124 protein-coding genes, 1 tRNA gene and 1 pseudogene (1 of these 126 only partly in view) are annotated in these 107,484 nt (G+C 74.7%); 60 read left to right on the top strand and 66 right to left on the bottom strand.

Features of this window, described 5'->3' with window-relative positions:
• The 4 genes in view from ABZ881_RS20830 to nth are tightly spaced (at most 2 nt apart) and all read right to left on the bottom strand, a layout consistent with a single transcriptional unit that may run on beyond the window.
• Positions 1–432, bottom strand: the beginning of a protein-coding gene (locus tag ABZ881_RS20830) for a MarP family serine protease (protein WP_358486873.1). It extends 768 nt beyond the left edge of the window; only the first 432 of its 1,200 coding nucleotides appear in the window; the start codon lies at positions 430–432; its stop codon lies off the left edge, out of view.
• A 2-nt stretch (positions 433–434) separates the two neighbouring features.
• Positions 435–1,181: a CoA pyrophosphatase gene (locus ABZ881_RS20825; RefSeq protein WP_358486814.1), complete on the bottom strand. Its 747-nt coding sequence runs from the start codon at positions 1,179–1,181 to the stop codon at positions 435–437.
• Positions 1,178–1,843 carry a TlpA disulfide reductase family protein gene (locus ABZ881_RS20820; RefSeq protein WP_358486812.1) on the bottom strand — a complete coding sequence of 222 codons (666 nt, stop codon included), beginning with the start codon at positions 1,841–1,843 and terminating at the stop codon, positions 1,178–1,180. Before ABZ881_RS20820 ends, ABZ881_RS20825 begins: the two co-directional genes overlap by 4 nt.
• A complete protein-coding gene (nth, locus tag ABZ881_RS20815) occupies positions 1,840–2,568 on the bottom strand; it encodes an endonuclease III (protein ID WP_344021785.1) in 729 nt (242 codons plus the stop codon). The genes ABZ881_RS20820 and nth overlap by 4 nt, the downstream gene beginning before the upstream one ends.
• Positions 2,569–2,880: 312 nt before the next feature.
• On the opposite strand from nth, the gene ABZ881_RS20810 reads away from it, so the two are divergent.
• The 4 genes from ABZ881_RS20810 (at position 2,881) to ABZ881_RS20795 (ending at position 5,970) form a co-directional block, all read left to right on the top strand.
• A complete protein-coding gene (locus tag ABZ881_RS20810) occupies positions 2,881–3,129 on the top strand; it encodes a hypothetical protein (protein ID WP_344021712.1) in 249 nt (82 codons plus the stop codon).
• Between the two features lie 163 nt (positions 3,130–3,292).
• Entirely contained in the window at positions 3,293–3,967 is a 675-nt protein-coding gene (locus ABZ881_RS20805; protein ID WP_344021710.1) for a Crp/Fnr family transcriptional regulator, read from the top strand.
• 42 nt (positions 3,968–4,009) lie between these two features.
• Complete coding sequence (locus tag ABZ881_RS20800) at positions 4,010–5,269, top strand: MFS transporter (protein ID WP_358486809.1); 1,260 nt, start codon at positions 4,010–4,012, stop codon at positions 5,267–5,269.
• A complete protein-coding gene (locus ABZ881_RS20795) occupies positions 5,266–5,970 on the top strand; it encodes a hypothetical protein (RefSeq protein ID WP_358486806.1) in 705 nt (234 codons plus the stop codon). Before ABZ881_RS20800 ends, ABZ881_RS20795 begins: the two co-directional genes overlap by 4 nt.
• Before the next feature lie 3 nt (positions 5,971–5,973).
• Here ABZ881_RS20795 and ABZ881_RS20790 read toward each other — a convergent pair whose 3' ends face one another.
• Together ABZ881_RS20790 and ABZ881_RS20785 are read right to left on the bottom strand one after the other, a co-directional pair.
• Complete coding sequence (locus ABZ881_RS20790) at positions 5,974–6,762, bottom strand: MBL fold metallo-hydrolase (RefSeq protein WP_358486871.1); 789 nt, start codon at positions 6,760–6,762, stop codon at positions 5,974–5,976.
• Positions 6,763–6,787: 25 nt separating this feature from the next.
• Positions 6,788–7,606, bottom strand: a complete 819-nt coding sequence (locus tag ABZ881_RS20785; RefSeq protein ID WP_344021704.1) for an NUDIX hydrolase — start codon at positions 7,604–7,606, stop codon at positions 6,788–6,790.
• A 51-nt stretch (positions 7,607–7,657) separates the two neighbouring features.
• On the opposite strand from ABZ881_RS20785, the gene ABZ881_RS20780 reads away from it, so the two are divergent.
• Positions 7,658–8,542, top strand: a complete 885-nt coding sequence (locus ABZ881_RS20780; protein ID WP_358486804.1) for a Gfo/Idh/MocA family oxidoreductase — start codon at positions 7,658–7,660, stop codon at positions 8,540–8,542.
• Positions 8,543–8,552: 10 nt separating this feature from the next.
• On the opposite strand, the gene ABZ881_RS20775 is transcribed toward ABZ881_RS20780, so the two are convergent.
• Genes ABZ881_RS20775 through ABZ881_RS20760 form a run of 4 tightly spaced genes read right to left on the bottom strand, consistent with a single transcriptional unit; the run spans position 8,553 to position 12,839 of the window.
• The gene (locus ABZ881_RS20775) at positions 8,553–11,609 is read right to left on the bottom strand and encodes a hypothetical protein (protein WP_358486802.1); all 3,057 of its coding nucleotides are present in this window, start codon (positions 11,607–11,609) and stop codon (positions 8,553–8,555) included.
• A gap of 12 nt (positions 11,610–11,621) precedes the next feature.
• Positions 11,622–12,194 carry a hypothetical protein gene (locus ABZ881_RS20770; RefSeq protein ID WP_358486800.1) on the bottom strand — a complete coding sequence of 191 codons (573 nt, stop codon included), beginning with the start codon at positions 12,192–12,194 and terminating at the stop codon, positions 11,622–11,624.
• Between the two features lie 22 nt (positions 12,195–12,216).
• Positions 12,217–12,672, bottom strand: coding sequence for a RidA family protein (locus ABZ881_RS20765; RefSeq protein WP_344021695.1), 456 nt, complete (start codon positions 12,670–12,672; stop codon positions 12,217–12,219).
• Complete coding sequence (locus ABZ881_RS20760) at positions 12,669–12,839, bottom strand: DUF4177 domain-containing protein (RefSeq protein ID WP_085914543.1); 171 nt, start codon at positions 12,837–12,839, stop codon at positions 12,669–12,671. Before ABZ881_RS20760 ends, ABZ881_RS20765 begins: the two co-directional genes overlap by 4 nt.
• A gap of 236 nt (positions 12,840–13,075) precedes the next feature.
• Between ABZ881_RS20760 and ABZ881_RS20755 the strand changes: the two genes are divergently transcribed.
• The 3 genes from ABZ881_RS20755 to ABZ881_RS20745 all read left to right on the top strand — a co-directional run bounded on the left by ABZ881_RS20755 (position 13,076) and on the right by ABZ881_RS20745 (position 16,024).
• Entirely contained in the window at positions 13,076–14,056 is a 981-nt protein-coding gene (locus ABZ881_RS20755; RefSeq protein WP_344021781.1) for an ArsA-related P-loop ATPase, read from the top strand.
• A complete protein-coding gene (locus ABZ881_RS20750; RefSeq protein ID WP_358486796.1) occupies positions 14,053–15,198 on the top strand; it encodes an ArsA family ATPase in 1,146 nt (381 codons plus the stop codon). Before ABZ881_RS20755 ends, ABZ881_RS20750 begins: the two co-directional genes overlap by 4 nt.
• Before the next feature lie 328 nt (positions 15,199–15,526).
• Positions 15,527–16,024 carry a DUF5635 domain-containing protein gene (locus tag ABZ881_RS20745; protein ID WP_358486794.1) on the top strand — a complete coding sequence of 166 codons (498 nt, stop codon included), beginning with the start codon at positions 15,527–15,529 and terminating at the stop codon, positions 16,022–16,024.
• Here ABZ881_RS20745 and ABZ881_RS20740 read toward each other — a convergent pair whose 3' ends face one another.
• Positions 16,025–16,720: a class I SAM-dependent methyltransferase gene (locus tag ABZ881_RS20740; protein ID WP_358486792.1), complete on the bottom strand. Its 696-nt coding sequence runs from the start codon at positions 16,718–16,720 to the stop codon at positions 16,025–16,027.
• Positions 16,721–16,743: 23 nt separating this feature from the next.
• Entirely contained in the window at positions 16,744–17,118 is a 375-nt protein-coding gene (locus tag ABZ881_RS20735) for a WhiB family transcriptional regulator (RefSeq protein ID WP_344021688.1), read from the bottom strand.
• Positions 17,119–17,283: 165 nt separating this feature from the next.
• On the opposite strand from ABZ881_RS20735, the gene ABZ881_RS20730 reads away from it, so the two are divergent.
• The 6 genes from ABZ881_RS20730 to ABZ881_RS20705 all read left to right on the top strand — a co-directional run bounded on the left by ABZ881_RS20730 (position 17,284) and on the right by ABZ881_RS20705 (position 24,500).
• Positions 17,284–19,725 carry a penicillin-binding protein gene (locus ABZ881_RS20730; RefSeq protein WP_344021686.1) on the top strand — a complete coding sequence of 814 codons (2,442 nt, stop codon included), beginning with the start codon at positions 17,284–17,286 and terminating at the stop codon, positions 19,723–19,725.
• Between the two features lie 95 nt (positions 19,726–19,820).
• Positions 19,821–20,591, top strand: coding sequence for a hypothetical protein (locus ABZ881_RS20725; RefSeq protein WP_358486788.1), 771 nt, complete (start codon positions 19,821–19,823; stop codon positions 20,589–20,591).
• 165 nt (positions 20,592–20,756) lie between these two features.
• Positions 20,757–22,697 (top strand): dTMP kinase, encoded by a 1,941-nt coding sequence (locus ABZ881_RS20720; RefSeq protein ID WP_358486786.1) that lies wholly within the window; start codon positions 20,757–20,759, stop codon positions 22,695–22,697.
• On the top strand, positions 22,694–23,845 hold the full coding sequence (locus ABZ881_RS20715; protein ID WP_358486783.1) for a DNA polymerase III subunit delta': 1,152 nt from the start codon (positions 22,694–22,696) through the stop codon (positions 23,843–23,845). The genes ABZ881_RS20720 and ABZ881_RS20715 overlap by 4 nt, the downstream gene beginning before the upstream one ends.
• Complete coding sequence (locus tag ABZ881_RS20710) at positions 23,838–24,374, top strand: 2'-5' RNA ligase family protein (RefSeq protein ID WP_358486782.1); 537 nt, start codon at positions 23,838–23,840, stop codon at positions 24,372–24,374. The genes ABZ881_RS20715 and ABZ881_RS20710 overlap by 8 nt, the downstream gene beginning before the upstream one ends.
• A gap of 52 nt (positions 24,375–24,426) precedes the next feature.
• Positions 24,427–24,500: transfer RNA gene (locus ABZ881_RS20705), tRNA-Thr, on the top strand.
• Between the two features lie 119 nt (positions 24,501–24,619).
• Here the strand turns inward: ABZ881_RS20705 and ABZ881_RS20700 are convergent.
• From ABZ881_RS20700 to ABZ881_RS20675, 6 genes are all read right to left on the bottom strand, one after another.
• A complete protein-coding gene (locus ABZ881_RS20700; RefSeq protein ID WP_358486779.1) occupies positions 24,620–25,276 on the bottom strand; it encodes a class I SAM-dependent methyltransferase in 657 nt (218 codons plus the stop codon).
• A gap of 122 nt (positions 25,277–25,398) precedes the next feature.
• Positions 25,399–26,418, bottom strand: a complete 1,020-nt coding sequence (locus ABZ881_RS20695; protein WP_358486777.1) for a type II CAAX endopeptidase family protein — start codon at positions 26,416–26,418, stop codon at positions 25,399–25,401.
• On the bottom strand, positions 26,415–27,023 hold the full coding sequence (locus ABZ881_RS20690) for a DUF3887 domain-containing protein (protein ID WP_358486776.1): 609 nt from the start codon (positions 27,021–27,023) through the stop codon (positions 26,415–26,417). The genes ABZ881_RS20695 and ABZ881_RS20690 overlap by 4 nt, the downstream gene beginning before the upstream one ends.
• 70 nt (positions 27,024–27,093) lie before the next feature.
• The gene (locus ABZ881_RS20685; protein WP_358486773.1) at positions 27,094–27,594 is read right to left on the bottom strand and encodes a methylated-DNA--[protein]-cysteine S-methyltransferase; all 501 of its coding nucleotides are present in this window, start codon (positions 27,592–27,594) and stop codon (positions 27,094–27,096) included.
• A 346-nt stretch (positions 27,595–27,940) separates the two neighbouring features.
• Positions 27,941–28,708, bottom strand: a complete 768-nt coding sequence (locus tag ABZ881_RS20680) for a methylated-DNA--[protein]-cysteine S-methyltransferase (protein WP_358486771.1) — start codon at positions 28,706–28,708, stop codon at positions 27,941–27,943.
• Positions 28,705–28,863, bottom strand: a complete 159-nt coding sequence (locus tag ABZ881_RS20675; RefSeq protein WP_358486769.1) for a sigma factor-like helix-turn-helix DNA-binding protein — start codon at positions 28,861–28,863, stop codon at positions 28,705–28,707. The genes ABZ881_RS20680 and ABZ881_RS20675 overlap by 4 nt, the downstream gene beginning before the upstream one ends.
• Before the next feature lie 56 nt (positions 28,864–28,919).
• Here ABZ881_RS20675 and ABZ881_RS20670 point away from each other — a divergent pair, with 56 nt between their 5' ends.
• Positions 28,920–29,051, top strand: coding sequence for a hypothetical protein (locus ABZ881_RS20670; protein WP_358486767.1), 132 nt, complete (start codon positions 28,920–28,922; stop codon positions 29,049–29,051).
• A gap of 61 nt (positions 29,052–29,112) precedes the next feature.
• Here the strand turns inward: ABZ881_RS20670 and ABZ881_RS20665 are convergent, their stop codons facing one another.
• The 4 genes from ABZ881_RS20665 to ABZ881_RS20650 all read right to left on the bottom strand — a co-directional run bounded on the left by ABZ881_RS20665 (position 29,113) and on the right by ABZ881_RS20650 (position 32,450).
• Positions 29,113–29,865 (bottom strand): amino acid ABC transporter ATP-binding protein, encoded by a 753-nt coding sequence (locus tag ABZ881_RS20665; RefSeq protein WP_344021652.1) that lies wholly within the window; start codon positions 29,863–29,865, stop codon positions 29,113–29,115.
• Positions 29,862–30,530 carry an amino acid ABC transporter permease gene (locus ABZ881_RS20660; RefSeq protein ID WP_358486764.1) on the bottom strand — a complete coding sequence of 223 codons (669 nt, stop codon included), beginning with the start codon at positions 30,528–30,530 and terminating at the stop codon, positions 29,862–29,864. The genes ABZ881_RS20665 and ABZ881_RS20660 overlap by 4 nt, the downstream gene beginning before the upstream one ends.
• Positions 30,531–31,292, bottom strand: a complete 762-nt coding sequence (locus ABZ881_RS20655) for an amino acid ABC transporter substrate-binding protein (protein ID WP_358486762.1) — start codon at positions 31,290–31,292, stop codon at positions 30,531–30,533. It lies immediately after the preceding gene.
• A 156-nt stretch (positions 31,293–31,448) separates the two neighbouring features.
• On the bottom strand, positions 31,449–32,450 hold the full coding sequence (locus ABZ881_RS20650) for a PHB depolymerase family esterase (protein WP_358486760.1): 1,002 nt from the start codon (positions 32,448–32,450) through the stop codon (positions 31,449–31,451).
• 228 nt (positions 32,451–32,678) lie between these two features.
• Between ABZ881_RS20650 and ABZ881_RS20645 the strand changes: the two genes are divergently transcribed.
• Complete coding sequence (locus tag ABZ881_RS20645) at positions 32,679–33,368, top strand: DUF1345 domain-containing protein (RefSeq protein ID WP_358486756.1); 690 nt, start codon at positions 32,679–32,681, stop codon at positions 33,366–33,368.
• A gap of 135 nt (positions 33,369–33,503) precedes the next feature.
• Positions 33,504–33,794, top strand: a complete 291-nt coding sequence (locus tag ABZ881_RS20640) for a hypothetical protein (protein WP_358486753.1) — start codon at positions 33,504–33,506, stop codon at positions 33,792–33,794.
• A gap of 15 nt (positions 33,795–33,809) precedes the next feature.
• On the opposite strand, the gene ABZ881_RS20635 is transcribed toward ABZ881_RS20640, so the two are convergent.
• Positions 33,810–34,553 carry a BTAD domain-containing putative transcriptional regulator gene (locus ABZ881_RS20635; RefSeq protein ID WP_358486751.1) on the bottom strand — a complete coding sequence of 248 codons (744 nt, stop codon included), beginning with the start codon at positions 34,551–34,553 and terminating at the stop codon, positions 33,810–33,812.
• 127 nt (positions 34,554–34,680) lie between these two features.
• Between ABZ881_RS20635 and ABZ881_RS20630 the strand changes: the two genes are divergently transcribed.
• A complete protein-coding gene (locus ABZ881_RS20630) occupies positions 34,681–34,842 on the top strand; it encodes a DUF1059 domain-containing protein (protein WP_358486750.1) in 162 nt (53 codons plus the stop codon).
• Between the two features lie 7 nt (positions 34,843–34,849).
• On the opposite strand, the gene ABZ881_RS20625 is transcribed toward ABZ881_RS20630, so the two are convergent.
• A complete protein-coding gene (locus tag ABZ881_RS20625; protein WP_358486748.1) occupies positions 34,850–35,497 on the bottom strand; it encodes a TetR/AcrR family transcriptional regulator in 648 nt (215 codons plus the stop codon).
• Positions 35,498–35,567: 70 nt separating this feature from the next.
• Between ABZ881_RS20625 and ABZ881_RS20620 the strand changes: the two genes are divergently transcribed.
• Positions 35,568–36,917 (top strand): MFS transporter, encoded by a 1,350-nt coding sequence (locus tag ABZ881_RS20620; RefSeq protein WP_358486746.1) that lies wholly within the window; start codon positions 35,568–35,570, stop codon positions 36,915–36,917.
• Between the two features lie 87 nt (positions 36,918–37,004).
• Complete coding sequence (locus ABZ881_RS20615; protein WP_358486743.1) at positions 37,005–37,580, top strand: DUF4232 domain-containing protein; 576 nt, start codon at positions 37,005–37,007, stop codon at positions 37,578–37,580.
• 243 nt (positions 37,581–37,823) lie between these two features.
• On the opposite strand, the gene ABZ881_RS20610 is transcribed toward ABZ881_RS20615, so the two are convergent.
• On the bottom strand, positions 37,824–38,435 hold the full coding sequence (locus tag ABZ881_RS20610) for a hypothetical protein (protein WP_358486742.1): 612 nt from the start codon (positions 38,433–38,435) through the stop codon (positions 37,824–37,826).
• A gap of 83 nt (positions 38,436–38,518) precedes the next feature.
• Positions 38,519–39,142, bottom strand: a complete 624-nt coding sequence (locus tag ABZ881_RS20605; protein WP_358486740.1) for a LysE family translocator — start codon at positions 39,140–39,142, stop codon at positions 38,519–38,521.
• Between the two features lie 106 nt (positions 39,143–39,248).
• Here ABZ881_RS20605 and ABZ881_RS20600 point away from each other — a divergent pair, with 106 nt between their 5' ends.
• The 5 genes from ABZ881_RS20600 (at position 39,249) to ABZ881_RS20580 (ending at position 44,467) form a co-directional block, all read left to right on the top strand.
• Entirely contained in the window at positions 39,249–39,701 is a 453-nt protein-coding gene (locus ABZ881_RS20600; RefSeq protein WP_358486737.1) for an Lrp/AsnC family transcriptional regulator, read from the top strand.
• Positions 39,702–39,966: 265 nt separating this feature from the next.
• The gene (locus ABZ881_RS20595; RefSeq protein WP_358486736.1) at positions 39,967–41,193 is read left to right on the top strand and encodes an acyl-CoA dehydrogenase family protein; all 1,227 of its coding nucleotides are present in this window, start codon (positions 39,967–39,969) and stop codon (positions 41,191–41,193) included.
• Between the two features lie 12 nt (positions 41,194–41,205).
• Positions 41,206–42,345 (top strand): LLM class flavin-dependent oxidoreductase, encoded by a 1,140-nt coding sequence (locus ABZ881_RS20590; protein ID WP_358486734.1) that lies wholly within the window; start codon positions 41,206–41,208, stop codon positions 42,343–42,345.
• A gap of 5 nt (positions 42,346–42,350) precedes the next feature.
• Entirely contained in the window at positions 42,351–43,421 is a 1,071-nt protein-coding gene (locus tag ABZ881_RS20585) for a hypothetical protein (protein WP_358486731.1), read from the top strand.
• On the top strand, positions 43,418–44,467 hold the full coding sequence (locus tag ABZ881_RS20580) for an LLM class flavin-dependent oxidoreductase (protein ID WP_358486729.1): 1,050 nt from the start codon (positions 43,418–43,420) through the stop codon (positions 44,465–44,467). Before ABZ881_RS20585 ends, ABZ881_RS20580 begins: the two co-directional genes overlap by 4 nt.
• A gap of 16 nt (positions 44,468–44,483) precedes the next feature.
• On the opposite strand, the gene ABZ881_RS20575 is transcribed toward ABZ881_RS20580, so the two are convergent.
• The gene (locus ABZ881_RS20575) at positions 44,484–45,428 is read right to left on the bottom strand and encodes a LysR substrate-binding domain-containing protein (RefSeq protein ID WP_358486868.1); all 945 of its coding nucleotides are present in this window, start codon (positions 45,426–45,428) and stop codon (positions 44,484–44,486) included.
• A 235-nt stretch (positions 45,429–45,663) separates the two neighbouring features.
• Here ABZ881_RS20575 and ABZ881_RS20570 point away from each other — a divergent pair, with 235 nt between their 5' ends.
• From ABZ881_RS20570 to ABZ881_RS20555, 4 genes are all read left to right on the top strand, one after another.
• On the top strand, positions 45,664–46,500 hold the full coding sequence (locus tag ABZ881_RS20570) for an MBL fold metallo-hydrolase (RefSeq protein WP_358486727.1): 837 nt from the start codon (positions 45,664–45,666) through the stop codon (positions 46,498–46,500).
• A gap of 58 nt (positions 46,501–46,558) precedes the next feature.
• Positions 46,559–47,338, top strand: a complete 780-nt coding sequence (locus ABZ881_RS20565; protein ID WP_358486725.1) for a GAF and ANTAR domain-containing protein — start codon at positions 46,559–46,561, stop codon at positions 47,336–47,338.
• Between the two features lie 170 nt (positions 47,339–47,508).
• Positions 47,509–47,853, top strand: a complete 345-nt coding sequence (locus tag ABZ881_RS20560; protein WP_344021619.1) for a hypothetical protein — start codon at positions 47,509–47,511, stop codon at positions 47,851–47,853.
• A gap of 317 nt (positions 47,854–48,170) precedes the next feature.
• Entirely contained in the window at positions 48,171–48,566 is a 396-nt protein-coding gene (locus ABZ881_RS20555; RefSeq protein WP_344021617.1) for a hypothetical protein, read from the top strand.
• A 75-nt stretch (positions 48,567–48,641) separates the two neighbouring features.
• Here the strand turns inward: ABZ881_RS20555 and ABZ881_RS20550 are convergent, their stop codons facing one another.
• From ABZ881_RS20550 to ABZ881_RS20540, 3 genes are read right to left on the bottom strand one after another with little or no spacing between them, the layout of a single operon-like run.
• Positions 48,642–49,067 carry an acyl-CoA thioesterase gene (locus ABZ881_RS20550; protein WP_358486866.1) on the bottom strand — a complete coding sequence of 142 codons (426 nt, stop codon included), beginning with the start codon at positions 49,065–49,067 and terminating at the stop codon, positions 48,642–48,644.
• A 49-nt stretch (positions 49,068–49,116) separates the two neighbouring features.
• Positions 49,117–51,684, bottom strand: a complete 2,568-nt coding sequence (locus ABZ881_RS20545) for a cation-transporting P-type ATPase (protein WP_358486721.1) — start codon at positions 51,682–51,684, stop codon at positions 49,117–49,119.
• A complete protein-coding gene (locus ABZ881_RS20540; RefSeq protein WP_358486720.1) occupies positions 51,681–52,235 on the bottom strand; it encodes a Chromate resistance protein ChrB in 555 nt (184 codons plus the stop codon). Before ABZ881_RS20540 ends, ABZ881_RS20545 begins: the two co-directional genes overlap by 4 nt.
• A gap of 89 nt (positions 52,236–52,324) precedes the next feature.
• On the opposite strand from ABZ881_RS20540, the gene ABZ881_RS20535 reads away from it, so the two are divergent.
• Entirely contained in the window at positions 52,325–53,269 is a 945-nt protein-coding gene (locus ABZ881_RS20535) for an aldo/keto reductase (RefSeq protein ID WP_358486718.1), read from the top strand.
• A gap of 197 nt (positions 53,270–53,466) precedes the next feature.
• A complete protein-coding gene (locus ABZ881_RS20530; protein WP_358486716.1) occupies positions 53,467–54,312 on the top strand; it encodes a hypothetical protein in 846 nt (281 codons plus the stop codon).
• On the opposite strand, the gene ABZ881_RS20525 is transcribed toward ABZ881_RS20530, so the two are convergent.
• The 10 genes from ABZ881_RS20525 to ABZ881_RS20480 form a co-directional block, all read right to left on the bottom strand.
• The gene (locus tag ABZ881_RS20525) at positions 54,309–54,908 is read right to left on the bottom strand and encodes an alkaline shock response membrane anchor protein AmaP (protein ID WP_358486714.1); all 600 of its coding nucleotides are present in this window, start codon (positions 54,906–54,908) and stop codon (positions 54,309–54,311) included. The two genes, ABZ881_RS20530 and ABZ881_RS20525, sit on opposite strands and share 4 nt — an antisense overlap.
• A complete protein-coding gene (locus ABZ881_RS20520; RefSeq protein ID WP_358486712.1) occupies positions 54,908–55,447 on the bottom strand; it encodes a DUF6286 domain-containing protein in 540 nt (179 codons plus the stop codon). Before ABZ881_RS20520 ends, ABZ881_RS20525 begins: the two co-directional genes overlap by 1 nt.
• A complete protein-coding gene (locus tag ABZ881_RS20515) occupies positions 55,444–55,854 on the bottom strand; it encodes an Asp23/Gls24 family envelope stress response protein (protein ID WP_358486709.1) in 411 nt (136 codons plus the stop codon). The genes ABZ881_RS20520 and ABZ881_RS20515 overlap by 4 nt, the downstream gene beginning before the upstream one ends.
• A gap of 7 nt (positions 55,855–55,861) precedes the next feature.
• Entirely contained in the window at positions 55,862–56,065 is a 204-nt protein-coding gene (locus ABZ881_RS20510; protein WP_344021775.1) for a hypothetical protein, read from the bottom strand.
• A gap of 67 nt (positions 56,066–56,132) precedes the next feature.
• Positions 56,133–56,528, bottom strand: a complete 396-nt coding sequence (locus ABZ881_RS20505) for a hypothetical protein (protein ID WP_358486707.1) — start codon at positions 56,526–56,528, stop codon at positions 56,133–56,135.
• Entirely contained in the window at positions 56,525–57,010 is a 486-nt protein-coding gene (locus ABZ881_RS20500) for an Asp23/Gls24 family envelope stress response protein (protein ID WP_358486705.1), read from the bottom strand. Before ABZ881_RS20500 ends, ABZ881_RS20505 begins: the two co-directional genes overlap by 4 nt.
• A 158-nt stretch (positions 57,011–57,168) precedes the next feature.
• Positions 57,169–57,642, bottom strand: coding sequence for a hypothetical protein (locus ABZ881_RS20495; RefSeq protein WP_344021597.1), 474 nt, complete (start codon positions 57,640–57,642; stop codon positions 57,169–57,171).
• Positions 57,643–57,751: 109 nt separating this feature from the next.
• Positions 57,752–58,591, bottom strand: coding sequence for an SAM-dependent methyltransferase (locus tag ABZ881_RS20490; protein ID WP_358486704.1), 840 nt, complete (start codon positions 58,589–58,591; stop codon positions 57,752–57,754).
• Between the two features lie 119 nt (positions 58,592–58,710).
• Complete coding sequence (locus ABZ881_RS20485) at positions 58,711–59,277, bottom strand: L,D-transpeptidase (RefSeq protein WP_344021593.1); 567 nt, start codon at positions 59,275–59,277, stop codon at positions 58,711–58,713.
• A gap of 259 nt (positions 59,278–59,536) precedes the next feature.
• The gene (locus tag ABZ881_RS20480) at positions 59,537–59,860 is read right to left on the bottom strand and encodes a putative quinol monooxygenase (protein WP_344021591.1); all 324 of its coding nucleotides are present in this window, start codon (positions 59,858–59,860) and stop codon (positions 59,537–59,539) included.
• Positions 59,861–60,093: 233 nt separating this feature from the next.
• Between ABZ881_RS20480 and ABZ881_RS20475 the strand changes: the two genes are divergently transcribed.
• The 8 genes and pseudogenes from ABZ881_RS20475 to ABZ881_RS20440 all read left to right on the top strand — a co-directional run.
• The gene (locus ABZ881_RS20475) at positions 60,094–60,579 is read left to right on the top strand and encodes a hypothetical protein (RefSeq protein WP_358486701.1); all 486 of its coding nucleotides are present in this window, start codon (positions 60,094–60,096) and stop codon (positions 60,577–60,579) included.
• On the top strand, positions 60,576–60,773 hold the full coding sequence (locus ABZ881_RS20470; RefSeq protein WP_358486699.1) for a hypothetical protein: 198 nt from the start codon (positions 60,576–60,578) through the stop codon (positions 60,771–60,773). The genes ABZ881_RS20475 and ABZ881_RS20470 overlap by 4 nt, the downstream gene beginning before the upstream one ends.
• A gap of 16 nt (positions 60,774–60,789) precedes the next feature.
• Positions 60,790–61,314 (top strand): PadR family transcriptional regulator, encoded by a 525-nt coding sequence (locus tag ABZ881_RS20465; protein ID WP_344021588.1) that lies wholly within the window; start codon positions 60,790–60,792, stop codon positions 61,312–61,314.
• A gap of 65 nt (positions 61,315–61,379) precedes the next feature.
• A complete protein-coding gene (locus ABZ881_RS20460) occupies positions 61,380–61,817 on the top strand; it encodes a DUF1707 domain-containing protein (RefSeq protein WP_358486697.1) in 438 nt (145 codons plus the stop codon).
• Positions 61,804–62,208: a hypothetical protein gene (locus ABZ881_RS20455; protein WP_358486696.1), complete on the top strand. Its 405-nt coding sequence runs from the start codon at positions 61,804–61,806 to the stop codon at positions 62,206–62,208. The genes ABZ881_RS20460 and ABZ881_RS20455 overlap by 14 nt, the downstream gene beginning before the upstream one ends.
• An 88-nt stretch (positions 62,209–62,296) precedes the next feature.
• Entirely contained in the window at positions 62,297–62,929 is a 633-nt protein-coding gene (locus tag ABZ881_RS20450) for a class I SAM-dependent methyltransferase (RefSeq protein ID WP_358486693.1), read from the top strand.
• Between the two features lie 2 nt (positions 62,930–62,931).
• Complete coding sequence (locus ABZ881_RS20445) at positions 62,932–63,336, top strand: hypothetical protein (RefSeq protein ID WP_344021580.1); 405 nt, start codon at positions 62,932–62,934, stop codon at positions 63,334–63,336.
• 384 nt (positions 63,337–63,720) lie between these two features.
• Positions 63,721–64,104: pseudogene (locus ABZ881_RS20440) on the top strand (transglycosylase family protein); the annotation flags it as partial.
• Positions 64,105–64,198: 94 nt separating this feature from the next.
• On the opposite strand, the gene ABZ881_RS20435 reads toward ABZ881_RS20440, so the two are convergent.
• Together ABZ881_RS20435 and ABZ881_RS20430 are read right to left on the bottom strand one after the other, a co-directional pair.
• Complete coding sequence (locus ABZ881_RS20435) at positions 64,199–65,212, bottom strand: TIGR03617 family F420-dependent LLM class oxidoreductase (RefSeq protein WP_358486691.1); 1,014 nt, start codon at positions 65,210–65,212, stop codon at positions 64,199–64,201.
• Entirely contained in the window at positions 65,212–66,105 is an 894-nt protein-coding gene (locus ABZ881_RS20430) for an alpha/beta hydrolase (protein WP_358486690.1), read from the bottom strand. Before ABZ881_RS20430 ends, ABZ881_RS20435 begins: the two co-directional genes overlap by 1 nt.
• Before the next feature lie 112 nt (positions 66,106–66,217).
• On the opposite strand from ABZ881_RS20430, the gene ABZ881_RS20425 reads away from it, so the two are divergent.
• On the top strand, positions 66,218–66,379 hold the full coding sequence (locus tag ABZ881_RS20425) for a hypothetical protein (RefSeq protein WP_358486688.1): 162 nt from the start codon (positions 66,218–66,220) through the stop codon (positions 66,377–66,379).
• Between the two features lie 3 nt (positions 66,380–66,382).
• Positions 66,383–66,595 carry a hypothetical protein gene (locus tag ABZ881_RS20420; protein WP_358486686.1) on the top strand — a complete coding sequence of 71 codons (213 nt, stop codon included), beginning with the start codon at positions 66,383–66,385 and terminating at the stop codon, positions 66,593–66,595.
• Positions 66,596–66,792: 197 nt separating this feature from the next.
• Here ABZ881_RS20420 and ABZ881_RS20415 read toward each other — a convergent pair whose 3' ends face one another.
• Positions 66,793–68,892, bottom strand: a complete 2,100-nt coding sequence (locus ABZ881_RS20415) for a chorismate-binding protein (RefSeq protein ID WP_358486684.1) — start codon at positions 68,890–68,892, stop codon at positions 66,793–66,795.
• A 172-nt stretch (positions 68,893–69,064) separates the two neighbouring features.
• Positions 69,065–69,712, bottom strand: coding sequence for a nuclease-related domain-containing protein (locus ABZ881_RS20410; RefSeq protein WP_344021572.1), 648 nt, complete (start codon positions 69,710–69,712; stop codon positions 69,065–69,067).
• A gap of 73 nt (positions 69,713–69,785) precedes the next feature.
• Between ABZ881_RS20410 and ABZ881_RS20405 the strand changes: the two genes are divergently transcribed.
• On the top strand, positions 69,786–70,295 hold the full coding sequence (locus ABZ881_RS20405) for a DUF1992 domain-containing protein (protein WP_358486683.1): 510 nt from the start codon (positions 69,786–69,788) through the stop codon (positions 70,293–70,295).
• 22 nt (positions 70,296–70,317) lie between these two features.
• Here the strand turns inward: ABZ881_RS20405 and ABZ881_RS20400 are convergent, their stop codons facing one another.
• Genes ABZ881_RS20400 through ABZ881_RS20385 form a run of 4 tightly spaced genes read right to left on the bottom strand, consistent with a single transcriptional unit; the run spans position 70,318 to position 72,151 of the window.
• The gene (locus tag ABZ881_RS20400; RefSeq protein ID WP_358486680.1) at positions 70,318–70,806 is read right to left on the bottom strand and encodes an SRPBCC family protein; all 489 of its coding nucleotides are present in this window, start codon (positions 70,804–70,806) and stop codon (positions 70,318–70,320) included.
• Positions 70,790–71,122, bottom strand: coding sequence for a metalloregulator ArsR/SmtB family transcription factor (locus ABZ881_RS20395; RefSeq protein ID WP_358486678.1), 333 nt, complete (start codon positions 71,120–71,122; stop codon positions 70,790–70,792). Before ABZ881_RS20395 ends, ABZ881_RS20400 begins: the two co-directional genes overlap by 17 nt.
• Positions 71,123–71,153: 31 nt before the next feature.
• Positions 71,154–71,651, bottom strand: a complete 498-nt coding sequence (locus ABZ881_RS20390; RefSeq protein WP_358486676.1) for a hypothetical protein — start codon at positions 71,649–71,651, stop codon at positions 71,154–71,156.
• Positions 71,648–72,151: a DUF1707 domain-containing protein gene (locus ABZ881_RS20385; RefSeq protein WP_358486674.1), complete on the bottom strand. Its 504-nt coding sequence runs from the start codon at positions 72,149–72,151 to the stop codon at positions 71,648–71,650. Before ABZ881_RS20385 ends, ABZ881_RS20390 begins: the two co-directional genes overlap by 4 nt.
• A 168-nt stretch (positions 72,152–72,319) precedes the next feature.
• On the opposite strand from ABZ881_RS20385, the gene ABZ881_RS20380 reads away from it, so the two are divergent.
• Genes ABZ881_RS20380 through aroQ form a run of 3 tightly spaced genes read left to right on the top strand, consistent with a single transcriptional unit; the run spans position 72,320 to position 74,625 of the window.
• Positions 72,320–73,477, top strand: a complete 1,158-nt coding sequence (locus tag ABZ881_RS20380; RefSeq protein WP_358486672.1) for a sensor histidine kinase — start codon at positions 72,320–72,322, stop codon at positions 73,475–73,477.
• A complete protein-coding gene (locus ABZ881_RS20375) occupies positions 73,474–74,142 on the top strand; it encodes a response regulator transcription factor (protein ID WP_358486669.1) in 669 nt (222 codons plus the stop codon). The genes ABZ881_RS20380 and ABZ881_RS20375 overlap by 4 nt, the downstream gene beginning before the upstream one ends.
• Positions 74,143–74,151: 9 nt before the next feature.
• Complete coding sequence (gene aroQ / locus ABZ881_RS20370) at positions 74,152–74,625, top strand: type II 3-dehydroquinate dehydratase (RefSeq protein ID WP_358486864.1); 474 nt, start codon at positions 74,152–74,154, stop codon at positions 74,623–74,625.
• Between the two features lie 76 nt (positions 74,626–74,701).
• On the opposite strand, the gene ABZ881_RS20365 is transcribed toward aroQ, so the two are convergent.
• The gene (locus tag ABZ881_RS20365) at positions 74,702–75,109 is read right to left on the bottom strand and encodes a VOC family protein (protein WP_358486668.1); all 408 of its coding nucleotides are present in this window, start codon (positions 75,107–75,109) and stop codon (positions 74,702–74,704) included.
• A 103-nt stretch (positions 75,110–75,212) separates the two neighbouring features.
• Here ABZ881_RS20365 and ABZ881_RS20360 point away from each other — a divergent pair, with 103 nt between their 5' ends.
• Together ABZ881_RS20360 and ABZ881_RS20355 are read left to right on the top strand one after the other, a co-directional pair.
• Positions 75,213–76,202 carry a Gfo/Idh/MocA family oxidoreductase gene (locus ABZ881_RS20360; RefSeq protein WP_358486665.1) on the top strand — a complete coding sequence of 330 codons (990 nt, stop codon included), beginning with the start codon at positions 75,213–75,215 and terminating at the stop codon, positions 76,200–76,202.
• Positions 76,203–76,256: 54 nt separating this feature from the next.
• The gene (locus tag ABZ881_RS20355) at positions 76,257–77,720 is read left to right on the top strand and encodes an oligopeptide:H+ symporter (protein WP_358486663.1); all 1,464 of its coding nucleotides are present in this window, start codon (positions 76,257–76,259) and stop codon (positions 77,718–77,720) included.
• Between the two features lie 73 nt (positions 77,721–77,793).
• Here the strand turns inward: ABZ881_RS20355 and ABZ881_RS20350 are convergent, their stop codons facing one another.
• From ABZ881_RS20350 to ABZ881_RS20340, 3 genes are all read right to left on the bottom strand, one after another.
• On the bottom strand, positions 77,794–78,072 hold the full coding sequence (locus tag ABZ881_RS20350) for a hypothetical protein (protein ID WP_358486662.1): 279 nt from the start codon (positions 78,070–78,072) through the stop codon (positions 77,794–77,796).
• Positions 78,073–78,199: 127 nt separating this feature from the next.
• The gene (locus ABZ881_RS20345) at positions 78,200–78,610 is read right to left on the bottom strand and encodes an anthrone oxygenase family protein (protein WP_358486660.1); all 411 of its coding nucleotides are present in this window, start codon (positions 78,608–78,610) and stop codon (positions 78,200–78,202) included.
• On the bottom strand, positions 78,607–79,482 hold the full coding sequence (locus ABZ881_RS20340; protein ID WP_358486657.1) for an NAD(P)H-binding protein: 876 nt from the start codon (positions 79,480–79,482) through the stop codon (positions 78,607–78,609). Before ABZ881_RS20340 ends, ABZ881_RS20345 begins: the two co-directional genes overlap by 4 nt.
• 134 nt (positions 79,483–79,616) lie before the next feature.
• On the opposite strand from ABZ881_RS20340, the gene ABZ881_RS20335 reads away from it, so the two are divergent.
• Positions 79,617–80,603: an AraC family transcriptional regulator gene (locus ABZ881_RS20335; RefSeq protein ID WP_344021548.1), complete on the top strand. Its 987-nt coding sequence runs from the start codon at positions 79,617–79,619 to the stop codon at positions 80,601–80,603.
• Between the two features lie 362 nt (positions 80,604–80,965).
• Here the strand turns inward: ABZ881_RS20335 and ABZ881_RS20330 are convergent, their stop codons facing one another.
• Together ABZ881_RS20330 and ABZ881_RS20325 are read right to left on the bottom strand one after the other, a co-directional pair.
• Positions 80,966–81,706, bottom strand: coding sequence for a sigma factor-like helix-turn-helix DNA-binding protein (locus ABZ881_RS20330; RefSeq protein WP_358486655.1), 741 nt, complete (start codon positions 81,704–81,706; stop codon positions 80,966–80,968).
• A 128-nt stretch (positions 81,707–81,834) separates the two neighbouring features.
• Positions 81,835–82,938, bottom strand: a complete 1,104-nt coding sequence (locus ABZ881_RS20325; protein WP_358486652.1) for an FAD-dependent oxidoreductase — start codon at positions 82,936–82,938, stop codon at positions 81,835–81,837.
• Positions 82,939–83,045: 107 nt separating this feature from the next.
• On the opposite strand from ABZ881_RS20325, the gene ABZ881_RS20320 reads away from it, so the two are divergent.
• The gene (locus ABZ881_RS20320) at positions 83,046–83,783 is read left to right on the top strand and encodes an SDR family oxidoreductase (protein WP_358486650.1); all 738 of its coding nucleotides are present in this window, start codon (positions 83,046–83,048) and stop codon (positions 83,781–83,783) included.
• Positions 83,784–83,791: 8 nt separating this feature from the next.
• Here the strand turns inward: ABZ881_RS20320 and ABZ881_RS20315 are convergent, their stop codons facing one another.
• The 3 genes from ABZ881_RS20315 to ABZ881_RS20305 all read right to left on the bottom strand — a co-directional run bounded on the left by ABZ881_RS20315 (position 83,792) and on the right by ABZ881_RS20305 (position 85,220).
• Entirely contained in the window at positions 83,792–84,679 is an 888-nt protein-coding gene (locus tag ABZ881_RS20315; RefSeq protein WP_358486648.1) for an alpha/beta hydrolase, read from the bottom strand.
• Between the two features lie 29 nt (positions 84,680–84,708).
• Complete coding sequence (locus ABZ881_RS20310; RefSeq protein ID WP_358486646.1) at positions 84,709–84,891, bottom strand: hypothetical protein; 183 nt, start codon at positions 84,889–84,891, stop codon at positions 84,709–84,711.
• Positions 84,892–84,974: 83 nt separating this feature from the next.
• A complete protein-coding gene (locus tag ABZ881_RS20305; protein WP_358486645.1) occupies positions 84,975–85,220 on the bottom strand; it encodes a hypothetical protein in 246 nt (81 codons plus the stop codon).
• 133 nt (positions 85,221–85,353) lie between these two features.
• Here ABZ881_RS20305 and ABZ881_RS20300 point away from each other — a divergent pair, with 133 nt between their 5' ends.
• Together ABZ881_RS20300 and ABZ881_RS20295 are read left to right on the top strand one after the other, a co-directional pair.
• On the top strand, positions 85,354–86,319 hold the full coding sequence (locus ABZ881_RS20300; RefSeq protein WP_358486643.1) for a LysR family transcriptional regulator: 966 nt from the start codon (positions 85,354–85,356) through the stop codon (positions 86,317–86,319).
• Between the two features lie 58 nt (positions 86,320–86,377).
• Positions 86,378–86,926 carry a bifunctional nuclease family protein gene (locus tag ABZ881_RS20295; protein ID WP_344021534.1) on the top strand — a complete coding sequence of 183 codons (549 nt, stop codon included), beginning with the start codon at positions 86,378–86,380 and terminating at the stop codon, positions 86,924–86,926.
• Here the strand turns inward: ABZ881_RS20295 and ABZ881_RS20290 are convergent.
• The 5 genes from ABZ881_RS20290 to ABZ881_RS20270 all read right to left on the bottom strand — a co-directional run bounded on the left by ABZ881_RS20290 (position 86,919) and on the right by ABZ881_RS20270 (position 93,508).
• Positions 86,919–88,760: an ABC transporter ATP-binding protein gene (locus tag ABZ881_RS20290; protein ID WP_358486641.1), complete on the bottom strand. Its 1,842-nt coding sequence runs from the start codon at positions 88,758–88,760 to the stop codon at positions 86,919–86,921. The two genes, ABZ881_RS20295 and ABZ881_RS20290, sit on opposite strands and share 8 nt — an antisense overlap.
• Before the next feature lie 43 nt (positions 88,761–88,803).
• Complete coding sequence (locus ABZ881_RS20285) at positions 88,804–90,024, bottom strand: multidrug effflux MFS transporter (RefSeq protein ID WP_358486640.1); 1,221 nt, start codon at positions 90,022–90,024, stop codon at positions 88,804–88,806.
• Between the two features lie 104 nt (positions 90,025–90,128).
• Positions 90,129–92,447 (bottom strand): FdhF/YdeP family oxidoreductase, encoded by a 2,319-nt coding sequence (locus ABZ881_RS20280; RefSeq protein WP_358486639.1) that lies wholly within the window; start codon positions 92,445–92,447, stop codon positions 90,129–90,131.
• A 104-nt stretch (positions 92,448–92,551) separates the two neighbouring features.
• Entirely contained in the window at positions 92,552–93,028 is a 477-nt protein-coding gene (locus ABZ881_RS20275; RefSeq protein ID WP_358486637.1) for a carboxymuconolactone decarboxylase family protein, read from the bottom strand.
• Between the two features lie 9 nt (positions 93,029–93,037).
• Positions 93,038–93,508: an Rrf2 family transcriptional regulator gene (locus tag ABZ881_RS20270; RefSeq protein WP_358486635.1), complete on the bottom strand. Its 471-nt coding sequence runs from the start codon at positions 93,506–93,508 to the stop codon at positions 93,038–93,040.
• Positions 93,509–93,719: 211 nt separating this feature from the next.
• On the opposite strand from ABZ881_RS20270, the gene ABZ881_RS20265 reads away from it, so the two are divergent.
• Positions 93,720–93,905, top strand: a complete 186-nt coding sequence (locus tag ABZ881_RS20265; RefSeq protein WP_358486634.1) for a hypothetical protein — start codon at positions 93,720–93,722, stop codon at positions 93,903–93,905.
• 70 nt (positions 93,906–93,975) lie between these two features.
• Here the strand turns inward: ABZ881_RS20265 and ABZ881_RS20260 are convergent, their stop codons facing one another.
• On the bottom strand, positions 93,976–95,979 hold the full coding sequence (locus tag ABZ881_RS20260; protein WP_358486632.1) for an acyl-CoA dehydrogenase: 2,004 nt from the start codon (positions 95,977–95,979) through the stop codon (positions 93,976–93,978).
• Positions 95,976–96,662 carry a TetR family transcriptional regulator gene (locus ABZ881_RS20255; protein ID WP_344021523.1) on the bottom strand — a complete coding sequence of 229 codons (687 nt, stop codon included), beginning with the start codon at positions 96,660–96,662 and terminating at the stop codon, positions 95,976–95,978. The genes ABZ881_RS20260 and ABZ881_RS20255 overlap by 4 nt, the downstream gene beginning before the upstream one ends.
• A 97-nt stretch (positions 96,663–96,759) precedes the next feature.
• On the opposite strand from ABZ881_RS20255, the gene ABZ881_RS20250 reads away from it, so the two are divergent.
• The 6 genes from ABZ881_RS20250 to ABZ881_RS20225 all read left to right on the top strand — a co-directional run bounded on the left by ABZ881_RS20250 (position 96,760) and on the right by ABZ881_RS20225 (position 103,319).
• Complete coding sequence (locus ABZ881_RS20250) at positions 96,760–98,061, top strand: acetyl-CoA C-acetyltransferase (protein ID WP_358486630.1); 1,302 nt, start codon at positions 96,760–96,762, stop codon at positions 98,059–98,061.
• Positions 98,058–99,425, top strand: coding sequence for a 3-oxoacyl-ACP reductase (locus ABZ881_RS20245; RefSeq protein WP_358486628.1), 1,368 nt, complete (start codon positions 98,058–98,060; stop codon positions 99,423–99,425). Before ABZ881_RS20250 ends, ABZ881_RS20245 begins: the two co-directional genes overlap by 4 nt.
• 1 nt (position 99,426) lies before the next feature.
• The gene (locus tag ABZ881_RS20240; protein WP_358486626.1) at positions 99,427–100,317 is read left to right on the top strand and encodes a MaoC/PaaZ C-terminal domain-containing protein; all 891 of its coding nucleotides are present in this window, start codon (positions 99,427–99,429) and stop codon (positions 100,315–100,317) included.
• 64 nt (positions 100,318–100,381) lie between these two features.
• Entirely contained in the window at positions 100,382–100,552 is a 171-nt protein-coding gene (locus ABZ881_RS20235) for a hypothetical protein (RefSeq protein WP_358486625.1), read from the top strand.
• Between the two features lie 45 nt (positions 100,553–100,597).
• Positions 100,598–101,758: a pyridoxal phosphate-dependent aminotransferase gene (locus tag ABZ881_RS20230; protein WP_358486624.1), complete on the top strand. Its 1,161-nt coding sequence runs from the start codon at positions 100,598–100,600 to the stop codon at positions 101,756–101,758.
• A gap of 31 nt (positions 101,759–101,789) precedes the next feature.
• Positions 101,790–103,319, top strand: coding sequence for an adenylate/guanylate cyclase domain-containing protein (locus ABZ881_RS20225; RefSeq protein ID WP_358486623.1), 1,530 nt, complete (start codon positions 101,790–101,792; stop codon positions 103,317–103,319).
• 1 nt (position 103,320) lies between these two features.
• On the opposite strand, the gene ABZ881_RS20220 is transcribed toward ABZ881_RS20225, so the two are convergent.
• Positions 103,321–104,691: a TIGR00366 family protein gene (locus ABZ881_RS20220; protein ID WP_358486621.1), complete on the bottom strand. Its 1,371-nt coding sequence runs from the start codon at positions 104,689–104,691 to the stop codon at positions 103,321–103,323.
• A gap of 156 nt (positions 104,692–104,847) precedes the next feature.
• Between ABZ881_RS20220 and ABZ881_RS20215 the strand changes: the two genes are divergently transcribed.
• Positions 104,848–106,464 (top strand): acyl-CoA synthetase, encoded by a 1,617-nt coding sequence (locus tag ABZ881_RS20215; RefSeq protein ID WP_358486619.1) that lies wholly within the window; start codon positions 104,848–104,850, stop codon positions 106,462–106,464.
• Positions 106,465–106,477: 13 nt separating this feature from the next.
• On the opposite strand, the gene ABZ881_RS20210 is transcribed toward ABZ881_RS20215, so the two are convergent.
• Positions 106,478–107,158: an SIMPL domain-containing protein gene (locus ABZ881_RS20210; RefSeq protein WP_358486618.1), complete on the bottom strand. Its 681-nt coding sequence runs from the start codon at positions 107,156–107,158 to the stop codon at positions 106,478–106,480.
• Between the two features lie 99 nt (positions 107,159–107,257).
• On the opposite strand from ABZ881_RS20210, the gene ABZ881_RS20205 reads away from it, so the two are divergent.
• A partial coding sequence (locus ABZ881_RS20205) for a hypothetical protein (RefSeq protein ID WP_358486616.1) occupies positions 107,258–107,484 on the top strand: 227 nt, incomplete at its 3' end.

Below are 107,484 nucleotides of genomic sequence, written 5' to 3'. Positions count from 1 at the left end.
CACGCTGTCCACTCCGGCGAGCACCCGCGAGTCGCGGACGCCGCTGGTCAGGGTGGCGATGCTGGTCGAGGCGAGCGGCAGCGCGATCAGCCAGGCGGCGACCACCACGGCCACCGCCTGCACCCCGGCGCCGAGCGCCGAGTCGACCTTGAGGGTGCCCTCGCGCCGGATCCGGTCCCGGACGAAGCGCCCCAGGTAGACCCCGGTCGCCTCGCCGAGCGCGACGAGCAGCACCACCGCGCCGATCCCGAGCAGCACCTTCGCCGGCTGGGACTCGACCTGGTCGGCCAGCAGGGGGGCCAGGCGCAGGCCGAGCACCGCCCCCGTCAGCACGCCCAGGAAGGACAGCAGCGCGACCGCGACCCCGTGCCGCCAGCCCGATGCCGCCGCCAGCAGCGCCAGGATGACGACCACGACGTCGACCCAGCTCAGGCTCACCCGCCCACCTCGTCGGGACGGTCGGCGGGGTCGATCACAGGTACTCCTCGCGGGTGTCGCTGCTCCGCCCGAGCGGCAGCCCAGGCCTCGTCGAGGTTCTCGATCCGCGTGCCGTCCCAGGGGCGTTCCCAGCCGGAACAGTGCAGCAGTGCGGACAATAGGCCCCCGGTGAATCCCCAGATCACCAGCCCCGAGATGCGGAAGGCCGGCCCGGTGTAGCCGCTCGGGCCGCGCACGGTGAACCGGTTCGCCGGGTCGGCGAGCTCCGGCACCGGCACCCGCACCACCCGGGCCACCTCGCCGGGATCGACCGCGCGGACCGGCTCCGGTGCGGCCCAGTGCGCGAGCACGGGGGTCACCAGGTAGCCGGTCGGCGGGATGAACAGCTCGGGCAGCACGGCCAGCGGCACGACGCCTGCCGGGTCGAGCCCGGTCTCCTCCTGCGCCTCGCGCAGCGCGGCGTGCACCGGGCCGGTGTCGCCGGGATCGAGCGCGCCCCCGGGGAACGCGACCTGCCCGGCGTGCGAGCGCAGGGTCGCCGCGCGTTCGGTGAGCAGCACGTCCGGCCCGTCCGGCCCGAACAGCATCAGCACCGCCGCGCGCCGGGCGCCGGCTTCCCGGCCGGCCGGGTCGCGCCGGGCGCCGAACCAGCCGGGGTCGAGCCCGAGGGCCCCCTCCACCAGCGGTCGCAGCGGTTCGGGGGCGGCGCCGGGATCCGGTTCGGGGACGACGGCGGCGGTCACGACAGCCGTTCCACGGCCGCCTCGACGTCGTCCGCCGTCCGGAACGGGATCGGCGGATCGACCATCGCCGGCGTGCCGTCGGCCCGGACGACGTAGTTGAACGGGAGCACCGGCGGGGTGTCCAGCACCGCGCGCAGCTCGCCGCCCGGGTCGGTCAGCGCCGGGAGGGTGATCCCGAGCTCGGCGGCCAGGCCGAGCGCGGCCACCGGATCGTCCTGGACGTCGACGGTCAGCACCGGCAGCGCGTCCGGCCGGGCCGCGTACTCCTCCAGGGCCGGCAGCTCCTCGCGGCACGGCAGGCACCAGGACGCCCAGAAGTTGACCAGCACGGCCCGCCCGGCGAGCACCTGGCCGACGTCGACCGCGCCCTCGGCGCCCAGGCACGGCACGGTGATCCCGGCCAGCGGCCCGGCCGCCGGCGCGCCGGTCGGCTCCGGGCAGGGGCGCAGCGCCGCGGCCTCCCGGGCGGCGGCGAGCGCGACCGGATCGGCGGCGGCCGGATCGCCGTCGGGCAGGTTCGCGGGCGCGGCGGCCCCCGGTGGCGCGGCCGCGGGCTGCGGCGCGGGCGCCGACGGCCACAGGGCCCACACGCCGAGCGCGACCAGCACCGCGACCACGACGGTCGAGGCGATCTCCGAGCGCGAGGCGCCTGCCCGGCTCACCGCCCGTCCCCGCTGCCGGTGACTCCCGCCAGCTCCAGCAGCCGGTCCCGCTCCGGGCCCTTGACCAGCGCTGCGGCCTCGGCTGGCCCGGTCGGCCCGGTGCCGTAGGCCGGGCAGTCCGCCGCGAGGGTGCACACACCGCAGGCGGGTTTGCGGGAGTGGCACACCCGCCGGCCGTGGAAGATCACCCGGTGGGACACGATCGTCCAGTCCCGGCGCGGGATCAGCTCACCCACCGCGTGCTCGACCTTGACCGGGTCCTCCTCGGTGGTCCAGCCCCAGCGGCGGACCAGGCGCCCGAAGTGGGTGTCCACGGTGATCCCGGGGACGCCGAACGCGTTGCCCAGGATCACGTTCGCCGTCTTGCGGCCGATCCCGGGCAGCTTCACCAGCTCGTCCAGGGTGGCCGGGAGCTCGCCGCCGTGCCGGTCGACGACCGCGGCGCCCAGCCCGGTCAGCGAGGACGCCTTGTTCCGGTAGAAGCCGGTCGGCCGGATCATCTCCTCCAGCTCGGTGCGGTCCGCCCCGGCGTAGTCGGCGGCCGCCGGGTACCGGGCGAACAGCGCCGGGGTGACCTGGTTGACCCGCTCGTCGGTGCACTGGGCGGACAGGATCGTGGCGACGGCCAGGTCCAGCGGTGTCACGAAGTCGAGCTCGCAGTGTGCGTGCGGGTACGCCTCGGCCAGCGCGCGCAGGATCCGGTTCACCCGCCGGGCCCGCCCGATCGGGTTCTCCCCGGCCGCGACCCGTGCGGCGAGACCGGCCGCGGCGCGCCCGGTGGGCCGGGCCGTCCGTCGGGCGGAGGTACTCACGTCACCGAGCGTACGGGTGACCCCCGACAGTCCCGCCGCCGTGTCGCGGCGACGGCCCGCCGCCCCGGTCGGTCCGGTCGGCGCAGCCGCGGGCGGCGAACGGTCCCCGATCCCCGCCGAACGTCCGTCAGGCGGACCGGAGGTCACGAACGTGTCACGAAGCGGGCGGACCGGCTACCCCCGGAGCGTCGGCGAGCGAACCAGTACGAGAGGATCGGAGGCGCCATGACTGCCTGGTTGAGCGTCCTCGTCCCGCTGCTCGTGATGTTCTTCGCGCTCGGGATGGAACGAGTCGAGTCCCGCCTGCGGGAGTCCACGGTGCGGCAGGACGAGCTGGACGAGATGCTCGAACAGCCGCGTCCGGACGAGGTGCGGGCCCTGTTCCGGTCCGGCACCAGCCGCGCCCTGGAGCTGTTCCGGCTGCGCAACCGCCGCCGGCGGGGGACTCGCCGCAGCCAGGTTCCGTCGGCGTGACAAGATCGTAACGGGGGCCGCGGCGCGCCCTGTACACGCAACAGGCCCGATCGGATGAGAGTCCGATCGGGTCAGTGGTGCGCACGTGTGTGGCGAAGGCCTCTACACTGACGCGCCGACGACCCGCCGTGACGATCGCGGCCGGTGAACGAGGAGCATTGCAGTGGATGAGGTTCTGATCCGGGCCGGGATCTTCCAGGGGGTTGAGCCCCAGGCCGCCGAGGCGTTGACCGAGGCGCTGGAGTCCGCCGAGTTCTCCCGTGGGCAGGTCATCTTCTCCGAGGGTGAGCCCGGTGACCGCCTCTACATCGTGGCCGGCGGGAAGGTGAAGCTCGGCCGCAAGTCCCCGGACGGCAGGGAGAACCTGCTGATGGTGGCCGGGCCGTCCGACATGTTCGGCGAGCTCTCCATCTTCGACCCGGGCCCGCGCACGTCGTCGGCGACGGCGGTGACCGAGGTGCGTTGCTACACGATGGACCGCACCGCGCTGCGCGAGTGGATCGGCAAGCGGCCGGAGATCGCCGAGCAGCTGCTGCGCGTGCTGGCCCGCCGGCTGCGCCGCACCAACAACATGCTGGCCGACCTGATCTTCACCGACGTGCCCGGCCGGGTCGCCAAGTCGCTGCTGCAGCTCGCCCGCCAGTTCGGTTCGCAGGAGTCCGGCCTGCTCCGGGTGACCCACGACCTCACCCAGGAGGAGATCGCGCAGCTGGTCGGTGCCTCCCGGGAGACCGTGAACAAGGCGCTCGCCGACTTCGCGCACCGCGGCTGGCTGCGGCTGGAGGGCAAGAGCGTGCTGATCCTGGAGCCGGAGCGGCTCGCGCGCCGCGCGCGGTAACACGTTGGTACGCCTGTCCCAGTCCATGTGATGCTGGGCGGCGTGCCCGCCTCCCCCTCCGACTACCGGGCCGCACTGGGTGCGCCCGGTGCGGCCGCGCCGGTGTGCGCCTCGCTGATCGGCCGCTTCCCGATCGCGATGCACAGCCTCGCGACCCTGCTCTACGTCCGCGAGATCGAGGGTTCCTACGCGATCGCCGGTGCGGTGTCGGCCGCGCTGCTGGTCGGGACGGCGGTCGGCACCGTCGTCCAGGGACGCCTGCTGGACCGGCTCGGCCCGAGCCGCCCGCTGCTGCTGATCGTCGCGGCCTACGCGGTCGCCGTCGCCGGGCTCGTCACCTGCATCGAGCTGCGCGCCGCGCTGCCGGTGGTGCTGCTCGCCGGGCTGGTGACCGGCGCCGTCACCCCGGCGATCGAGGGCTCGTCGCGGGCGCTGTGGTCGGACCTGGTGCCGGCCGGCCGGACCCGCGAGGCGGCCTACACCTACGAGGCGATCAGCCTCGAGACCTTCTTCATCCTCGGGCCCGCGCTCGCCGCGCTGCTCGCCGTCGGCACCCCGTGGCCGGGCACCGCGCTGCTGGTCGCCGCGCTGGCCGAGATCACCGGGACGACCTGGTTCGCGCTGACCCGTGCGGTGCGGCGGCGCTCGGCCCGGATCCGCGCCTCCCGGACCTCCGGCACACCGGCCGGCGACACCGGGCTGCTCGGCGTGATCCGCAGGCCCGGCCTGCGCACGGTCGCGCTGGCGGCGCTCGGCTTCGGTCTGGTCGCCGGGACCGCGGAGGTCGGCGTGCTGGCGGCGACCGCGTCCGCCGGCTCGCCCGCGATGGGCGGGATCCTGCTGTCCGCCTGGTCGGTGGTCTCGGTGCTGGCCGGTGTCCTCTACGGACTGCGCCCCCGGCCGCGGTCGCTCGGGCTGCGGCTGCCGGTGCTGCTCGGTGGCTTCGGGCTGCTGGTGACGGCGATGGGGCTGGTCTCCCCGATCGGCTCGCTGGTGCTGCTGGCCGTGGTCATGATGGCGGCCGGGGCGCTGATCACGCCGCAGGTCACCGCCCACTCGCTGGGGGTCGAGCACACGGCGCCCGCCGACTCGGCGACCGAGGCGTTCAACTGGGTGGTGACGGCGGCGGTGCTCGGGGTGTCCGCCGGCCAGGCCGTGTCCGGTGTCCTGATCGACCGGTTCGGGCCGGTCGGCTTCGCCGCGGGCGGGATGCTGGGGACGCTGGTCGCGGTGCTGCTGTGGACCCGCCGGGCGACGATGGCCGCGACCGTGGAGTGCGAGCCCGCCGGGAGCGCCCGGTGAGCGGCGCGGGCGCGCTCCGCCGGCTGCGCGAGGTGGTGGCCGCCGACCTGGCCGGCGCCGACGTTGCGCACGACGTCGGTCACCTGAACCGGGTCGCCGGGCTCGCGGCCCGGCTCGCGGTCCGCGAGGGTCTCGACGGGTTCGTCGCCGCCGTCGCCGCCTACGTGCACGACCACCACCGCGCCGCCGAGGCCCGGCTCGGCCGGGTCGTCGCACCCGCCGAGTGCCGGGACGACGCCCGGGCCGCGCTGCGCCGCGCCGCGATCGACGAGTCGCTGTGGGAACCGGTGCTCGACGCGGTCGAGGCCACCGGCCGCTACACGTTCTCCGCCGCGTCGCAGCCGTCCGGTCCTGGGCCGGCCGCCGCCGCGATCGCGGCCTGCCTGCACGACGCCGACATGCTCGACGCCATGGGCGCCACCGGGATCGCCCGCGCCTTCGCCTACGGCGGCGCCATCGGCGAGCCGCTGTGGGATCCGGCCGCGCCGCCGTCGTCGGAGGGCTACCGGCCCGGGCCCACCGGCTCGGTCGTCGCGCACTTCCACGAGAAGCTGCTGCGGCTGCGCGGCGAGCTGCGGACCGCGGCCGGGCGGGAGATGGGCGAGCGCAGGCACGCCGCGCTGGAGGAGTTCCTGCGCCGCTTCCGGGACGAGTGGGTGGACGCGCACGGCGACGACGCGACGGCGCCGCCCGCCCCGTGAAGCTCAGCCGCGGAGGTGGTCCAGCTGGGCGCGGACGGACAGCTCGGCGGCGTCCCACAGCGAGGTGTCGACGTCGGCGTAGACCAGTTCGACGACGGCCCGCGGCGCCACGTCCGGGCCGAGCTCGTCCAGCGCGGCGCGGACCTGGTCCAGCCGCTGCTCGCGGTGCGCCAGGTAGTCGTTCGCGATCCGGGCGGCGTCCGGCAGCTCCGGACCGTGCCCGGGCAGCACCGGCGTGCCGGCCGGCAGCTCGGCGATCCGGCGCAGCGAGTCCAGGTACGGGCCGAGCGCGCCGTCCGGGTGCGCGATGACGGTGGTGCCGCGGCCGAGCACGGTGTCCCCGGCGAGCAGCGCCGCACCGTCCGCACCCGGCCCGGTGAGCAGCAGCGACACCGAGTCCGAGGTGTGGCCCGGCGTCGCCAGCACGGTCAGCTCGACGCCCGCGGCCGCGATCACGGTGCCGTCGGTGAGCGGTGCGGTGCCCGACACCAGCGACGGATCGGCGGCGTACACCGGCGCGCCGGTGAGCGCGACGAACCGGTCGATGCCACCGGCGTGGTCGTGATGGCGGTGGGTCAGCACGGCCGCGGCGACCGGGGCGCCGTCGGCCAGCGCCTCCAGGTGGGTGCCGTCGTCCTCACCGGGGTCGACGACGATCCGCTCCCCCGAGTCGGGGACCGACACCACCCAGGTGTTGGTGCCCTCCAGCGTCATCGGCCCGGGATTGTGCTGCAGCAGCACCGAGGCCAGCGGGTGCACCGCACGCAGGGCGCCGTAGTGCGGGTGGCTCATCTCGGTCCCACTCATCCCCGCTCGCTCATCCGGTCGTCTCCTCGTAGCGCCAGTCCGGGTCCCCGGGCAGCGTGATCACCGCGACCCGCCCCTCGCGCCGGATCTCCGGGGTCACCGGGGAGATGTCGCGACGGGCGGCGGCGTGCAGCACCGCGGCGGCGCTGGTGTGCCGGGCCAGGTCCTGCAGTGTGTGCAGGGTCGGCGCCATCAGTGAGAGCTCGCCGGCGGCGTGCCCGGCGAGCGCGTCGGTGGGCGACCACCAGCGGGCCTCCACCGCCTCGGTGGTCGCGTCGTCGGCGTCCTGGCCGTCGGGGACCCGGGCGACCAGGAACGCGGTGTCGTAGCGGCGCGGGTTCACCGCCGGGGTGATCCACCGGGACCAGGGTACGAGCAGATCGGCGCGCAGCTCCATGTCGTGCCGGTCGAGCAGGGCGGGCAGCGTGACGTGGCGCCCCTCCAGGTCCGCGCGCCAGGCGGCGGCGTCGGCGACCGGGCCCGGGGCCGCACCGCGCCGGGACGCGAGCAGCACCCCGCACTCCTCGAAGGTCTCGCGGACCGCGGCCGTCACCAGCGCGGCGGCGAGCGGCTCGGGCTGGCCGAGCCGGGAGCCGAACCGGGCCGGTTCCGGTCCGCGCCAGCGCGCCGGGTCCGGCACGTCGTCGGGTGACACGCTGCCGCCGGGGAACACCGTCATCCCGCCGGCGAACGCCATCCCGGTGACCCGCCGCTGCAGGAACACCTGCAGCTCACCGCGCTCCGGGGAGTCCCGCACGAGCAGCACGGTGGCGGCGGGTCTCGGCTCGACCGGCTGCGGCCGGGCCGGGTTCGGAGCTGCGGTGCCCATGTCCGGGACCCTAGGTCATCGTCGCGGCGGCCGGGCCGTGAGAATGCCCGCATGCGGATCGGACTGGTCGGTGCCGGGCCCTGGGCCCGTTCGGTGCACGCGCCGGCGATCGCCGGCCACCCGCGCTGGACGGCGGCCGGGGTGTGGGCCCGCCGGCCGGCGATGGCGGCCGAGGTCGCGGCGATCAGCGGCGGTCCGGTCCATGACCGGTTCGACGACCTGCTCGACGCCGCCGACGCCGTCGCGTTCGCGGTCCCGCCGCAGGTGCAGGGCGAGCTGGCGGCGCGGGCCGCGGCCGCCGGGAAGCACGTCGTGCTGGAGAAGCCGCTGGCCGCGGACCTGGCCGCTGCCGAGCGCGCCGCCGCCGCGATCGACGACGCCGGGGTGTGCTCGGCGACCGTCCTGACGCTGCGCTTCGACCCGGCGATCCGGTCCTGGCTGGACGCCGTGCCGGCCGGCCCGCACGGCCCGGACAGCACCGGCACCGCGCGCTGGCTGTCCGGGGCGCTGCTCGGTGGCCCGTTCGCGACATCGGCCTGGCGGGCAGAGCACGGTGCGCTGCTCGACGTCGGCCCGCACCTGATCGACCTGCTGGACGCCGCGCTCGGCCCGGTGACCGGCGTCGACCAGGCCCGCCGCGACGAGCCGGACCTGTGGCGGATCGGGCTCGCGCACGCCGGCGGGGCGCGCAGCTCTCTCACCCTGTCGCTGCGGATCCCGGTCGACCCCACCGAGTTCGAGGTGTCGGTGGTCGGCGCGGCCGGCCGGCACCGGCTGGACACCCGCCCGGCCGACCCGGTGGCCTGCTACGCCCGGCTGCTCGACGATCTCGCCGACGCGGTCGCGGCGGGCGACCCGCGGCTCCCGGTGGACGCCCGCCGGGCCCTGCACCTGCAACGCATCGTCGACGAGGTGCGGCGGACGGCCGGGCAGTAACCGGGCCGGATCAGGCCGGGTCGGTGCGGGCGGTCCCGTTCCGCGGGGTCGGTTCGCCGCCGGTCTCCCGGGCCGCGAGCTCCTCGTGCAGGCGCTGCAGCAGATCCTGCTCGGTCGGGCTGAGCCGGTCGGCGAGGCTGCCCGCCGGCTGCGGCCGGGGCTGCGGCGACGGTCGCGGGATCCCGTTGCGGTCGGCGGGCGCCGCCGCCGCTTCCGTACCGCCGGTACTGCCCGGGCCGCCCGGGTCGTCGGCAACGAGCATGTGCCGGGGGCGGCGGGCCCGGCCACCCGACGGGCCGGGCGAGGGCGGCGGCGTGGGCGCACGCACGACGGGGACGCCGGGCGCCGGGGTCGGGTCGTCGGTTCCCGGCCCGTCCGGGGTCCCGGCGCCGTCCGGGGGCGCGGAGACCGTGCCGGTGTCGCCGGTCCAGGCCCCGGAGGCCCAGTCGCGCAGCCAGGCGTCCTCCTCCGCGGGCGGGCCCGGCGGCGTCCCGGGCGGGACGGCCCGCAACGGGTCGGCGTCGGCCCGGTCGGGTCCGCCGGCCGGGGCGTCCGGGGCCCGGCCCGCGGGATAGGGCGAGGGGCCGCGGACCGCGTGCCCGTTGCCGGCGTGGTCCGGGATGGTTCCGAGCTCGGAGAAGGTCGGCTCCCGGTGGTCGACCACGCTGCCGGTCGCGGTCCAGGCGTCGGAGCGCGCGGGGGCGTCGTCCGGGCCGCCGGTGCCGCCGACGGCGGACAGGCCGGCCTCCGGGGTGGCCGGTTCGGTGGGGCGGGGGTCCGCGCCGGGTGCGGCCGGGTTCGCCGCGCCGGATGTGGCGCCGGGTTCAGTGCCGGGGAATGCCGCGTGCCCGGCGCCGGGTGCGGTGCCGGGCAGTCCGCCGGGGGATGTCCGGTGTCCGGTGTCGGATGTGCTCCCGGGGGGCGCCGTGTGCCCGGCATCGGCTGCGGCCCCGAACTCCCCGCCGGGGGTGCCCCCGGAGTCCGCGCCGAACGGCGACTCGGTGCCCTCGCCGGGCCTGCCGCCGCTGCGATCGGTGCGGCCGGCGCCGGCGACGCGCGGTCGTCCGTCCGGATCGGTGGAGTCGAACCAGTCCCCGGCGGCGGACCCGCGCAGCGCCCGGATCGGAGGTGAGGGGCGCGGCGCGGGATGGGCGGCCGCGGCCGGTGTGTCCAGCTCGGTCACCGGATCGTCGGTGCCGGGGAGCCCCGCGTCGAAGGTCCCGGCACCGGGTGCCGGGCCCGCACCGGTGCTCGAGGGCAGGTCACCCGGCGGGTGCTCGTCGACCCCTGGATCGGCCGGCGCGGCCGGGGGGACCGCTCTGCCGGTCGGTGCGGACGGCGCCGGTGCCGGGGGCCGGCCGCCGGATGCGAGCTGCGCGGACGTCGCGGACGGCCCGGATCGTGCGGGGGGCGCCGGCGCCGGCGCGGGCGGTTCGGTCCGCTCCGCCGGGCCCGGGAGGTCCGACCGGGCGGGCAGTTCCGGCGGGTCGCGGAGGTCCGATCGGGTCGCCAGCTCCGGCGGGCCGGGGAGCTCCGATCGGGCGGGCAGCTCCGGCCGGCCCGGGAGATCGGACCTGTCCGACGGGTTCTCCGTGCCTGGAACGCCCGGCTGGTCCGCCGTGTCGGGCCGGTCCAGTGTGTCCGCTCGGTCCGCTGTGTCGGGCCGGTCCACTGTGTCCGACCGGTCCGCTGCGTCCGGCCGGTTCGCCGGGCCCGAGCGGCCGGGTGTCTCCGGCCGGTCCGCCGGCTCGGACGGGATCGACCGCTCGGACGGCTGCGCCGGATCCTGGCTCTCCGCCGGGGCCGGTGGTGCGAAGCGCGCGGAGGGCGTGCGCGACGCGAAGCGTCCGGACCGTCCGGACGCCGCGCGCCGCTCGGATCGGAAGGGCTCCAACGGCCCGGAGAACCCGGCGGGCCCGGACGAACCGGTGCGACCGGCGGACCCGTCAGCCCCGGCGGCCCCGAACTCCTCGGCGGTCCCGGTCGGATCGCCTGCACCGGACGGATCGCCTGCCCCGGGGGCCCGGTCAGCCCGGTCAGCCCCGGGGGCCCCGAATGCCTCGGTGGCCTCGAACGAATCGGCACTCCCGGAGACGCCGGTACCACCGGCCGGCTCGGCGGCCCCGGCCGGTCCGGTGGACTCGTCGGGCCCGGTGGCCCCGCTGGACGCGCCCGGCCCGGCAGGCCCGGAGGGCGCGAACGGCTCACCCGCTGCGGAACGCGCGGACGACCCGCTAGGGGACCCGTAGCGCCCGGGACGGGGCACCGCCCGGTCCTCGGCGGACCCGGGGCCGGGCCGGTCGCTGCCGGCGCGGGCGTCCGGGACTCCGTCGTCCGGTGTGCCGGGAGCGGCCGCGGCGAACCGGGAGTGCGGTTCCCACCCGTCGTCGTCCGGCCGCTCGTCGCGGGGAGGCCCGCCGGACCCGCCGATGCCGAGCGGATCGTGCTCCCGGTCGTCGTGCGCAGGAACCGGCCCGGCACCGACCGGCAGCGGCACGCCGGCGGCCCGGGCGGCACGGTGGTAGGCGGTGTCCTCGTCGTCGTCGCCGAGCACCTCGACCGACACGGCCAGCCCGGCCCGGCGCAGGGCGGTCTGTGCCTGGTAGGTCAGCACCTCGGCGGAGCCGCCGCCACCGGTGCGGGCCAGCAGCAGCGGGTGCGGCAGCGGGCCCGGTGCGGAACCGGTCGGGGTGGTCCGCCAGGCCAGCCGCCAGCCACCGTCCGGGGCGGGGACGCCGGCGAGCGCGGCGGCGACGGCCCCGGCGTCCGTGACGGCCCCGGCGCCGGTCCCGGTGAAGCGGTGCGGCAGTTCGGCGACGGAGGCCGGATCCCCGCGGGGCAGGCAGCGGTCGGCGTCCGGCTGGACCCGGCGGGCCGCGGCCTCCGCGATCAGGTCGAGCCGCACCGACGGCGGCAGCACGACACGACCGGCGACCAGCTCGGCCACCAGCAGCTCCAGCGCGTGGCCCTCCTCACCGACGGCGACGAGCTCCCGCCCGGTGGCGAGCAGGTCGTCGTCCACCCGGCCGGCCAGCTCCAGCAACAGCCGGTACGTGGGGTCGGACATGGGGCCTCCTTGTCAGCCGGTGGGCACCGGCGACCTGCTCCACAGCGAGACGGCGGCGGCGCACGCCGCCCGGTGGTAGGCGGTCGGCGGATCGTCGTCGACCCACACCTCCACCCGTGGCACGTGCTCGCCGTGCACCCGCAGCAGGCGCTGCAGGGTGGCGGTCAGCTCGACCGGCCGCTCCGCGCCGCGGACCAGCAGGAGCCGCGCGCCGTCGTCCCGGGCGGCGATGAGCAGCTCGCCGCCGTCCGCCGAGGACACGACCGACATGGCCGACCACGCGGCGAGATCCGCCGCCCCCGGCCCGAACGCCGGAGGGGGCGCGGCCGAGCCGGGCAGGACCGCGTCGACCAGGCGCCGTGACGGCGAACCCGGGACGACGACCTCGGCGAGCAGTGCCCGTTCGTCGTCGGTGATCCCGATCCGGTGCCGCAGCAGGGTCCGCGGCAGGGTCGCGCTCAGCGCGTTCGAGTCGCCGCCGGCGAGCCAGTTCCGCATCCGCCACAGCAGCTCGTCCGGAACCCGGCCGGCCAGCTGCAGAAGCAGCTCGTGCCCGGCCGTCGGTGTGCGCTCCGCTGTGCCCATGTGCTCGTCCCGCCGGTTCCGCTCAGCCGACCTCGACGGTCAGCTCGACCTCGACCGGCACGTCCAGCGGGAGGACGGCCACCCCGACCGCCGAGCGGGCGTGTGCCCCGGCCTCGCCGAACACCTCGCCCAGCAGGTCCGACGCGCCGTTGATCACACCGGGCTGCCCGGTGAAGGACGGATCGGACGCCACGAACCCGACGACCTTGACCACGCCGGTGACGGCGTCCAGGCCGACCAGGCCGTCGATCGCGGCCAGCGCGTTCAGCGTGCAGATCCGGGCCAGGCCGTACGCGTCCTCGGCGGTCACACCGGCGCCGACCTTGCCGGTCGCGGCGACCTTGCCGTCGACGAACGGGACCTGCCCCGCCGTGAACACCAGGTTCCCGGTGCGCCGGGCCGGGATGTAGGCGCCGGCCGGCGTCGCGACCGGGGGCAGGGACAGGCCCAGCTCCTGCAGGCGGGCGAGTGCGCTCACTGCTGGACCGGGCGCTTGAAGAACGCGACGAGCTGCTCGGCGTTCGCACCGGCGGTGACGGTGACCAGCTCCCAGCCGTCCTGCCCGAAGTTGTCCAGGATCGCCTTGGTGTTGTGGATCAGCAGCGGGGCGGTCAGGTATTCCCATTTCACAGCCGGGGAGCTCATGGCCGGACTCTAACCCGGGCGTCCGGGGGCGGGCCGCACTCCCGCGGCGGATGGCGGTCTGACTGCGACGGGCGTCCGTGTGGGCCCCGCCTCGTCGACGCGCCGCCCGCGGGCGGTCTCCGTACGGTGAACGTGTGACGACGACCGTCCACCCCGGCCGAGGGGACGACAGCGGAGACAGCGCGACCGGCACCGGACCACCCGGGGCCTGGCCCGCCGGTCTCGCGCGGGCGCGGCTGCACGTCGTGTCCGGCAAGGGCGGCACCGGGAAGACCACGGTGGCCGCGGCGCTCGCGCTGGCGCTGGCCACCGGTGGCAGGCGGGTGCTGCTCGTCGAGGTGGAGAACCGGCAGGGCATCGCGCAGGTGTTCGACACCGCGCCGCTGCCCTACGAGGAGCGGCGGATCGCGGTCGCGCCCGGCGGCGGCGAGGTGCGCGCGCTCGCCGTCGACACCGAGGCCGCGCTGCTGGAGTACTTCGAGATGTTCTACCGGCTCGGCATGGCCGGCCGGACGCTGCGCCGGATGGGCGCGATCGAGTTCGCCACCACGCTGGCCCCCGGCCTGCGCGACGTGCTGCTCACCGGCAAGGCCAAGGAGTGCGTCACCCGCACCGAGGCCGACGGCAGGCCCGCCTACGACGCCGTCGTGCTCGACGCCCCGCCCACCGGCCGGCTGGTCACCTTCCTCGACGTCACCAAGGCGATGGCCGACCTGGCGAAGGTCGGCCCGATCCACGGCCAGGCCGAGGGCGTCAACCAGCTGATCCACTCGCCGCTGACCGCGGTGCACCTGGTCACGCTGCTCTCCGACCTGCCGGTCAGCGAGACCCTCGACGCCGTCGCCGAGCTGGACCGGGCCGAGATCCCGGTCGGCACCGTCGTCGTCAACCGGATGCGTGAGCAGTGGCTGCCGGACCGGTCGCTGACCGCGGCTGCCGGCGGCCGGGTCGACGCCGGCCGGATCGCGGGCGGCCTGCAGAGCGCCGGGATCGAGCTGGCGCCGGACGAGATCGACGGCCTGGTCGCCGAGACGGTGGAGCACGCCGTCGCCGTCGCCGGGGAGACCGCGGCGCTGCGCCGGCTGGACACCGAACCCGATCCGCCGCTGCCCCGGCTGACGCTGCCCGCCGTGCTCGGCGGCGTCGACCTGGGGGCGCTCTACGAGCTGGCGGAGTCGATGACCGCGCAGGGAGTGCACCTGGAGGCCCGGCGATGAACGAGGCGGACGTCCTGGACCTCGACGCGCTGATCGACGACCCGGGGACCAGGGTGGTCGTCTGCTGCGGCTCCGGCGGGGTCGGCAAGACGACCACCTCGGCGGCGCTCGCGCTGCGGGCCGCCGAACGGGGCCGTCAGGTCGTCGTGCTGACGATCGACCCGGCGCGCCGGCTGGCCCAGGCGCTCGGCCTGTCCGAGCTGTCCAACGACCCGGCGCCGGTCGCCGGGGCCCGCGGCGACCTGGCGGCGATGATGCTGGACATGCGCCGCACCTTCGACGAGATGGTGCAGGGCCACGCGCCGCCCGAGCGCGCCGAGAAGATCATCGAGAACCCGTTCTACCAGGTCATCTCCTCGTCGTTCTCCGGGACGCAGGAGTACATGGCGATGGAGAAGCTGGGCCAGCTCGTCGCCGCCGGGACCTGGGACCTGGTCGTCGTCGACACCCCGCCGTCCCGGTCGGCGCTGGACTTCCTGGACGCCCCGCAGCGGATGTCCCGGTTCCTCGACGGCCGGATGATCAAGCTCCTTGCTGCGCCGGCCCGGGCCGGCGGGCGGGGGCTGCGCCGGATCGTGGAGGCCGGGTTCGGGCTGTTCGCGAAGGCCGTCGGGACGATCATCGGCGGCCAGATGCTGCAGGACGCGTCGTCCTTCGTGCAGGCCTTCGACACCCTGTTCGGCGGGTTCGCCGAGCGGGCCGAGAAGACCTACGCGCTGCTGCGCTCGCCGGGGACCGCGTTCCTCGTCGTCGCCGCGCCGGAGCCGGACGCGCTGCGCGAGGCCGCCTACTTCACCGACCGGCTGACCTCGGAGGACATGCCGCTGGCCGGGCTGGTGCTGAACCGGACGCATCCGGTGCTGGCCCCGGTCTCGGCGGCCCGGGCCCGGGCGGCGGCCGAGCAGGTCGGCGGGCCCGGATCGCAGATCGCGGCGGCCGTGCTGCGCCTGCACGCCGACCGGGTGGACCTGCACGAGCGCGAGGAGCACCTGCTCACCCGGTTCTCCGCGGCGCATCCGGCGGTGGCGGTGGCGCGGGTGCCGGCGCTGGCCGGGGACATCGCCGACCTGGACGGGCTGCGGAAGGTCGGGGCGCTGCTGGCCGGGGACACCGAGCCGGGGGCCGTCGCGACCGGGAGCTGAGCCGCGAGACGGCACTCCACAACGGAGCTGCGCCGCTGGTGTTCTAGTTTAGAAGGCCACTAAAGCACACAGCGGACGTGGAGAGCGCATCGTGTTGCCTTTTCATCCCGAGGCCGACCGTCTCCAGGAGCGCGCTCGTCTGCGAACGCGGTACGGACGGCCCTCGGCAAGCTGAGCGCAGGCGTCCTGCCCGACGACGTCGAGCGTCAGCAGGTCGATCTCAAGGAGGAAGCCGGACGGCGCGGTCGCGGCGGCGCACTCCTGCCCCAACGCGGCCGGACCCCGGATCCGGCTCCGCCTGGTCGGCGGGGAGCCCGTGGTCCCGGTCATGGCGCTGACCACGCACATCGACCCACCGATCAGGCGACAGGACGTCCGTATCGCTCTGATCATCGACCATCTGCTCCGTAGGCCGATCGCGACGGCGGCGAACCTGGCGCCCACTCTCCAGCGAACTCCCGCCGAGGCGGCAGAGGCGTTGGAGACGGCGGCCGAGTGCCGGATCGTGGGCGAGCCGCTGGTCGTGCGGTTCAAGGAAGGATGGATCCTCTCGAAGGAGGCCATCGCCGTCGTCGAGTGGGCCGGTCGTGCCGGCGATCTCAGGGCCCGGGGGATCCTCGGCTACCGGAAGCCGGACGATCCGCGCCCCGTCGTGCGAGCGTGGTTCGCCTCGCACGACCGCCTGACCTCGGGGGACTACGCGCGTCTGACCGGGCTGACGACCAACGGTGCCCGCTCGCAGTTGGAGCGGCTGGTGGTCGACGGCATGCTCGTGCGTGGGGACGAGCGGGGCCGGAACGCCCACTTCGTCGTCGCGCCGGGATGATCAGGGCATCGCGAAGAAGATCATCGGGTTGCGGGTGGCCCCTCGGGCCCCGGTGATCCCGAGCTCGGCCCGCACCGCGTCCAGCGCCCGCAGGTTCTCCCGGGCGGCCGGGCGGGCCGCGGTGAACCACGGGACCGAGCGGGCCCTCAGCAGCCGGAGCACCTCGGCGCCCTCGGTGAACGGCCGGGCCCACGGCAGGTGGAACACGTCGTGCACGCTCGTCGGGGTGCCGGACCGGATCCGCGGGAACAGGTGCGCCAGGTACCAGCGGGCGAACCGGCGTCCGTGGTCGGCGTCGACGAACAGGTAGCCGGTGTCCGCCGGGACCTCGTCGACGGTGTCCCGCAGGTCGCCGTGGTGGAACGTCCACCGCTGCCCGGCGAGCCCGGCGGGCACATTCCGCCGCACGTGGTCGACCAGGTCGAACGAGTGCAGCCGGCCGTGGTCGTTGTCGCGCAGCGCGGACAGGATCCAGGTGGTGGACCAGCCGTGGAAGGTCCCGATCTCCACCACGTGCGACGGCCGGTGGTGGCGGAGCAGCAGGTAGGTGAGCTCGGCCTCGACGTCGTCGAGCTGCGGGACCACCGTCGGCGAGTCCGCCAGGAACGCCCGCTGCTGTGTGATCACGGCGGCCAGGTCGTCGGCGTGGGTCCGGTAGAGGCCGGACAGGAACCCCGTCCAGTCGGTGGTCTGCACGGGGCCGAACGTAACGAGCGGCGCTACGCGCCGCGCGGCCGACCGGCGTAGTGGTCGCTGCGGGCCTGCCCGAGCAGGTCGGCCCAGTCGTCGACGTCCGGACGGCGGCGCAGCAGCGCGCGCCGCTCCCGCTCGGTCATCCCGCCCCAGACGCCGAACTCGACCTGCTGGTCGAGCGCGTGTGCCAGGCACTCGGTGCGGACCGGGCAGGCGAAGCAGAACTCGCGGGCCTCCCGCTGGCGGGCGCCGGTGACGAACAGGTCGTCGGCGTCAGCGGTGCGGCACCGGGCGGCGGCCCGCCAGTTCCAGACCGTGCCCGACGGCCGCAGCCCGGCCGGGCGCAGCCGGGCGCGCCCGGTGCGGCGCGAGTCGATCGGGGTGACGTTGTGCTCGGTCATGGCGGCGGGCCCCTCGGTGGTCCGGGCGGGCCTCCCAGCGGGCCCGCGTTTGCGGCACCGTCGATTCTCGGGAGCGCGGGCGGGTCCGGGCAGCGCGCAAAACTACGCAACCCGGGGGACCCGGACCTGACGGGCTTCTGACCTTCCGGCCCGTACTCTTGCGCCGTGAGGTTCCCCCGGCGCCTGCTCCGCCCGATCGGCGTGCTCGCGGGCCTGTGCGTCCTGCTCGGCGTGGTGACGGCGGGGATGGCGTTCCCGCTGGCCGGTGGGCTCGGAGTGCTGTCGAACGATGCCGGCGACAGCGTCACGTCCAGCTCGGTGGACCTGGTGAACAATCCCGTCCCGCGGACGACGACGCTGACCGACTCCGATGGTCGCCCGATCGCCTACCTGTTCGACCAGAACCGGACCGAGGTCACCAACGAGCAGATCTCGCCCGCGATGAAGGCCGCGACGCTCGCGATCGAGGACCGCCGGTTCTACGAGCACGACGGCGTGGACTGGCAGGGCACGCTGCGTGCCGTCGTCGCGAACTCCACCTCCGGCAACGTCGTGCAGGGTGCGTCGACGCTGACCCAGCAGTACGTCAAGAACTACATGCTCTACGTCGAGGCCCGGACCGAGGCCGAGCGGTTGAAGGCGACCGAGCAGACCGCCGCCCGCAAGCTCAAGGAGGCGCGGGTCGCGCTGCAGCTGGAACGCCAGCTCAGCAAGGACGAGATCCTCAACCGCTACCTGAACATGGTGTTCTACGGCAACGGCTCCTACGGCGTGGCAGCCGCGGCCCGGACGTACTTCAACACCACGCCGGACCGGCTGACGGTCCCGCAGGCCGCGCTGCTCGCCGGGATGGTCCAGTCGACGACGCGCTACGACCCCGCCCGGCACCCGGAGACCGCCACCCAGCGGCGCAACGTGGTCATCGACCAGATGCGCGGCCAGGGGATGATCGACGACGCGCAGGCGGAGCAGGCCATGGCGGCCCCGATCGGCATCGCGAACCCGCTGGTCCGGGTACCGAACGGCTGCATCGGCGCCGGCGACACCGGCTTCTTCTGCAAGTACGTCGTGCAGTACCTGACCGAGGCGGGTTTCACCGAGGAGCAGATCCTGCGCGGCGGCTACACGGTCCGCACGACGCTGGACCGGCGGGCGATGCAGGAGGTCAAGGCCGCGCTGGACCGCGAGGTCGCGCCGGACACGCCGAACGTCGCGAACGTGATGTCGCTGGTGCAGCCGGGCAAGGACAAGCACCGGGTGCTGGCGATGGGCTCGAGCCGCACGTTCGGGCTGAACGCGGACGCCGAGGAGACCAGCTACGGCCTGCCGTACCAGCCGGTGAACCTGGGCGCCGGCTCGACGTACAAGGTCTTCACCGCGGCGACCGCACTGGAGAAGGGCCTGGGCATCAACTACTCGATGCAGGTCCCGCCGTCCGGCTACGCGTCCCCGATCTACACCGACGGCGGTGGCCGCCCGATCCCGGTCCGCAACGCCAGCGAGGGCCTCCCGCCGCGGATGAGCCTGACCGATGCGCTCGCCCAGTCGCCGAACACCGCCTTCATCAAGCTGGAGGAGTTCACGGGCGTCCCGGACGTCGTCGACATGGCGGTCCGGCTGGGCATGAAGTCCCTGGCGACGACGCCGTTCGTCGATCCGGGCTCCGGTCGCCGGACCGACCGCTCGATCGCCGAGGTGATCAAGGAGCAGAAGCTGGCGTCGTTCACCCTCGGGGTCACGCCGACCAGCGTGCTGGAGCTCGCGAACGTCGGTGCGACGCTGTTCTCCGAGGGCATGTGGTGCCCGCCGTCGCCGATCGACTCGATCACCGACGCGAACGGCGAGGACGTCCCGATCACCGAGGAGCCCTGCCAGCAGGCCGTCGAGCCGGGCCTGGCCAACACGATGGTGCACGGGATGAGCAAGGACGACATCTCCGGCACGTCGGCGGCGGCAGCGCGGGCGGCGGGCTGGACGCGGCCGATGGCGGGCAAGACGGGGACCACCCAGCAGAACAAGTCGGCGGCGTTCCTCGGGGCGGTGCCGGAGATGTCCGGTGCGGTCATCACGTTCGACAACTCGAACTCGCCGCGACCGCTGTGCGACGGCGGCAACGGCCCGTTCGCCTGCAGCAACGGGAACATCTTCGGCGGGAAGACGCCGGCCCGGACCTGGTACGGCGCGGTGTCGCCGCTGCTGGCGGACACGCCGCCGACCCCGCTCCCGCCGGCCGATCCGCGCTACCTCGACGGCGGCGCCGAGTCCCGTATCCCGGACGTCGTCGGTCGCTCGGTGGGTGCCGCCCGTGCCGAGCTGGAGGGCGCGGGCTGGCAGGTGACGACCCGCACGGTGGACAACCGGGCCCCGGAGGGCACCGTCGTCGGGCAGGAGCCGCGCGGTGCGGCGCTGCCGGGCGAGCAGGTGACCCTGCAGGTCAGCAGCGGCACGGTGCCGGCCCCGCCGCCACCGCCGGGGCCGCCGGAGGGGACGCCCCCGCCGGAGGGCGACGGCCCGCCGCCCGGGGAGGGCGGACCGCCGCAGGGCGACCAGGGCGACGGCGGTCCCCCGCCCGGTGAGAACGGCGGCGAACCGCCCGAGGGCGGCTGACCACCGGGTCCCGCCCGTCACCCGGTCGGGCGGGCGTCGGCGGCATACCGCTTCGCGACGAGGCATCGGACCTGGTCACGGCCTAGCATGCGGGCATGGCCGTGCGGTGGAGGAGCAGGCGCGCCGCGCCGGCCCCCGTCGACGACGGACGCTGGGGCGTGGCGCGGCTGGTCGCCGAGCGTGAGGCGGCGCGGCTCGCCGCGGAGCGGGCCAGGGGTGCGGCGGCCGGTCCCGGGCCCGGCAGCGGCCGGGTGGACGACCCGGACCCGGCCGACACGCCCGGTCCCGCCGGTCCCGCGGGTCGCACTGATCCGCCGGCCGGCGGCGGCCCGGCCGGGGATGTGAACACGCCCGGGGCCGCCGACGCTGCTGAGCCGGCCGACGGTGCCGACCCGGTCGACGCCGCCGACGCTGCGGACCCGGCTGCCGCTGCCGAGCCGACCGAGGCCACCCCCGTGGCCGACCCTGCTCCGGTGCCCGGCACCGGCACCGGCACCGAGCCCACCCCGCCGGCGACCCGGACCGGAACCCGTCCGCCGGGCCCCCCGCGCACGCCCCGCACCGGGACGGTCCCCGGGCCGCGCACCCCGGACCCCGGACCCCCCGACCTGCCCGCCCCCCGCCGGGCCCCCGCGGGCCCGGCCCGCGAGCTGCCCGCACCCCGTCGTCCGCGCGCCGCCGCCGACCCGAACGGGCTGATCTACCGGCCGCCCGCGGTGTCGGCTCGGCCCCCGGTGGACCTGGAGCCGGGCCTGATCGGCTTCTCCCGGCTGACCCGGGGCCGCAACGGCGCGCGCGCCTTCACGCTGGTCTTCGTGGCGATCTACCTGGTGATCATCATCCAGACGCTGTCGGCCATCTTCTGAGCGGCCCGGCGCCGTCCGCGGACCGTCGGCCCCCCCGACTACGCTGGTGATCCGGACGGTCCCCGACTGCCGCCGTCCGCACGGTCGCGATCCGTGAGGAGGTGAGCCGCGATCGTCACGTCCGCGTCGCCGCAGCCCGCCTCCACCGCGCACCGGGTGTCGTCGGTGCTGGCCATCCCCGCGTTCCGCAGGCTGTGGTCGGTCACCGCGCTCACCTCGACCGGCGAGTGGATGTCGCTGCTGGCGCTCACCTCGCTCGCCACCCATCTCACCGCGGGCGCCGGTTACACCGCGCAGAGCTTCGCGCTGGGCGGTGTCGTCGCGACGAAGCTGATCCCGTCGCTGCTGTTCGGGCCGCTGGCCGGGGTGCTGGCCGACCGGTTCGACCGGCGCAAGGTGATGGTCACCTGCGACCTGCTGAAGTTCGGACTGCTGATCTCGATCCCGTTCGTCGGGTCGCTGTGGTGGCTGCTCGTGGTCACCCTGCTGATCGAGCTGTGCACCATGTTCTGGATCCCGGCGAAGGACGCGGCGGTCCCCAACCTGCTGCGCCGACCGGACCAGATGGAGGCCGCCGCCCAGCTCGGCCTGGTCGTCACCTACGGCGTCGCGGTGCTCGCGGGTGCCGGGCTGTTCGCGCTGGTCAGCAAGCTCGCCCCGCTGATCGACGCCGACCCGGCGACGGCCGTCCACATCGCGCTGTTCGTCAACTCGTTCGCCTTCCTGATCTCCGCGCTGGTCGTGTTCTTCCGGATCCGCGAGGTGTCCGGGCGGCCGGGCGCCGCGGACCGCAGGCAGGCGCCGCCGTCGATGCTGTTCCTGCTCCGCGACGGCTTCCGGTTCGTGATCGACACCCCGCTGGTGCGCGGCCTGGTCATCGGCATCGTCGGCGCCTTCACCGCGGGCGGCGCGGTGATCGCCACCGCGAAGCTCTACGCGTCCAGCCTCGGCGGCGGCGACGCCGCCTACTCGGTGTTGTTCGGGTCGGTCTTCGCCGGACTGGCGATCGGGATGGGGATCGGCCCGCGACTGGCCCAGCGGCTGCCGCACAACCGGCTGTTCGGCACCGCGATCGTTGCGGCCGGGCTGTCGCTCGTCGTCGTCGCGGTGGCCGTGCACCTGTTCATGGCGATCGCCGCGGTGATGTTCGTCGGCGCCTTCGCCGGGATCGCGTTCCTCACCGGCCTCACGATCATCGGCACCCAGGTCGCGGACGGGATCCGCGGCCGGATCAACGCCTTCGTCCAGTCGCTGGTGCGGCTGGTGCTGCTCGGCTCGATGTCGCTGGTCCCGATCGTCGTCGGCCTCGTCGCGACCCGGCCGATCACGATCGGCGGGACCGAGTTCCTGGTCGACGGCACCCGGTTCGTGCTGGCGGGCGGCGGCCTCGTCGCCGCCGTGGTCGGCACCATCGCCTACCGGCAGATGGACGATCGCGGGTTCGAGCCGCTGGTCAGGGACCTGGTCTCGGCGCTGCGCTCCGGCGAGCGGCGGACCGGCGCCGGCGTCCTGATTGCGATCGAGGGCGCGACGCCGCAGGACACCGTCGACCAGGCCGGCCGGCTCGCGGGCGCGCTGCGCCGGCTGGGGTACGACGTCGTCGAACCCGGTCACCAGGAGCGCGCCGGAGGTCCGGCCGATCTCGAGGGACTGCGCGCGCGGGCACTCGCCGCCGCCGCGGTCCGGGCCGACCTGGTGGAACGTGTGGTGCGGCCGTCGCTCGCCGCCGGCGCCGTCGTCATCGTGGACCGGTTCGTGGCCGGCCCGCTCGCCCGGTTCGGGGTCGCCGCCGAGCAGACCGGCACCGGGCCGGACGACGGCGAGCTGGAGAGCCTCGCCCGGTGGGCGACCGGCGGCCTGCGTCCCGACCTGACGGTGCTGCTCGACCGGGCGCCGCAGTCCCGCGCGGAGCCCGGGGTGGCCGGGATCGAGCACGCCCGGGTGCAGCGGCTGCTGGCCCGGGCGCTGGCCCCCGAGCCGGGCCGGCACGTGGTCGTCGACGCCGACGGCGACCCCGACGAGGTCGCCGCCCGGGTCGGCGACGGTGTGCTGCCGCTGCTGCCGGCCGCACCCGGCGTCGTCGTGGCGCCGGAGGGGGCGTCGTGAGCGTCTGGGCCGACGTCGTCGGGCAGCCCGCCGCCGTCGCCGAGCTGGGCGGTGCCGCGTCCGATCCCACCGCGATGACCCACGCCTGGCTGTTCACCGGGCCCCCCGGGTCCGGCCGCTCGAACGCGGCGCGGGCTTTCGCGGCCGCGCTGCAGTGCCCGTACCAGGGCTGCGGCGAGTGCGCGGCCTGCCGGACCGTGCTGGCCGGCACGCACTCCGACGTGCGCGAGATCGTCCCCGAGGGTCTGTCGATCTCGGTCGCCGAGATGCGCTCGCTGGTGCAGCTCGCGGCCCGCAGGCCGGCCACCGGGCGCTGGCAGATCGTGATCATCGCCGACGCCGACCGGCTCACCGAGGGCGCGTCGAACGCGCTGCTCAAGGCGGTCGAGGAACCGGCGCCGGAGACGGTGTTCCTGCTGTGCGCACCGTCCGACCATCCGGACGACGTCCCGGTCACCATCCGCTCCCGCTGCCGGCTGGTGCACCTGCGCAGCCCGTCCCCGGAGGCCGTCGCCGGCGTGCTGCGCGACCGCGACGGGATCGATCCCGAGCAGGCGCAGTGGGCCGCGTCGGTGTGCGGGGGGCACGTCGGCCGGGCCCGCCGCCTGGCCCGCGACGCCCAGGCCCGCGCCCGGCGGGAGGAGATCCTCGGTGTGCCGACGAAGCTGCGCCGGCTCGGCGACGCGTTCTTCCACACCGAGGTGCTGATCCGCTCCGCGGAGGGCGAGGCCGAGGAGCTGCGCTCCTCCCGGGACGACGCGGAGCGCGAGGAGCTGGCCGTCGCCATGGGTGCCGGCGGGAGCGGCAAGGGCGCCGCCGCGGCCGCCCGGTCGGCGAAGGCGGCCGAGCGCGACCTGGAGAAACGGCAGAAGAGCCGCGCCACCCGCACGCAGCGCGACGCCCTGGACCGGGCGCTGGTCGACCTGGCCGGCTTCTACCGGGACACGATCGTCGTGGCGTGCGGCGCGCAGGTCGCACTGACCAACCCGGACCGGGACCGCGAGGTGCGGCTCGCCGCGGCCGAGTGGGGGGCGGAGTCGTCGCTGCGCAGGCTGGAGGCGGTGCTGGCCTGCCGGGAGGCGCTCGAACAGAACGTCAAGCCGCGGATCGCGGTCGAGGCGATGATGACCGCGCTGCACCGTGGATGACCGGCCGCTGATCCTCACCGCCCTGCTCGACGAGCCCACCCGCCGTCACCTCGACGGGCTCCGCACCCGGCACTTCCCGCCCGAGCGCCTGCTGGTCGGGGCGCACCTCACCCTGTTCCACGCGCTGCCCGCGCCGACGCTGTCCGATGTGGTCGCCGATGTCGCCGTCGCCACCGCGCGGGCACCGGTGACCGCGCGGGTGTCCGGGATCCGCTCGCTCGGCCGCGGCGTCGCGTACACACTGGACTCGCCGGAGCTGCTCGCCCTGCGCCGGTCCCTCGCCGTCCGCTGGCACGAGCACCTGACCGGGCAGGACGCCGGCAAGTCCGACCTGCACGTGACCGTGCAGAACAAGGTGACCCCGGAGCGGGCCCGGGCACTGCACGCGTCGCTCACCGCGGGCTTCACGCCGTGGGACGCGACGGTGACCGGGCTGGCGCTGTGGCGCTACGACGGCGGGCCGTGGGAGGCCGGTCCGCGGTTCCCGTTCGCCGGCGGACCGGTACCGGACGCCGGGGGCGCCGGGTGACGGGGGCTGCGCGGGAGGCTCGTGGGCGGTCGCTACACTTGACGTGCAGCACGCCGCCTTAGCTCAGACGGCCAGAGCAACGCACTCGTAATGCGTAGGTCGCGGGTTCGATTCCCGCAGGCGGCTCCGAGAGTCCCCTGGTAGTTCGGCTACCGAGGGCTTTTTCATGTAGTGGCTCGCCGCGCTGCGCGCCTGCGGGCGAGCCACCCCGACGGCGCCCGCACGCTCCGCGAGCCCGGTACCGGCTAGCGAGCTTCCTGGCGCATCAACAGGTAGCCGGCCGGGGGCTTGCCCGGGGCGGGCGGAGCGATGCGCATGCGCCCGAGCTCGCGGAAGCCACGGACGCGCACCAGATCGCTGAGCACGTCCAGGTTCCACAGGTAGGCGGGAGAAGCCTTGTGGTCGTACGGGACCCAGCCGTCGGCGCCCGCGGTGTCGGTGACCTGCACGCCTACGAGGAGCGGCCCGCCCGGCTCGATCGCTCGGGCGAACCCGGCCAGGATCCGGGGCAGGAGCTCCGGCGGCGTGTGGATCAGCGAGAAGCCGGCCAGGATGCCGGCGATCGACTGGTCCGGTGCCTTCAGCTCGAGCATGGAGCCGACCTCGTAGCGCAGGTCGGGGCGACGTCGATGGGCGATCGTGATCATGGCCGGCGACAGATCGATCCCGTGGGCCCGGACACCGGCCCGATCGAGGTGGTCGGTCCACTGGCCGGGTCCACAACCGGCATCGAGCACGTCGTTCTCCGACCCACCCGCGCGGACGAGATGAGCGAAGGTGTCGACCATCGCTGTGCAGAAGGCGTCGGTGACGAGATCGCCCCTCCGCACCATCTCGTCGTAGATCTCGGCGACGGCGTCGTAGTCCCGACGCGTCCGATCGAATGCCTCCGGCTCGCCCATGTGGCGGACGATAGGCACGGGCACCGACACTTCCGCGCCGCCCGGCCCACGAGCGAGCGCACGGCTCGGGTGGTGATCAACGGCGGCTACCGGCGGATCGCTCCGTCCGGCGGATCCGGTGCTCACCGGACCGTGCGGTGCCGACCGCCGGATCGGCTCGACAGCGCTCGGCCCTCGGACCGCTCGGCCACCGGCGCGAACCGCCCGGTGGCGACGAGCAGGACGATCACGACCAGCGGGACGATCCACCCGCTCCAGCCGAGGACGGTCGCCTGCGTGGTGTCCACGGGGACCCCGGCCATCGCGAACAGCAGGAACGACACGGCCGTCGCGTTGAACGCGGAGTGCGCCAGCGCCGCGGGCCACACCGATCCGGACCGCAGCCGCAGCCAGCCGAAGATCGCACCCACCACGGTGCACATCCCGATCATGGAGAGCACGCCCAGCCAGCTCGGAGCGTCCGGGTAGTTGTAGCCGAGCAGGAGGACCGGGGCGTGCCAGGTGCCCCAGACGACGCCGGAGATCAGGATCGCCGGGACGGCGCCGAGCGGCATCAGCTTCGGCAGTAGCCATCCCCGCCATCCGATCTCCTCGCCCAGCGCCGGGAGGACGCCGAGGACGGCGGCGAGCGGCACCAGGGCGAGCTGGGTGGCGACGATCACGCCGACCGACTCGGGCACCAGGCCCGGGCCGACCTGGGCCGCCAGAGTCTCCCGGAAGGCGGAGAAGCCGGTGAAGTCGGCCGGGTACACCCCGAGCAGCGCGCCGACCGGGAGCGCGACGAGGACGAGCGCCATGGCCACCGCGATGCCCGCCGCGATGTAGCCGAACAGTCTCCCGAACGGTCGCAGCGGCCACAGTCCGAGGGCCCGCCACCGGTGCGCCGGCCGTTCCACGAGGAACACGACGACGAGGGCGGCGATCGCCGGGGTCGTCATCATGACCGCGGCCACGAGCGTGAACGAGGGCTCGGCGAGCCCGTCGCCGAGCCAGAGCGGGAGCGTGACGAGCCAGGCGAGCCCGAACGCCACGACGAGGAACACGAGGATCGACCGCAGGTCGATCCCGGCCGCGCGGCCGGCGACCCCGGTCGCGGACGGGGCCGCGGCCGGGTTCGCGCCGCCGGTGGACGTCGTGGTCACGACGCGTCCGCGGGGAGGATGTACAGGCCGGCGATGGTGTGGTCGTCGCGGTAGCTGATGCGGGCGGTGTAGTCGCCGGCCTCCATCGTGAGCCGGGTGTCGGTGACGGTCAGGTCGCCGGCCCGCGAGACCTCGGGCTCGCCGTGCGCCTCGAAGGCTCCGGACAGGCCGATGATCTGTGCCCAGGCGGCGGCGAGCGCGTCCTCCGACAGGCCCTCGCGCATGGTCGGGTCGAACTGCGCGGTGACGCGCGACCAGCGGCCGGCGGCCAGGTCCTCGACCGTCGTGGTGGCGAGATCGGTGGCGCCGGCGAGGGGGGTGGTGTTCATGGGTTCTCCGGTTCTGGGGTCGATCGGTTTCCCGTAGCGCTGGAAGGCGGCCTGGCGGCTCACACCGAGTGCGTCGCCGATGACCTGCCAGGTCGCGCCGGCCCGTCGCGCCTCGTGCACGACGGCACGCACCACGTCGTCGGCGGCGGACCGGACGGCCAGCGCCCGCTGGACGGCGCCCGCCCAGTCCTCGTCGGCGGTGAGCACGCGGGCGGCGAGGAGTGCGTCGGCCCGGCCGCGCAGGGCCCGGACGGCTTCTGTCAGGTTCTCCTTCACAATGTAAACGCTACATTGACTTCGTCAACCTGTCACGCGGCGCGTCCGCGATCGGGCAACCGAAGGTGCGTTACCGGGGGCTCCCGCTGAGGCCGCCGGGGACGGGCAGGCCGCCGGCGTAGCCGGTGAGCGCCCCGGTGACCGACACGGTCCGGTGGCACGGGACGACGACCAGGACCGGATTGCGCGCGCAGGCCGCCCCGGCCCGGCGCGGACCGTCCTCGGTCAGGCCCGCGGCGCGGGCGAGCTCCCGGTAGCTGCGGGTGCGCCCGTAGCCGGTCGCGCACAGCTCGTCGAGCACCCGGCGGTGCTCCGGCTCGACGCCGGACAGGTCGACCGGCACCTCGAACGTGCTGCGGAGACCGGTCAGGTACTCGCCGAGCTCGGCGACGGCCTGCTCCAGCAGCGCGTGCTCGGCGCTGCCGGGCCCGGGCCGCTGATCGTGCACGGCCGCGGCGGGGCGGCCCAGGCGCAGACGGGTCCGGCCCTGCGGGGAGGCGGAGAGGGTGACCGGTCCCAGGCTGGTGTCGCGGACGACGGTGCGGCGGGCGGCGGTGGCCGGGATCGACATGACGGGGTGCTCCTGTCGCTGTGCGGGTGTGCGGCTGTCACGGTGCAGACCCCCGGACGGCGTCGTCGGTTGCACCGGGGAACGCGGCCGGGTCGGGCGCTCTCCGGTCCGCACTGCTGCTTGCAGGCGGCGAAGCGGTGCGGCGACCGCGGTGGCCGCGTCGGCGAAGAAGACCGGTGCCTCAGGTAGCGGCCGCGGGCGATGGCCCGGTTCGCGGACGGGCAGTCCAGGCGCCCGCAGAGCCGCTGCCGCCGGTGTCCGCCCAGGGTGCCGGGCCCCGGAGCGGGGTACGGGCGGCCGTCGGCGCCGAGCAGGGTCCACCGGCGGCTGCTCGGCTGTCACGTCGTCAGGCGGCGGCCGGCCGGCAAATGCGGCACGGCCGGTAGCCGGCCCGGCGGGCGTCGTCGAGGGTGCGGAAGCCGTGCCGGTGCGCCGGGGTGATCCGGCGGGCGTCGCGGCAGGTCGGGGAGCAGACGATCCCGGTGGTGTCGCTGGCCAGGAAGTGCACACCCGCCCGGGTCAGCGACGCCAGCTCGGTGAGATCGGCGCCCTCGGCGGTGAGCAGCTCCGCCTTGCGGTCCGGGCCGAACATGTAGTCGCCGAGCGCGCCGTCGGCGCGGACGACCCGGTGACAGGGCACGAGCAGCGGCAGCGGGTTGCGGGCCAGCACGGTGCCGGCCGCGCGGACCGCACCGGGGTGCCCGGCCTCCCGGGCGACCCAGGAGTACGGGCGGACCTGCCCGGCCGGGATCCGCCGGGTCGCGGCGAGCATCGCCCGCTCGAACGGGCTCCCGGCGGCCAGGTCCAGCTCGGACTGTGCCCCGGCGGCGCCGCGCAGCGCGGGGCCGATCCCCGCGGGCAGCCGCCGGGCCGCGCGCAGCGGCCGGGCGAACCGGCTGCGGTACTCGGCGGCGAACGTGGCGTCGTCGGTGCCGGCGACCGGACGCACGAACTGCGCACCGTCGGCGGCGAACGCGACCCGGACGTCGCCGAGCCGGCTGGGGGCGCTCGTCCACCGGGTGAACACCAGGTCGTCGAAGCCGGCCGGGGCGGTCGCACCGAGCCCGGTGAGTGCGGCGAACAGCGGGTCGGTGGTCGGGGTCGGCGGGGTCATGAGTGGGGTCTCCCCTCGAGGGGACGGGGGCGTGCGGCCATGACCGCGCGCAGGCCGGTGAGCCCGCGGGACACGTGCGACTTCGCGGTGCCCTCCGCGCAGCCGATCACCTGGGCGATCTCGGCGGTCGGCAGTCCCTGGACGTGCCGGAGCACGACCGCGCGGTCCGCTGCACCTCCGGCAGCGCACCGAGTGCGACGCCGAGCGCGCGTTGCAGCTCACCGCGCTCGGCCAGCTCGGCCGGGCCCGGTTGCGTGCGGTGTTGCGCAGGATCGTGAGCAGCCACGGGCGCACCCGCAGCGCCCGGATCCGCTCCGCCGGGTACCCGCAGAGCGCCCGGTAGGCGCGCAGCAGGGCGTCGGCGGCGAGGTCCTCGCCGCCGCCGGTCCGGTTGCGGGCGGCCGCTAGATCGGGTCCAGGATGCGGGCAAGGAACTGCCGGGTACGGGCCTGCCCGGGCTCCACCAGCACCTGCGCCGGCGGCCCGGACTCGGCGACCACCCCACCGTCGACGAACAGCACCTGGTCGGCGACCTGCTGGGCGAACCGGATCTCGTGGGTCACGATCACCATCGTCCAGCCGCCGGCCGCCAGGTCCTTGATCACCCGCAGGACGTCCCCGACGAGCTCGGGATCCAGCGCCGAGGTGGGCTCGTCGAACAGCATCAGCTGCGGTTCCAGGGCGAGCGCCCGGGCGATCCCGACGCGCTGCTGCTGGCCGCCGGAGAGCTGGTACGGGTACTGGTCGGCCTTCTCGGCCAGGCCCACCTGGTCGAGCAGCCGCCGGGCGTCGGCGACCGCCTGCTCGCGCGGGCGCTTCTGGACGACGATCGGGCCCTCGACGACGTTCTGCAGCACCGTGCGGTGCGGGAACAGGTTGTGCGCCTGGAAGACCATCGCGCTCTGGGCGCGGAAGCGGGCCAGTGTCGCCCGGTCCACCGGGCCGCCGAAGTCGACGGTGACGTCGCCGATGCCGATCACCCCGGCGTCCGGCCGGTCGAGCGCGTTCAGCGAGCGCAGCACCGTCGTCTTGCCCGACCCGGACGGCCCGATCACCGCGGTGACGGACCCGGCCGGCACGTCGAACGAGATGTCGCGCAGCACCTCCAGCGTCCCGAAGGACTTCCGCAGGCCCCGCACGGTCAGCAGGTCGCTCATCGCGCCACGTACCTCTCCAGCCGTGTCTCCACCCGTACCTGCACCGAGGACAGCAGCAGGCAGAGCACCCAGTAGTACACCGCGGCGACGCCGTAGAGGGCGAAGAAGTCGAACGTCGGCGCCGCCGCCAGCTGCGCCACCCGCAGCAGCTCGGTGACCAGGATGGTCGAGGCCAGCGAGGTGTCCTTGACCAGCGAGATCAGCGTGTTCGACAGCGGGGGGACGGCGGTCCGCGCGGCCTGCGGGAGGATCACCCGGCGCAGCGTGGTGGTGTACCCCATGCCGATGGTCTGCGCGGCCTCCCACTGTCCCTTCGGGATGCTGAGGATCGCCGCCCGGATCACCTCGGCCGCGTAGCCGCCGACGTTCAGGCTGAACGCGACGATCGCCGACGGGAACGGGTCGATCACCAGTCCGAACTGCGGCAGCGCGTAGAAGACGATGAACAGCTGCACCAGCAGCGGCGTGCCGCGGATGATCGAGATGTAGACCCGGGCGAGCCAGGACAGCGGCGCGATCGACGAGATCCGGGCCAGCGCCAGCAACAGTGCCAGTACGAGACCGATGACGAAGCTGATCGCGGTGAGCGGGATGGTCATGGTGACCGTCGCCCGCAGCATCGGCCACAGGTTGCGGCCGATCAGCTCCCAGGTGGCGGGATCCACCTACCGGCCGCTGACGTCGGCGCCGAAGTACTTCTCGGACAGCTGGGCCAGCGTGCCCTCGGCCCGCAGCTCGGCCAGTGCGCGGTCGACGTCGGCGATCAGCCCGCTGTCCTTGCGGGCGGCGAACGCCTGCTCGCTGGTGTCGCCGGTGGTGCCGGCGACCTTCACCCCGGTGTCGCCGGTGGTCTGCGCGTACTCGCCGACGGCGAGGGTGTCGTTGACGGTGGCGTCGACCCGGCCGTCCTTGAGCAGCTGCACGGCCTGCACGAAGCCCTCGACGGCCTCGACGTTCGCGCCGGCCTCGCGGGCGACGTCGGCCCAGTTGCTGGTCGCGGACTGCGCGGTGGTGCGTCCCTGCAGGTCGGCGAGGGTGCTGATGGTGGTGTCGTCGGCGCGGGTGACGATCACGCCCTCGGACACGGTGTACGGGGTGGACAGGTCGTAGCGGGCCTGCCGCTCCTCGTTGATCGTGACCTGGTTGGCGACCAGATCGATGCGCTGGGACTCCAGCGCGGCGAAGATCGAGTCCCACGGGGTCTGGACGAACTCGACCTCGCGGCCGAGCTTGGCGCCGACGGCGCGGGCGACCTCGACGTCGTAGCCGGTGAGCTCGCCGTCCGGGCCCTGGAAGCTGAACGGGCTGTAGGTGCCCTCGGTGCCGATCCGCAGGGTGTCCGAGCTGTCGGAGCCACCGCTGCTGCAGCCGGCGAGAACGGTGAACGCCAGTAGGGCGGCTGCGATGGCCAGGAACGTGCGGCGCACGGGGGTCTCCTTCTCCGGGGTGACGGGAGGACGGTCTGCGACACCCCCGCAAGATCGAGGGAACACTAGGCCGGACGGTCCAGGCGGTTCAACGTGCGGAGCCGAGCCGTTCATCCACGGGGACGGAGGCCGATGGTGTGCGGACAGCCTGCCGCATCACCGCAGCGGCCGCTCCGACGCGAACTCCCAGACGATCGTCGACAGGTCGGGCCCGGCCCGGTCGGTGAACGTCCCGGACGCCCGCGGCCCGGACCAGGTGTGCCCCATGCCCTCGACCAGGTAGGAGTCGATCGTCGCCTGGCCGGGGACCCGGTGGGTGGTGCGGGTGTAGGGGTGCGCACCGGGCGGTTCGACGCGTTCGACGGCGTGCGGCGTGGTGTCGGCGTCCGGCCGGCCGGTCGCGACGAGCGCGCCGAGCACCAGCCACTGGTGCACCAGCCGTTCGGCCATGATCGGCGGCACGACGTCGTCCAGCTCGCCCTGCACGACGATCAGCGGGACCTGGCGGGCCCGCGGCCCCATCGCCGCCAGCGCGAGCTGCGCGGTGTCGACCGGCGAGACGCCGTCCAGGTCGTGCTCGGCCCGGTGGAAGCGGTACTCGCCGCCCGCCACCGAGGTGACGGTCGCGAACAGGTCGGGGTACGTGGCGCCGAGGATCACCGCGGTCCCGGCACCGGACGACGCGCCGGACACGTGCACCCGGGCGGGATCCGCGCCGTACTCCTCGATCACCTGGCGGACGGCCCCGGCGAGCAGCTCCGGCTCGCCGCGGTCGCGGTCCTGGTGCTCGGGCGACAACGAGTTCCAGCAGAGGAACCCGTTGCGCAGCAACGACTGGGTCGGGTAGACGACGAGGAAGCCCTCCCGGTCGGCGAGTTCGTCGAACCGGGTCATCGACTTCATCGAGTTCAGTCCGTAGCCGGTCATGCCGCAGCCGTGTACCGCCACCATCACCGGCATCGGCCGGTCCGGGCGCCAGGACGGCGGGACGTGCACCTGGTACGCCAGGTGCCCCTCGGACGAGGAGTAGCTGCCGATGCGGTCGGTCCCCGCGCCCGGGTCCCGGGCCGCGGCGGAACCGGCCGTGACGAGCCCGGCCAGCACCAGCGCCGCGGCGAGCGTCGCCACCAGCCGGCGCCCGGACCGGCGCGCGCTCACAGCCGCGTCCGTTCCGTCGGGTCCCGGTCCACTGTGATCGCTGCACACACGGTACTCGCCCCTCTCCGTCGTCGGTCCCAGTAGAGGCCGTGCCGCAGCGGCACGGTCAATGCCGGACGGGCCGGACGACCCGTCCGGTGCGGAGATCCGCGACACAGGGGCTAGCGTTCCCTCCGGACGCGCCCCGGCCGCAGCGGGCACCCGGGCCGACCGGAGGAGGGCTGCGCGATGCCGGAGGGAACGGCCCGGTTCTGGCTGCCCGAGTGGCGCCGGTCCGGTGCGAGCTCGGTCCTTGCCGTGCTCGGCGGGATCGCGACCGTCGTGATCCTCCGGACGCAGGACACGACCCTCGCCGTCATCGACGGCTGGGTGGTGGTCCTGCTCATCTACCTGAGCGCCTACCTGGTGCTGACGATCACCGCCTTCGTGTCGGCGACGCCGGCCCAGATCCACGGCTGGGCGCGCCGGGAGAGCCGCGGGACCGTCCTGGAACGCTGGGTGCTGGGCACCGCCCCCGGCCCGGGTGTCTCGATCTTCATCGTGGCGACCGCGCTGGCCGTGGCGGTGCTGTGGCTGCCCGGCCACGGCGGCGGCAGCCTGCCCGACGGGGCCCGGATCGCGGTGGCGGTCGCCCTCATCGTGGTCGGGTGGGTGTGTGTGCTCGTCTCGTTCGCGGTCGCGTTCCACGCGGACGACCTCGTCGAGGATCGGGCCGCCCTGCGGTTCCCCGGCGGCGGCGTGCCCCAGTGGGCGGACTACGTGTACTTCGCGGTGTCGGTGATGACGACGTTCGGCACCACCGACGTCACCGTGCTCTCCCGCGAGATGCGCCGGACCGTCACGGCGAACGCGGTGATCGCGTTCGTCTTCAACACGGTGACGATCGCCGCGACCGTCTCCGCGCTGGCCTCCGGCTGACCACCCGGCTCGTCATCAGAGTTGATGAGCTGGGGAAACACGCCGGGGGCCGTACTCGACAGGACGTCTGAACAGCCCATACGGGTTCGTCCGGACGGTGGAGGTCGGGGAGTGGACAGGTCGGCCGGGGAGCCGATGGACCGACTGGAGCACGAGGAGCGGCTCCGGTTCCAGGCGTGGCAACGGCACCGCCACAGCGACCGGCACGCCGTCGCGGCGGCCCAGACGCCACCCGAGATGCCCGGCACGTCGAACTGCCGGCGGGCCCTCGTCGTCACCGGGCTGGCGCTCGCCGCCCTGCTCGCCACCCTCGCCCTGTCGGCGGTGGACGACACGATCGCCGGGGGCGACGGCATCCGGCCGGCGTCCGCGGAGTTCGGAGCCCGGCCGTGGGACACCGCCGAGGTCCGCCACGGCCCGGGGTGACGGCGGGCCGCCCCGCTACCCGGTGTCGCGCAGCAGCGCGCGGTGCAGCGCGGCGGCCTCCGGGCCGGGCGAGACGCCGAGCTCGTCGCGCAGGGTCCGCTGCAGCCGCGCGAAGACGGCCAGCGCGGCGGCCCGGTCGCCCTGGGCGTCGAGCGCCCGCATCAGCAGCAGGTGACCGCGCTCGGCCAGCGGATCGGCCGCGACCAGCCGGCGCGCGCAGCGCTCGGCGCCGGTCAGCTCGGCGCCGCCCAGCCGCAGGCACGCCTCGGCGTAGCAGGTCATGGCCCGGTCGTGGGCCGGCCGGAGCTCGGCCCGCCGCTGCTGGACCCACTCGTCGTCGAACCCGGGCAGGAACTCGCGCTGGGTGACGAACACGGCGCTCAGCGCCTGCGCCCACGCCCGCCGCCAGTCGCCGCGGCCCGCCGCGGACTCGGCGTCGTGCAGGGCGGCCGCCGCCCGGTCGGAGTCGACGGACGCGCCGGACGGCAGCACCAGCCGCAGCCCGGACCGGCCGCGGATCTCGGCGGGGGCGAGCGCGCCGCGGGTCTTCGACAGCACCGAGTCGAACACCCGTGGCGCGCCGGGGTCCGGGACGCCGGGCCGCCACAGCACCTCGATCAGCGCGGACCGGTCGACCGCCGCCGACCGGTGGGCAGCCAGGTAGGCCACCAGCAGGCGGCCCCGCCGTCCGGGCAGCCGCGCATCGACCGGACGGCCGTCGTGCTCGACGACGAAGGCCCCATGCAGCTGGATCCGCACCGTGTCATGGTGACAAGGTCGCTGCCACGTCGCGACAACGTCGCCACAACGACCTCCAGGACCCTTCGGATATCCACAGTTCGACGGACGGGGCGCGATCCCGTCCCTGCCCGCAGGGGAGTCCGCCATGCTCCATCAGGTCAGCTGCGAGTGCGGCTACGAGGTCCGCGACGGCGACGAGCAGGTGCTGGTCCGCCGGGTCCAGCAGCACGTCCGGGAGAACCATCCCGAGCTCGTCGACCAGGTGACGCCGGAGGTGATCCGGGGCTGGGTCGAGCTGGTCCCGTAGCGGCGGCTCAGCGAGCGGGCGCGTAGGCCCGGAGGAACGCGTCCACGCCGAGCGCCACCGCCGAGGCGACGAGGTCCTCGTCGGCCTCGGCGGATCCGCCCGCCGTCAGCTCGGGGAGCTGGGACTGGGTGAGCGCGATGAAGTGCTGGGCGGCGACGTCGGCGTCGTCGATGTCGAGCAGCCCGGCGTTGCCGAGCCGGGCGAGCCGCCCGGCGAGCGCCTCCCGGATCGGCCCGAACCCGGCCCGGCGGACCTCCTCGAACACGGCCGGATCGCGCCGGCTCTCGGCGAGGACCAGCCGGGACAGCGACGCGGCGCACCCGTCGCGCTGACAGCGGGTGAGCGCGACGCCGAGCTCGTGCAGGCCGGTCCGGAACCGGTCGGGATGCAGGTCGAGCGCGATGACGTGCCGGTAGGAGACCTCGTTCACCTGCCGGGCGACGTCGGCCATGGTCTCCCGGAACAGCTGCTCCTTGCCGCCGAAGTAGGAGTAGACGGTCGGCTTCGAGACACCGGCGGCCCCGGCGATCGCGTCCACGCTCGCCCGCTCGTAGCCCGCCTCGCCGAACACGGGTGCGGCGGCGTCGAGGATGGCGCGCCGCTTGTCGCGCTTGCGCGCCGTCGGCGCGTCCCCGATGTCCGTCGTCGTGCCCACGACCCGAGCCTAGCAACGCACTACCCGGATGGCGTTGAACTTTACTACACCGTTTAGTAGATTCACATGCATGACAACCGAGTCGGCGTGGGTCGCCGGTGCACCGGGGACGCGCCGGGTCCTCGCCTCGATGGCGCTCGCCGCGTTCATGGCCGTCCTCACCGGGACCACCGTCACCTCCACGCTGGGTGCGCTCGGCGCCGAGCTGGGTGCGCCGATCTCCGGCATCGTCTGGGTCACCGTCGTCTACCTGGTGGCCGCGTCCGCCTCGGTCCCGCTGGTCGGCTGGCTGTCCGCGCGCTGGGGCCCGGCCCGGCTGCTGCAGGCCGCGCTGGTCGGCTTCGCGCTGAGCTCGCTGCTGTGCGGGTTCGCCTGGGACCTGCCGAGCCTGGTCGTCTTCCGGGCGGTGCAGGGCCTGTCCGGCGGGTTGCTGGAGCCGGCCGCGATCGCGGTGGTCGGCATGGTGGCACCCGCCGACAGCCTCGGCCGGGTGATGGGGCTGGTCTCGCTGGTGATCAACGTCGGCCCGGTGGCCGGCCCGCTGATCGGTGGCGCGCTGGTCGGGGCGGGCGCGTGGCCGTGGATCTTCTGGCTGAACGTCCCGCTCGCCGGGCTGGTGGCGCTCGGGGCCTGGCGGCTGGTGCCGGGCACGCGCTCGACCGGCGAGCGGGCCGCTGTCGACGTCCGCGGGCTGCTCCTGCTGCCACCGGGGTTCGTGCTGCTGCTGCTCGGGCTGAACCGGGCCGGTGCGGGCAGCGGGGCGGTGACCGTCGGCGTCTGCGTCGTGCTCGGGCTCGCGCTGCTGGCCGGCTACGCCCGGCACGCGCTGCTCGCGCCCGCCCCGCTGCTGGACGTGCGGCTGCTGCGGATCCCGTCGTTCGCGGCGGCGCTCGGCGTGATGAGCGCGGTCGGCCTGGTGATGTACACCCAGCTCACCGTGCTCCCGGCGCTCGATCCGGCTGGCCGGGCGTGCCCGGTGGCCGTGCTCGGGCTGGGCCTGATGATCTCGATGACGCTGTCCGGGCGGGTCAGCGACCGCACCGGGCCGCGGATCCTGGTCCGCGGCGGGGCGCTGGTCACCGCGGCCACCGCGGTCCTCGTCCTGGCCGGGCACGGCCGCTGGCCGGCCGGCGCGGTGCTCGGCGTGGTGTTCCTGCTCGGGCTGGGCTTCGGCGCGGTCGCCGCACCGACCTTCGCCGGGCTGTACCGGGTGCTCCCCCGGGAGTCGATCGCGCAGGGCACCGCGGCGCTGTTCATCGTCGTCCAGCTGTTCGCCTCGGCCGGGGTGACGCTGGTCGGGTTCCTGACCGCGGCCTCGGCCGATCCGGTCGGCACCGCCTACGCGGTGGTCGCGGTCGCCGCGCTGACGGTCGCCGGGGCGGCGCGGCTGCTGCCCGGGCGGCCGGTCCCCGTGCCGTGATCAGGGCCGGATCCGGCACCACCACGGACGGGTGCTCGTTGCCGCTCCGCCGCGCGGATGCCCCGTTCCGGGCGACAGGGTGTCCACATGCGAACCACACGCGCACCGTTCGTGGCCGGCCTGCTCGCCGCCGGTCTGCTGCTCGCCGGCTGTGGCGGGGACCCGGCGCCGTCGGCGACCGGGGAGATGGCCGCGCCGCCGGAGCAGGCGGCGCCGGACGAGCCGGCCGGATCGGCGGACCAGGCCACCGCGGCAGCCCCCTGCACCGATGCGAGCCTCACCGCCACCGTCAACGAGCCCACCGGTGAGGGGCAGCAGCGGACGATCCTGTCCTGGCGGAACACCTCCGACCAGCCGTGCACGATGACCGGTTTCGGCGGCGTCGACCTGCGCGGACCGGACGACCCGACGTTCGGGCCGTCGTACTCGCTGCCACGCTCGGCGGAGGAGCCGTCCGCGATCACGCTGCAGCCCGGCGGCACCGGGATCACCACGATCACCACGCTGTCCGGCGGGGACTGGACGCCCACCGAGGTCGTGGTCACCGCGCCGGACGAGACGACGTCGCAGACGGTGCCGTGGCGTGGCGGGCCGGTGCAGCGTCAGGACGGGGCGACCCGGCCGGGCTCCTTCATCGGGCCGGTGGAGCAGGGCTCGGTCTGAGCTCCGGGCCGGACGACGACCCATCGGGTTGCCGAGGAGGCGGCCAGCCGGGTGATCCGGTTGAACGCCTCCTCCGGCCCGGACTCGAGCAATCCGGCGGTCCGCACCGCGTCGAGCCGGCTCCGCGTGTCGATCCCGAACCGTTGCACCTGTGTCCCTGATCGTCTCGTGCGGGCGCCGCAAGTTACAGAGCCGCGCGCCCCGACCACCAGACCCGCCGGGGCGACTCGCCGCCCGGCCGGATCAGCAGTCCGGGTCGTGGTTGTCCCTGCCCTGCATGCACGGCTCGCCGTCGCTGTTCCGCGGACCGTCGGTGCGTCCGTCGAAGTAGCCGTACTCCGGTGACCACGGGCGCCCCTCGGTCGGACCGGTGTGGGTCGGCACCCCCGGTCCGGCGGAGGGCGCCACCGGGCAGCCCAGCTCGCCGGGCATGCAGGCGGTCGCACCACGGTCGACCCAGTACGGCCAGGTCCCGCAGGCGGCGACGTAGTCGCTGGGGTCACCCGCACCGCGCGCGTTCCACCAGGCCGGGTCGTCGCACCGGTCGGCCGGAGCAACGTCCACCGGCTCCGGTTCGTCGGCCCGCAGCGGGAACCCGGGGACGACGCGTGCCGGGACGGGCGGTGCCGGGACGAGCTCGGCGACCGTCGCCCCGGGCACGACCACGGGCGCCCCGGCCGCCTGCACCCGCGGTGCCGCCGTGGCGAGCGACAGCGACCCGGCGACGACGGTCGCGGCGATGAGCAGCGCAGCCAGGACGCCGACGAGGACGGCGCGCTGCTCGGAGGCCCGTGCCGACGGTGTGCGTTCATCGCTGCGGTCCCCGCTCGGTCCGGGCCGCCCGACACGACCCACCTGCGGCGTACATCGCGGCGACCGGAGCAGCGTCAGGCGTCCGATCGGGCGCTCATCGGATCGGATGACGGCGCGGTCCGCGCTCACAGGGCGAGCTGCCCCACGAGCAACCCGGCCCCCGTCGCGACCATCGCCCCACCGGACACCCGGGACACCGTCCGCGTCCAGGACGGCCGGGCCGCGAGCACCCGGCGGGCGCCGATCCCGACCGCCAGGTACACGACGCCGCAGCAGGCCACGTGCACCGCGCCGAGCACCAGGATCTGCCCGGCGACCGGCCAGTCGCCGGCCGGATCGGTGAACCGGGGCATCAGGGTCAGGAACAGCAGCAGCGCCTTCGGGTTCAGCCCGCTGGTCCCGGCACCCTTCGCGGCCGCCCGCAACCGGCCGCCGGTCCCGGTGGCGGTGTCGAGGCCGGTGCCGGTGCCGGCCGGACGGGCCAGGCCGGTCGCGCCGAGCCAGATCAGGTAGCCGGCGCCGATCCCGGTGAGCACGGTCAGCGTGGCCGGGGAGCCCGCGACCAGCGCGGCGATCCCGGCGGCGACCGCCCCGGTCAGTGCCAGGTGCCCGGTGAGCAGCCCGGCGACCGCCGGCAGGATGGTCCGCTGCCCCAGCCCGGCGCCGATCACGTACGCCCAGTCCGCCCCGGGGGTGAGCACCAGCAGCAGCGACAACCCCCAGAACGCGACGACCGCGTCCACCGCCATGTCCGTCTCCCCCCGCTCGTTCCGTCCGGGAAACGCTATGGCGGAACCGCCGGAAGGTGTTTCCAAGCTTGCGCGGATCGGTCCTGCATGAGGGAAGATTCGGGCTGTGGACGCGATCGACCGGAAGATTCTTGCCGAGGTACAGCGGGACGGCCGGATCACCATCACCGAACTGGCAGAGCGGGTCCGGCTCAGCGTGTCGCCGTGCCACCGGCGGCTGCGCGCGTTGGAGGAGTCCGGCGCGATCGCCGGCTACCGGGCGCATCTCGATCCCGGCGTGCTCGGCCTGGGCTTCGACTCGCTGGTCTTCGTCACCATGCGCGACGCCGACCGGGTCACCGTCACCGCCTTCGAGGCGGCGGTCGCCGGCATCGACAACGTCGTGCAGGCGCAGCGGCTGTTCGGCGATCCCGACTACCTGCTGCGGGTGATCACCCGGGACCTGTCGGCGTTCCAGCAGCTCTACGACGACCGGCTCGCCGCGCTGCCCGGCGTGCAGCGGCTCAGCTCGACCCTGGTGATGAAGAGCATCGTCGAGGACCGGCCGCTGCCGGTGTAAGCGCCGCTTCACACCCTTGCGCATCACTGACCGGGCCTCGCCGCCGGCGGGCGTGCGCGGCTAGCGTTCGTCACACGGGTTCGACGACCGGAGGGATGTGGCCGTGTTCATCGGAGTTCTGCGCCGGCACATCGACCTCGGCCGCGTCTGCTCGGCGGGCTGTCGCCCCCACTCCCGCTGACTCCGGCGCCCGACCCGCGACGCCCCCCTCGACGATCACTGACCTGCGCGCACGACGTGCCGCGCGGGCGGGAAGCGAGCCCAGATGACGGCGACCGTGCGCACCGCGCCGCCCCTGCTGACCACGACCGATGCCGCGCTCGCCGAGGCCCGCCGGATCTCGGGGGAGCTCGCCGCGACCTCGGTGGACCGGGACCGCACCCGCAGCGCACCACTGGCGGAGCTGGCGACGCTCGCGGCGAGCGGGCTGCTCGGCATCGCGGTGCCCGCCGGGCACGGCGGCCCCGAGCTCCCGCGTAGCACCGTGGTCGAGGTGATCCGGATCCTGGCCCGCGGCGACTCCTCGGTCGCCCAGCTGCTGCTGGCCCACTTCGTGGTGCAGGAGGGGATCCGCGGCCTCGGCGCGCGGGAGCCGGCCGTGCAGATCTTCGCCGGGATCCTGGAGTCCGGTGCGCATGTCGGCAACGCCACCGTCGAGCGCGGCACGGCCCGCTCGGACGAGCGGCACACCGCGGTCGTGCGCGATCCAGCCGGGGGCTGGCGGCTCGACGGCCACAAGTACTACGCGACCGGATCGCTCGGCGCCCGCTGGATCGCGGTGGCCGCCGTCGACCGGGCCGGCGGGCAGCCGGTCACCGCGTTCGTCCGGCCCGACGACGACGGCGTGACCCTCGACCTGCAGGACTGGTCGGGCTTCGGGCAGCGTGCCACGCACTCCGGCACGGTGCTCCTGGAGAACGTGCACGTGCCGGACGAGCTGCTGATCGAGGAGGGCCCCGAGGTGCCCCCGCAGGAGCGCGGGCCGAGCATCTTCGGGGCCTACGACCAGGCGATCCACGCCGCGATCGACGTCGGAATCGCCCGGGCCGCCCTGGAGGACGGCGCGGAGTTCCTGCGCACCCGGTCCCGTCCGTGGTTCGAGGCGGGGGTGGAACGGGCGGTCGATGAGCCGCACGTCGTGCGGCGGGCCGGCGAGCTCACCGCCCGGCTGTACGCGCTGGAGGCGCTGCTCGCCCGTGCCACCGCGCTGATCGACGCCGCCGCGCCCGCCCCGGACGACGACAACACGGCCGCCGCCTCGCTCGCCGTCGCGGCGGCCAAGGCACTCGCCGCCGAGTTCGGCACCGAGATCGCCGCGGGCGTCCTGGAGCTCGCCGGGACCTCCGCCACCGACGAGCGGTACGGGCTCGACCGGCACTGGCGCAACGTCCGCACCCACTCGCTGCACGACCCGGCCCGCTGGAAGCTCGTCCATCTCGGCAACCACACGCTGCTCGGGACGAACCCGCCGCGGCTGGGTTCGCTCATCTGAGCGGCCGCGGCGATGACCATCGCACTGCACTGGTACCTGCCGACCGCCGGTGACGGGCGCACCCTCGTCGACGCCGGTCAGGCCGCCCAGTTGCTCGGTGCCGGCGGGCGCACCGACACCGGGCGGCCCGCGACCGTGGAGTACCTGGCTGCGGTGGCGGCGGCCGCCGAGCGGGCCGGTTTCGACGCCGTGCTGACCCCGACCGGCACCTACTGCGAGGACGCCTGGATCACCACCGCGATGCTGTCCCAGCACGTGTCCCGGCTGCGTTTCCTGGTCGCGTTCCGGCCGGGCACGCTCACCCCCACCCTCGCCGCCCAACAGGCGGCCACCTACCAGCGGCTGACCGGCGGCCGGCTGGCGCTCAACGTCGTCACCGGCGGCGAGGACGCCGAGCAGCGGCGGTTCGGCGACGGACTCGGCAAGGACGACCGCTACGCGCGCACCGCGGAGTTCCTCACCGTGCTGCGCGGCGCCTGGTCGGGCACGCCGTTCGACTTCCGCGGCGAGCACCTGTGGGCGGAGGGGGCGCTCGCCCGCGGCACCCCCGAACCGCCGCCGGTCTACCTCGGCGGCGCCTCCCCGGCCGCGGTCGCGGTCGCCGCCCGGCACGCCGACGTGTACCTCGTCTGGGGCGCCCCGCCGGACCAGGTCGCCGCCCAGCTCGCGCAGGTCCGCTCCGCCGCCGCCGCGCACGGCCGGACCGTCCGGTTCGGGATCCGCTTCCATCTCGTCACCCGGGACACCGCCGACCGGGCGTGGCGGGACGCGGAGGCCCTGCTCGACGGCGCAGACGACGAGCTGATCGCCGCGGCGCAGCGGCGGCTCGCCGCGGAGCGGTCCACCGGCCAGCGGCGGATGGTCGCGCTGCACGGCGGCCGGCGGGACGCGCTGGTCGTCCACCCGAACGTCTGGGCAGGCGTCGGGCTGCTCCGCGGCGGCGCGGGCACCGCGCTGGTCGGCAGTCACGACGAGGTCGCCGACCGGATCGCCGAGTACCACCGGCTCGGCATCGACGAGTTCGTCCTGTCCGGCTGGCCGCACGACGAGCAGGCCGCCGTCGCCGGACGCGGCCTGGTCCCGGCACTGCGTGCCCGCGGCCTGCTCCACCCGCCCGTCCCCCACCGCAGTCCCCTTCCGACGAGGAGCTGAGCCCGATGACCGGTATCTACCTGACCGGATCCGTCAACAAGCCGACCGCCGACGAGGTGTTCGCGTTCGTCGGGGAGCGCCTGCAGCCCGGCGCCACCCGCGTCCCCGACGGGGAGACCGGCGGCCGGGCGAACTGGGTGCTGACCCAGGAACCGGTGTTCGCCGGGAACCCGGGCCTGACCGCCGTCCCCGCGCCGGACGGGCGGGACCGCTACGTGCTCGCCGACGGCGTCACCCCGCAGACGCTCACCTTCGGCCGTTTCGACTACGCCGACCACGCCCGAAACTCGTACGCGCTGTTCGCGAAGGCCCGGGAGGCCGGGGTGCTCGCACCGGGCACCCGGTTCCTGGTATCGCTTCCGACGCCGTTCAATGCGGTGTCCTTCTACGCCCCGCTCGACGCCCAGCTGGACCTGCTGCCGGCCTACGAGCACGCCGCGCGGGCGAGCGTCGAGGAGATCCAGGACGCCGTCCCGCACGACGACCTCGCCGTCCAGTGGGACCTGCCGACCGAGCTCGCGACCGTCGAGGGCTGGTTCGCGAATCCGTTCGCCGACCACGAGGCGATCTTCGCGGCGACCGCGCGGGCGGCGGAGTGGGTCGCGCCGCGGGCCGAGCTGACGTTCCACCTGTGCTTCGGCGACTCCAAGTTCGGGGCGTCGCCGTTCATGGGGGAGCCGCCGAACGCGGAGGCCGCCGAGCGCGGCGGCCGGCACATCCTGCCGCGGGACGCGCGTTCGATCGTCGAGCTCGCGAACGGCCTGTCCCGGCACGTCACCCGCCCGGTCGCCGCCTTCCAGGCCGCGACCGTGACCAGCTGGAACCGGGCCGCGCACTGGCAGCCGCTGTCCGATCTCGCGCTGGAGCCCGGCACCGAGTTCCATCTCGGCGTGGTGCACGCCGCCGCCGACGGGCTGGACGGCGCCCGGGCCCGGCTGGACCTGGCCCGCCGGTTCCTGCCCGAGTTCGGCGTCTCCACCGAGTGCGGCCTGGGCCGGCACACCCCCGAGCAGCTCGACGAGGCGGCCCGGATCCTCGCCGTCCTCTCCACGGTCCGGGAACGGGCGGTGGCATGAGCCCACCCCGGTTCGGGATCTGGGCCCCGGTGCGCGGCACCTTCGCGGCGCTGGACCATCCCGACGAGCCGCTGGACGCCTCCTGGGAACGCAACCGCGACGCCGTGTTGGTCGCGGAACGCCTCGGCCTGGACACCGTGCTCGTCGCCGAGCACACGATCAACCCGCTCGGCGACGAGCTCGACCAGCTGGAGGCGTGGACGGCCACCGCCGCGCTGGCCGCGCTGACCGAGCGGATCGAGCTGATCGTGGCGGTGAAGCCGAAGCTGTTCCATCCGGCGGTGCTGGCGAAGATGGCGCTGCAGATCGAGGAGATCTCGCGCGGCCGGGTGGCGCTGAACGTGGTGAACGCCTGGTACCGGCCGGAGCTCGAACGGACCGGGATCGGGTTCGGCGAGCACGACGAGCGCTACGCCTACGGCCGGGAGTGGCTGACCGTGGTCCGGGCGCTGCTCACGGGTGCGCGGGTCGACCACGACGGCCGGTTCTTCACCGTCCGTGACCTGCAGCTGCGGCCGGCGGGCAGGTTCCGGGACCGGCCGCCGATCTACGTGGGCGGCGAGTCGGAGCCGGCCCGGTCGCTGGTCACCGACCTGGGCGACGTGTGGCTGGTCAACGGGCAGCCGCCGGACGACGTCGCGGCCCTCCTCGGCGATGTCCGGAGCCGCCCGCGCGGCGACCGTCCGCTGCGGTTCGGGATGCCGGCCTTCGTCATCGCCCGGCCGACCGCGGCGGCCGCCGAGGCGGAGCTCACCCTGCAGTGGCGGCTGGACGCGGAGTCCGACGCCCGCCGCGCGATGCTCGCCGACACCGACCCGAACGCGCAGATGTTCGCCGCGTTCGCGCACACCCCACGGATCGGGACCAACGGCGGCACCGCGGCCGGTCTGGTCGGCGACTACGACACGGTCGCCGCGCGGATCGCGGAGTTCCACGCGCTCGGAGTGCAGACGTTCCTGCTGCAGTTCCAGCCGCTCGTGCCGGAGGCCGAACGGTTCGTCGCCGAGGTGCTGCCACGGGTCCGCGCGCTGGTGGCGGCCGGGTGAGGGCGCCCGGCGCGGATCAGACGGCCGGCGCGTGCTGGGGCCGGACCGGGGCGTAGCCGGCCGCCGCGTCGCGCAGCGCGTCGGCGAAGCCCGTCACCTCGCGGGCGGTCCGGCCGGGCCCGCGCAGCCGCGCCGTCACCACCTGCCGGAACGGCGCATCCCCGGCGATCGGCAGGGCGACGACGTCGTCGCGCAGCCCGGCGACCGCCAGCGCCGGGATCAGCGAGAGCCCGACCCCCGCGGCGACCAGCCCCTGGACGGCCGGGTAGTCCTCGGACCGGAACGCGACCCGGGGCACGAACCCGGCCCGGGTGCACGCGCGGCGGAACACCCGGGCGTCCGGGCAGACGCCGGTCTCCGAACCCATGATCCACTGTTCCCGCCGGAGCTCCCCGAGCGTGACCTGCCCGCGGCCCTGCAGCGGGTGCCCGGCCGGCACCAGCACCGCGAACTCGTCGGAGAACACCGGCACGGTCTCGACACCGTCGAACTCCGGCCCCTCACCCGGGACCTCGGTGATCAGCGCCAGCTCGGCGTCCCCGGAGCGGAGCAGGTCGATCGCGGCGGCCGGATCGGCGACCTGCACGACGAGCTCGACCGACGGCCACCGCGCCCGGAACCGGGTGACGGCGGGCGGCACCAGCGTCGCCGCCGCGCTGGCGAACGAGGCGAGCCGGATCCGCCCCGGGACGTCCGCGGCGAGGGCGCCCATCTCGGACTCGGCCAGCCGGATCCGCCGGAGGATGTCCTCGGCGTGCCCGGCCAGGATCTCCCCGGCCCCGGTCAGGCTGCCGACCGAGCCGGGGGACCGCGAGACCAGCACCAGCGCGACCTCCCGTTCCAGCGCCGCGATCTGCTGGGACACCGCGGACGGCGAGAGGTGCAGTGCGCGCGCGGCGGCCGAGAACGAGCCGCGGTCACGGACCTCGGCGAGGATCTCCAGCCTGCGGACGTCGAGCATCACGGCCTTCTCGGTCGGCGGGTCGGGCGGGGGAGACGGTGGTGTCTCGACATCGCCGGCCGGAGTCCGCCATACCGGAACCCAACCCGCGGGCGGGCCGGGGCGTCAAGCGTCCTCCCGGCTGCTGGGCGGGGCACATGGGATTGTCCGGACGGCCCGGTTCCGGTGCGCCGCGCGGTTCACGACCGTCCCGCACGGGAACCCCGTGCGCACCGCCCCCGACCGGAGGTGACCCGTGTACCTGGCCGACCGCCCGCTCTGCCCGCGCTGCGGCGTGCAGTTCCCGCTCGGCGACGGCACCGGACCGTGCCCGGTCTGCATCGACGAGCGCGAGTACGTCGACTGGGACGGCCAGCGCTGGACCACCCCGGCCCGGCTGCGCGCCGACGGGTTCCGCGGCGAGTTCCGCGAAGAGGTCCCCGGTCTGTGGGGCGTCGGGACGACGCCGGACCTCGGGATCGGGCAGCGGGCGCTGCTGGTACCCGGCGACGGCGGGAACGTGCTGTGGGACTGCACGGCACTGCTCGACGACGACACGGTGGCCCGGGTGCACGAGCTCGGCGGCATCGCGGCGATCGCGATCTCGCACCCGCACTACTACTCGACGATGTCGGCGTGGAGCCGCGAGTTCGGCGACGTGCCGATCCACGTGCACGCCGCCGACCTGGACTGGGTGCCGCGCGGCGCCGAGGTCGAGCCGTGGAGCGGGACCGAGCGCGAGATCCTGCCCGGCCGCACCCTCGTCCACCTCGGGGTGCACTTCGCCGGCGGCGCGGTGCTGCACTGGGCCGACGGCACCGACGGGCACGGCGCGATCTGCGCCGGTGACATCGTCACCGTCGTCCCGGACCGGCGCTGGGTGGGCTTCATGTACAGCTACCCGAACCTGATCCCGGCCCATCCGGACGTGGTGCGGCATGCCGTCCGGACGCTGTCCGGGTATCGCTACCGCGCGCTCTACGGCGCGTGGTGGGGGCACGTCGTCCAGGGGGACGCGCACATCGCCGTGGTCCGGTCGGCCACCCGCTACCTGCGGCACCTGGGCCTCGAACCGGACACCGAGGGCGGCTGAGCGGTTACGGTCGGGGGTTCGCCCCCGCCCGACCCCGACTTCCGGAGGAGCCGCCGGCATGAACGACCTCGATCCGGAGGAACTGCACCGGGTGCTGTCGCGCAGCGCGGCCGCACTCGTCGAACGGGTGGCGGACGACGCGCCGGAGGCGGTGCTGACCCGGCTGTGCTCGGCCGCCGTGGTCAACGTGCCCGGCGTCGACCACGCCGGGCTGACCATGTGCGACCGGGACGGCAACCTGTTCTCGTACGGCTCCGCCGATCCGCTCGTGGCCGAGCTGGACGCGCTGCAGGCCGAGCTGGCCGAAGGCCCCTGCGTCGACGCGGCGCTGCCCGGGACCACGACGACCGTGCACGTCGAGGACTTCGTCGGCGAGACCCGCTGGCCGCGGTTCTCCGCGGCGGCCCGCGACCGCGGCGTGCGCGGGCTGCTGTCCTTCGCGATGGCACCGGTGGAAGAGTCGCCCGGAGCGCTGAACCTCTACGCCCGCACACCCCGGGCGTTCGGCGAACCGGCCCGGCTGATGGCGGGGGCATTCGCCACCCAGGCGGCGATCGCCCTCTACGGGGCCCGCCGGATCGGCGGCCTGACCGACGCCGTCGAGACGCGCGACGTGATCGGCCAGGCCAAGGGGATCCTGATGGAGCGGTTCACCATCGACGACCGGGCTGCGTTCGATCTGCTGGTCAGCCTGTCGCAGGACTCGAACCGCAAGCTCGTCGACGTCGCACGCTGGCTCACCGCCGAGGCCGGGACGGCCGCGGGCCGGACGGCCGCCGATCCGGTGCCCGCCCGGCGTGCCGGAACCGGTGCCCGGCGATCCGCACCGAAAAGGTGAATAACCACACGGAAAGTAATATGCGGGCACGATGGTGTGGCCGGGTTTGATGACGACGATTCCGGCCGTTACGTTGTCTCCAGCCGGCACGGGCTCCCCCTTTTTTGTCAGCGTGCCGGCAGGTGCCGGGAACGCGGATCCGCGTCCCGTAACTCATCAGGAGAAGAACTGTGCTGAAGAAGAAGGCCGGCCTCGTCGTCGCCGCGTCCGCCGCGGGCCTGCTCGCGCTGTCCCCGCTCGCGTTCGCCGACGGCAACGTGATCGACAAGGACGCCAAGGGCGTCGTCGCGGGCCTGAACGGCAACAACGCCCAGGTTCCGGTCCAGGCGTGCAACAACAACGTCCCGGTCAACGTCCTGGGCGTCCAGGTTCCGGTCGAGGACGCGGCTGCGGCCAACGGCCTGACCGGCGCGGCCGGCATCGCGGGCGAGGGCGCTGCGCTCTCCGGTGACTCCGCCACCGACCAGTCGGACGCCTGCGCGCAGGAGGCCGGCGCCGGGGACTCGATCAACTGATCGACCCGGATCGCCGGGGTGCCCCGGGACCGCTTCGGTCCCGGGGCACTTTCGTGTCCGGCGGACCCCTCGCGAACACGCTGGGTGGCCGTCGTGAGTGGTCGGTACTGCTTCGTCCGGTTCACCGGAGAACCGGATCGAGGGAGTATCCGAACGGAAAGTGATTTCGCCACCCGATGGGGTCACCGAAATTGTTTCCGGGGCGACCGGTGGATAGATTGCAGCGCACCAGGCACGGGCTCCCCCATTTTGTCAGCGTGCCGGTAGGTATCCGGGGCCGTCGTCGCACGGGCTCGAGACTCATCAGGAGAAGAACTGTGCTGAAGAAGGCCGGAATCATCGTCGCGGCGTCCGCCGCCACCCTGCTCGCGGTCAGCCCGCTGGCGTTCGCCGGCGACTACGCCGCCGAGAGCTCGAAGGACGCGAAGCACCACGGCTCGCACGACGGCGGCGCGATCGACAAGAGCGCCGACGGCGGCCTGGTCGGCGCCCTGAACGGCAACAACGTGAACGTGCCGATCCAGGTCTGCAACAACAACATCCCGGTGAACGTGCTCGGCGGGCAGGTCCCGGTCGAGAGCGGCGCGCTGCTCAACGGCCTGACCGGCGCCCTGGGCCTCGGCGGCGACGCGAAGACCAAGTCCGGCGACTCGGTCACCGACCAGTCCGACGCCTGCGCGCAGGAGTCCGGCTCGGGCGACGCGATCGGCTGATCCACCGCTCTTCCCCGTGCCCCCGCCGACCGTCCCGGTCGGCGGGGGCACGCGCACGTCCGGGACCGGGCGGCCTCAGCCCGCCGCCCGGCGCTGGTCGCGCCGGGCCCGGGCGTCGCTCCAGCGCCGCCGCTCCTCGTCGGTGGTGGGCACCAGCACCGGCACCGGCACCGGGCGGCGGTGCTCGTCCATCGCGACCATCGTGAAGTAGCAGCTGTTCGCGTGCCGCTGGGTGTGCTCGGTGATGTTCTCGGTGGTCACCCGGATCCCGACCTCCATCGAGCTGCGGCCGGTGTGGTTGACCGACGCCTGGAACGTCACCAGCTCCCCGATGTAGATCGGCTCGCGGAAGCGCACCCGGTCCACCGACAGCGTCACGACGTAGGTCTGTGCCCAGCGGCTGGCACAGCTGAAGGCGACCTGGTCGAGCAGCTTGAGGATGGATCCACCGTGGACGTTGCCGGAGAAGTTGGCCATGTCCGGGGTCATCAGGACGGTCATCGCGAGCTGGTGGCGGGGCAGCCCCCCGGGAGCGGTCACCCGTCGGAGGTTAGCGGTCCCGGCGCGGGTGTCCCGAACGTTGCGATCCGGGTGGTCCGGCACGATCGGCCGGGCGTCGCGCGCGGACCATCTTGCGCACCTCGATCCAGGACACCGCGACGACCGGCACCAGCACCGCCGCGAGCCACTGGCCGCCGGTCAGCGGGACCAGCCGCAGCGCCTCGCGCAGCGGGTCCACCGTCGTCACCACGACCAGCGACGCCGCCGTGACCAGCGTCCACAGTGGCAGGAAGCGGTTGGAGAGCAGGCCGGCCCGCAGCAGCGGCGTGCGCTCGGTCCGCATCACCCAGGCCAGCGCGAGATAACCCGACATCCAGCCGACGAAGGCGAGCGTCTGGGCGGTCGCGGCGTCCGTCCCGGTGAAGGAGGAGACCAGGTAGAGCCCGCCGACCGCGGCGAACAGCGACGCGCCGCCGGCCAGCAGGTCGGTCACCAGCGGCCGGTCCAGGAAGCGGTCCGTCCGGCCGCGCGGCCGCCGGTCCATGGCGTCCCGCTCGCTGCGCTCCGCGGCGAAGGTCGCCGTCCCCGCGACGTCCATGTACATCTCCAGCACGACGATCTGGATCGGCGCGAACGGGATCGGCAGGCCGGCGGCGACCCCGGCCGCGGCCGTCGCGACCAGGCCCGCCTTGCAGGCCAGGTAGTACTTCACGCCCTTGCGCAGGTTGTCGTGCAGGGTGCGGCCCTCGCGCAGCGCGCGGGTGAGGGTGGAGACGTCGTCGTCGGCGAGGACGAGATCGGCGGCGTCCCGGGCGACGTCGGTGCCCGACGACCCCATCGCGACGCCGACGTCGGCGCGGGCCAGCGCGGGGGCGTCGTTCACCCCGTCGCCGGTCACCGCGACCACCTCCCCGCCGTCCTGCAGCGCGGTGACCAGCCGCAGCTTGTGCGCGGGCGTCACCCGGGCGAACAGGGTCACCCGGGTGACCGCTGCGGCGAGCCCGTCGTCGTCGAGCAGGTCCAGCTCGGGGCCGGTCAGCAGCTCGTCGCCGTCGATCCCGACCTGCCCGGCGATCGCCCGGGCGCACGCCGGATGGTCGCCGGTCACCATCAGCACCCGGATGCCGGCGCGGTGCGCCGCGGTGACCGAGTCCGCCGCGCCGGGCCGGGGCGGGTCGGACAGCGCGACCAGGCCGATGAGCTCCAGGTCCCGCTCGGCGTCCTCGACCCGGGTGGGGATCTCCGCGGCCGTCCGGCCGGCGACGGCGATCACCCGCAGGCCGCGGGCCGCCAGCTGCTCGGCCCGGGCGAGCACCGCCGGGTCCGCGTCGCGGCACCGGCCGAGCACGGACTCCGGGGCGCCGGTGGTGACCACCCGGCGGTCCGGCAGCACCACCGTCATCGATTCGCGGACCGGGTCGAAGGCGAACCGGTGCACCGGTTCCGGCGGCGGTGCCAGACCGCGGTCCCGGGCGGCGACCAGGAACGCGACATCGGTCGGGTCGCCGGCCCAGCCACCGTCCGGTTCCGGGGTGGCCTCGGTGCAGGCCGCCCCGGCGGCGAGCAGCTCGTCGGCGCTGCCGCGCACCGGTTCGGCGTGGTCGACGGCCATCCGGTTCTCGGTCAGCGTGCCGGTCTTGTCGGTGGCGATGACGGTGACCGCGCCGAGCGACTCGGCGGCGCGCAGCCTGCGGACCAGCCCGCGGCGCCGGGACAGCCGGTACGCGCCGAGGCCCAGCACCAGGCTGATGATGATCGGCAGCTCCTCCGGGACGGTCGCGAACGCGAGCGTCAGCCCGGTCAGCACCATCTCCCGCCACGGCTGCCCGCTCAGCACGCCGATCAGCGGGACCAGCACGCTGAACGCGATCGCCAGCGTCGCGAGCGCCTTCGACAGGTCGCGCATGGCCTGCTGCAGCGGGGTGCGCGGCGGTCGCCCGGCGACGACCAGGCCGGTGATCGCGCCGAGCTCGGTGGCGGTCCCGGTGGCGACGACGACGCCGCGGGCCCGCCCGGCGACGACGGTCGTCCCGGCGAAGGCCAGGTTGGCGCGGTCGCCGAGCGCGGCGGTCTCGTCGAGCACCCGCCGGGCGTCCTTGGCGGCGGCGACCGACTCGCCGGTCAGTGCGGACTCGTCGATCCGCAGGCCCCAGGTCTCGGTCAGCCGGACGTCGGCGGCGACCCGGGTGCCTGCCGCCAGCGGCAGCACGTCGCCGGGCACCAGGTCCTCGGTCGGCACCGAGCGGGTGCGGCCGCCGCGCAGCACCGGCGTGGTCGGCGCGGTCAGCGTGCCGAGCGCGGCGATCACCGACTTCGCGCGGAACTCGGCGAACACCTCGACCAGCACGACCACCACGATGATCGCGACGATGGCGACGGTGTCCTCGAGCCGGCCCCAGATGCCGTAGAGCACCGCCACCGCGACCAGCAGCAGCATCATCGGCTCGGTGATCTCGTCGGCGAGCACCTGCCGGAAGGTGACCCGGCGCGGCAGGATCCACCGGTTCGGGCCGTGCTCGGCGAGCCGGGCGGCGGCCAGCTCGTCGTCCAGCCCGACGGCCGGGTCGGTGCCGAGATCCTCCGCGACCGCGCCCGCGGTGGCGGAGTGGGCGCTCATTCCTCGCGCGGCGGCAGGTCCGGCGCGACACCCTCGGCGCGGTAGACGGCCTCGGTGAAGGCCTCCAGCGACCGGCGGCAGCGGTCCAGCATGGACTCGGCGTCCTTGATCCGCTCGTCCGGGAAGAAGTCCCGGGCGGCGATCTTGGCGAGCCAGCCGGTGAGCCGGTCGAGGTCCTGCTCGTTCTCCTCCAGCTCGGCGAAGGAGAAGTTGTCCCGCGCCGACTCCTTCTCCAGCTCGGCGAGCAGCGCGCCGGTGCGTTCGGCGAACTCGGCGAACTCCTTGGCCCGCTCGGCGCGGAACCGGGCGACGATGCCGTCGTCGTCACGGGCGACGGTCTCCATCGCGTACGCGGTGCCGCCGTGCTCCCGGACGTAGCGGGCGAGGCCCTCGACGAACTCGCGGTGCGCGTCGGTGGCGGGCAGCACCCACGCGCCGTTCTGCAGGCCGACGGCGCCGGCGGCCCGGGCGCGCCGCCACAGCGTCACCCGCGGACTCGACGGCGAGGCCGGCAACTGGGCGAGCAACAGGACCCAGCCCTCGGTTGGCATGCCAGGGACGCTACGGGCGGGGTCAAGCACATGCAACAGGTGTTTCATCGACGGTGGCAGCTCCCGGCCCGGGACGGCAGGCTGTCCCCATGCCCGACCCCGCGTCCCGGCTCGGCCTCGGCCTGGCCGCCATCGCCCGCCCCGCCTACATCACCTCCGGCCGCGCCGAGCGGCTCGGCGCCGACCGGGACGTCGAGACCCTGCGGGCGCGCACCCACGAGCTGCTCGACGCGGGCCACGCGGCGGGCATCCGCTATCTCGACGTAGCCCGCTCCTACGGTCGCGCGGAGGAGTTCCTGGCCGGCTGGCTGGCCGCCCACCCGGAGATCGACGACGTCGAGATCGGCTCGAAGTGGGGGTACCGCTACGTCGGCGAGTGGCGGATGGACGCCGACCGGCACGAGATCAAGGACCACTCGCTGGACGCCTTCACCGAGCAGTACGCGCTGACCGGCCAGCTGCTCGGCGACCGGCTCGGGATCTACCACGTGCACTCGGCGACGCCGGCCACCGGCGTGCTCGACGACGCCAGGGTGCACCGCGCGCTCGCCCACCTGCGCGACCGAGGCATCCGGGTCGGGATCTCCACCTCCGGCCCGGAGCAGGCCGACGCGGTGCGCCGCGCGCTGGACGTCCGGGTGGGCGGCGAGCCGCTGTTCACCTCGTTCCAGTCCACCTGGAACCCGCTCGAACCCTCGGCCGGGCCCGCGCTCGCCGAGGCCGCCGACGCCGGTGCCCGGGTGATCGTCAAGGAGGTGTTCGCGAACGGCAGGCTGGCCCCGGGCGGGGACGCCGCCGCCGTCGCGCTCGCCGACCGGCTCGGCCTGCCGGCGGACCAGCTGGCCGTCGCCGCGGCGCTGGCCAACCCGTGGGCCTGGCGGGTGCTGCTCGGGCCGGTGGACACCGCGCAGCTCGCCAGCAACGTCGCCGGTGCGGCCCGGACGGTCCCGGCCGGGGCGGCGGACGAGCTCACCGCGCTGGCCGAGCCGGCCGAGGCGTACTGGGCGGCCCGTTCGGCCCGCCCCTGGTCGTGACGCCGGGGCCCCGTACGGCTGATGGTTGCGCCGCGGACCGGTGCCGCGTTTCCCATGGGACGGACGCTCGTTTACCTTTCAGCCACCTGACGGCCGACGTCCCGACGCCCGTCCTGCGCCTCCCGTTCCCCGAACGACGCGGAGTCACGCGGGCCCGGTGCCGGGACGAACCCCCCGGCCGCGCAGAAGGAGGGGACATGACTGCCCAGCACCACCTGGCGCGCAGCGCCGACGAGGATCCGGCGACCGAGGTGATCCCGCGGTTCGACGAGCGCGAGGCGGGTGCGGCGCCGACCGGCGCCCGGGCGCCCGCGCCCGCCGAGCACTCCCCGGCCGCGCAGCCGCCGGCCGGGGCACCACACCTGGCCCTGCTCCGGCCGTCCCGGGTGGTGGTGGCCGCCGGCGTGATCGCGGCGCTGCTGGCGACCGCCCACTTCGGGGCCGCCGTGTACGGGGTCGGCCGGCCCGGGTTCGAGATCCCGGCGCCGATCCGGCTCGGCAACGAGCTGAACATCTCCACCTGGTTCAGCTCGGCGATGCACTTGGCGAACGCCGCGATCCTCGCGCTGATCGCGGCGAACTCGGTGCGCCGCGAGCGCTGGCGGTGGATCCTGCTGAGCCTGGCCTGCGCGGTCGTCGCGATGGACGAGACCGCCGCGAACCACGAGCAGGTCAGCTGGGTCATCCACACCACGTTCGGCACCAGCGGTCTGCTGACCTACGCCTGGATCATCCCGGCGTCGGTGCTGGTCCTGGTGCTCGCCGCGCTCTGCCTGCCGATGCTGCTGCGCCGCCCGGGCAGCTGGATCGTGGTGGCCGGTGCGGCCGTGTTCCTGCTCGGCGCGGTCGGCCTGGAGGCCGTCGGCGGGCTGGTGTTCGAGCAGACCGGCGACGTGCACGCGTTCGGCTACAACCTGCTGGCCGGCGCCGAGGAGACCTGCGAGATGGCCGGGCTGGTGATCGCGATGGCCGGGCTGCTGCGGATGGCGGGCGGCAGCGGCCTGCGGATCGCCGGGACGACCTTCGTGGACGGTTCCCGCTAACCGACGCGGGTGGTCCGCTTCGGCTCCACCAGCCGCAGCACCAGCTCGGTCCGGCCGCCGTCGGCGCCCAGCGCCGCCCGCAGCCGGGGCAGTGCGTGGTCGTCGATCAGGTCGCGCAGCGCGGCCAGGTCGGCCCCGGTCTCCGCGGTGACGTCCAGGTGCACCTCGGGCCGGGCCCGGTCGCCGACGAGCACGGCGGCGGCCCGCTGGACGCCGTCGTAGGACTCGACGTCGGCGGCGAGCGCGGCGGCGGCGTGATCGGAGTGCAGCCGGGTGATGCCGGCGTCGCGGCCGGCGACCTGCGCCGCGGGCAGCGTCCAGTCCGAGGTCCGCGGCCGGCGCCGGGCCTGGGCCAGCAGCCAGCGCAGGGCCAGCAGCCCGACGACGACGGCCGCGCCCAGCGTCACCCACGGAACCCAGGTCGGCGGATCGAGCGCGGCGGGCAGCAGCGGCACCGAGGGATCGAGACCGGGCAGCAGCGCCCGCAGCGATCCGGTGCCGAATGCCAGCCCGGCCGCGCCCGCCACCAGCAGCACGAGGCCGATCAGCAGCAGCAGGCTCCGGTTGAGGCGGGCCGGGGGATTGGCGGCGGCCATCACGACTCCTTCGTTCCGGTGACCTTCACCCGGACCCGCGGGCTGCGGGCCGGGCCGATCGCGGCGAGCCGCTCGGACACCGCGTCCCGGACGGCGGTGCGCAGCGCGGTCGCGTCGCCGAACGACGCGTGCGCCGACACCGTCGCCCGGCGGCGGGTGCTGGACACGTTCGCCCGGGCGATCCCGTCGACGCCGGTGGCGGCATCGGACAGCGCCCGGTCCAGGCTGCGCCGGGTGATGCCGGTGTCGGTCGTGGCGGCGCCGTCCCGGCCGGCCAGCGGCAGCACCGTGGGGGTGCCGGGCCGCAGCGCGACCAGGACCAGGACGAGACCGGCCAGCGCGAGCACCCCGGACAGCACCAGGAACGCGACGTCGGCGCCGGTCAGGCCGGCCGCGAGCGCGTTCAGGTCGGTGAACGGCAGCACCGGCTGCTGCCCGAGCAGCTGCTGCACCACGGCCACCGCCAGCAGCACGCAGACCGCCAGCAGCACCAGCGCGACCAGCGACGCGGCGACCGAGCGGCGGGGACGGCGGATCATGCGAGATCCCTCCCCGTCGAGGCCGCCCGCGGGTGGGTCAGCGCGGCGACCGCGATGTCCACCCGGGCCACGTCCAGGCCGGTCAGGGACTGCACCTGCTGCACGACGTGTGCGCGGGCCCGGTCGCAGGTCGCGGCGACCGGGGACGGGTAGCCGACCGAGATCCGGGCGTCGAGCCGGACCGACCGGCCGGACACCGAGGCGGTCACCCGGGGGCGGCCGCCGCTCTCGTCGCGGCCGAGCATCCGGTCGACGGTCCCGGTCGCGCCGCCGACACCGTCGGTCTCGGCGAGCGCGGCGACCGCGATCTTCTCGACGACCTGGTCGGCCACGTCGACCCGGCCGCGCTGCTCGGCGGCCGGATCGACCGTGGGTGCGCCGGGTGACTCCGGGACGGTGGTGGTCACGGCCGGATCACCGGACCCGGTCGGAACCGCGCCCGGTCAGCCCGGAGCGCTCGGAGAGCTCGGTCAGGTCGAGCCCGCCGTCCAGCCAGCGTCCGGCGAGCAGGCCGCCCGCACCCAGTACGAGTGCGACGACGAACCCGCCGAACCCGCCGACCACCCCGGCGATACCGAGGAGCAGGCCGGCGAGCAGGCCGATCTGGGTGTTGGTGATAGTGGGCATCGCGGTCACGTCCTTGAAGAGGTGGATGGAGCCGGGTGGATGGAGCTCCGGCGGCGGTTCAGCCGCGGTCCGCGGACGGGTGCTCGATCTCGCTGGTGGCCGGTGTCGAGTCCGATGGCCGGACGGGTGCCGGTTCGGTCTCGCCGGCGTAGTCGCCGACCACCACGTCCACCCGGGCCGACCCGACGATCGGGCGCAGCGCGGTGCGGACCTGGTCGGCGATCTCGGCGACCGCCGTCGGGTAGCGCCCGACGACGTGCACCTCGACCTGCACGCCGGCCGGATCGCCATCCGGTGCGGACCGCAGACGGACGCCGCCGATCCGGCGGCCGGGCAGGTAGGTTGCCACCTCGCCGAACCGGCCGCCGTGCAGCCGGGCCACCGCGGGGCAGCTCAGCGTGGCGACGGCGATCCGGTCGGCATCGGTTCCGGCCGCGGCGACCGGGGCGTTCACGCCACCCGCGACGGGGTGTCGATCCGCTTCGTCTCCTTGGCGTCCTCGTGGTCGTCGTCGGACGGCAGGTGCACGTCGTCGACCGAGATGTTGACCTCGACGACCTCGAGCCCGGTCATCCGCTCCAGCGCGGAGATGACGTTGCGGCGCACGGCCTTCGCCAGGTCCGCGATGGACACGCCGTACTCGACGACGACGTTGATGTCGACCGCGGCCTGCTTCTCGCCGACCTCGACCGAGACGCCCTGCGAAGCGTTGGTGGTGCCGCCCGGGATGCGCTCGCGCAGCGCGCCGAACGCGCGGGCCGCGCCGCCGCCGAGTGCGTAGATGCCGTTGACCTCGCGGGCGGCCAGCCCGGCGATCTTCGAGACGACGGTCTCGGCGATCCGGGTGCTGCCGTGCTCGGACTGCAGGGCCGACGGGGTGCCGGTGACGGCCGGAGCCTTCGCTGCGGTGGTCTTCGCGTCGGTGGGGGTGCTCATGGTGTTCACGCCTCCTGATCGTGGCCCGAGATCCGTCGGGCCGGGTGAGGGAACCGGATCGGGCCTGGTGACATCCAGTGCCCCGTTGATCCGCCCGACACACGTGTGAGGCCCCGCAACGGCCGATCCTCACGCGAAGGTGTGAGTGACCGTGGTCACTATCGTGGAGGGAGGCCGATCGTCCAGGCGGTGACCTCGCGCAGCGCCACCTGCCAGCAGGCGGGATCGACGTAGTTCGGCCCGGCCGCCGCCGTCGGCACGATCAGCGCGTCGGTGAAGTAGATCCAGTGGATGTCCTTCACCGGGACGTCCACGCCGGGGCGCTCGTCGCCGCGGCCGTCGGCCATGTCGTCGAACATCTGCGCCATCGCCTGCGCCGACTCGTTGCGCGGGTCGTCGGCGGTCAGGCCGCGCAGCTGGTCGCCGAGCCGGCGCAGCCAGGCGGCGGGATGCACCGCGTTGCCGAACACCAGCCCGGCCGGGGTCGCGACGGTGAGCGGGACGCTGTTGCGCTCGTCGCGGTAGGCGACCGAGAGCACCGCCTGCAGGTAGCTGGGCGCCGAGAGCTCCGGGATCGTCACCACCCGCCGGGCGTCGGCCATCCCGGCGGGACCGTCCGCGTCGACCGTCATGGGGCGCAACGCTAACTGCGTTCGCGCAGGCCGCGACAGGTCCACGTCGCCCTGACGACAACTGCCGGACGGTCCAGCGGACGCTCTGCCGTCCGGTGCAGCCCGGTACTCAGGAACGCGGGCGGGCGGGTGCGTCGGTGCCCGCGGTGCGCGGCTGCGGCACCGCCGCCGCGCCGCCGACCGGCGGCTGCGCGGTGACCGGCCGCACGACCAGCGAGAACCGGGCCCCGGCCGCCCCGGGGCCGACCCCCTCGACGGTCTCCTGCCGGCGGGTGTCCAGGCCGCGCGCGGTGCCGGCCGCGTGCAACCCGTCGTGCACCGCGTCGGCGTTGTTCACCTGCCCGAAGTCGCCGCGGTAGTGGTAGGCCAGCAGCGCACCGCCCGGCCGCAGCCGGTCCAGCAGGGCCGCGATGCCGACCCGCAGGGTCACCGGCTCCCAGTAGTAGAGGACGTCGCTGCAGACGATCAGGTCGAACGTGCCGTCCGGCATCTCGCGCGGCAGCGTCCGGCGGACGAACGTCCCCGACGGGACCCGGGCGGCCGCCCGCTCCACCGCCGCGGTGCAGATGTCCACGCCGAGCAGCGCGTCGGCGTGCCCGGCGAGCCGCACCGACAGGTCGCCCTCGCCGCAGCCGACCTCCAGCACCCGCCGGAACCGGCGGCCGGACAGCGCGTCCATCACGGCGGCGTACTTCTGCTGCTCGTAGGGGTTGAGCCCGATCGAGTACGGATCCGGATGCCGGTAGAGCCGGTCGTGCGTGCGCCGCCCCCAGCCGGGCTGCCAGAGCCAGGTCTGCCCGGCCCAGCGCGGGTCCGCGTCGTCCCGGCCGAGCCGGGCGAGGCCGCGGACCGGCGCCGCGGTGGCCCGGACCCCCGCGCTGAGCGTCAGCCGGGCGGCCCGGCGGGCGAGTGCGACCGGCGACGGGCGTGCGGTCTGGTCTTCGGCCATCGGGGCGCTCCGGAAAGGGTGGGGAACGGGCGGTACGACCGGTGTGTCGCGCCTGGGCGGGTCGCGCGTTACCCGGAAGGCGGAGCAACCCCCGATGCGGTGATCGTCCGGGCCCGCGGTCAGCGCGCGGAGCTGCGGGCGGCGGCCTCGGCCGCGGCGCTGACCACCTGCACCTGGTCGCCGATCTGCAGGTGCTCGAAGTACGCGCGGGCGTCGGCGTCGTCGAGGTGGATGCAGCCGGCCGACGCGCGTTCCGGGTCGCCGCCGTGGAAGGCGATCCCGCCGTCCTCGAAGAACACCGACCACGGCATCTGCGCGGGCCGCCCGTCGGCGCCGAGGAACTCCTGGCTGACGTGCGTGGCCTCCTTGCGGTAGACGCGCAGCGAGTGGCCGACCGGGGTCTCCCGGCCCTGCCCGCCGGAGGCGATCGGGACCGGTCCGCGGACCACCTTCCCGTCGGTGATCAGCCAGGACCGCTGGGTGTCCAGGTCGACGCAGGCGCTGGCGGTGATCGAGCAGGGGGTGCCCGGCACCAGCGGCTGGGACCAGGCCGCCAGCGCGGCCGGGGAGGCGGCGACGGCGGTGCCGCCGAGCGCGACGCCGGCGACGGCGGTGATGCCGAGCGCGAGTGCGGCGATGCGGCGGGTGCGCTGCCGGTCGGGGGTTGCGGCGGTGGGGGTGTCCATCCCGGGTGCTCCTCGTCGGTCCCGCGCCGCTCGGGGGTGTGCGGCGCCGTGCGGTCGTCGTCGCACCGTCCGGTTGTCCGGCGCAAAGATCGACTTCTGGGGAGAGTCTGCCCGGTCGCCGGGAGGCGCCCGCAGGCGGTGCGCCCCCGTCCCGATCGTCCCCGGCTGCCCGGCGTGCCCCGGAACGCGACGACGCCGGCGCCCCTGCGGCGGGGCGCCGGCGTCGGTGGGTGTGCGCGGGTGTGCGCGGGGTGCGCCGCTACTGCGGGGTCACCTCGGCCATCTCGTTCCACACGTCGCCGTCGATGTCCTGGTAGTTGATCTTCGGCTTCTCCGAGACCACGGTCGACATGAACGGGAAGAACGTCTGCGCGTGGTCGGTGTTGACGTGCGCCGTGCCGGCGTCGCCGTCGCGGAACACCTCCACGATCACGAACTCGTTCTCCTTCTCGACGTTCTCGTGGTAGTCGAAGGAGATGTTGCCCGGCTCCGAGTTCACGTTCTTCTTGTACTCGGAGATCCCGGACAGCCACTCGTCGCGCTTGTCGGGGCGGATCTGTGCCTTGAGGACGATGAGGATCACGCCGGCCTCCTGTTCACGGTCGTCTGTTCACGGTCGTCTGTTCGCGGTCGTCGGGAACGTCGCGGGCGATCCTTCCACGGACCGCCCCCGCCCGTGCGTCTCAATGCGGGACGCCCGGCGCGGGTGGCGGGGGCCGAGAACCGGCTGCGCGGGATACTCCGCCCGGCCTAGGGTGCGTCGGTTGTGAGCACCCCGGGGCCGGTCCGACGTCAGCTCGTCCACGGTGGAGGACCGTGCTGTGGGTGCTGCACGGCCTGCTCCGGTTCCTGCTGATCGTCTGGATGATCCCCTACAGCTGGTCCAAGCTGAACCTGACGCAGATGAGCCGGCTGGACTACTCCGCGGCGCTGACCACGGTCGGCGAGAAGAGCCCGATGGGTCTGCTGTGGACGTCCCCGGCGCTCGGCGTGCTGGTCGTGCTGCTCGGCGGCGTCCTGTTCTGGCAGGGGCAGCCGCCGCGGGTGGAGTCGGAGCTGGTGCTGCCGGGCGTCTACCGGGTGGTTGAGGACCCGGCCCCGGCTGCGGCCCGGCTCGCCGACGACCCCCGCCGGCAGTCGGTCGCGTTCGGGCAGTGGGTGTACGACGGCCCGGAGATCCCGATCCCGAGCTACCCGGTCCCCGGGGCGGCCGGGCTGTCGGTCCGGCTCGCGAACGGCGATCTCGTCACCGGGACCGGCCGGTCCGCGACGGCGTCGTCGAGGCCACGCTGCGGCCGGTGACCGCAGGGGCGCAGCCGATGTTCGGCGACACCGAGCGCACCGTCGAGCTGAGCTGGGAGGTCCGGCCGGACGGCCGGGTCGCCCTGCGCGGCGACGGGCAGGACCTGCTGTTGGAGAGCGATCCGGAGCTGAGGTTCCTCTACGACCGCGGCTTCTCCTGGGACCTGGGCAACGAGGCCGCCGTCAACCGGTGAACCTAGGCTGGGGCGCATGACGCAGGTCCGGCTCGGGCTCGCCGAGTGGACGGTCCTCGCCGTCACCGGCGAACGGCCGGTGCACGGCTTCGCGATCGCCGCGCTCACCGCCGCCGACGGGCACCTGGGCCGGGTCTGGCAGATCCCGCGGCCGGTGGTCTACCGGGCGATCGGGCGGCTGGTCGACGCCGGCCTGATCACCGCCGAGGCGGTCGAGACCGGCGGCGGGCCGCCGCGCACCCTCTACGCGTCCACCGCGTCCGGTCGCGAGCGCGTCGAGGCCTGGCTGGCCGCCCCGGTGCCGCACGTGCGGGACCTGCGCTCGGAGTTCCTGCTGAAGCTGGCCGTGCTGCACCGGCGCGGCGAGGACCCGGCGCCGCTGGTCGCGGCGCAGCGCCGGGAGCTGGAGCCGATCGTCGCGGCGCTGCGCAGCGAGCGGGACGGCACCGGGCAGGACGCCACCGGGGACTTCGACCGGATGCTCGTCACCTGGCGGCTGGTGTCCGCCGAGGCCGCGCTGGCCTTCCTCGACGAGATGTGATTCCGGCTTGACGACCCCGATCGGATATCGGATAGTTCTGGTATCCAATCGGAAGGAGCGGGCGGATGGACCTGCGCATCGGGGACCGCGAGCGCGAGCAGGCGATCGACCGGCTCGGACGGCACGTCGGGGACGGCCGCCTGGACCTGGCCGAGTTCGCCGAGCGCAGCGGCCGGGTGACCGCGGCCCGCACCCGGGCCGAGCTGGCCGCCGTGCTGGCCGACCTGCCGCGACTGCCGGATCCGGCGCGCGCCGCCCGGGGCAGGCGGATCGCGCTCACCGCCGCCTGGGGCCCGTGGCTGCTCACCGGCCTGATCTGCCTGGTGGTCTGGACGGCCGTCGCGCTCGGCGGCGGGGGCCTGCACAGCTGGCCGCTGTGGGTGCTCGGGCCGTGGGGTGCGCTGCTCGTGCTGGGCACCGTCGTGGCACCGGCGATGCCGGTCCCGCCGTCCTGGGATGGGCCGCGCCCGGAGCGGGTATGCCGGATGCATGGCCCGACGTGACCTGACCTGGATCCCGCGCCTGCTCGGCGCGGCCACCGCCGCCTACGGCGCGGCGATCACCGCCAGGCCGGAGCTGTTCCTGCGCCCCACCGGGCTGGTCGGCGACGGCGGCGAGCCGACCTCCGAGCAGCGGACGTTCACGATGGCGGTCGGCGGCCGGGACATCGCGTCCGGCCTGGCCATGCTGTTCGCGCCGGCCGGCACCCCGTTGACGACGGCGATCGCCGTCCGGGTCGGTGCCGACGTCGCCGATCTCGCGGTGCTCGGCTCCCGGCTGCCCGACCGGGACGCCCGGGAGAAGGCGACCATGGTCGCGGCCGGCTGGGGTGCGCTCTGCGCGCTGTCGTTCCTCGCGGCCGGCCGGCCGCAGCGGGGGTTGCTCCGGCGCTGACCGTTCAGCGCTGATCATCCGGCTGTTCCCGGCGCTCCGGCGCACCCCGGCATATGACAGCCGGGCCGGTCTCCACGATGATCGGCGGATGGCCACGAGTACCGGGGGCGACCCCCACCTGGAACGCGCGTACACGCTGAGCGGCCCGGACGACGCCCGTGCCCTCTACGACGACTGGGCCGCCACCTACGACGTCGACCTGACCGGCGACGCCCAGGGCTACGTCGCACCGTCGGTGACCGCCGACGCCGTCGTCGCCGCGGCCGGGACCGGCGGCGAGGTGCTGGACGCCGGCTGCGGCACCGGCCTGGTCGGCGTCGAGCTGAACCGGCGCGGGGTCGGCACGATCGACGGGCTGGACCTCTCGCCCGGGATGCTGGAGCAGGCCCGTGCGACCGGCGTCTACCGCGACCTGCGCGAGGCCGACCTGACGGCCGCACTGGAGCTCCCGGACGACCGCTACGACGTCGTCGTCTGCGTCGGGACGCTGACCCACGCACACGTCGGGCCGTCGGCGCTGTCCGAGTTCGCCCGGGTGATCCGGCCCGGCGGGTTCCTGGTCGCGACCGTGCTGGACGACGTGTGGGAGTCCGGCGGCTACCGCGCCGAGGTGGACCGGCTGTGCGCGGGCGATCTCGTCGAGGCGGTCTCCATCGAGATCGCCCCCTACCGCTCCGGCCAGCAGGTGGACTGCCGGCTGCTGGTCCTGAGGGTGCGGTAGCGGTGAGCTCCGCGAGTGTCGATCGCGGACCGGTCGTCGGGCGCCGCATCCTGATCGTGCTGCTGGCGCTCACCGCGCTGGTGCACGCCCGGCTGGCCGCCGGCACCGGCGCCGAGGGGCCGATCCTGGCCGCGCTGGACGGGATCGTCGCCATCGTCGCGGGTGTCGCGCTGGCCATGGTGGTCCGCCACGCCGACGCGACGGCGCTGCTGACCGCCGCCGTCGCGGGTGGTCTCGGGGTGGCGCTGTTCTTGGTGCCCGGCCTGGTCTCGGTCGCCGGCGGCGGGTCCTGGACGGCCTGGCTGGACCCGTGGATGTTCGGCGCGCTGCTGCTGGACGCGATGGTCGTCCGGGTCGCCGTGTTCACCATGCGCAAGGTCGGTGATCCGGGCCGGAAACCCCGCTGAACATCTCCGGAATGAAAGCAAGACGATCCGGGCGGTGATCGTCCGTGATCGCGCTTTCCGGTTCTGAACTGCAACGACGGGGATTCTCGTTATCCCGGTGTGATACGTCACCGGGACTCGGCTTGACCCGATCTCGGGATGTCGGCGACCTTCGTGGTCGCTCCCGGCCGTTCCGCGGCGGGAGCGTGCACCGAAGCGCCGGAACCACCACGCCAGGACGGCCCCGTCCCATGGTCACCGGCCAGTCGATCCGCCACGGACGGGACGGGGCCGCGGGCCACGGGCGCAGCTCCGTGAGACCGGACGTCGCTCCCCGCGTCGGACGGCCCGCCCGGAAAGCCGTGGGTCCGGATCCAGGTGAGAATCACGATGAGCAGCACCCGTATGTCCATCCGTGGGCGTTTTGTCGGAACTCTGACGGCCGGCATCCTCGCGTTCGGGGCCCCGCTCGCCCTGGCCGGCACCGCGAACGCCGCCCCCGAGACCCCGACCCCCGTCGCGCCGGCCGCCGCCGTCGCGCCCGCCCAGACCGTCGCGCCCAACCAGACGGTGCCCACTTCGACGTGGGACAAGCTCGCCGAGTGCGAGTCCAGCGGCGACTGGAGCATCAACACCGGCAACGGCTACTCCGGTGGCCTGCAGTTCCTGCCGTCGACCTGGAAGGCCTACGGCGGCAGCGGCGAGGCGCACAACGCCAGCAAGGCCGAGCAGATCCGCGTCGCGGAGAACGTGCTCGAGGGCCAGGGCTGGGGCGCCTGGCCGTCCTGCGCCAGCCAGCTCGGCCTGCGCTGAGCCACGGCACCCGCGGGGACGGGCGGCGACCGGTGCGTCCGGCGCCGCCCGTCGTCGTCCGCGGGGCCGGTCAGGCGGTGCGCAGCCCGGCGACGGTGTCGTGCACCAGCGCCGGATCGGCGTCGTAGGGGGTGTTCAGCGTCACCCGGTCGACCAGCCCGTCGTAGCGCGCGACGATCCCGGCGGCCACCTCCTGCGGGGTGCCGGAGACCGCGAACAGGTCCAGCACGTCGTCGTCGACGAGACCGGCCATCTCGTCCCAGGCCTGCTGCCGGGACAGCCGGTTGAGCCGGTCCGCCAGCTCGCCGCGGCCGTGGTGCTCCAGCACCGGCCGGTACGGCGGGGTGGACGCGTAGAACGCGATCTGCCTGCGCACCCCGGCCGCGGCGGCGGCCCGGGCGTCCGGATCGGCGCCGAGCACCGCGAACACCGGCAGGCACACGTCGAAACCGTCGAGCGTGCCGGTGTCGCCGCGGCCGCGGCGCAGTGCGGGCAGGGTGACCTCCACCAGGTACGACGGCGAGGTCAGCGAGTGCGCCAGCAGGCCGTCGGTGACCCGGCCGGCCACCTCGGTCATCCGCTCGCCGACGGCGGCGAGCATCACCGGCGGCGTGCCGTGCGGGTTGGGGCCGGGCGAGAAGAACTCGGTCATCAGGGTGTGCGAGTAGAACTCGCCCTCGTAGCGCAGCCGGTCGCCGGTCGCCCACGCGTCCCAGATGGCGCGCAGCGCCAGCACGAAGTCCTCCATCCGCGCCGCCGGCCTGCTCCACGGCATCCCGAACCGGCGCTCGATGTGCGGCTTCACCTGCGAGCCGAGCCCGAGATCGAACCGGCCGCCGGAGACCAGCGTGACGTCGTTGGCCTGGTAGGCGAGCGTCATCGGGTTCCGGGCGAAGGCGACCGCGATCGCCGACTGCAGCCGGATCCGGCTGGTGGCGCGGGCGGCGAGGGCGAGCGCGACGAAGGCGTCGTGCGAGGTCTCCGGCACCGAGAGGGTGTCGTAGCCGTCCTTCTCCGCCTCGACCGCGGTCTGCTCGGTCTCCAGCGGGCCGGCCGAGAAGCCTCCGGTGGTGTCGACGCGCACTATTCGTCCTTCCGTTCGGGGACGACCCGGTCCAGCCAGGTCTGCAGGTCCGCGACGATCTCGTCGCGGTTGGTCTCGTTGAACACCTCGTGCCGGGCGCCCGGCCAGATCCGGAGCGTCACGTCGTACAGCCCGGCCGCGGCGTAGCGCTCGGTGAGCGGGCGGACCAGTGCCAGGCCCGCGTTGACCGGGTCCTCGTCGCCGACGACGACGTACACCGGCAGGCCGCCGGGGATCCGCTTCAGGGTCGCGACGTCGGCGAGCGGGCGGGCCGCGGCGAACATCGCCCGGGTGCCGGGCAGGTCCAGGCCGAAGCCGCAGCGCGCGTCGCCGACGTAGGCGTCCACCTGGGCCGGGTCGCGGGACAGCCACTCGAACCCGGTGCGCTGCTCGAACGGCGCGTTGAACGACGACAGGTCCAGCGGACCGGACAGGTCCAGGCCCTGTTCCATCAGGTCGAGCACGGTGGTGCCGGACAGCACGACCGCGTCCGGCGGGTCGACGTCGGCGACCAGGTGCTGCTGCACCGCGAACGACCCCATGCTGTGCCCGAGCAGCACCAGCGGGGTGTCCGGGTGCGCCGCCCGGGCGTGCCCGGACAGCAGCCCGACGTCGGTGACGAGCTGGTCCCAGCCGTCCTCGCCGAGCACGCCGTAGCCGTCCGGGCCGCCGGCCGTCGCGCCGTGCCCGCGGTGGTCCTGGGCGTACACGGCGAAGCCGCGCCCGGTCAGCTGCTCCGCGAGCGCGACATAGCGCAGCGCGTGCTCGCCCATGCCGTGGGTGAGCTGGACGATCCCGCGCACGGCCCCGCCGTCCGCGCGGTCGGGGAGCCAGCGGTAGGCGGTGACGGCCGTGCCGTCGCGGCCGGTGAAGGTGAAGGTCTCGGTCGTCATGGGAGCGCACCGCCGTTGGTGTCGGATCGGACTCGCCCGGATCGTCCGCCACGGCGTGACGGGTGGTCAATGCCCGCTGGTCAACCCCCGCCGGTCGACGCCGCCGTGCCGGGTGACACTGCCTCCCACGACGACCTTCGTGCCGGCGCCCGGAGCGGACGGGCTCGGGGCGCCCTGGCTGCTGCCGGGATCGGAGCGGCACTACGACGATCCGGCGGAGGCCGCCTGGCCCGCGCCGCGGCGCTCGCCGCAGCCGGTCCGGACGTTCACCTAGCCGGTGCGGCTGTCCCGCCCGGTGGAGGAGTGGCCGCTGGGGCGGACCTACCTGCGGGCCGTCCGGGAGGACGTCACCGGCGGGGCGTTCGCCGCCGCGGCCGCCCGGGCGCGGGGCTCCGCGGCCTGGCGCTACGCCGAGATCGACTCGACGGACCTGGTGCCACAGAACCGGCCGGACGAGCCGGCCCGGATCCTGCTGGATCTGGCGGGTTGAGCCGGGGGCCGGGGCGCGGACGGGACGGTGGGACGGGGTCGGGGGTGCCGCCTCGCACTCCGGAGGTTGTCTCGCACCCCGCCGTCGGTGTCGCACCGTCGCTACACGGTGCGCCGTCGAGCGGGAGGTGCGATGTGGTCCGGGCGGGGTGCGGCGGCGCGGTCGGGGTGCGGCGCGGGGCCGGACCCGGTGGCGGATCAGGGTGCGGTCCGGTCCAGTCCGGCGGCCAGCCGGCGGGTCAACGGGTCCGGGGCGTCCCACCGGGCGACCGGGATCCCGTCCTCCTGCACCTCGCGCACCCACTGGATCCCGCGCAGCGCGTTGACCAGGAAGAACCCGTCGGCCTGCGGTAGCTCGCCGAGTGGCAGCGGGGCGATCCGGATCGCTCCCGGCGGCAGCAGGTCCAGCACCGCGCGGCGCCCGGTGCCGGGCAGGATCCGGCCGTCCAACGGGGGCACCCACAACCGTCCACCGTGCACTGCGCCGGCCGCGGAGCGGGCCGACTCCAGGATGCTCCCGGCCGGGTCGCACAGCAGCGGGGTGTGCTCGCCGGTCGCGGTCTCGTGCCCGGTCAGCCAGCGCCGGTCGGCGAACTTGTGCGACTCGCCGTCGGTGCCCCGGCGGACGTCGAGCACCAGGCCGGGCTGGTCGTCGACCGGGACCGGGCCGGCCCAGGCGGTCGCGTGTACGACGACCCGCGCCGGGTCGGTGGGCAGCGCCTCGATCCGCAGCCGGTGGTGCCCGGTCAGCCCGCGGGCGGCGGCGGTGATCTCGGCCTCCAGCGGCGCGGCCAACACCCGGCCGGTGACGGCGAGGTAGCTGCGCCGCAGCCGGGCGGCGTGCTCCCCGATCCGGGCCACCCGGCCGTCGGCGCAGGCCAGCGTCTCGAACAGGCCCGCGGCGCGGTCCGCGGGGCGGGTCACCGCGACCGTCGGCGGGGACGGCGGACCGCCCAGCGCCGCCAGCACCGGCGCCGCCTTGGTGAGGCACTCCGCGAACTCCTCGGCCGGGTCGGAGTCGACGGTGATCCCGCCACCCACACCGAGCCGCCCACGCCGGGTCCCGTCCGGCCCGGCCGGGCCGAGATCGAGGGTGCGGATCGCGACGTTCAGCTCCAGCCCGGCCAGCGGGCTGATCCCGCCGACGGCCCCGGTGAACAGGCCCCGCTCCCGGCCCTCGCACTCCGCGATCACCTCGCAGGCCCGGATCTTCGGTGCGCCGGTCACGGAGCCGGGCGGGAACGCCGCAGCGAGCAGGTCGTGGTCGGTGACGTCCTCGCGCAGCGTCGCGCACACCTCGGAGACCAGGTGCCACACCCCGGGATGCGGCTCCACTCCGAGCAACCGACCGGTCCGGACGCCGCCGGGTACCGCGACCCGGGCCAGGTCGTTGCGCATCAGGTCGACGATCATGACGTTCTCCGCGGCGTCCTTCACCGAGGCCGCGAGCCGGCGCCGCTCCTGCTCGTCGTCCGTGCCGGTGCGCGGGCGGGTCCCCTTGATCGGCGCGGTGCGGACCCGGTTCCCGCTGCGGTGCAGGAAGAGCTCGGGGCTCGCGCTGAGCGCCACCCGGCCGGGCGCGACGACGAGTGCCGAGCGGGCCGGCGGCGCGTCGCCGACCAGTGACGCCCACGCCTCGTGCACGTCGCCGTGCAGCCGGACCCGCAGCTCGGTCGCGATGTTCGCCTGGAAGATCTCGCCGCTCCGGATCTCGGAGACGCACCGCTCGACGGCGGCCAGGTGTGCGTCCCGGTCCGGCCACCGCTCGACCTCCAGCCGCACCGGCGCGGCGGGGCCGGGACCCTCCGTGGCGCTGCGCGCGCCTCGGTCCAGGTCCAGGTCCGCGAGCAGCTCGGCGAGCCGGCGCTCCGCCGAGTCCTCGTCGGGGTGCACCGGGAGATCCTCGGACCCGCCGATCCCGCCGGACACCAGCGCCTCGAACCACCAGCGGTCCCCGTCCTGCCGCAGCACGTCCCGGTACCAGCCCAGCACCGATCCGGGCCGGATCCCCGGCTCGGCGTAGTCGAGCGCGCCGAACCAGCCGCCGCCCACCCCCCGGTGCTCCGGGCCGGAACCCGGCCGGGGGACCGAACCGAGCACCGCGAACGGATCCGCCCCCGGCGGTGCGACCAGCACGGGATCGCAGGCCACCAGCGCACCCCAGGCCCAGCCACCGGCGAACGCGACCATCCGCTCGCGGTGGGCGAGCCGACGGACCAGCTCGGCGACCCCCGCGGTGACGGGCAGCGGTCGCGCGTGCAACCGGGTCCGGGCCGGTGCGGGAGCAGGGGTGGTCACCGCCAGAGCATGCTGACCCGATCGGCGGCCGGGAAGGGGCCGGTGGCGTAGTGCACGTCGGCGCAATGACCCACGGAGCCCCCACGAAGCCGGCGCAGAGCCCCCGCCCAGCCCCCGCCCAGCCCCCGCCCAGCCCCCGCAGAGCCCGGCCCAGCCGCTTCCCGGCCCGCGCTCAGACCCAGCTCGCGGGTCGGCGGGCGATCGCGTGGATCCGGTCCACCTCCCCGGGATCGAGTACCGGGGCCATCCCGCGCAGGGCGGGCACCAGCGCGCCCTCGGTCGCGACGACCACGTCGTCCGGCCAGCGGCGCACCCGTACCGGCGTGCCCACCACCGCGATCACCGGACGCACCGGCACCCCGGCACCGTCCGGCCCCAGCCGGGGCAGCAGCAGCTCGCGCACCCGGTCGGCCTCGGTGCGGGCCCGCGGTACGGCGTCGGTCGCGGTGCCGGAGACGACCAGCCGGTCGCCGTCGAGCAGGACCGTGCGGTGCCGGTGGTGCCTGGTGTTGATCACGCAGATCCCCGGCGGGCCGATCAGCACGTGATCGAGATCCGCGGCCCCGCCGTCCAGCGGGACGGAGTGCAGCACCCGCCAGCGCGGTGGCCGGTGCAGCAACCGGTCGCGGCGGGTGCGGCCGGTCAGCGGCTCCAGGAGCCGGGCGGTGCGCAGCTCCCCGTCGGCGCCGAGCCGCCAGTTCCGGTCCGGCAGGCCGGTGCCGCGGACGTGCGCGGCGACGTGCCCGGCCCGGCGGCCGGGGTGGTGCCGGGCGAGGTCGATGGTGCGGGAGCGGTCGATCAGCGGGCTGGTGTCGGTCATGCCGGGAGTGTGGACCCGACCCCCGACAGGAAACGTCTCCGCGGCGGTACCGTCGGTCCCGGGGTGATCGCCGATGGACGCTGCGGACCCGCGTTCCGAGTCGCCGGTGGAGCGTGCGATCCGGGAGGCCGTCGAGCGGGGCGAGTTCGACGACCTGCCCGGCAGGGGCGAGCCGCTCCCGGGCGCCGGGCGGACCGGCCCGGTCGACGCGAACTGGTGGGTGCGCGGCTACCTGGAGCGCGAGGGCCTCTCCGGCGAGGCGCTGCTGCCGCCGGCCGTCCAGCTCCGCAAGGAGCTCGACCGGATCGACGGGACCGTCGCCCGGTTCACCGACGAGCGCCGGGTCCGCGACCACGTCGAGGAGATCGACGCGCGGGTCGTCGACCACATGCGGTACCCGGTCGGGCCGTGGGTGCCGATCCGCAGGCCGGACGCCGACGCGATCGTCGCCCGGTGGCGGGCCGCCCGGGAGCGTCCCCGGCCGACGCCCGTCGGACCGTCCGCCCGGTCCGGCGCCGGGGACGACGACGGCACCGCGGCGCCGGTCCGGCGCCGGTGGTGGTCCCGGCTCCGGCGCCGCTGACCGCCGGCCGGCCACCACCCGGTCAGGCGCGGGCCGGGATCCGGGGCGCGAAGTGCCCCGGCGACGCCAGCGGCCGGTCGGTCTCCAGCAGCGTCTTCAGCGCGGCGAAGATCGCGGGCCAGCCCTCGCCGACGTCGCGCATGTCCTGGTCGCCCTGCTCGTCCGCGGTGAACCCGGTGTGCACGACCCGCAGCCGCACCGCCTCGTCGCCGAACGGGTCGACGGTGAACTCGACGAGCGTCGGCGGTCGTCCGCGCTCCTCCTCGGCACGTCCGGTGAAGGTGTAGGAGAGCCGGCGCGGCGGCTCGACGGCGACGATCTCGCCGACGAAGTCCTCCCGGTCCGGATGCAGTGCCTCCAGCCTGCTGCCGACCCGCCAGTCCGAGGTCAGCTCGGCGCCGCCCCAGTACTGCATCGTGAACTCGGGCGTGGTCAGCGCCCGGAACACCTGTTCGGCGGTGCTGCGGATGTAGGTGGTGTAGACGTAGCTGCGGTCACTCGGTTCGGTCATCGCCGTCCTCCAGCGCGGCGCGCAGGGCGGTGATCGCCTGTACCCGGCTGCGCTCGAACTTCCCGATCCACCGGTCGTGGATCTCCTGGATGGGCACCGGGTCGAGATGGTGGAGCTTCTCCCGGCCGCGGCGTACGACGGACAGCAGCCCGGCCGACTCGAGCTGCGCGACGTGCTTGGACACGGCCTGCCGGCTCATCCCCAGCCCCTCGCACAGCTCGCCGAGCGCCTGCCCGCCCCGTTCGTGCAACCGGTCGAGGATGCGGCGCCGGGTCGGGTCCGCGAGGGCCCGGAAGACGGCGTCCACGGCGGTCACGAGACCAATTATGCAACCAAATGGTTGCGTGTCAACAGCGGCGCAGCCGTCCCCACGGCTTCTCCACCGACAGCACGGTCGCCGACAGCAGCATCACCTGGTGCAGTGCCGCGCTGAGCAGCAGCGGCCACAGCAGCGACGGATCGGCCGCGGCGGCGTCGATCCAGCCGGTGTTCATCGCGACCGAGCCGGCGATGACGGCGAGCGCGAGCACCGTCTTGGCGACGACCCAGCGGTACCGGAACAGCCCCCATGGCGTCCCGATCCCGAGCGCGGCGCCGGTGAGCACGGTCCCGACCGCGAAGAACGGGACGAGACCCCCGCCGACCAGCGCCATCGCGGGCACCGCGAACTCCGATCCCGATCCCTGGACGAGTGCCGCTGCCGGGAGCACGAGCAGCACCGCGGACAGCCCGGTCCACCCGATCGCCAGCACCACATGCGCGGTCCGCAGCACCGCACGCGGGCGGCGGCCCAGCCGGCGCGGTGCCGCCGCCGTGCCGGCGCGCCGCTCGGCGGTCCCGGTCACCGGAGCTCGTCGGGCACGGTCGTGTCCGGCGAGGGCTCCCGCTCGGCCCGGCGGGAGTGCACGAACAGGATCAGCAGCATCAGCAGCACCGGTCCGACCGGCACGAACGGGGCGGCGCCGAGCAGCCAGGGCAGCACCATCAGCAGGAACATCGCGGCGGTCACCCCGGCGTGCACGGCCAGGATCCGGCGGGCCCGCGGCGTCAGCGGCCCGCGCCGGGGGCGCGGTGGCCGGGCCGGCCGGGGCAGGTCGGAGACCAGCGGGACCAGCTCGTCGCGGGTCCGCGCGGCGTACGCGGCGGCCTGCCGCTCGTCGGCCTCGACCAGGGTCAGCCTGCCCTCGGCGGCGGCCGCCCGCAGCCGGTCGGTCACGTGCTCGCGTTCGGCGTCCGAGGCGAGCACGGCGTCCCCTCCGGGCGGGACGGTCCGGTGCGCGCCGGCCGGGACGGGCGTGCCGGATGTGTCGGAGGTGTCGGGATCGGTGGTCACTGTGTCGGTCATGCCGGTCAGCGTGGCGGCGGGGCCGGGGCCGGCGCGTCCGTCGGTGGTCGCCGATCGGCCTGCTGCCCCGGTGCCGGTCGGACCCTGCCGGGTACTCCCGGTGCGGTAGCGCGGCCGTCTCCGCGCGGACGACGCAGATCGTCGGCCCCCCGGTCTACCGTGACGCCCGTGCCCACCCCGACCCGTCCGAGCTGGTGGGGCGGGGTGCTGCGGACCCTCGTCCTGCCGGCCGTGGTCGCGCTGCTCACCGCGGGTGGCACCGCGTTCGCGCTGCACCGGCCGTGGGACGCGGCTCCGGCCGGCACGCTGGACGGGATCGGGATCGCGCTGCTCGCGGCCGGGCCGCTCGCCCTGGTGTTCCGCCGGGCGAACCGGGTCGCGGCGCTCGCGGTGGCCGCCGGCGCGGTGGTCGCCTACCTCGGGCTCGGCTACCCGCCCGCCGGGCCGACCGGGCTCGCCTTCGCGGTCGCGCTGGTCTCCGCGGTGGCGGCCGGGCACCACCACCGGGCGCTCGCGGTGGTCGGTGCCGCAGCCGCGACGCTGCTCGGCTGGCTGCTGCTGACCGGCCGTGCGGTGCCGTGGTCCGCGACCGGGCCGCTGCTCGCCTGGATCGCCGTGCTGTTCGCCGCCGGGCTGCTGTGGCGGGTCCGCCGGGAGCGGATCGAGCAGGCCCGCCTCGCCGCCGAGCAGGAGCGCCACCGCCGGATCGGGGAGGAGCGGCTGAGGATCGCCCAGGAGCTGCACGACGTGCTCGGCCACCACGTGTCGCTGATCAACGTGCAGGCCGGCGTCGCGTTGTTCCTGATGGACGACGACCCGGAACAGGCCCGCACCGCGCTCATCGAGATCAAGCGGGCCAGCCGGGACCTGCTGCGCGAGATGCGCTCCACCCTCGGCGTGCTGCGCGGTGTCGACGAGGCGGCGCCCCGGTTGCCCACCCCCGGCCTGGACCGGCTCGACGCACTGCTCGACGAGGCCCGCGCCGCCGGGCTGCCGGTGCGCCGGGACACCACCGGCGAGCCGCGGCCGCTCCCGACCGGCACCGATCTGGCGGCGTACCGGATCGTCCAGGAGTCGCTGACCAACACCCGCAGGCACGCCGGTGCGGCCACCGCGGTCGTCGCCCTGACCTACTCAGCGGACTCCCTCGAGCTGCGGATCGACGACGACGGCCGCGGCCCCGCCGAGGGCGTCGCCGACGGCACCGGACTGACCGGCATGCGGGAGCGGGCCCGGTCGGTCGGCGGCACCCTGGAGGCCGGCCCGGGGCCGTCCGGCGGGTTCCGGGTGCTCGCCACCCTCCCGGCGGGGAGGGTGGACCGGTGATCCGGGTGCTGCTGGCCGACGACCAGGCCCTCGTCCGGTCCGGGTTCCGGGCGCTGCTCGGGTCCCAGCCGGACCTGGCGGTCGTCGCCGAGGCCGCCGACGGCGCCCAGGCGATCGCCGCCACCCGCGAGCACCTGCCGGACGTGGTGCTGATGGACATCCGGATGCCCGGCACCGACGGCATCACCGCGACCCGCGAGATCAGCGCCGATCCCGCTCTGGGGGCGGTGCGGGTGATCGTGCTGACCACGTTCACCGACGACTCGTACGTGTTCGATGCGATCCGCGGCGGCGCCAGCGGCTTCCTGGTGAAGGACGCCGAGCCGGCCGAGCTGATCCGGGCGATCCGGGTCGTGCACGACGGCGAGGCGCTGCTCGCGCCGGGCGTCACCCGCACCCTGATCGCCGAGTTCGCCGCCCGGTCCCGCGGCGGCCCGGCCGGCGCCGCGCGCCTGGGCGCGCTGACCGACCGGGAGCGGGAGGTGCTCGTCGAGGTCGCCGCCGGTCTGTCCAACGACGAGATCGCCGCCCGCCTGCACATGAGCCCGACCACCGCGAAGACGCACGTCAGTCGCTCGATGAGCAAGCTCGGCGCGCGGGACCGGGCGCAGCTGGTGGTGCTGGCCTACGAGTCCGGGCTGGTCCGCCCGGGCTGGACCGGGTGAGGTGGCAGGATCACGGCGGTGACCACCGTGTACGTGTTCAACGGTCCGAACCTCAACCTGCTCGGCGTCCGCAAGCCGGAGGTGTACGGCACGACCGTGCTCGCCGACGTCGAGGCGCTCTGCGCGACGACCGCCGCCGGGCACGGCCTGGAGCTCGACTTCCGGCAGACCAACCACGAGGGCACCCTGGTCGACTGGATCCAGGAGGCCGGCGCCGCGGTGAAGCGCGGCGCCGCGCTCGGCCTGGTGCTGAACGCGGCCGCCTACACCCACACCTCGGTGGCGCTGCACGACGCGATCGAGGGCGCCGAGCTGCCCACCGTCGAGGTGCACGTCTCGAACGTGCACGGCCGGGAGGGCTTCCGGCACCACTCCTACGTGTCGCCGGTGGCGGCCGGGATCGTCGTCGGGTTCGGGGTGGACGGTTACGCCCTGGCCATCGACGGTCTGGTCCGCAAGCTCCGCCCGGTGCGCTCCGCCTGATCGCGCGCTGCGCCCGGCCCGGGAGCGCCGCTGCCGGAGGGCACGCCGCACTCCCGGGACGCGGGCTGCGGCCGGCTCAGCCCTCCATCGCCGAGACGTCCATCCAGACGAACTCCCAGCGGTGACCGTCCGGGTCGTCGACGCTGCGGCCGTACATGAAGCCGTGGTCCTGGGTCTTCCCGCCCTGGGTGCCGCCGGCGGCCAGGCCGGCCTCGGCGAGCCGGTCCACCTCGTCGCGGTCGGCGGCGCCCAGCGCGTTGATCACCTCGCGGGCGGTGCCGGTGTCGGCGACGCCGGACTGCTCGGTGAACTCGCGGAACCGCTGCTCCACCATCACCATGACGACGATCGCGTCACTGATCACGAAGGACGCAGTCTGCTCGTCGGAGAACTGTTCGTTCAGCGTGAAGCCGAGCGCGGAGTAGAAGGTCTTGGCGACCGCCAGGTCGGCGACGGGGAGGTTGACGAAGATCGAGCTGGGCATCGCGGGCTCCTGTGCTCCTGGGCGCCGTCGTCGGCGCCGTTACGAGAGGAAAGACCGGGACGGCGCCGGGAACTCATCGGTGACGATCCGGCAGGATCGGGGCATGACCGTCAGGTGGGGAATCGTCGGACCGGGCCGGATCGCCGACGCCGTCGTGCGGGACTTCCCGCACGTGCCCGACGCCGAGGTGGTGGCTGTGGCGTCGCGTTCCGCGGAACGCGCCGCGGCGTTCGCGGACCGGCACGGCATCGCTCGCGCGCACACCGGGTACCGGGCGATCCTGGACGACCCGGAGATCGACGTCCTCTACGTCGCCACCCCGCACCCACAGCACCGCGCCGTCGCGCTGGCCGCGATCGCGGCCGGCAAGGCGGTCATGGTCGAGAAGGCGTTCACGGTCAGCTCGGTGGCCACCCGGGAGATCGCCGCGGCGTCCCGGCGCACCGGCGTCTTCGCGATGGAGGCCATGTGGACGCGGTTCTTCCCGGCGATCGTCCGGCTCCGCGAGCTGGTCGCCGAGGGCGCGATCGGTGAGGTCCGGTCGGTCCAGGCCGACCTGGGCGTGCGGAACCTGTCCGACGCGGGCGACCGCTACCTCGCACCCGAGCTCGGCGGGGGCGCGCTGTTCGATCTCGGCGTCTACCCGATCTCGTTCGCGCAGATGGTGCTGGGCGATCCCTCGGTGATCGCCGCGACCGGCGCGCTCGCGCCGACCGGCGTCGACCTGGAGGAGTCGATCCTGCTGGGCTGGCCGGACGGCCGCAGCGCCGCCCTGCAGGCGAGCCTGCGGTGCGCGATGCCCGGCTCGGCCCGGGTGATCGGCACCGAGGGCTGGATCGAGGTGCCGCCGCGCTTCCACCATCCGGACCGGATCGAGCTGCACCGACACGGCGCCGAGCCCGAGGAGATCGTGCTACCCGCCACCGGCGGTGGCTACTCGCACGAGATCGCCGAGGTCACCCTGCGGGTCGCGGCCGGGGAGCAGGAGAGCCCGGTGATGCCGCTGGCCGACACGATCGCCGTGCAGGACGTGATGGCGGCCGTCGCCGACCAGCTCGGGATGGTCCCGGAGGAGGGTCCCGCCACCCTGTGACCGGTCCGGGTGGGCGATCTTTACCCGGCGCAACGACGGGTGTAGACCGGGCGGGTGCCCGATCCCACGACGACCCCACCGCGTGAGAAGACCTTCCTCGGTCATCCCACCCAGCTCGGGACGCTGTTCGGCGTCGAGATGTGGGAGCGCTTCTCGTTCTACGGCATGCAGGCGATCCTGCTGCTGTACATGTACTACTCCGTCACCGACGGCGGCCTCGGCTACGACCAGGGCGTCGCGGCGGGTGTGGTGGGCGCCTACGGCGGCACCGTCTACCTCTCGACGATCCTCGCCGCCTGGGCCGGTGACCGGCTGTTCGGCCCGGAGCGGGTGTTGTTCGGCAGCGCGATCTCGGTCATGACCGGGCACGTCGCGCTGGCCCTGCTACCCGGCGGGACCGGCCTGGCCGTCGGTCTCGTCCTGGTCGCGCTGGGCAGCGGCGGCATCAAGGCGAACGCCTCGACCATCGTCGCGATGCTCTACGCCCCCGGCGACGACCGCCGCGACGCCGGGTTCTCGATCTTCTACCTGGGCATCAACATCGGCGCGCTGGCCGGCCAGCTGCTCACCCCGGTCCTGCAGACGGCCGCCGGGTTCCACTGGGGCTTCGGCCTCGCCGCCGTCGGGATGGCGCTCGGCCTGGTCCAGTACACGGTCGCCCGCCGGAACCTGCCGCCCGAGGGTCGGATCGTGCCCAATCCGCTCCCGCCCGCCGGACGGGTGCGGGCCGGCCTGATCGGCGCCGCCGCGGTCGTCGTGCCGGTGGCGCTGACGCTCACCGGGGTGATCACCGCCGGGCGGCTGGGCTACATCGTCACCGGCATCGTCGCGGTCGCCGCCGTCGGCTACTTCACGCTGCTGCTCACCAGCCCGAAGGTGGACCGGACCGAGCGCAGGCGGGTGCTGGCGTTTCTGCCGATGTGGGTCGCCAGCGCCGTGTTCTGGGCGATCTTCCAGCAGATCTTCACGGTCCTGACGATCTACGCCGACCAGCGGCTGGACCGGTCGGTGTTCGGCCTGTTCGTGCTGCCCGCGGGATCGGTGCAGGCGATCGAGCCGCTGTTCGTCGTGCTGCTCGCCGGGGTGTTCGCGGCGGTGTGGACGCGGCTGGGGCCGCGCCAGCCGTCGTCGCCGACGAAGATGGCGATCGGCACGATCGTGGTCGGGATCGGCTTCCTGCTGTTCGTCCCGCTGGCCGGCACCGGCCCGAACGGCACCCCGCTGCTCGCGGTCGCCGGCATTCTGCTGGTCTTCTGCGTGGCCGAGCTGTTCACCTCGCCGGTCGGCCAGTCGCTGTCCACCAAGCTGGCGCCGCAGGCGTTCCGGACCCAGATGGTGGCGCTGTTCTTCCTGTCCGTCTCGATGGGCACGGTGCTCGCCGGGGTGCTCGCGCAGTTCTACAGCGCGGAGAACGAGATCGCCTACTTCGGCATCACCGGTGCCGTCGCGATCGTGGTCGGGCTGGTGGTGATCGCGGCGGTCCCGCGGCTGACGGTGCTCATGGCCGGCGTCCGCTGATCGAACGCCGGTTCGAGTTGTCCCCAGCTGTGTGCACACCTGTGGACAACCCGGACCGGCCTGTGGACAACCATCACCGACGACGGGTGCGCCGGACCGAGGGCTGGTCCAGCCCGTCCCCGGTCATCTCCCGGGCGACCCGCACGACGTGCGCGCGGACGTCCGGATCCAGGTCGGCGACCCGCAGTGCCAGCAGTTCGAGGATCGAGGCCAGGCCGAAGGCGAACTCCGGGTGGGCCAGGCCGGCGTAGTGCGCCTGGACAGCCTCATGGCGCAGCCGGGCGGCGGCCGCGAGCACGGTTTCCCGGTCGGTGCGCAGCGCGGCGGACCGGCGTCGTTCGTGGGCGTTCATGCTCCCCCGTGGATGGGCGTCGGGTCCGGCCCGGGGGAGCGGGCGCCGGACCAGGGTGCATCCCGGCCCCGCCCCGCCGCCAGGGGGGTGCCCGAGATGTCGCACACACGTTCGAGTGGATGTGGACTCAGAGCAGCAGCAGCGCCACGGCGAGTGCCGAGGTCGCCGTCCGCAGGTGGTTCGCCCGCGTCCACCGCCGGTCGAACGCCGACCACGGGCCGCCGCGGTCCAGCGCGGTGTTGAGCGGGATGTTCACCGCCGCGGTGACGGCGAAGCCGGCCAGCCCGGCCACCGCCCCGGCGATCCGCAGCGGCTCCCCGTCGAGCGCCCCGGTGACCAGCGCCGACCCGCACGCGAGCGCCGTCCCGCCGAACAGCGTCCCGAACACCGGGTTCAGGATCACCCGGTTGACCTCGCGCATGGTGGCGGCGGCCTCGGCGTCCGGCCGGCGGCGCAGGGCGGGCAGCACCGCCGTCGAGAACGCCAGGTAGACCCCGCCGAGCAGGCCGGACCCGGCGGCGGCGAGCGCGGCGCTCATGCGACCGCCTCCGCCACCCACGCCTCGACCGTCAGCAGTCCCCCGGCGTCGCCGCGCGGTGCGTGTGCGCGCACCCGCCCGTCGTTGAACGCCCGGTTCATCGCCACCTGCAGCCGGGCGACGTCCGGCGGCAGGCCCGCGTCCAGCAGCACCGCGGTCAGCTCCGCGTCGGGGAGCCGGGCGTAGCCGGCGCCCGGCACGCCGAGCGCCGGGCCGAGCGCGGCGACCACCTCGGGCACCGTCCGGTCGGCGGGCCCGGGCACCTCGACGACGGCCGGTCCGGCCGGGTCGAGCAGCGCGGCCGCGGCGGCCCGGCCGACGTCGCGGGTGGCGACCATCGGCAGTGCCCGGTCCGGGTCGATCGAGTCGGCGTGCCCGCCGTGGGCCCGGATCGTGTCGAACGCGGGCCGGAACGACTCCAGGAACAGGCCCGGCCGGATCCGGGTGACCCGGGCGTCCAGCGTCGCCAGCCGCTGCTCCTGCTCGTACAGGCCGCCGAGGAAGCCGGTGCCGGACAGGTCCGGCCCGCCCGGGATCTCGGCGCCCAGCGAGCTGAGCGCGACCACCCGGCCGATCCGCGCGCCGCGCAGTGCCGCGACCACCGCCTCGCCCACCCGGCGCTGGTGCGCGGCGTGGTCCGGTTCGGACAGGTCGAGCGGCTGCAGGGTGAAGGCGGCCGCGGCGCCGTCGAACGCGCGGAGCAGGAAGCCGGTGTCGGTGATGTCGCCGGTGCACGGCTCGGCACCGGCCGCGGCCGCGGCGTCCAGCCGGTCCGCGTCGCGCCCGACCGCCCGCACCGCGACGCCGGCCGCCCGCAGCTCGCGGACGACCTGCGAGCCGACGTTCCCGGTCGCCCCCAGAACGGTGATCACGATGGTCCCCTCTCGTCGATGTGGATCCAGCATCTCCGCCAGGTACCGGACGCACGATCGCTGTTCGTCCACAGTTCCTGCTTGTTCGTCCACAGCTGGGGATCGGCTGTGGACGGGCTGTCATGCTGTGCCTCATGCAGACCGCGCCGCCGTTCCCGGCCGCCGACCCGGTCGGTGAGGCGCTGCACGTGCTGCGGATGGACGGCGTCTTCTACTGCCGCTCCGAGCTCGGCGAGCCGTGGGGGATGACGTTGCCCGCGACACCCGGCTGCCTGTGGTTCCACGTCGTCACCTCCGGGGGCTGCCGGCTGACGGTCGGCGGGCACGACGACGTGCTGCTGCGCCCCGGCGAGCTCGCGCTCGTCCCGCAGGGCGCCGGGCACGTGCTGCGCAGCGCCCCGGAGGTGTTCGCGCCGGACATCCGGTCGATCCCGCATCCGATGCTGGACGGCCGCTACGCGCTGCTCCGGCACGGCGGCGACGGCCCGGTGACCCGGATGGTGTGCGGGGCCGTCCGGTTCGGCCATCCCGCGGCCGGCGATCTCGTCGACCGGCTGCCCGGCCTGATCCGGGTCGAGCCGTCGCCGGTCGGCGACCGGGTGCAGGACACCCTGCGGCTGATCGCCGCCGAGGTGGAGGAGGGCGGCCCCGGCGCCGCCGCGGTGATCACCCGGCTGGCCGACGTGCTCGTCATCCAGGCCGTCCGCGGCTGGCTGGAACGCGACGCGGCGGCCCGCACCGGATGGCTCGGCGCGCTCGCCGACGACCGGATCGGCCGCGCGCTCGCCGCGGTGCACCGGGAGCCGGACCGGGACTGGACGGTCGCGTCGCTGGCCGCGACGGCGACGATGTCCCGGTCGGCGTTCGCCGCCCGGTTCACCGAGCTGGTCGGCGAGCCGGCGATGGCCTACGTGACCCGCTGGCGGATGCACGCGGCCGTCGACGTCCTGTCGGGGGGAGATGTCACGGTGGCCGAGGCCGCCCGGCGGTTCGGCTACCGCTCGGAGGCGGCGTTCGCGCGGGCCTTCGTCCGGGTGGTCGGCGAGCCCGCCGGGCGGGTGCGGCGTCGGGCGGCGGCCCGGGGACCGGCCGGGCTCGGTGCGTTCGCCGACGCGATCTGACCGTTCGTCCGGCTCCGCGGGGCGTCGCACACACGTTCGACGCAGGGGTGTTACGCTGCGACGACGCGGCCGGGGTGCGGTCGCCGATACTGCTCGATCGCCCGCTATCGAGCAGTATCGTGACAACGGTAGAGAGCGGTATACGCCGCCATCGAGCATGCTCGATGGCGAAGTATCCACGTGTCTCGACCATGAGCTAGAAAGCGGTAGAGGCTCCGATCGGAGCGTCGATGCCGAGTTATGGCCGTTTCTCGGGTGAGTCCGAGAAACGGGTAGACGACGGCATCGAGGCGCTTCGATGCCGTCGTCTGCGGTTCTCTAGCCCGGATCCGAGAGAGCCCGATGCTGCCCGATCGGGCCGGTCAGAGATGGGCCAGCTTGTCCGGGTTGCGGACGGCGTAGACGGCGGTGACCAGGTCGGCGCCGTCCACCTCGGACACCTCGAACAGCATGACCGTGTCCACGGTGTCGCCGTCGCGCACCAGCACCCCGGGCATCCCGTTGAACACGCCGAACTCGGGTCCGGGCCCGGGGATCGGCCACCGGGTGATCCCGACCAGGAACCGGGCCACCCGCTCCCGCCCGACGATCGGCCGCAGCGCCGCCGAGGCCCGCCCGCCGCCGTCGGACATCTGCACGGCGTCCGGCGCGAGCAGCGCCGTCACCGCCGCGACGTCCCCACCCAGCGCGGCACCGACGAACGCCTCGGCGACCTGCCGGGCCCGGTCCGCGGGCACCGTGAACCGCGGCCGCCGGGCGTGCACGTGCTCGCGCGCCCGGTGCGCGATCTGCCGCACGGTGGCCGCCGGCCGGTCCAGGGTCGCGCCGATCTCGTCGTAGTCGATCCCGAACGCCTCCCGCAGCACGAACACCGCCCGCTCCTCCGGCGAGAGGCTCTCCAGCACCAGCAGCATCGCCACCGTGACGTCGTCGGTCCGCAGCGCCCGGTCCGAGGCGTCCTCGCCGGTGGGCAGCGGCTCGGGCAGCCAGGTCCCGGGATAGGTCTCCCGGGCCCTGGCGGTGCTGCGCAGCCGGTTCAGCGCCTGCCGGGTGACCAGCCGGGCCAGGTAGGCGCGCGGATCGAGCACCCGCGCGTGGTCCACCTCGGTCCAGCGCAGCCAGCTGTCCTACAGCACGTCCTCGACGTCGGCGACGCTGCCGAGGATGTCGTAGGCCAGCCGGAACAGCAGCCCGCGGTGCGCGCCGAACTCGGCGAGCGGGTCCGGGCCGGTCATGCCGCCCGGCTCCGGATCGCGCGCAGCGTGTGGCGGACCACCTGCTCCTTGATCGCCGCGCCGGCCCGGCCGCCGATCGCGATCCGCCGGGGCACGTCGTGGGTGTCGACGAGCTGCACCAGCCCCGCGCCGGGCCCGAGCGCCAGGCACTGCGCGCCGTAGACGACCGACGCCGCCGGTGCGGCCCGGCCGGCGAGCCCGGCCAGCACGGTGCGGGCGGCCGCGTTCCCGAGCGGGATGGCGGCCTGGCAGCTGGCCCGCACGAAACCGACCTCCGGCGGGGCGCTGATCGCGTCCCCGGCGCCGACGATCCGCGGATCGCCGAGGGCGGTCAGCGTCGCGTCCACCCGCAGCCGCCCGGCGTCGTCGGTCGGCAGGCCGCTGCGCCGGGCGAGATCGGGGACCGCGGGCGGGGTCGCCCACACGACCACGTCGGCGCCCGGATCCGCGGTGCCGGTGACCCGGGTGTGCTCGCGCAGCCCGACGCCGAGCGCGCGCAGCCGGGCCCGGACCCGGTCCCGGCTGCGGGCCGGGAGCCCGCCCGCGACCTCGGCGTCGGTCACCAGCCGGACCGCCAGGTCGGGCCGCGCGGCGGCCAGCTCGGTCGCCGTCTCCACCCCGGTCAGCCCGCCCCCGACGACGGCGACCGTGCCCCCGGCCGGCAGCGCGGCGACCGCGGCGTGCAGCCGGCGGGCGTCCTCCAGCGAGTCGACCCGGTACCCGTCCGCGCCGGGATCGGGGTCAGGATCGGGATCGCCGCTGCCGACCGCGTACACCAGCCGATCGAACCGCACCGTCGAGCCGTCGTCGAGCAGCACCGTGTCGTTCCCAGGGCTGTCGTTCCCAGGGCTGTCGTTCCCGGGGCCGGCCCCGATCAGCGTGGCCAGCCCGGACCGGTGCTGCACCCGCGGGTGCAGCACCGTCCGCAGCGGCACCGTCGCCTCCCCGCTGCCCGCCGCGAGCCGGTGCAGCCGGATCCGCTCGACGAACACCTCCCGCGGGCCGACCACCGTCACCTGCGCGTCCGAGCCCGCCGCGATCCGGTTCGCCGCCGCGATCCCGGCGTACCCGGCCCCGACCACCACCACCGCACGTCCCATGACCGTCCCCTTCCGTCGTCGTCGGTCGGGATGGGGACACCGGCGGGCGCCCGCGGCGTGACACCGTGTGGCCCGGATCACGCCGGTACGCGTGCCAGGGTGGGGGCATGAGCGGGGTGGCGGTGGTGACCGGGGCCGGATCGGGCATCGGGGAGGCGGTGACGCGGGGGCTGCTCGACGCCGGCTGGCGGGTCGCGCTCGCCGGCCGGCGGACCGAGCGGCTCGACGCCGTCGCCGCCGGTCACGCCGGGGCGCTCACCGTCGCCGTCGACGTGACCGATCCCGGATCGGTCGCCGCGCTGTTCGCGGCCGTCGACGACCGCTGGGGCCGGGTCGACCTGCTGTTCAACAACGCCGGCACGTTCGGCCCCGCCGGCACCGTCGACGAGATCGCCGTCGACGACTGGACGGCCACCGTCGCGACCAACCTGACCGGCTCGTTCCTGTGTGCCCGGGCCGCGTTCGGCGCGATGCGCGCCCAGCACCCGCAGGGCGGCCGGATCATCAACAACGGCTCGATCTCGGCGCACGCGCCGCGCCCCGGCAGCGCCGCCTACACCGCCACCAAGCACGCGATCACCGGGCTGACGAAGTCGCTGTCGCTGGACGGCCGGGAGTTCGGCATCGCCTGCGGGCAGATCGACATCGGCAACGCGGCGACCGACATGACCGCGGGCATCGCGACCGGGGCGAAGCAGGCCGACGGCTCGGTCCGGCCGGAGCAGACCTTCGACGTGCGGCACGTCGCCGACGCCGTCGTCCACATGGCCGGGCTACCGCTGTCGGCGAACGTGCAGTTCCTGACCATCGCCGCGACCACGATGCCCTGGCTCGCCCGCGGTTGAGCGGGCCGCTACGACCGCTGCTTCACGAAGCCGACGACGGCCGCGTTCACCTCCGCCGGGTTCGACGCGCTCAGGAAGTGCCGGCCGCCCTCGACGATCCGCAGCTCGGCGCCGGGGGAGTTGACGAAGCGCGCGATCCCGTCCTCGGCGTTGGCCACCGAGTAGACGGTGTCGGCGGTCCCGTGGATCCACAGCACCGGGCACCGGACGTCGTCCAGCCTGCCGTGCAGACCGTCCCGGTCGCGCAGGTTCACCGTGCTGACCCGCAGCCGGTGCCTGCCCTCGTCGCCGGTGTAGGTGGCCCGGTAGGTGGCGTGCCAGAACTCGCGGTCGGCGTCCGACACGGTGTCGCCCAGCCCGGCCGCGAGCACGGCGTCGACGAACTCGCCCGGCACCACCCAGTCGTCGCCGACCGGCTCGGCGAGCGCGTCCACCGACGGCGTGCAGAACTCGATCCCGTCCCAGCAGCCGAGCTCGCGGCTGCGCGGGCTCTCGAAGTCCATCGAGGTGCCGAGCGGGACGATCCCGCGGATCCGGTCCGGCGCGAGCAGCGCCATCCGGGCGGCGATCCAGCCGCCCTGCGAGGTGCCCAGGACGAACGCGTCCGGGATGCCGAGCGCATCCAGCACCTGCAGGTTCGCGACGGCGCTGTCCCAGTAGGTGAAGTGCCGGTGGCCCGCCCGCGTCGCGCCGTGCCCGTACGGCTCGACGGCAAGCAGGTTGACGGTCCCGGCGAGGGCCGGGTCGTCGAACTGCGGGCGGTACAGGTCGACCGTGGTCGTGAACGAGTTGACCAGGACGAGCGTGGGGAGTGCCGGGTCGTACGGCCTGCCGAAGCGGTGGCCGATCGTGGAGGTGCCGAGGTGGCTGACGTCGACGGTTCCGGTGCTGCTCATGGGTGTCTCCCGGGTCGTGGTGCGGAGGATCAGGCGGGTGTGCCGGTCAGGTGGTCGTGGGTCCGGGGGCCCGCCGAGTAGGTGAAGGTGACGTCGCCGTAGAGCACCGACGGCGCCCGCAGCGGGGCCACCGGTGCCAGCTCGGCCGCCGGGTGCCCGTCCGGGAACGAGAACGTGATGTCGTCGACGGTCGCGGCGTACAGCTCCACCACGAACGGCAGCGGCAGCTCGATGAGCTCGCTGATCGCGGCCCGCCCGCCCTCGGGGACCGGGATCTGGCGGTGCGCGTAGTAGTTCAGGTGCCCGCCGAGCGTCCCGGCGGACTCGTCGGTGACCGACGCCCTGGCGGTGATGACATCCCGGCCTCGTACATGTTCATCTGGACCAGGTTGTTCGGGTGCGGCGTCAGTCCCGGCGGCAGCACGGCCTCCAGCGCCTCCCGCCGGGCCTCGTAACCGACGATCAGCATCCGCGCGTTCCGGATCAGCTGCGGGGCCGGCGGCGCCCAGATCTGCGGGGGCATCCCACGGTAGGTCGTCACGTGTCCTCCTCGTCGAGCGCTGGTGACCGCGTCATCAGATCGCCCGCGGGGCGCCGCGTCCAAGATCGGTGCGCTATCGACCGATAGTTCGCAACTATCGTTCGCGGTGCTGATCTCGGCTACTGTCGGCGCCGTGAGCATACCGTTCGAGATCCGGACACTTCGGTATTTTCTCGCGGTCGCCGAAGAGCTCCATTTCGGCCGGGCCGCGGCCCGCCTGCATATCGCCCAGCCGTCCCTGAGCGTGCAGATCCGGAAGCTCGAACAGGGGATGGGGGTCGCGCTCTTCGAGCGGACCAGCCGGCGGGTGAGCCTCACCCGGGCCGGTGAGGTCCTGCTGGCGGAGGCGCGCGACCTGATCGTGGACGCCGAGCGGATCTGCCGGGTCACCCGGGAGGCGGGCGCCCCGGACCGGCGCACGGTGCTGATCGGGTTCCAGGCCAACGCCGCCGCGGAACTGACGCCGCGCATTCTCGCCCGTTATGCGGAGCGCTTTCCCGGGCGGGCGGCCGATATGCGCTCGCACGATCTTTCCGATCCATTCGCGGGATTGGCCGACGGATCGGTCGACGTGGCTTTCCTGCGGACCGGCGTCCCGGTTCCGGACTGGCTGTCGGTGGCGGTGCTGTTCCGGGAGCCGCGGGTGCTGGCGGTCGGTGTCGACTCGCCGCTGGCGGGAGCCGGGCCGATCTCGGTGGGCAGGCTGGTCGACGAGCCGTTCGTGGCGCGCAAGGGCCCGGACGCGTGGCGCGACTACTGGCTCGCGACCGGCTCGCGGGGCGGCCAGGACGTGCGTGTCGGCGCCCGGATCGCCCAGGTCGAGGAGTGCATCGAGGCCGTCACGTCCGGCCGCGGCGTCGCGTTCACCCAGCTGTCGACGCTGCGGTACTACTCCCGGCCCGGGCTGACCGCGGTGCCGGTCGTCGACGTCCCGCCCTCGGAGGTGGCGATCGCCTGGCGGACCGCGGACGGCTCCGATCTCGTCCGGGACTTCGTCGAGACCGCCCGTGCGGTCGCCGCGACCACCCGGGTGCCCGGTGCGCTCGACCGGGTACTGCCCCGGATGGCTGGCCAACCGGTGGGAAGCGTCTCGTTGTGAGACACGGACCGGCCCCCGGGGTGGGATACTGCCGTGACCCCTGTCACGGGAGGGTTGGATGGCCCGGACGATGCACGTCCTGCGACTGATCGTTCACGCCCGTTCGCGGCAGCCGGTGCTGCTGCTCGGCGAGGCGGGCGGGGACCGCTGCGTCCCGGTGTTCCTGAGACCGCCGCAGGCCGAGGTGATCGCGGCCGGCCGGCGGGACGAGTCCAGCGTCGCCCTCACCCAGGACGTGCTGCTCCCGGTCGTCGAGGCGCTCGGCCGGACCTGCGAGTCGGTCGAGATCAGCGACCTCACCGACGGCGTCTACACCGCCGAGCTGGTGTTCGACGGCGACGTGCGGCTGCAGGTCAAGCCGTCCGACGCGCTGTCGATCGCGGTCCGCGAGGGCCTGCCGATCGGGATGGCCGAGCACGTGCTCGACGAGGTCGGCCAGCCGATCGAGGAGGTGCTGCCGCCCGACTCGGAGGACGCCAGCGGGATCGCCGCGCAGGCCCGCGCGGCCACCGGCGGGATCCCCACCGAACCCGCCGAGCACCCCGAGCAGCAGCTCCGCGAGTTCCGCGAGTTCATCGACGACGTCTCGCCGGAGGACTTCAGGTAGCGGCCAGCGCCCGGTACCGGCCGCCCAGCTCCAGCAGCGAGGCGTGCGCACCTCGCTCGATGATCCGGCCGTGCTCCAGGACGAGGATCTCGTCGGCGTCGCGCACCGTGGTCAGCCGGTGCGCGATGACGATCGCCGTCCGTCCCTCCAGCGCCTCGGCGAGCGCCTCCTGCACCGCCGCCTCGGACGTCGTGTCCAGGCTGGCGGTGGCCTCGTCGAGCACCACGATCCGCGGCCGCGCGAGCAGCACCCTGGCGATCGTCAGCCGCTGCCGCTCGCCGCCGGAGAGCCGGTAGCCGCGCTCACCGACGACGGTGTCCAGGCCGTCCGGCAGGGACGCGACCAGCTCGTCGAGCCGGGCCCGGTGCAGCGCCTCCCACAGCTGCGCGCCGGTCGCGTCCGGCGCGCCGATCCGCAGGTTGGCGGCGACCGTGTCGTGCAGCAGGTGACCGTCCTGGGTGACGAACCCGACCGCCCGGTGCACCGACGCGACGGTCAGGTCCCGCACGTCGACGCCACCGATCCGGACGGTGCCCGCCGACGCGTCGTAGAGCCGGGCGACCAGCTGCGCAACGGTCGACTTGCCGGCGCCGGACGACCCGACGAGCGCCACCATCCGCCCGGCCGGCGCGGTGAAGGACACGTCCTGCAGCACCTGCTCGCCGCCGCGGGTGTCCAGCGTCGCGACCTCCTCCAGGGAGGCCAGCGAGACCTGGTCGGCGGTCGGGTAGGCGAACGACACCCGGTCGAACTCGACGTCGAGCGGGCCGTCGGGCACCTCCCGGGCGTCCGGCCGGTCCCGGATCGAGGGCTCCAGGTCGAGCACCTCGAAGACCCGCTCGAAGCTCACCAGCACCGTCATGATCTCCATCCGGGCCCCGGCGAGCGCGGTCAGCGGCTGGTAGAGCCGGGTCAGCAGCATCGCCAGCGACACGACGTCACCGGCGGACAGCGCGCCGGCCAGCGCGAACCCGCCGCCGACGCCGTAGACCAGCGCCACCGCCAGCGACGACGCCAGGATCAGCGCGGTCACGAACACCCACTGCAGCATCGCCGAGCGCACCCCGATCGCGCGCACCCGCCCGGCCCGGTCGGCGAACTCGGCGGACTCCTGCTCCGGCCGCCCGAACAGCTTGATCAGGGTGGCGCCGGGCGCGGAGAATCGCTCGGTCATCCGGGTGCTCATGGCCGCGTTGTGATCGGCGGCGGCCCGCTCCAGGGCGGCCAGCCGCCGTCCCATCAGCCGGGCCGGGACCAGGAACGCCGGCAGCAGCAGCGCCGCGAGCAGCGTCACCTGCCAGGAGATCGCGAGCATCACGCCGAGCGTGAGCAGCAGCGTCACCAGGTTCGACACCACCCCGGCGAGGGTGTCGGAGAACGCCCGCTGGGCCCCGAGCACGTCGGAGTTGAGCCGGGAGACCAGCGCGCCGGTCCGGGTCCGGGTGAAGAACGCGACCGGCAGCCGCTGCACGTGGTCGAACACGGTGGTGCGGAGCTGGTGGATCAGTCCCTCGCCGAGGTTCGCCGAGAGCCACCGGGTGACCAGGCCGAGCGCGGCCTCGGCGACCGCGGCGGCGGCGATCAGCCCGGCGACGACGCCGAGCACGGCGAGCGGGGCGCCGGTGGTGATGGCGTCGGTCGCCCGCCCGGCCAGCACCGGCGTGACGACGGTGAGGACCGCGCCGAGGGTGCTGGTGACCAGGAACCACGCCATCCGCCTGCGGTGCGGGCGGGCGAGCCGCAGGATCCGGCGCCCGGTCTCGCCGGCCGGCCGGGTGCGGTGCACCGGCTCGGTGCCCGCGTTGCGCATGGCGGTGTAGATGCTCGCGTCCATGCCGCCGGACGCTATGATCTGAAGTTCACTTCAGGGCAAGAGGTCAGGCGTCCTCCTCCAGGTCGGGCAGCGTCCACGGCCGCACGACCAGGACCAGCGCCAGCCCGGACAGCGCGATCGCGCCGAACATCGACAGGCCCATCGCGGCGGCGTCGTTGCCGAGCAGGCCGACCACCGGCGAGGTCGCGGCGCCGATGCCGAACTGCAGCGAGCCGAGCAGCGCTGCCGCGGTGCCCGCCGTCCTGCCGTGCCGGGCCAGCGCCAGGGCCGGCGCGTTCGGCAGGATGAAACCGCAGGTCAGCAGCAGGGCCCAGACCCCGCCGAGCACGGCGGGCAGGCCGCCGGTGCCGGTCGTGGTGAGCACCGCCAGCGCCAGCCCGGCCAGCACGCCCGCGGCGACCGCGGTGGTCATCACCCGGCGCGGCTCGACGTAGCGGAGCAGGACCGGATTGAGCTGGGTGCCGACGACCAGCCAGATCGCGCCCGCGCCGAACAGCAGCCCGAAGGTCTGCTGGTCCACCCCGAACTGCTCCTGGAAGACGTACGCGGCGCCGGAGACGTAGCTGAACAACGCGCCCATCGCGAGCCCGGCGACCAGCACCAGACCGACGAAGGCGCGATCGCGCAGCAGCATCCCGTAGGTGCGCACGGTGGGGCCGAACCGGGCGGAGCGGCGACGCTCCGGCGGCAGCGTCTCGGGCAGCCCGGCGGTGACCACGGTCAGCATCACCAGGCCGTACAGGGCGAGGAACAGGAACACCCCGCGCCAGGACGTCCAGCTGAGCAGCAGCCCGCCGAGGGTCGGCGCGAGCACCGGCGCGGCGCCCATCACCAGGATCAGCCGGGACAGCATGGTCGCGGCGGCCCGGCCGCTGAACAGGTCCCGCACCACCGCCAGCCCGACGACCGCACCGGCCGCCGCGCCGATCCCCTGCAGCACGCGGAGCGCGGCGAGTACCTCGATCGAGGGCGCCACCGCGACCAGCGCCGACGCCAGCACGTGCAGCCCGGTGCCGGCCAGCAGCGGCAGCCGGCGGCCGTAGGCGTCGGACAGCGGGCCGATCAGCAGCTGGCCCAGCGCGAGCCCGGCCAGCGTGCCGGTCAGGGTCAGCTGCACCGTCGTGCCGGACGCGCCCAGGTCCGCGCCGACCTGCGGCAGCGCGGGCAGGTAGGTGTCGATGGTGAGCGGCCCGAGCGCGATCAGCGCGCCGAGGATCAGCGCGATCCGCAGCCTGCTCGGCGCCGCGGTGGTCGTGGATGTCACGCGGTCCCCCTCAGCGGGGGCACGGACGTGTGTTCCCCGCGACGTCCAACCACACCGGCGGTGACCGGGATTCCGGTCCCGGCCACCCGGCCGGGTGACCGCGCTCACACGGCGCGGGCCGGGATCGCGGGCTCCAGCCGGACCTCGATCCACTTCGACGTCGGGCAGCGCGACTCGTCGGCGTAGGAGTCCAGCGCGACCAGCGGGTTGGTCTCCGGGTAGTAGGCGGCGATGCATCCCTTCGGCGTCGAGTACGACACCAGCCGGAAGTCGTCGGCGCGGCGCACCGTGCCGTCGGTCCACTCGCTCACCAGGTTCACCCGGTCGCCGTCGGCGAAGCCGAGCTCGCGCAGGTCGGCGGGCGAGATGAAGACCACCCGGCGGCCGGAGTGGATGCCGCGGTAGCGGTCGTCCAGGCCGTAGATGGTGGTGTTGAACTGGTCGTGGCTGCGCAGGCTCTGCAGCACCAGCCGGCCCTCGGGCAGGGTGGTGACGCTCAGCGGGCTGACCGCGAACTCGGCCTTCCCGGACGCCGTCGGGAACTGCCGGAAGTCCCGCGGCGGGTGCGGGAGGGTGAAGCCGCCGGAGCGGGCCACCTTCTCGGCGTAGGCCTCGCAGCCTGGCACGACCCGGCCGATCCGGTCCCGGATGCGGTCGTAGTCGGCGGTGAACTCGGCCCACGGCACGACGTGGTCGTCGCCGAGGGTGGCGCGGGCGATGCTGCAGACGATGTCGACCTCGGAGCGCAGCAGCTCCCCGGCCGGCTGCGAGCGGCCGTGCGAGGCGTGCACCGCCGACATCGAGTCCTCGACGGTCACCTGCTGGGCGCGGCCGCCGGTGAGGTCCTTCTCGGTCCGGCCGAGCGCGGGCAGGATCAGCGCGTCGGTGCCCGCGACGACGTGCGACCGGTTGAGCTTGGTGGAGATCTGCACGGTCAGCGCGCACTGCTCGAGCGCGGGCTCGGTGACGCCGGTGTCCGACATCGCCTGCGAGAAGTTGCCGCCGAGGCCGACGAAGACCTTGCCGTGTCCGGCGGCCATCGCCTTCACGGCGGCGATCGAGTCGTGGCCGTGCTCGCGCGGCGGGTCGAAGCCGAACTCGTCGCGGACGGCGTCGAGGAACGCGTCGGGCATCTGCTCCCAGACGCCCATCGTCCGGTCGCCCTGCACGTTCGAGTGGCCGCGGACCGGGCACAGACCGGCGCCCGGCTTGCCGATCATGCCCTGCAGCAGGGACACGTTGACCATCTCGCGGATGGTGGCGACCGCGTTGCGGTGCTGGGTGATGCCCATGGCCCAGCAGTTCACGGTGCGCTTCGAGGAGACCAGCATCGCGGCGGCCGTCTCGATCTGCTCCCAGTCGAGCCCGGTGGCGGCGACGACGGCGTCCCGGTCCAGGTCCTTGACGTGCGCCGCGTAGTCCTCGAAGCCGTTGGTGTGCCGCTCGACGAAGTCGCGGTCCAGCACGCTGCCCGGGTCGCGCTCCTCGGCGGCGAGCAGCAGGTGCCCGAACGCCTGCCAGAGCGCGAGATCGCCGCCCGAGCGGATCTGCAGGAACTCGTCGGCCAGCCGGGTGCCGATCCCGGTCATGCCGCGCACGTGCTGCGGGTTGTCGAACTTGAACAGCCCGGCCTCGGGCAGCGGGTTGATCGCCAGGATCCGGGCGCCGTTCTTCTTGGCGATCTCCAGCGCGGACAGCATCCGCGGGTGGTTGGTGCCCGGGTTCTGCCCGGAGATGACGATCAGCTCGGCCTCGTGCAGGTCGCGCAGCGATACCGAGCCCTTCCCGATGCCGATCGACTGGGCCAGCCCGACGCCGGTCGACTCGTGGCACATGTTGGAGCAGTCGGGCAGGTTGTTGGTGCCGAACGCGCGGGCGAAGAGCTGGTAGCTGAACGCGGCCTCGTTGGACGCCCGGCCGGAGGTGTAGAAGATCGCCTCGTCCGGCGAGTCGAGCGCCCGCAGGTGCTCGCCGATCAGCTCGAACGCGCTCTCCCAGCTGATCGGCTCGTAGTGTGTGCCGCCGTCGCGGCGGACCATCGGGTGCACCAGTCGGCCCTGGCTCTCCAGCCAGTGCGCGCTGCGGGTGCGCAGGTCGGCGATCGGGTGCCGGGCGAAGAACTCCGGCCCGACCTGGCGGCGGTCGCCCTCCCAGGCGACGGCCTTGGCGCCGTTCTCGCAGAACTCGGCGATGTGCCGCTCCCCGGGCTCCGGGTCCGGCCAGGCGCAGCTCATGCAGTCGAAGCCGTCGACCTGGTTCAGGGTGAGCAGGTTGCGCGCCGTCTTGACCACACCCTGCTCGGCCAGCGACCGCTGCATGGAGACGGCCACGGCCTTCGCCCCGGCCGCGCTCGTCTTCCGCTCGGTGACGCGGAGCTCGGACTCCTCGGCGTCGACCGGGGGGTGGATCGGGGAGACGGACACGGGTTCCTCACCTGCGCAGACTTCAGCGTCGAACAACAACAACCTTCACGGTCGAGCGTAAGCGCGCCCGGCCGCCGGCTCCCGCTGGAGCGGGGTGGGTCGGCTCACACGGCGCGGGCCGCGCGGCGGTGGCTGCCCGCGATCTGCCGGGTGGCCACGTTGATCCGGTTCCAGGCGTTGATCGTCGCGATGGTGGTGACGAGCTGGGCCAGTGCGCGCTCGTCGAACACGGCGGCGGCGTCGTCCCAGATCTCGTCGGGAACCGGGTCCGGGCGGTCGGCCAGCCGGGTCACCGACTCGGTGAGGGCGAGCGCGGCCCGCTCCTCGCGGGTGAAGTACGGCGCCTCCCGCCAGGCGGCGACGGCGAGCAGCCGCTCGGTGCTCTCGCCGGCGGCGAGCGCGTCGTGCGAGTGCATGTCGACGCAGAACCCGCAGCCGTTGATCTGGCTGGCCCGCAGCCGCACCAGCTCCTGGATCTCCCGGGTGAGCACGGCGTCGTCGCGGGTGGACCGCTCCAGCTCGGACAGCGCGCGGTAGCCGGCCGGGACGTGCGAGTACGGCTTCGTCATCCGCGGTTCCATGGTGTCTCCTCAGGTGGTGAGTGCGGTCCGGACGCGGTCGGCCGCGCCGGGTGTGTGCCGCAGGACGTCGGCGGCGACGTCGGCGAGCGAGCGGCTCGCCAGCTCGCGGCGCCAGGCCAGCTCGGCCCGGCGCATGCTCATCGAGATCGCGCAGGTGTCGGCGTAGTCGGTGCCGGGATCACCCCCCGGTCCGGCGGCCAGGATCGAGGTGCAGCGGAACGCGTCCTCCGGGCCCTCCAGGGCGACGACGACGTCGAGCAGGGACACCCGCGCCGGGTCCCGGTCGAGCGCGAAACCGCCGCGCGGCCCGGGCACCGAGGCCAGTACTCCGGCCCGGACGAGCGCCTGGAGCTGCTTGTTCAGGTACGCGGGCGGCAGGTCGTAGAGCCCGGCGAGCCGCGCGGTGGACACCGGCGCACCGGCCCAGGCGAGGTTGACGCAGCAGTGCAGCGCCCACTCGACGCCCCGTCCCATCCGCATGTCCTGGACAGTACATGTCCTGGATAAATAAAGTCTAGAATTAGCCCCGGATGCGCCGTACGGCGCTGAGACGGGGTCCGTATGTCAGGCAGGTTGCCGCGACCGAATGGGTGTAAGCGCACGGTTACATCTCCGCCGGATGTCTGGAAGATCCGCTTCGGGCGCCACACGATGACCGGGTCAGTCCGCTCCCCGAAAGGAACCGATCCCCATGAGCAAGCGCCGCATCGCCGGAATCACCGTCGCCGGCCTGGCCGCCCCGCTGCTGATGCTGGGCCTCGCCGGCTCGGCCAGCGCCGCCGAGATCACCCCGGTCGCCGAGTACGTCGACGCCACCGTCGCCGACCTGCTCTCCACCGTCGGTGGCGTGCTCGACGCGCTGGGCCTCGCCGCCTGATCCGGCCCCGCCACACGCGAACGGCCGGCCCCCGGGTCCAGGGGGCCGGCCGTTCGCGTGTCCGCACGGATCAGCCGGTCTCGACCGAACCGGTGACCGGCTCGGCCGGGGCGCCCGGCGCCGGGGCCCACGCCTCGTCGTCGAGCATCGGGCAGGCCAGCAGGTTCTCCGGGATGCCGAACGCGTCGACCAGTGTGCGGGCGTAGGGCCGCAGCTCCCGGCACAGGTCGTTGACCAGCGGGCGGAGCGAGCGGGACTCGGCCGCGGTCAGCCGGCCGGTCTCCAGGTACCAGGCCCGCTCGCGGTCGATCACGCCGAGCACGTGCAGGTCGTAGACGCGCTCCAGCAGTGCCCGCACCCCGGCGTCGTCGATCCGGTCCAGCGCCGCGGCGAACGATCCCTCGACGAGCGTGTCGACGTGCGCGCGGGCCGCGGTCAGCAGCAGGTCCTGGTTGGCGTTGAAGACGGTGAACCCGTCGTTCCCGCGGCGTACCGCCGGTGCCAGGTTCCGGATCGCGGCGGCCAGCGTGTCGTCCCGGCGCACCCGCAGCAGCGTGCGGCGGCGCTCCCGGTCGGTCAGGTCCAGGCCGCGCAGCGGCAGCCGCCGGGCCGCCGAGGCCAGGCCGGTCCGCTCGGCGAGCACCCCGGCGAGCTGGCGCCCGAGCAGCGGGGCGATCTGCAGCGGATCGCCCTTGCGGATCGTCCTGCCGTAGTCCGACAGCAGCTCCTTGGCGAGCAGCTGCAGCAGTACCGTGTTGTCGCCCTCGAAGGTGGTGAACACGTCGGTGTCCGCCTTCAGCGCGGGCAGCAGGTTCTCCTCCAGGTAGCCGGCGCCGCCGCAGGCCTCCCGGCAGGTCTGGATGGTCTGCGTGGCGTGCCAGGTCGCGATTGCCTTGATCCCGGCCGCGGACTGCTCCAGGGTGCGCTGCTCACGGGCGCCGACCGGGCCGGATCCGGGCGCCTGGATGTCGTGCATCCGGGCCACCAGGTCCTCCTGGGTGAAGTGCAGCGCGAAGGTGGTCGCCAGCGCGGGCAGCAGCTTGCGCTGGTGGGCCAGGTAGTCGAGGACGGCGATCTCCTCGCCGGTCGACGGGTACGAGAACTGGCGGCGGCGCTCGCCGAACCGGACGGCGAGCGCGAGCGCCTTCTGGGTGGCCCCGCCCGCGCCGCCGGCCACCGAGATCCGGCCGCGGACCAGGGTGCCGAGCATGGTGAAGAACCGGGCCGTCTCGTTCTCGATCGGCGAGGAGTAGCTGCCGTCCTCGGCGACGTCGGCGAACCGGTTGAGCAGGTTCTCCCGCGGGATGCGGACCCGGTCGAAGCTCAGCCGCCCGTTGTCGACGCCGTTCAGGCCGGCCTTGCGGCCGTCGTCGCCGATCGTGACGCCGGGCGCGGGATGGCCGTCGGAGTCCCGGATCGGGACGAGGAAGGCGTGCACGCCGTGCGTGCCGGCGTCGGTGACGAGCTGGGCGAAGACCACGGCCATCCGGCCGTCACGGGCGGCGTTGCCGATGTACTCCTTGCGTGCCTGCGGGTAGGGCGTGTGCACCACGAACTCGCCGGACGCCCGGTCGTAGGTCGCGGTGGTGTGCAGGTGCTGCACGTCCGAGCCGTGCCCGGTCTCGGTCATCGCGAAGCAGCCGAGCAGCTCGCCGTCGATGATCCGGCGCAGGTACCGCTCGTGGTGCCCGGCGGTGCCGAGCACCTGCACCGCGCCGCCGAACAGCCCCCACTGGACGCCGGCCTTCACCAGCAGCGACAGGTCGCCGTAGGCGAGCATCGCGAACGCGGTCACGACGCCGCCGACGTCGCCGCGCCCGCCGACCGACCGGGCGAACCCGCTGTGTGGCCGCCCGGACGAGATCAGGATCTTGAGCGCCTCGGTGATCCGGGCGCGGTACTCCTCGGACGAGGCGTCCGGATCGGCCAGCACGCCGGCGGCGGCCAGCTGCTCGCGGGTCTCCCGCCGGACGTCGATCCACCGGCCGTCGACGACGTCGCGCAGTATGTCGGCCGGGATCCGGTCCGGTGCGGGAAGGATGCCGGTCGGGGTCGCCGGAGTTGTGGGGGTCATGGCTGAACCTCCTGCACGTGCGGTGCCAGGCCGGAGAGTCCGGACCAGGCGAGGTCGGTGAGGTGTGCGGTGAGCCGGTCGCGGGTGGTGCCGTCCGGGCGGGCCAGCCAGTCGTCGGCGGCCCCGCGGACCAGGCCGACGATCGCGTGCCCCCAGATCCGGGCGGCGGACGGCCCGTCGCCGCCGGTGACGCGGGCGCCGATCACGGCGGCGATCTCGTCGCCGATCACGGTGACCAGGTCGTTGACCGGGTCGGTGGTGCCGTCCTCCCGGGCGGGGCGGCGGCCGGTCGCCGGGCCCTGGGAGAGCAGCGGGCGGTGCACCACGAAGCGGTAGAGCTCCGGGTCGATCTCGATCAGCCGGAGGTAGGCGTCGATGCCCGCGGCGACGGCGGCCCGCGGGCCGCCCGCCGGTGCGGTCAGCGCGTCGGCGGTGGCCCGCCGCACCTCGGTGAGCAGCACGTCCGCGACCGACTCGCAGATCGCGGTGTAGAGGCCGCTGCGGTCGCCGAAGTGCCGGTAGATGACGGTCTTGCTGGTGCCGGCCGCGGCGGCGATCTCGTCCATCCCGAGGCCGGCGCCCTGGTGGCGGATGGCGCCGATGGCGGCGGCGACGAGCTGGACGCGCCGCTGCTCGCGGTGCGCGTCCCACCGGCTGTCCCGCCTGTCCCGTCCCACCTTCACGAAACCGACAGTACCGTGTACCTTGAGTATCGGCTACCCGGTGGTAATCACGACCACCAGCTCCTGCCCACGGTCCTACCCCAGGAGGGACGACCCCATGCCAGCCAGCACCCGGCGGGCCGCCGTCATCGGCGGCAACCGGATCCCGTTCGCCCGGGCCAACCGCGCGTACGCCGGCGCGTCCAATCTCGACATGCTCACCACCACCCTGGACGGCCTGGTGGCCCGGTTCGGGCTGGCCGGCGAACGGCTCGGCGAGGTCGTCGCGGGGGCGGTGCTCAAGCATTCGCGTGACTTCAACCTGACCCGGGAGGCCGTCCTGGGCTCCCGGCTGAGCCCGGCGACCGCCGCCTACGACGTGCAGCAGGCCTGCGGCACCGGCCTGGAGGCGACCATCGCGGTCGCCAACAAGATCGCCCTCGGGCAGATCGAGTCCGGGGTCGCCGGCGGCGTGGACACCGCGTCGGACGCGCCGATCGCGCTGAACGACGACCTGCGTCGGGTCCTGGTCAAGCTGAACGCGGCGCGCACGCCGCTGGAGCGGCTGAAGCTGGTCGGGCAGCTGCGGCCGGGCCAGATCGTGCCGGAGATCCCGAAGAACTCCGAGCCGCGGACCGGCCTGTCGATGGGTGAGCACGCCGCCCGCACCGCGCTGGAGTGGGGCATCGGCCGCACCGAGCAGGACGAGCTCACCGTGCGCAGCCACCGCAACCTGGCGGCCGCCTACGAGCGCGGCTTCTTCGACGATCTCCTCACCCCGTACCTGAAGCTGACCCGGGACGACAACCTGCGCGCCGACTCGTCGCTGGAGAAGCTCGCGAAGCTCAAGCCGGTGTTCGGGAAGGGCCCGGACGCCACCATGACGGCCGGCAACTCGACCCCGCTGACCGACGGCGCCGCGCTGGTGCTGCTCGGCTCGGACGAGTGGGCGGCCGAGCACCGGCTGCCGGTGCTCGCGCACGTGGTCGACGCGGAGACCTCCGGCGTCGACTACGTGCACGGGAACGACGGACTGCTCACCGCGCCGGTGTTCGCGGTGCCCCGGCTGCTGGAGCGCAACGGCCTGTCCCTGCAGGACTTCGACCGCTACGAGATCCACGAGGCGTTCGCCTCGGTGGTGCTGGTGCAGCGCAAGGCCTGGGAGGACGCCCGGTTCTGCAAGGAGCGGCTCGGCCGGGACACCCCGCTGGGCCCGATCGACGACGACCGGCTCAACGTCGCCGGCTCCTCGCTGGCGGCCGGGCACCCGTTCGCCGCGACCGGCGGACGGATCGTGGCCACCCTGGCGAAGCTGCTGCGCGAGCGGGCCGACGCCGAGGGCCGCGACCAGCGCGGCCTGATCTCCATCTGCGCCGCCGGCGGCCAGGGCGTCGTCGCGATCCTGGAGGCCACCGCGTGAGCGACTTCCTGGCGACCCTGTCGCACACCGGCATAGCCAAGCAGCTGGGGCTCCCGACGGTGCCGGTGCTGCGCCGGCACCGGCCGGGCGATCCGCTGCTGGCCGGTCCGGTCCTGGTGGCGTCCCCGGGCGCGGCCGACGGGCGGTTCGCGAAGGCGGTCGCGGCGCTCGTCGAGGAGAACGGGCAGCCGGCGCTCGCCGAGGCGGGCGAGGAGAAGCTGCACGGCATCGTCGTCGACCTGTCCGGGGCGCGGACGCTGGCCGATCTCGCCGCGGCCCAGCAGCTTCTCACCCCGGCGGTGCGCAGGCTGCGCCCGTCCGGCCGGCTGCTGCTGATCGGTGCCGAGCCGGCCGACGCGTTCGCGACCGGGGGTGCCGAGGCGGCCGCGGTGGCCCAGGCGCTGGACGGGCTGGTCCGCTCGGTCGCCAAGGAGCTGCGCGCCGGGGCGACGGCGAACCTGCTGGTCGTCGCGGAGGATGCGGCGCCGGTGGCGATCGACTCGTCGGTGCGGTTCTTCCTGTCCGCGCGCTCGGCCTACGTCGACGGCCAGGTCGTGCACGTCGCCGCGCCGATCGGCGTGCTGCCCGAGCCGGCCGAGGTGGACGACCCGCGTGGCGAGGAGCGGCCGCTCGCCGGCCGGGTCGCCGTCGTCACCGGGGCGGCCCGCGGGATCGGTGCGGCCATCGCCGACACCCTGGCCCGGGACGGCGCGACGATCGTCGCGGTCGACGTGCCGGCCGCCGGGCAGCTGCTCGCGGAGACGGCGAACCGGACCGGCGGCACCGCGCTGCAGCTCGACATCACCGCCGCGGACGCCGCCGACCGGCTGCTCGGGCACCTCGCCGAGCGGCACGACGGCGTCGACCTGGTGGTGCACAACGCCGGGATCACCCGGGACAAGCTGCTGGCGAACATGACCGCCGACCGGTGGGACGCGGTGCTGGCGGTGAACCTGGGCGCCCAGCTGGCGATCAACGACGCGCTGCTGGCCGACGGGTCGCCGCTGCGCGAGGCGGGCCGGGTGGTCTGCGTGTCGTCGCAGTCCGGGATCGCGGGCAACCGCGGGCAGACCAACTACGCCGCCTCCAAGGCGGGCGTGATCGGGATGGTGCGCGCGCTGGCACCGCGGTTCGCCGAGCGCGGCGCGACGATCAACGCGGTGGCGCCCGGGTTCATCGAGACCGACATGACGGCGACGATGCCGCTGGCCACCCGCGAGGGCGGCCGCCGGATCAACTCGCTCCGCCAGGGCGGGCTGCCGGTCGACGTCGCCGAGACGATCGGCTGGTTCGGCCGTGCCGAGTCCGGCGGGCTGAACGGGCAGGTCGTGCGGGTCTGCGGCCAGTCCATGCTGGGGGCCTGAGATGACCGGGAACGCCGGGAACGCCGGCGCCACCGCGGTGACCGAGCTGTCCGGGGCGCCCGCGCTGGGCCCGCTCTACGCCGCCGCGGCGGTCCGGACCGTGCTGCCCGGCCGGGCCGGCAGCCTGCCGGACCGGGAGCTGGCACGCAGCGGGATCGTGGTCGACCCGGCGCACCTGGCCGACTACGCCCGGGTCTGCGGCTTCCGGATCGGCGACGCGCTGCCGGTCACCTATCCGCACCTGCTGACCTTCCCGCTGCAGGTCGCGCTGATGGCCGGCCGGTCGTTCCCGCTGCCGTTGCCCGGCCTGGTGCACCTGGCGAACCGGATCACCGTGCAGCGGCCGGTCGCGGTGTCCGAGACCGTCGACGTGCGGGTGCGCGCCGAGCGGTTCACCGCGCACCCGAAGGGCGCGCAGGTCGACCTGGTGGGGACGGTCTCGGCGGGCGGGGCGACGGTCTGGGAGGGCCGCTCGACCTACCTGTCCCGCGGCGCGCGCGCACCCTCCGGTGAGCCGGCCCCGGCGCCGCCTGAGCCGGCGGTGCCGACCGGCCCGGCCGCCGCGCTGTGGCGGGTACCGGGGGACACCGGGCGTCGCTACGCGGCGGTCTCCGGTGACGTGAACCCGATCCACCTGTACCCGCTCACCGCGAAGGCGATGGGCTTCCCGCGGGCGATCGCGCACGGCATGTGGACGGCGGCCCGGGTGGCCGCGGCACTGGAGGGCAGGCTCCCGGACGCGGTCGGCTTCGACGTCACCTTCCGCAGGCCGCTGCTGCTCCCGTCGACCGCGGAGCTGGTGACCGCCCGCGACGGCGACGCGTGGCGGTTCGCGGTCCGCGGCGTCAAGAAACCGGAAGTGATCCATCTGGTGGGCCGGATCGGCCGCTAGGCAGGTACCGCCCGGCCGGGTGGACAGGTCGCACTCACCCGGCCGGGTGCATCTGGATCGGTCCATGAGCCGGTACAGCAACCGGAACCCGGTGACGTACGTCCATCCCTGTGTCCACCATTCGTCACCGGACACTCAGCAGGAGGCCATGATGAACACCGCCGACAGCACCGCCACGCGGGCCGACGTCGAGGAGCACGAGGACGAGGGGAACATCGTCCGCGGCCTGGACTGACCCGCGCGGCCGGGCCCGGGCCGCCCCGGCTCTACTGTGGGAACCATGCTGGTCGAGCGCATGCGCCCGTTCACCTCCACGATCTTCACCGAGATCTCCCGGCTGGCCGCGCGGACCGGGGCGATCAATCTCGGCCAGGGGTTCCCGGACACCGACGGTCCGGCGTCGCTGCTGGCCGGCGCCGCCGCGAACATCACCGAGCACGGCCTCAACCAGTACCCGCCGGGGCCGGGCGTGCCCGCGCTGCGCGAGGCCGTCGCCGCACACCAGCGGCGCTTCTACGGCCTCGACGTCGACCCGGACGACGTGCTGGTCACCACCGGCGCGACCGAGGCGATCGCGGCGACCCTGCTCGGGCTCTGCGGCCCGGGCGACGAGGTGATCGCGTTCGAGCCGAACTACGACTCCTACGCGGCCACCGTCGCGCTGTCCGGCGCGACCCTGCGCCCGGTCCCGCTGCGCGCCCCCGGCTTCGACGTCGACGACGACGAGCTCGTCGCCGCCTTCTCCGAGCGCACCCGGGTGGTGCTGGTGAACACCCCGCACAACCCGACCGGCGCGGTGTTCACCCGCGACCGGCTGATCCGGATCGGCGAGCTCGCCCGCGCGCACGACGCGGTGATCGTGACCGACGAGGTCTACGAGCACATGACCTTCGACGACGCCCGGCACGTCCCGATGGCGACCCTGCCCGGGCTCGCCGACCGGACGCTGACCATCTCCTCGGCGGGCAAGACGTTCTCGGTGACCGGCTGGAAGGTCGGCTGGGTGCACGGCCCGCCGGAGCTGGTCGGCGCGGCCCGGGCGGTGAAGCAGTTCCTCACCTTCCACGGCGGCGCCCCGTTGCAGCCCGCGGTCGCCGAGGCGCTCGCCCTCGGCGACGACTTCTACGCCGGGATCACCGCCGACCTGACCCGCAAGCGGGACCTGCTCTCGGCCGGTCTGCGCGCCGCCGGGTTCGACGTGCTCACCCCGCGCGGCACCTACTTCGTGGTCGCCGATCCGCGCCCGCTCGGCCACGACGACGGCGTCGAGCTGGCCTGGAAGCTGCCCGAGCTGTGTGGGGTCGCGGCGGTGCCGGTGTCGGTGTTCTGCGCGTCCGAGGCCGGTGTCGCGGCGACCCGGCCGCTGGTCCGGTTCGCCTTCTGCAAGCGCGACGCGGTGCTCGTCGAGGCCGCCGAACGGCTCGCCGCCCTGCGCACCTGATCGGACCACCCTTTCGGCCTAGACTCCGGCCATGACCGATCAGCGGCCTGCGCAGCCGGGACGCCCGGTCGTCGGGCTCCCGGTGCGGGCGCTGCTGGCGTTCGTGGTGGTCGCGGCGAACGTCGGCGGCGCGGCCGTGGTGCTGGTGATCTCGGCGTTCGTGCTGCCCCGCGAGGAGCTGCTGGACGCGGCCGGGATCCGGCTGGTGAACCTGGTCGTGCTGGGGGCGTACCTGCTCCTCACGGTCCCGATCGGGATCTGGTTCGGCCGCCGCAAGCTGACCCTGCCCCGGCGCACCACGGACCTCGCCCGGGCCGAGCGCAGGCTGGTGCTGCGCGGGCCGGCCCGGATCACCTGGATGATCGCCTTCCTGTGGCTGCTCGCCGCGGTGCTGTTCTGCCTGGTGAACCTGCGCTACTCGGGGCGGCTGGCGTTCTCGGTGACGGCGACCGTCGCGATCGGCGGGATCACCACCTGTGCGCTGTGCTACCTGCTGGTCGAGCGGATGCTGCGCCGGGCCGCCGCCCGGGTGCTGTCCGGGCGCCCGCCGGAGCGCCGGCGCCTGGTGACCGGGGTGATGCTGCGCTCGGTCGGCTTCTGGGCGCTGGGCACCGCCGTCCCGCTGTGCGGGGTGATGCTGGCCGGGCTGCTCGCGCTGGTCTACGGCGACTCGTCGCCGACCCAGCTGGCGGTGACCATGCTGGTGCTCGGCGGTACCGCGATCGGCACCGGCCTGCTCACCGCGGTCGGTGCGGCCCGGGCGATCGCCGATCCGGTGCTGACCGTGCGGCGGGCGCTGGCCCGGGTGCAGGACGGCGATCTCGACGTCCGCGTCCCGGTCTACGACAACACCGAGCTCGGCCAGCTGCAGGCCGGGACGAACGGGATGGTCGAGGGGCTGCGCGAGCGGGAGCGGATCCGGGACCTGTTCGGCAGACACGTCGGCCGGGACGTGGCGGAGGCCGCCGCGGCGCGCGGCGACGGGATCCGGCTGGGCGGCGAGCTGCGGCCGGTTGCGGTGCTGTTCGTCGATCTCGTCGGATCGACGACGATGGCGGCCCGGCGGCCCCCGGAGGAGGTCGTGGCGCTGCTCAACCGGTTCTTCGGCGTCGTCGTCGAGTGTGTGGAGCAGGCCGGCGGCTGGATCAACAAGTTCGAGGGCGACGCGGCGCTGGCCGTCTTCGGCGCCCCGATGGACCTGGACGACGCCCCCGGTGCGGCACTGTCCGCGGCGCGCTGCCTGGGCAGGCGGCTGGCCGCCGAGATGCCGGAGATCGAGGCCGGGATCGGGGTGTCCGCCGGCGACGCCGTCGCGGGCAACATCGGCGATCCGCGTCGCTACGAGTACACCGTGATCGGCGACCCGGTGAACGAGGCGGCCCGGCTCACCGAGCTCGCCAAGTCGGTTCCCGGCGGGGTCGTCGCGGCCGCCCGCGCCGTCGACGCGGCCGGCCGCGAGGCCCGGCACTGGCGGGCCGGCCGGGAGGTCGTGCTCCGCGGCCGGGACACCCCGACGCCGGTCCACACGCCGATCGGGGAGCCCGCGGCCGCGGCCCGGTGAGTCAGAGCGAGATGAGCAGCATCGTCCCGCCGAACACGATGCCGGACGCGACCAGGGTGACCGTCGTGTAGCCGAGGATGTCCCGGATCTTGAGCCCGGCGATGGCCAGCAGCGGCAGCGCGAAGAACGGCTGGATCATGTTCGTCCACTGGTCGCCGTAGGCGATCGCCATCAGCGCGATGGCCGGGTCGACGCCGATCTGGTTCGCCGCGTCGATCATCACCGGGCCCTGGACGGCGATCTGCCCGCCGCCGGACGGGATGGCCAGGTTCACCAGCCCGGCCGAGAGGAACGTGAGCAGGCCGAAGGTGACCGGCGTCGAGATGTTGACGAACCAGGCCGAGATGATCTCGACCAGGCCGCTGGCCGTCATGATCCCGAGGATGCCGGCGTAGAGCGGGAACTGGAGCAGGATCTCGCCGACGTTCGACGCGGCGTTGCGGGTCAGCGCGATCATCTCGAACGGGTTCGCCACCAGCAGCAGGATCAGGCAGAGGAACGTCCAGTTGACGATGTCCAGGGTCAGGCTGCCGCCGGTCGCGTAGTGGTGCACGAGGTAGCCGGCGAGCAGCAGGCCGAGCAGCGTGGTGAGCACCCGGCTGCCGTCCACCCGGTCGGCCGGGGTGCGCTCCTCGTCGGTCCGGGCCGGGGCGGTGACCGGCTCGTCGGTGACGAACTCCCGGACCTTCTCGCCGGGCCGGGGCGCGACCAGGTAGAGCGCGCCGGCGACGGCGATCAGGGTCACCACGATCGCGATCAGGTTCCAGGCCGAGTAGGTCGTCTCGCTGACCGGGATCGGCGCCCCGAGCTGGTCGGCGATGAAGGAGCCCTCGGTGGCGGCGAGCAGCGGTCCCGATCCGGAGTAGCCCATGTGCCAGACGACGAAGCCGGAGAACCCGGCCGCCACCAGCATCGGGAAGTGCAGCTGCAGCCCGCGTTCCCGGCCCTGCGCGGCGACCTCGCGGGCGATCAGCGCGGCGACCACGAGGCCGAGGCCCCAGGTGATCAGCGAGGCGATCGCGGCGACCAGGAACACGAACAGGTAGGCCTGCATCGTGGTCCGGGGCAGCGAGCCGAGCGCCTTCAGCAGCCGCTGCACCGGACGGGTGTGCGCCAGCATGTGGCCGAGCAGCAGGATCAGGGCCATCTGGGTGATGAAGTCGAGCAGCCCGGAGAGTCCCTCGCCCCAGCTGGCGACGACGTCCACCGGCCCGGAGTCGGTCAGCGCCACCGCCATCAGGCCGACCACGAACGTCAGGACGATCGCGAAGACCAGCGCCGACGGGATGTACCGCTCGACGACGGCGTTCACCGGGCGCATCGCGCGGGAGAGCGGGGTACCGGTCGGTGCGCGCGTGTCGGATCGGGCCATACCGTGCACCACTCCTGTGTGGATCAACGAACTTGACTAACGGAACATACGGGGCGAACGGCGTGATCGCCACGGTGCGTGACCCCACCGAGGCGCTCCCCCGATGTGGGCTCGCACCACGTGACGGTGTGCCACCGGCTGGTGCAGGATCAGCGCATGAGCAGCGTTGCCGGAGAATTCAGCGAGCAGACCACCGCCGCGGTCACGCGGGCCCGCCGGCACTCGGTCGGGGATCTCCTGCACCGCACCGCCGCGCGCTACCCGGACCGGCTCGCCGTGGTCGACGGCGACGTCCGCTGGAGCTTCGCCGAGTTCGACGCGGCGGTGAACCGCTGCGCCGCGGCGCTCACCGCGAGCGGTCTGGTCAAGGGCGACCGGCTCGCGCTGCTCTCGCACAACTGCCGCCAGTTCGGCGTGCTCGCCTTCGCGACCGCCCGGCTCGGCGTCGTCCTGGTGCCGGTGAACTTCATGCTCGGCCCCGAGGAGATCGCCTACATCCTCGACCACTCGGGGGCGGTCGCGTTCGTCGCCGAGGACGCACTCGCCGAGACCGCCGAGAAGGCGCTCGCGCACTCGTCCGCCCCGGTCCGGGTGCGCGGCCGGATCGGGCTCTCCGGCGCGCCCGCCACCGGCGACTGGACCGACGTCGCGGAGTGGATCGACGGTGCCGGGGATCCGGGCGAGCCGGACGTGCACGTCGGCGACGACGACCCGCTGCGGCTCATGTACACCTCCGGCACCGAGTCCCGGCCCAAGGGCGTCGTGCTGTCGTCGCGCTCGCTGGTCACCCAGTACCTGTCCTGCATCGTCGACGGCGGGATGACCGCCGACGACGTCGAGCTGCACTCGCTGCCGATGTACCACTGCGCGCAGCTGGACTGCTTCTTCTCGGTCGACGTCTACCTCGGCGCGACCAGCATCATCGTGCCCGGGCCGGACCCGGCGACGCTGCTCGCCACGATCGCCCGGGAGAAGGTCACCAAGCTGTTCTGCCCGCCGACGGTGTGGATCTCGCTGCTGCGCCACCCGGACTTCGACTCGACCGACCTGTCCAGCCTGCGCAAGGGCTACTACGGCGCGGCCGCGATGCCGGTCGAGGTGCTGCACGAGCTGTCCCGGCGGCTGCCGGACGTGCGGCTCTGGAACTTCTACGGGCAGACCGAGATGTCCCCGCTGGCCACCATCCTGCGGCCCGAGGAGCAGCTGGAGCGGGCCGGGTCGGCCGGCCGGGCGTCGCTGAACGTGGAGACCCGGGTGGTCGACGACGCCGGGGAGCCGCTGCCGCCCGGTGAGGTCGGCGAGATCGTGCACCGCTCCCCGCACGCCGCGCTGGGCTACTACAACGACGAGGAGAAGACCGCCGCCGCGTTCGCCGGCGGCTGGTTCCACTCCGGGGACCTGGGCGTGATGACGCCGGACGGCTACCTGTCGGTGGTCGACCGGAAGAAGGACATGATCAAGACCGGCGGCGAGAACGTGGCGTCGCGCGAGGTGGAGGAGGCCCTCTACCTGCTCGACGGCGTCGCCGAGGTCGCGGTGTTCGGCGTCAGCCACCCGCACTGGATCGAGGCGGTCACCGCGGTCGTCGTCCCGCGCCAGGGGGTGACGCTCACCGAGGAGCAGGTGCACGCGCACGCCCGCGAGCGGCTCGCCGGGTACAAGCGGCCCAAGTACGTGGTGTTCGCCGACGCGCTCCCGAAGAACCCGAGCGGCAAGATCCTCAAGCGGTCGCTGCGCGCCGCGCACGCCGACATCGCGGCCGAGCGGGGCTGAGGCGGGCGCCTTCTCAGACGGTGAACTCGGCCTCGACGGTCGCCTGCACCGTCACGTCGTCGGGCCGCAGCAGCTCGCCCAGGCCGTCCCCGGAGCTCTCCGGGGCAGCAGCGAACGAGAGGCCGACGGCCCGGGCCGACGGCCCGGGATGCGTGCCGAGCAGCCCGACGTCGGCGACCAGCCGGGGGCGCACCGGGCCGAGATCGAGCGCGTCGGCGTAGTCCTGGGCGCGCTCGCGGGCCTGCCGCAGCGCCTCCTGGCGGACCGCCCGCTCCAGCTCGCGCCGGTGCTCGGTGGCCAGGTCCCAGCCGATCCCCTGCACCGTGACGCCCTCGATCGCGCCGAGCGAGGACAGCCAGTCGCCGAGCCGGGCGACGTCGTCGAACTCCACCGAGATCGACACCGAGGCGTGGTACACCGCCGGGCGGGGCCTGCCCTTGTGCGAGGGCTGCTGGACCGAGGTGCGGACCTGGCCGACCACGTAGCGGCGGACCGGGCCGGACTCCGGGTCGTGCCGGCCGCGCACGTCGGCCAGCGCGGCGGCGGCGTCCGCCTCGACCCGGGCGCGCACCGGTCCCGGCTCGGCGCCCTGGGCGAGGACCAGCAGGTTCGCGGTGCCCCGCTCGGCGGGGACCTCCCGCTCGAACTCGCCGCGCACCCTGATCACGACCTCGCCCGCCGGTGCCTCTGCCATGAGCGCGAGGGTAGTGGCCGTCGGTCCCACCGGAACCGCCGGTGGGTGCGTCCGTTCCGGACCCTGGTGTTCGAACATATGTTCGTCTATGATGGACGCATGACCGCGGTCATCGACGCCCCCGCCTCACCCGACCCGCCTGCCGGCCCCGTTCGGCCTGCCGGTTCTGATCCGTCTGCCGGTTCTGATCCGCCGGCTGCCGCGGATCTGTCGGCGGTGCCGGACCTGTACGCCGTGCGGGCTCGGTTCGAGCAGCTGGCGGCGGTGGTCGACGAGGTGTCGCCGTCGCCGGTGCTGGTGGATCGGATGATCGCGCTGGTCGCCGT

The organism is Pseudonocardia sp. NPDC046786, from assembly GCF_040645415.1.
GTDB lineage: Bacteria > Actinomycetota > Actinomycetes > Mycobacteriales > Pseudonocardiaceae > Pseudonocardia > Pseudonocardia kongjuensis.
Note: the sequence above shows the minus strand (reverse complement) of the source record. Positions and strands in the feature narration are given on the sequence as shown.

What these genes read in the sequence shown, in the direction of transcription:
- ABZ881_RS20810 (WP_344021712.1), top strand. Translation starts at nt 2,881, where the DNA reads ATGACTGCCTGGTTGAGCGTCCTCGTCCCGCTGCTCGTGATGTTCTTC.
- ABZ881_RS20790 (WP_358486871.1), bottom strand. Translation starts at nt 6,762, where the DNA reads ATGAGCCACCCGCACTACGGCGCCCTGCGTGCGGTGCACCCGCTGGCC.
- ABZ881_RS20785 (WP_344021704.1), bottom strand. Translation starts at nt 7,606, where the DNA reads ATGGGCACCGCAGCTCCGAACCCGGCCCGGCCGCAGCCGGTCGAGCCG.
- ABZ881_RS20780 (WP_358486804.1), top strand. Translation starts at nt 7,658, where the DNA reads ATGCGGATCGGACTGGTCGGTGCCGGGCCCTGGGCCCGTTCGGTGCAC.
- ABZ881_RS20775 (WP_358486802.1), bottom strand. Translation starts at nt 11,609, where the DNA reads ATGTCCGACCCCACGTACCGGCTGTTGCTGGAGCTGGCCGGCCGGGTG.
- ABZ881_RS20770 (WP_358486800.1), bottom strand. Translation starts at nt 12,194, where the DNA reads ATGGGCACAGCGGAGCGCACACCGACGGCCGGGCACGAGCTGCTTCTG.
- ABZ881_RS20760 (WP_085914543.1), bottom strand. Translation starts at nt 12,839, where the DNA reads ATGAGCTCCCCGGCTGTGAAATGGGAATACCTGACCGCCCCGCTGCTG.
- ABZ881_RS20750 (WP_358486796.1), top strand. Translation starts at nt 14,053, where the DNA reads ATGAACGAGGCGGACGTCCTGGACCTCGACGCGCTGATCGACGACCCG.
- ABZ881_RS20745 (WP_358486794.1), top strand. Translation starts at nt 15,527, where the DNA reads ATGGCGCTGACCACGCACATCGACCCACCGATCAGGCGACAGGACGTC.
- ABZ881_RS20735 (WP_344021688.1), bottom strand. Translation starts at nt 17,118, where the DNA reads ATGACCGAGCACAACGTCACCCCGATCGACTCGCGCCGCACCGGGCGC.
- ABZ881_RS20725 (WP_358486788.1), top strand. Translation starts at nt 19,821, where the DNA reads ATGGCCGTGCGGTGGAGGAGCAGGCGCGCCGCGCCGGCCCCCGTCGAC.
- ABZ881_RS20700 (WP_358486779.1), bottom strand. Translation starts at nt 25,276, where the DNA reads ATGGGCGAGCCGGAGGCATTCGATCGGACGCGTCGGGACTACGACGCC.
- ABZ881_RS20685 (WP_358486773.1), bottom strand. Translation starts at nt 27,594, where the DNA reads ATGTCGATCCCGGCCACCGCCGCCCGCCGCACCGTCGTCCGCGACACC.
- ABZ881_RS20680 (WP_358486771.1), bottom strand. Translation starts at nt 28,708, where the DNA reads ATGACCCCGCCGACCCCGACCACCGACCCGCTGTTCGCCGCACTCACC.
- ABZ881_RS20665 (WP_344021652.1), bottom strand. Translation starts at nt 29,865, where the DNA reads ATGAGCGACCTGCTGACCGTGCGGGGCCTGCGGAAGTCCTTCGGGACG.
- ABZ881_RS20645 (WP_358486756.1), top strand. Translation starts at nt 32,679, where the DNA reads ATGCCGGAGGGAACGGCCCGGTTCTGGCTGCCCGAGTGGCGCCGGTCC.
- ABZ881_RS20640 (WP_358486753.1), top strand. Translation starts at nt 33,504, where the DNA reads ATGGACCGACTGGAGCACGAGGAGCGGCTCCGGTTCCAGGCGTGGCAA.
- ABZ881_RS20630 (WP_358486750.1), top strand. Translation starts at nt 34,681, where the DNA reads ATGCTCCATCAGGTCAGCTGCGAGTGCGGCTACGAGGTCCGCGACGGC.
- ABZ881_RS20620 (WP_358486746.1), top strand. Translation starts at nt 35,568, where the DNA reads ATGACAACCGAGTCGGCGTGGGTCGCCGGTGCACCGGGGACGCGCCGG.
- ABZ881_RS20615 (WP_358486743.1), top strand. Translation starts at nt 37,005, where the DNA reads ATGCGAACCACACGCGCACCGTTCGTGGCCGGCCTGCTCGCCGCCGGT.
- ABZ881_RS20605 (WP_358486740.1), bottom strand. Translation starts at nt 39,142, where the DNA reads ATGGCGGTGGACGCGGTCGTCGCGTTCTGGGGGTTGTCGCTGCTGCTG.
- ABZ881_RS20595 (WP_358486736.1), top strand. Translation starts at nt 39,967, where the DNA reads ATGACGGCGACCGTGCGCACCGCGCCGCCCCTGCTGACCACGACCGAT.
- ABZ881_RS20590 (WP_358486734.1), top strand. Translation starts at nt 41,206, where the DNA reads ATGACCATCGCACTGCACTGGTACCTGCCGACCGCCGGTGACGGGCGC.
- ABZ881_RS20585 (WP_358486731.1), top strand. Translation starts at nt 42,351, where the DNA reads ATGACCGGTATCTACCTGACCGGATCCGTCAACAAGCCGACCGCCGAC.
- ABZ881_RS20580 (WP_358486729.1), top strand. Translation starts at nt 43,418, where the DNA reads ATGAGCCCACCCCGGTTCGGGATCTGGGCCCCGGTGCGCGGCACCTTC.
- ABZ881_RS20575 (WP_358486868.1), bottom strand. Translation starts at nt 45,428, where the DNA reads ATGCTCGACGTCCGCAGGCTGGAGATCCTCGCCGAGGTCCGTGACCGC.
- ABZ881_RS20565 (WP_358486725.1), top strand. Translation starts at nt 46,559, where the DNA reads ATGAACGACCTCGATCCGGAGGAACTGCACCGGGTGCTGTCGCGCAGC.
- ABZ881_RS20550 (WP_358486866.1), bottom strand. Translation starts at nt 49,067, where the DNA reads ATGACCGTCCTGATGACCCCGGACATGGCCAACTTCTCCGGCAACGTC.
- ABZ881_RS20545 (WP_358486721.1), bottom strand. Translation starts at nt 51,684, where the DNA reads ATGAGCGCCCACTCCGCCACCGCGGGCGCGGTCGCGGAGGATCTCGGC.
- ABZ881_RS20540 (WP_358486720.1), bottom strand. Translation starts at nt 52,235, where the DNA reads ATGCCAACCGAGGGCTGGGTCCTGTTGCTCGCCCAGTTGCCGGCCTCG.
- ABZ881_RS20535 (WP_358486718.1), top strand. Translation starts at nt 52,325, where the DNA reads ATGCCCGACCCCGCGTCCCGGCTCGGCCTCGGCCTGGCCGCCATCGCC.
- ABZ881_RS20530 (WP_358486716.1), top strand. Translation starts at nt 53,467, where the DNA reads ATGACTGCCCAGCACCACCTGGCGCGCAGCGCCGACGAGGATCCGGCG.
- ABZ881_RS20525 (WP_358486714.1), bottom strand. Translation starts at nt 54,908, where the DNA reads ATGGCCGCCGCCAATCCCCCGGCCCGCCTCAACCGGAGCCTGCTGCTG.
- ABZ881_RS20520 (WP_358486712.1), bottom strand. Translation starts at nt 55,447, where the DNA reads ATGATCCGCCGTCCCCGCCGCTCGGTCGCCGCGTCGCTGGTCGCGCTG.
- ABZ881_RS20500 (WP_358486705.1), bottom strand. Translation starts at nt 57,010, where the DNA reads ATGAGCACCCCCACCGACGCGAAGACCACCGCAGCGAAGGCTCCGGCC.
- ABZ881_RS20495 (WP_344021597.1), bottom strand. Translation starts at nt 57,642, where the DNA reads ATGACGGTCGACGCGGACGGTCCCGCCGGGATGGCCGACGCCCGGCGG.
- ABZ881_RS20490 (WP_358486704.1), bottom strand. Translation starts at nt 58,591, where the DNA reads ATGGCCGAAGACCAGACCGCACGCCCGTCGCCGGTCGCACTCGCCCGC.
- ABZ881_RS20485 (WP_344021593.1), bottom strand. Translation starts at nt 59,277, where the DNA reads ATGGACACCCCCACCGCCGCAACCCCCGACCGGCAGCGCACCCGCCGC.
- ABZ881_RS20465 (WP_344021588.1), top strand. Translation starts at nt 60,790, where the DNA reads ATGACGCAGGTCCGGCTCGGGCTCGCCGAGTGGACGGTCCTCGCCGTC.
- ABZ881_RS20460 (WP_358486697.1), top strand. Translation starts at nt 61,380, where the DNA reads ATGGACCTGCGCATCGGGGACCGCGAGCGCGAGCAGGCGATCGACCGG.
- ABZ881_RS20455 (WP_358486696.1), top strand. Translation starts at nt 61,804, where the DNA reads ATGGCCCGACGTGACCTGACCTGGATCCCGCGCCTGCTCGGCGCGGCC.
- ABZ881_RS20450 (WP_358486693.1), top strand. Translation starts at nt 62,297, where the DNA reads ATGGCCACGAGTACCGGGGGCGACCCCCACCTGGAACGCGCGTACACG.
- ABZ881_RS20430 (WP_358486690.1), bottom strand. Translation starts at nt 66,105, where the DNA reads ATGACGACCGAGACCTTCACCTTCACCGGCCGCGACGGCACGGCCGTC.
- ABZ881_RS20410 (WP_344021572.1), bottom strand. Translation starts at nt 69,712, where the DNA reads ATGACCGACACCAGCCCGCTGATCGACCGCTCCCGCACCATCGACCTC.
- ABZ881_RS20405 (WP_358486683.1), top strand. Translation starts at nt 69,786, where the DNA reads ATGGACGCTGCGGACCCGCGTTCCGAGTCGCCGGTGGAGCGTGCGATC.
- ABZ881_RS20400 (WP_358486680.1), bottom strand. Translation starts at nt 70,806, where the DNA reads ATGACCGAACCGAGTGACCGCAGCTACGTCTACACCACCTACATCCGC.
- ABZ881_RS20385 (WP_358486674.1), bottom strand. Translation starts at nt 72,151, where the DNA reads ATGACCGACACAGTGACCACCGATCCCGACACCTCCGACACATCCGGC.
- ABZ881_RS20365 (WP_358486668.1), bottom strand. Translation starts at nt 75,109, where the DNA reads ATGCCCAGCTCGATCTTCGTCAACCTCCCCGTCGCCGACCTGGCGGTC.
- ABZ881_RS20360 (WP_358486665.1), top strand. Translation starts at nt 75,213, where the DNA reads ATGACCGTCAGGTGGGGAATCGTCGGACCGGGCCGGATCGCCGACGCC.
- ABZ881_RS20350 (WP_358486662.1), bottom strand. Translation starts at nt 78,072, where the DNA reads ATGAACGCCCACGAACGACGCCGGTCCGCCGCGCTGCGCACCGACCGG.
- ABZ881_RS20345 (WP_358486660.1), bottom strand. Translation starts at nt 78,610, where the DNA reads ATGAGCGCCGCGCTCGCCGCCGCCGGGTCCGGCCTGCTCGGCGGGGTC.
- ABZ881_RS20335 (WP_344021548.1), top strand. Translation starts at nt 79,617, where the DNA reads ATGCAGACCGCGCCGCCGTTCCCGGCCGCCGACCCGGTCGGTGAGGCG.
- ABZ881_RS20325 (WP_358486652.1), bottom strand. Translation starts at nt 82,938, where the DNA reads ATGGGACGTGCGGTGGTGGTGGTCGGGGCCGGGTACGCCGGGATCGCG.
- ABZ881_RS20320 (WP_358486650.1), top strand. Translation starts at nt 83,046, where the DNA reads ATGAGCGGGGTGGCGGTGGTGACCGGGGCCGGATCGGGCATCGGGGAG.
- ABZ881_RS20315 (WP_358486648.1), bottom strand. Translation starts at nt 84,679, where the DNA reads ATGAGCAGCACCGGAACCGTCGACGTCAGCCACCTCGGCACCTCCACG.
- ABZ881_RS20295 (WP_344021534.1), top strand. Translation starts at nt 86,378, where the DNA reads ATGGCCCGGACGATGCACGTCCTGCGACTGATCGTTCACGCCCGTTCG.
- ABZ881_RS20290 (WP_358486641.1), bottom strand. Translation starts at nt 88,760, where the DNA reads ATGGACGCGAGCATCTACACCGCCATGCGCAACGCGGGCACCGAGCCG.
- ABZ881_RS20275 (WP_358486637.1), bottom strand. Translation starts at nt 93,028, where the DNA reads ATGGAACCGCGGATGACGAAGCCGTACTCGCACGTCCCGGCCGGCTAC.
- ABZ881_RS20270 (WP_358486635.1), bottom strand. Translation starts at nt 93,508, where the DNA reads ATGCGGATGGGACGGGGCGTCGAGTGGGCGCTGCACTGCTGCGTCAAC.
- ABZ881_RS20265 (WP_358486634.1), top strand. Translation starts at nt 93,720, where the DNA reads ATGAGCAAGCGCCGCATCGCCGGAATCACCGTCGCCGGCCTGGCCGCC.
- ABZ881_RS20260 (WP_358486632.1), bottom strand. Translation starts at nt 95,979, where the DNA reads ATGACCCCCACAACTCCGGCGACCCCGACCGGCATCCTTCCCGCACCG.
- ABZ881_RS20250 (WP_358486630.1), top strand. Translation starts at nt 96,760, where the DNA reads ATGCCAGCCAGCACCCGGCGGGCCGCCGTCATCGGCGGCAACCGGATC.
- ABZ881_RS20240 (WP_358486626.1), top strand. Translation starts at nt 99,427, where the DNA reads ATGACCGGGAACGCCGGGAACGCCGGCGCCACCGCGGTGACCGAGCTG.
- ABZ881_RS20235 (WP_358486625.1), top strand. Translation starts at nt 100,382, where the DNA reads ATGAGCCGGTACAGCAACCGGAACCCGGTGACGTACGTCCATCCCTGT.
- ABZ881_RS20230 (WP_358486624.1), top strand. Translation starts at nt 100,598, where the DNA reads ATGCTGGTCGAGCGCATGCGCCCGTTCACCTCCACGATCTTCACCGAG.
- ABZ881_RS20225 (WP_358486623.1), top strand. Translation starts at nt 101,790, where the DNA reads ATGACCGATCAGCGGCCTGCGCAGCCGGGACGCCCGGTCGTCGGGCTC.
- ABZ881_RS20220 (WP_358486621.1), bottom strand. Translation starts at nt 104,691, where the DNA reads ATGGCCCGATCCGACACGCGCGCACCGACCGGTACCCCGCTCTCCCGC.
- ABZ881_RS20215 (WP_358486619.1), top strand. Translation starts at nt 104,848, where the DNA reads ATGAGCAGCGTTGCCGGAGAATTCAGCGAGCAGACCACCGCCGCGGTC.
- ABZ881_RS20210 (WP_358486618.1), bottom strand. Translation starts at nt 107,158, where the DNA reads ATGGCAGAGGCACCGGCGGGCGAGGTCGTGATCAGGGTGCGCGGCGAG.